The organism is Thermovibrio ammonificans HB-1, from assembly GCF_000185805.1.
Classification (GTDB): domain Bacteria; phylum Aquificota; class Aquificia; order Desulfurobacteriales; family Desulfurobacteriaceae; genus Thermovibrio; species Thermovibrio ammonificans.
The window spans coordinates 996063-1108413 of record NC_014926.1 but is presented as its reverse complement, the minus strand read 5'-3'; the positions used below and the strand labels follow the sequence as shown (position 1 = coordinate 1108413).

108 protein-coding genes and 1 tRNA gene (2 of these 109 only partly in view) are annotated in these 112351 nt (G+C 52.6%); 40 read left to right on the top strand and 69 right to left on the bottom strand.

The window, feature by feature from the left end; genetic code table 11:
• The 15 genes from THEAM_RS05670 to hypF all read right to left on the bottom strand — a co-directional run.
• A protein-coding gene (locus tag THEAM_RS05670; RefSeq protein ID WP_013537882.1) for a TolC family protein crosses the window boundary here: on the bottom strand, positions 1–849 show its 5' portion. It extends 510 nt beyond the left edge of the window; only the first 849 of its 1359 coding nucleotides appear in the window; it begins with the start codon at positions 847–849; its stop codon lies beyond the left edge, outside the window.
• A 70-nt stretch (positions 850–919) separates the two neighbouring features.
• Complete coding sequence (locus tag THEAM_RS05665; RefSeq protein WP_013537881.1) at positions 920–1210, bottom strand: hypothetical protein; 291 nt, start codon at positions 1208–1210, stop codon at positions 920–922.
• A gap of 66 nt (positions 1211–1276) precedes the next feature.
• Positions 1277–2035 (bottom strand): hydrogenase nickel incorporation protein HypB, encoded by a 759-nt coding sequence (gene hypB, locus THEAM_RS05660; protein ID WP_013537880.1) that lies wholly within the window; start codon positions 2033–2035, stop codon positions 1277–1279.
• Positions 2028–2726, bottom strand: coding sequence for a class I SAM-dependent methyltransferase (locus THEAM_RS05655; RefSeq protein WP_013537879.1), 699 nt, complete (start codon positions 2724–2726; stop codon positions 2028–2030). The genes hypB and THEAM_RS05655 overlap by 8 nt, the downstream gene beginning before the upstream one ends.
• Before the next feature lies 1 nt (position 2727).
• Positions 2728–3078 (bottom strand): hydrogenase maturation nickel metallochaperone HypA/HybF, encoded by a 351-nt coding sequence (locus tag THEAM_RS05650; RefSeq protein WP_013537878.1) that lies wholly within the window; start codon positions 3076–3078, stop codon positions 2728–2730.
• Positions 3078–3320, bottom strand: coding sequence for a HypC/HybG/HupF family hydrogenase formation chaperone (locus tag THEAM_RS05645; RefSeq protein ID WP_013537877.1), 243 nt, complete (start codon positions 3318–3320; stop codon positions 3078–3080). The genes THEAM_RS05650 and THEAM_RS05645 overlap by 1 nt, the downstream gene beginning before the upstream one ends.
• Positions 3321–3854: a HyaD/HybD family hydrogenase maturation endopeptidase gene (locus THEAM_RS05640; RefSeq protein WP_013537876.1), complete on the bottom strand. Its 534-nt coding sequence runs from the start codon at positions 3852–3854 to the stop codon at positions 3321–3323.
• Positions 3855–3925: 71 nt separating this feature from the next.
• Entirely contained in the window at positions 3926–4573 is a 648-nt protein-coding gene (gene cybH, locus THEAM_RS05635) for a Ni/Fe-hydrogenase, b-type cytochrome subunit (protein WP_013537875.1), read from the bottom strand.
• Between the two features lie 41 nt (positions 4574–4614).
• Positions 4615–6360 (bottom strand): nickel-dependent hydrogenase large subunit, encoded by a 1746-nt coding sequence (locus THEAM_RS05630; RefSeq protein ID WP_013537874.1) that lies wholly within the window; start codon positions 6358–6360, stop codon positions 4615–4617.
• 24 nt (positions 6361–6384) lie between these two features.
• The gene (locus THEAM_RS05625; protein WP_013537873.1) at positions 6385–7467 is read right to left on the bottom strand and encodes a hydrogenase small subunit; all 1083 of its coding nucleotides are present in this window, start codon (positions 7465–7467) and stop codon (positions 6385–6387) included.
• A gap of 211 nt (positions 7468–7678) precedes the next feature.
• Positions 7679–7972, bottom strand: a complete 294-nt coding sequence (locus THEAM_RS05620; RefSeq protein WP_013537872.1) for an ArsR/SmtB family transcription factor — start codon at positions 7970–7972, stop codon at positions 7679–7681.
• Positions 7972–8856, bottom strand: coding sequence for a Coenzyme F420 hydrogenase/dehydrogenase, beta subunit C-terminal domain (locus THEAM_RS05615; RefSeq protein ID WP_013537871.1), 885 nt, complete (start codon positions 8854–8856; stop codon positions 7972–7974). Before THEAM_RS05615 ends, THEAM_RS05620 begins: the two co-directional genes overlap by 1 nt.
• Before the next feature lie 11 nt (positions 8857–8867).
• Positions 8868–9608, bottom strand: coding sequence for a coenzyme F420 hydrogenase subunit gamma (gene frhG / locus THEAM_RS05610; RefSeq protein WP_013537870.1), 741 nt, complete (start codon positions 9606–9608; stop codon positions 8868–8870).
• Positions 9609–9618: 10 nt separating this feature from the next.
• Complete coding sequence (locus THEAM_RS05605; RefSeq protein ID WP_013537869.1) at positions 9619–10791, bottom strand: nickel-dependent hydrogenase large subunit; 1173 nt, start codon at positions 10789–10791, stop codon at positions 9619–9621.
• The gene (gene hypF, locus THEAM_RS05600; protein WP_013537868.1) at positions 10788–13031 is read right to left on the bottom strand and encodes a carbamoyltransferase HypF; all 2244 of its coding nucleotides are present in this window, start codon (positions 13029–13031) and stop codon (positions 10788–10790) included. Before hypF ends, THEAM_RS05605 begins: the two co-directional genes overlap by 4 nt.
• A gap of 61 nt (positions 13032–13092) precedes the next feature.
• Here hypF and argS point away from each other — a divergent pair, with 61 nt between their 5' ends.
• The 11 genes from argS to THEAM_RS05545 are packed head-to-tail and all read left to right on the top strand — an operon-like array spanning position 13093 to position 23242.
• Positions 13093–14736 carry an arginine--tRNA ligase gene (argS, locus tag THEAM_RS05595; protein WP_013537867.1) on the top strand — a complete coding sequence of 548 codons (1644 nt, stop codon included), beginning with the start codon at positions 13093–13095 and terminating at the stop codon, positions 14734–14736.
• Entirely contained in the window at positions 14736–15467 is a 732-nt protein-coding gene (locus THEAM_RS05590) for an SPOR domain-containing protein (protein ID WP_013537866.1), read from the top strand. The genes argS and THEAM_RS05590 overlap by 1 nt, the downstream gene beginning before the upstream one ends.
• Entirely contained in the window at positions 15464–16855 is a 1392-nt protein-coding gene (locus THEAM_RS05585; RefSeq protein WP_013537865.1) for a YchF/TatD family DNA exonuclease, read from the top strand. The genes THEAM_RS05590 and THEAM_RS05585 overlap by 4 nt, the downstream gene beginning before the upstream one ends.
• Positions 16843–17250: a nickel-responsive transcriptional regulator NikR gene (gene nikR / locus THEAM_RS05580; protein ID WP_013537864.1), complete on the top strand. Its 408-nt coding sequence runs from the start codon at positions 16843–16845 to the stop codon at positions 17248–17250. The genes THEAM_RS05585 and nikR overlap by 13 nt, the downstream gene beginning before the upstream one ends.
• 48 nt (positions 17251–17298) lie before the next feature.
• A complete protein-coding gene (locus tag THEAM_RS05575) occupies positions 17299–18042 on the top strand; it encodes a YebC/PmpR family DNA-binding transcriptional regulator (protein WP_013537863.1) in 744 nt (247 codons plus the stop codon).
• Entirely contained in the window at positions 18035–19093 is a 1059-nt protein-coding gene (locus THEAM_RS05570; protein ID WP_013537862.1) for a lytic transglycosylase domain-containing protein, read from the top strand. The genes THEAM_RS05575 and THEAM_RS05570 overlap by 8 nt, the downstream gene beginning before the upstream one ends.
• Positions 19080–19880: a tRNA (adenine-N1)-methyltransferase gene (locus THEAM_RS05565; RefSeq protein ID WP_013537861.1), complete on the top strand. Its 801-nt coding sequence runs from the start codon at positions 19080–19082 to the stop codon at positions 19878–19880. Before THEAM_RS05570 ends, THEAM_RS05565 begins: the two co-directional genes overlap by 14 nt.
• Complete coding sequence (locus THEAM_RS05560) at positions 19867–20496, top strand: MotA/TolQ/ExbB proton channel family protein (protein ID WP_013537860.1); 630 nt, start codon at positions 19867–19869, stop codon at positions 20494–20496. The genes THEAM_RS05565 and THEAM_RS05560 overlap by 14 nt, the downstream gene beginning before the upstream one ends.
• Positions 20493–21272: an exodeoxyribonuclease III gene (gene xth / locus THEAM_RS05555; RefSeq protein ID WP_013537859.1), complete on the top strand. Its 780-nt coding sequence runs from the start codon at positions 20493–20495 to the stop codon at positions 21270–21272. The genes THEAM_RS05560 and xth overlap by 4 nt, the downstream gene beginning before the upstream one ends.
• A 33-nt stretch (positions 21273–21305) precedes the next feature.
• Entirely contained in the window at positions 21306–22352 is a 1047-nt protein-coding gene (gene hemE / locus THEAM_RS05550) for a uroporphyrinogen decarboxylase (protein WP_013537858.1), read from the top strand.
• Entirely contained in the window at positions 22349–23242 is an 894-nt protein-coding gene (locus tag THEAM_RS05545) for a hypothetical protein (RefSeq protein ID WP_013537857.1), read from the top strand. The genes hemE and THEAM_RS05545 overlap by 4 nt, the downstream gene beginning before the upstream one ends.
• 341 nt (positions 23243–23583) lie before the next feature.
• Here THEAM_RS05545 and THEAM_RS09590 read toward each other — a convergent pair whose 3' ends face one another.
• From THEAM_RS09590 to THEAM_RS09580, 15 genes are all read right to left on the bottom strand, one after another.
• Positions 23584–23841: a 4Fe-4S binding protein gene (locus THEAM_RS09590; protein WP_013537856.1), complete on the bottom strand. Its 258-nt coding sequence runs from the start codon at positions 23839–23841 to the stop codon at positions 23584–23586.
• An 86-nt stretch (positions 23842–23927) separates the two neighbouring features.
• Positions 23928–25286 (bottom strand): sigma-54-dependent transcriptional regulator, encoded by a 1359-nt coding sequence (locus tag THEAM_RS05535; RefSeq protein ID WP_013537855.1) that lies wholly within the window; start codon positions 25284–25286, stop codon positions 23928–23930.
• On the bottom strand, positions 25261–26265 hold the full coding sequence (locus THEAM_RS05530; protein ID WP_013537854.1) for a two-component system sensor histidine kinase NtrB: 1005 nt from the start codon (positions 26263–26265) through the stop codon (positions 25261–25263). Before THEAM_RS05530 ends, THEAM_RS05535 begins: the two co-directional genes overlap by 26 nt.
• Before the next feature lie 29 nt (positions 26266–26294).
• Positions 26295–26690, bottom strand: a complete 396-nt coding sequence (locus tag THEAM_RS05525; RefSeq protein WP_013537853.1) for a hypothetical protein — start codon at positions 26688–26690, stop codon at positions 26295–26297.
• Positions 26691–26711: 21 nt separating this feature from the next.
• Positions 26712–27431: a 23S rRNA (guanosine(2251)-2'-O)-methyltransferase RlmB gene (rlmB, locus tag THEAM_RS05520; protein ID WP_013537852.1), complete on the bottom strand. Its 720-nt coding sequence runs from the start codon at positions 27429–27431 to the stop codon at positions 26712–26714.
• Positions 27431–27835, bottom strand: coding sequence for a type II secretion system major pseudopilin GspG (gene gspG, locus THEAM_RS05515; RefSeq protein WP_041439958.1), 405 nt, complete (start codon positions 27833–27835; stop codon positions 27431–27433). The genes rlmB (THEAM_RS05520) and gspG overlap by 1 nt, the downstream gene beginning before the upstream one ends.
• An 11-nt stretch (positions 27836–27846) precedes the next feature.
• A complete protein-coding gene (locus THEAM_RS05510) occupies positions 27847–28101 on the bottom strand; it encodes a DUF4911 domain-containing protein (RefSeq protein ID WP_013537850.1) in 255 nt (84 codons plus the stop codon).
• Positions 28098–29522, bottom strand: a complete 1425-nt coding sequence (locus tag THEAM_RS05505) for an ASKHA domain-containing protein (RefSeq protein WP_013537849.1) — start codon at positions 29520–29522, stop codon at positions 28098–28100. The genes THEAM_RS05510 and THEAM_RS05505 overlap by 4 nt, the downstream gene beginning before the upstream one ends.
• 8 nt (positions 29523–29530) lie before the next feature.
• The gene (locus THEAM_RS05500; protein ID WP_013537848.1) at positions 29531–30445 is read right to left on the bottom strand and encodes a branched-chain amino acid transaminase; all 915 of its coding nucleotides are present in this window, start codon (positions 30443–30445) and stop codon (positions 29531–29533) included.
• The gene (gene lgt / locus THEAM_RS05495) at positions 30445–31203 is read right to left on the bottom strand and encodes a prolipoprotein diacylglyceryl transferase (protein ID WP_013537847.1); all 759 of its coding nucleotides are present in this window, start codon (positions 31201–31203) and stop codon (positions 30445–30447) included. The genes THEAM_RS05500 and lgt overlap by 1 nt, the downstream gene beginning before the upstream one ends.
• Positions 31204–32712: a murein biosynthesis integral membrane protein MurJ gene (gene murJ, locus THEAM_RS05490; protein WP_013537846.1), complete on the bottom strand. Its 1509-nt coding sequence runs from the start codon at positions 32710–32712 to the stop codon at positions 31204–31206. It abuts the gene before it with no gap.
• Positions 32713–32729: 17 nt separating this feature from the next.
• On the bottom strand, positions 32730–34706 hold the full coding sequence (locus tag THEAM_RS05485; protein ID WP_013537845.1) for a YjbH domain-containing protein: 1977 nt from the start codon (positions 34704–34706) through the stop codon (positions 32730–32732).
• 50 nt (positions 34707–34756) lie between these two features.
• Positions 34757–35092: a hypothetical protein gene (locus THEAM_RS09730; RefSeq protein ID WP_013537844.1), complete on the bottom strand. Its 336-nt coding sequence runs from the start codon at positions 35090–35092 to the stop codon at positions 34757–34759.
• A 48-nt stretch (positions 35093–35140) separates the two neighbouring features.
• The gene (locus THEAM_RS05475) at positions 35141–38074 is read right to left on the bottom strand and encodes an SLBB domain-containing protein (RefSeq protein ID WP_013537843.1); all 2934 of its coding nucleotides are present in this window, start codon (positions 38072–38074) and stop codon (positions 35141–35143) included.
• The gene (locus THEAM_RS09580; protein WP_013537842.1) at positions 38074–39240 is read right to left on the bottom strand and encodes a GumC family protein; all 1167 of its coding nucleotides are present in this window, start codon (positions 39238–39240) and stop codon (positions 38074–38076) included. The genes THEAM_RS05475 and THEAM_RS09580 overlap by 1 nt, the downstream gene beginning before the upstream one ends.
• Positions 39241–39325: 85 nt before the next feature.
• Here THEAM_RS09580 and THEAM_RS05465 point away from each other — a divergent pair, with 85 nt between their 5' ends.
• From THEAM_RS05465 to THEAM_RS05450, 4 genes are all read left to right on the top strand, one after another.
• Positions 39326–40687: an FAD-binding oxidoreductase gene (locus THEAM_RS05465; protein ID WP_013537841.1), complete on the top strand. Its 1362-nt coding sequence runs from the start codon at positions 39326–39328 to the stop codon at positions 40685–40687.
• Positions 40688–40750: 63 nt separating this feature from the next.
• Positions 40751–41512, top strand: a complete 762-nt coding sequence (locus tag THEAM_RS05460) for a motility protein A (RefSeq protein ID WP_013537840.1) — start codon at positions 40751–40753, stop codon at positions 41510–41512.
• A gap of 3 nt (positions 41513–41515) precedes the next feature.
• On the top strand, positions 41516–42217 hold the full coding sequence (locus tag THEAM_RS05455) for an OmpA/MotB family protein (protein WP_013537839.1): 702 nt from the start codon (positions 41516–41518) through the stop codon (positions 42215–42217).
• A gap of 6 nt (positions 42218–42223) precedes the next feature.
• Entirely contained in the window at positions 42224–42988 is a 765-nt protein-coding gene (locus tag THEAM_RS05450; protein ID WP_013537838.1) for an OmpA/MotB family protein, read from the top strand.
• On the opposite strand, the gene THEAM_RS05445 is transcribed toward THEAM_RS05450, so the two are convergent.
• The 6 genes from THEAM_RS05445 to THEAM_RS05420 are packed head-to-tail and all read right to left on the bottom strand — an operon-like array spanning position 42969 to position 50057.
• Positions 42969–43925, bottom strand: coding sequence for a sigma-70 family RNA polymerase sigma factor (locus THEAM_RS05445; protein WP_013537837.1), 957 nt, complete (start codon positions 43923–43925; stop codon positions 42969–42971). The genes THEAM_RS05450 and THEAM_RS05445 overlap by 20 nt on opposite strands.
• 9 nt (positions 43926–43934) lie before the next feature.
• Positions 43935–45380, bottom strand: a complete 1446-nt coding sequence (locus THEAM_RS05440; RefSeq protein ID WP_013537836.1) for a DegQ family serine endoprotease — start codon at positions 45378–45380, stop codon at positions 43935–43937.
• Positions 45381–45398: 18 nt separating this feature from the next.
• Positions 45399–46256 carry a C40 family peptidase gene (locus THEAM_RS05435; protein WP_083797268.1) on the bottom strand — a complete coding sequence of 286 codons (858 nt, stop codon included), beginning with the start codon at positions 46254–46256 and terminating at the stop codon, positions 45399–45401.
• 32 nt (positions 46257–46288) lie between these two features.
• Entirely contained in the window at positions 46289–48898 is a 2610-nt protein-coding gene (secA, locus tag THEAM_RS05430) for a preprotein translocase subunit SecA (RefSeq protein ID WP_013537834.1), read from the bottom strand.
• A gap of 52 nt (positions 48899–48950) precedes the next feature.
• The gene (locus THEAM_RS05425) at positions 48951–49226 is read right to left on the bottom strand and encodes a hypothetical protein (protein WP_013537833.1); all 276 of its coding nucleotides are present in this window, start codon (positions 49224–49226) and stop codon (positions 48951–48953) included.
• Positions 49227–49253: 27 nt separating this feature from the next.
• On the bottom strand, positions 49254–50057 hold the full coding sequence (locus THEAM_RS05420; RefSeq protein ID WP_232203423.1) for an MBL fold metallo-hydrolase: 804 nt from the start codon (positions 50055–50057) through the stop codon (positions 49254–49256).
• Between THEAM_RS05420 and THEAM_RS05415 the strand changes: the two genes are divergently transcribed.
• The 3 genes from THEAM_RS05415 to THEAM_RS05405 are packed head-to-tail and all read left to right on the top strand — an operon-like array spanning position 50035 to position 53749.
• A complete protein-coding gene (locus tag THEAM_RS05415) occupies positions 50035–50787 on the top strand; it encodes a coiled-coil domain-containing protein (protein ID WP_013537831.1) in 753 nt (250 codons plus the stop codon). The genes THEAM_RS05420 and THEAM_RS05415 overlap by 23 nt on opposite strands.
• Positions 50784–51815 (top strand): KamA family radical SAM protein, encoded by a 1032-nt coding sequence (locus THEAM_RS05410; RefSeq protein ID WP_013537830.1) that lies wholly within the window; start codon positions 50784–50786, stop codon positions 51813–51815. Before THEAM_RS05415 ends, THEAM_RS05410 begins: the two co-directional genes overlap by 4 nt.
• Before the next feature lie 41 nt (positions 51816–51856).
• The gene (locus tag THEAM_RS05405) at positions 51857–53749 is read left to right on the top strand and encodes a thioredoxin domain-containing protein (RefSeq protein WP_013537829.1); all 1893 of its coding nucleotides are present in this window, start codon (positions 51857–51859) and stop codon (positions 53747–53749) included.
• Between the two features lie 20 nt (positions 53750–53769).
• Here THEAM_RS05405 and THEAM_RS05400 read toward each other — a convergent pair whose 3' ends face one another.
• The 3 genes from THEAM_RS05400 to THEAM_RS05390 form a co-directional block, all read right to left on the bottom strand.
• On the bottom strand, positions 53770–54966 hold the full coding sequence (locus tag THEAM_RS05400; RefSeq protein ID WP_013537828.1) for a methionine adenosyltransferase: 1197 nt from the start codon (positions 54964–54966) through the stop codon (positions 53770–53772).
• 50 nt (positions 54967–55016) lie between these two features.
• Complete coding sequence (gene waaF, locus THEAM_RS05395) at positions 55017–56009, bottom strand: lipopolysaccharide heptosyltransferase II (RefSeq protein ID WP_013537827.1); 993 nt, start codon at positions 56007–56009, stop codon at positions 55017–55019.
• A gap of 65 nt (positions 56010–56074) precedes the next feature.
• Positions 56075–56152: transfer RNA gene (locus THEAM_RS05390), tRNA-Pro, on the bottom strand.
• 239 nt (positions 56153–56391) lie between these two features.
• On the opposite strand from THEAM_RS05390, the gene THEAM_RS09575 reads away from it, so the two are divergent.
• Both THEAM_RS09575 and THEAM_RS05380 read left to right on the top strand, forming a co-directional pair.
• On the top strand, positions 56392–57579 hold the full coding sequence (locus THEAM_RS09575) for a phage head morphogenesis protein (RefSeq protein WP_232203438.1): 1188 nt from the start codon (positions 56392–56394) through the stop codon (positions 57577–57579).
• Positions 57521–57859: a hypothetical protein gene (locus tag THEAM_RS05380; RefSeq protein ID WP_013537825.1), complete on the top strand. Its 339-nt coding sequence runs from the start codon at positions 57521–57523 to the stop codon at positions 57857–57859. Before THEAM_RS09575 ends, THEAM_RS05380 begins: the two co-directional genes overlap by 59 nt.
• A gap of 846 nt (positions 57860–58705) precedes the next feature.
• On the opposite strand, the gene THEAM_RS05375 is transcribed toward THEAM_RS05380, so the two are convergent.
• The 8 genes from THEAM_RS05375 to THEAM_RS05340 form a co-directional block, all read right to left on the bottom strand.
• The gene (locus THEAM_RS05375; RefSeq protein WP_013537824.1) at positions 58706–61249 is read right to left on the bottom strand and encodes an ATP-dependent Clp protease ATP-binding subunit; all 2544 of its coding nucleotides are present in this window, start codon (positions 61247–61249) and stop codon (positions 58706–58708) included.
• A 15-nt stretch (positions 61250–61264) separates the two neighbouring features.
• Positions 61265–61609, bottom strand: coding sequence for a MerR family transcriptional regulator (locus THEAM_RS05370; protein ID WP_425478107.1), 345 nt, complete (start codon positions 61607–61609; stop codon positions 61265–61267).
• Positions 61610–61733: 124 nt separating this feature from the next.
• Positions 61734–62678: an ADP-glyceromanno-heptose 6-epimerase gene (gene rfaD, locus THEAM_RS05365; RefSeq protein WP_013537822.1), complete on the bottom strand. Its 945-nt coding sequence runs from the start codon at positions 62676–62678 to the stop codon at positions 61734–61736.
• Positions 62678–62989, bottom strand: a complete 312-nt coding sequence (locus THEAM_RS05360) for a hypothetical protein (protein ID WP_013537821.1) — start codon at positions 62987–62989, stop codon at positions 62678–62680. The genes rfaD and THEAM_RS05360 overlap by 1 nt, the downstream gene beginning before the upstream one ends.
• Before the next feature lie 9 nt (positions 62990–62998).
• Entirely contained in the window at positions 62999–64006 is a 1008-nt protein-coding gene (locus THEAM_RS05355; protein ID WP_013537820.1) for a 3-dehydroquinate synthase II, read from the bottom strand.
• Between the two features lie 11 nt (positions 64007–64017).
• Positions 64018–64704, bottom strand: coding sequence for a YggS family pyridoxal phosphate-dependent enzyme (locus THEAM_RS05350; protein ID WP_013537819.1), 687 nt, complete (start codon positions 64702–64704; stop codon positions 64018–64020).
• Positions 64694–65773, bottom strand: a complete 1080-nt coding sequence (locus THEAM_RS05345; protein ID WP_013537818.1) for a hypothetical protein — start codon at positions 65771–65773, stop codon at positions 64694–64696. Before THEAM_RS05345 ends, THEAM_RS05350 begins: the two co-directional genes overlap by 11 nt.
• Complete coding sequence (locus THEAM_RS05340; protein WP_013537817.1) at positions 65770–66177, bottom strand: PaaI family thioesterase; 408 nt, start codon at positions 66175–66177, stop codon at positions 65770–65772. Before THEAM_RS05340 ends, THEAM_RS05345 begins: the two co-directional genes overlap by 4 nt.
• A 46-nt stretch (positions 66178–66223) precedes the next feature.
• On the opposite strand from THEAM_RS05340, the gene polX reads away from it, so the two are divergent.
• From polX to THEAM_RS05315, 5 genes are all read left to right on the top strand, one after another.
• Positions 66224–67951, top strand: coding sequence for a DNA polymerase/3'-5' exonuclease PolX (gene polX / locus THEAM_RS05335; RefSeq protein ID WP_013537816.1), 1728 nt, complete (start codon positions 66224–66226; stop codon positions 67949–67951).
• 76 nt (positions 67952–68027) lie between these two features.
• On the top strand, positions 68028–68534 hold the full coding sequence (locus THEAM_RS05330; RefSeq protein WP_013537815.1) for an Hsp20/alpha crystallin family protein: 507 nt from the start codon (positions 68028–68030) through the stop codon (positions 68532–68534).
• A 243-nt stretch (positions 68535–68777) separates the two neighbouring features.
• The gene (locus THEAM_RS05325) at positions 68778–70295 is read left to right on the top strand and encodes a radical SAM protein (protein WP_013537814.1); all 1518 of its coding nucleotides are present in this window, start codon (positions 68778–68780) and stop codon (positions 70293–70295) included.
• 98 nt (positions 70296–70393) lie between these two features.
• On the top strand, positions 70394–71317 hold the full coding sequence (lpxC, locus tag THEAM_RS05320; RefSeq protein ID WP_013537813.1) for a UDP-3-O-acyl-N-acetylglucosamine deacetylase: 924 nt from the start codon (positions 70394–70396) through the stop codon (positions 71315–71317).
• Positions 71292–71657 carry a hypothetical protein gene (locus tag THEAM_RS05315; RefSeq protein ID WP_013537812.1) on the top strand — a complete coding sequence of 122 codons (366 nt, stop codon included), beginning with the start codon at positions 71292–71294 and terminating at the stop codon, positions 71655–71657. Before lpxC ends, THEAM_RS05315 begins: the two co-directional genes overlap by 26 nt.
• On the opposite strand, the gene THEAM_RS05310 is transcribed toward THEAM_RS05315, so the two are convergent.
• Genes THEAM_RS05310 through amrS form a run of 4 tightly spaced genes read right to left on the bottom strand, consistent with a single transcriptional unit; the run spans position 71654 to position 75858 of the window.
• Complete coding sequence (locus THEAM_RS05310; RefSeq protein WP_013537811.1) at positions 71654–73087, bottom strand: hypothetical protein; 1434 nt, start codon at positions 73085–73087, stop codon at positions 71654–71656. The two genes, THEAM_RS05315 and THEAM_RS05310, sit on opposite strands and share 4 nt — an antisense overlap.
• Positions 73084–74343, bottom strand: a complete 1260-nt coding sequence (locus tag THEAM_RS05305; protein WP_013537810.1) for an MBL fold metallo-hydrolase — start codon at positions 74341–74343, stop codon at positions 73084–73086. The genes THEAM_RS05310 and THEAM_RS05305 overlap by 4 nt, the downstream gene beginning before the upstream one ends.
• Positions 74344–74358: 15 nt before the next feature.
• On the bottom strand, positions 74359–74817 hold the full coding sequence (locus tag THEAM_RS05300; protein WP_013537809.1) for a YbhB/YbcL family Raf kinase inhibitor-like protein: 459 nt from the start codon (positions 74815–74817) through the stop codon (positions 74359–74361).
• Positions 74818–74850: 33 nt separating this feature from the next.
• Positions 74851–75858 carry an AmmeMemoRadiSam system radical SAM enzyme gene (amrS, locus tag THEAM_RS05295; protein ID WP_013537808.1) on the bottom strand — a complete coding sequence of 336 codons (1008 nt, stop codon included), beginning with the start codon at positions 75856–75858 and terminating at the stop codon, positions 74851–74853.
• 120 nt (positions 75859–75978) lie between these two features.
• On the opposite strand from amrS, the gene THEAM_RS05290 reads away from it, so the two are divergent.
• Positions 75979–77103, top strand: a complete 1125-nt coding sequence (locus THEAM_RS05290; protein ID WP_013537807.1) for an SPOR domain-containing protein — start codon at positions 75979–75981, stop codon at positions 77101–77103.
• Here the strand turns inward: THEAM_RS05290 and mnmH are convergent.
• From mnmH to THEAM_RS05275, 3 genes are read right to left on the bottom strand one after another with little or no spacing between them, the layout of a single operon-like run.
• A complete protein-coding gene (mnmH, locus tag THEAM_RS05285) occupies positions 77070–78110 on the bottom strand; it encodes a tRNA 2-selenouridine(34) synthase MnmH (protein WP_013537806.1) in 1041 nt (346 codons plus the stop codon). The two genes, THEAM_RS05290 and mnmH, sit on opposite strands and share 34 nt — an antisense overlap.
• A gap of 2 nt (positions 78111–78112) precedes the next feature.
• Positions 78113–78793, bottom strand: a complete 681-nt coding sequence (locus THEAM_RS05280; protein ID WP_013537805.1) for a class I SAM-dependent methyltransferase — start codon at positions 78791–78793, stop codon at positions 78113–78115.
• Positions 78783–79910 (bottom strand): DNA double-strand break repair nuclease NurA, encoded by a 1128-nt coding sequence (locus THEAM_RS05275; protein ID WP_013537804.1) that lies wholly within the window; start codon positions 79908–79910, stop codon positions 78783–78785. The genes THEAM_RS05280 and THEAM_RS05275 overlap by 11 nt, the downstream gene beginning before the upstream one ends.
• 56 nt (positions 79911–79966) lie before the next feature.
• Between THEAM_RS05275 and THEAM_RS05270 the strand changes: the two genes are divergently transcribed.
• Entirely contained in the window at positions 79967–81217 is a 1251-nt protein-coding gene (locus THEAM_RS05270; protein WP_013537803.1) for a penicillin-binding transpeptidase domain-containing protein, read from the top strand.
• Complete coding sequence (locus tag THEAM_RS05265) at positions 81196–81537, top strand: histidine triad nucleotide-binding protein (RefSeq protein WP_013537802.1); 342 nt, start codon at positions 81196–81198, stop codon at positions 81535–81537. The genes THEAM_RS05270 and THEAM_RS05265 overlap by 22 nt, the downstream gene beginning before the upstream one ends.
• Here the strand turns inward: THEAM_RS05265 and THEAM_RS09460 are convergent.
• From THEAM_RS09460 to THEAM_RS05240, 5 genes are read right to left on the bottom strand one after another with little or no spacing between them, the layout of a single operon-like run.
• Positions 81534–82403 carry a GGDEF domain-containing protein gene (locus tag THEAM_RS09460; protein WP_013537801.1) on the bottom strand — a complete coding sequence of 290 codons (870 nt, stop codon included), beginning with the start codon at positions 82401–82403 and terminating at the stop codon, positions 81534–81536. The two genes, THEAM_RS05265 and THEAM_RS09460, sit on opposite strands and share 4 nt — an antisense overlap.
• A gap of 6 nt (positions 82404–82409) precedes the next feature.
• The gene (locus THEAM_RS05255; protein WP_013537800.1) at positions 82410–82736 is read right to left on the bottom strand and encodes a PocR ligand-binding domain-containing protein; all 327 of its coding nucleotides are present in this window, start codon (positions 82734–82736) and stop codon (positions 82410–82412) included.
• A gap of 3 nt (positions 82737–82739) precedes the next feature.
• Positions 82740–83021 (bottom strand): phosphoribosyl-ATP diphosphatase, encoded by a 282-nt coding sequence (gene hisE / locus THEAM_RS05250; RefSeq protein WP_041439936.1) that lies wholly within the window; start codon positions 83019–83021, stop codon positions 82740–82742.
• Positions 83022–83030: 9 nt separating this feature from the next.
• Complete coding sequence (hisI, locus tag THEAM_RS05245; RefSeq protein ID WP_013537798.1) at positions 83031–83375, bottom strand: phosphoribosyl-AMP cyclohydrolase; 345 nt, start codon at positions 83373–83375, stop codon at positions 83031–83033.
• A gap of 34 nt (positions 83376–83409) precedes the next feature.
• Positions 83410–85455 carry a hypothetical protein gene (locus tag THEAM_RS05240; RefSeq protein ID WP_013537797.1) on the bottom strand — a complete coding sequence of 682 codons (2046 nt, stop codon included), beginning with the start codon at positions 85453–85455 and terminating at the stop codon, positions 83410–83412.
• 68 nt (positions 85456–85523) lie between these two features.
• On the opposite strand from THEAM_RS05240, the gene THEAM_RS05235 reads away from it, so the two are divergent.
• Genes THEAM_RS05235 through THEAM_RS05220 form a run of 4 tightly spaced genes read left to right on the top strand, consistent with a single transcriptional unit; the run spans position 85524 to position 90366 of the window.
• Positions 85524–86279, top strand: a complete 756-nt coding sequence (locus THEAM_RS05235; RefSeq protein WP_013537796.1) for a sugar phosphate isomerase/epimerase family protein — start codon at positions 85524–85526, stop codon at positions 86277–86279.
• Positions 86272–86805 carry a peptide deformylase gene (gene def / locus THEAM_RS05230; protein ID WP_013537795.1) on the top strand — a complete coding sequence of 178 codons (534 nt, stop codon included), beginning with the start codon at positions 86272–86274 and terminating at the stop codon, positions 86803–86805. The genes THEAM_RS05235 and def overlap by 8 nt, the downstream gene beginning before the upstream one ends.
• Positions 86802–88415 carry an NAD(P)H-hydrate dehydratase gene (locus THEAM_RS05225; protein WP_013537794.1) on the top strand — a complete coding sequence of 538 codons (1614 nt, stop codon included), beginning with the start codon at positions 86802–86804 and terminating at the stop codon, positions 88413–88415. Before def ends, THEAM_RS05225 begins: the two co-directional genes overlap by 4 nt.
• The gene (locus THEAM_RS05220; protein WP_013537793.1) at positions 88408–90366 is read left to right on the top strand and encodes a sensor histidine kinase; all 1959 of its coding nucleotides are present in this window, start codon (positions 88408–88410) and stop codon (positions 90364–90366) included. Before THEAM_RS05225 ends, THEAM_RS05220 begins: the two co-directional genes overlap by 8 nt.
• Here the strand turns inward: THEAM_RS05220 and THEAM_RS05215 are convergent.
• Entirely contained in the window at positions 90347–91585 is a 1239-nt protein-coding gene (locus THEAM_RS05215) for an MATE family efflux transporter (protein ID WP_013537792.1), read from the bottom strand. The two genes, THEAM_RS05220 and THEAM_RS05215, sit on opposite strands and share 20 nt — an antisense overlap.
• Between THEAM_RS05215 and THEAM_RS05210 the strand changes: the two genes are divergently transcribed.
• The gene (locus tag THEAM_RS05210) at positions 91563–92048 is read left to right on the top strand and encodes a GNAT family N-acetyltransferase (protein ID WP_198005511.1); all 486 of its coding nucleotides are present in this window, start codon (positions 91563–91565) and stop codon (positions 92046–92048) included. The two genes, THEAM_RS05215 and THEAM_RS05210, sit on opposite strands and share 23 nt — an antisense overlap.
• On the opposite strand, the gene THEAM_RS09810 is transcribed toward THEAM_RS05210, so the two are convergent.
• Positions 92032–92163, bottom strand: a complete 132-nt coding sequence (locus tag THEAM_RS09810) for a hypothetical protein (RefSeq protein WP_013537790.1) — start codon at positions 92161–92163, stop codon at positions 92032–92034. The genes THEAM_RS05210 and THEAM_RS09810 overlap by 17 nt on opposite strands.
• 68 nt (positions 92164–92231) lie before the next feature.
• On the opposite strand from THEAM_RS09810, the gene rlmB (THEAM_RS05205) reads away from it, so the two are divergent.
• Positions 92232–92942, top strand: coding sequence for a 23S rRNA (guanosine(2251)-2'-O)-methyltransferase RlmB (gene rlmB, locus THEAM_RS05205; protein WP_013537789.1), 711 nt, complete (start codon positions 92232–92234; stop codon positions 92940–92942).
• Here rlmB (THEAM_RS05205) and coaBC read toward each other — a convergent pair.
• From coaBC to THEAM_RS05175, 6 genes are read right to left on the bottom strand one after another with little or no spacing between them, the layout of a single operon-like run.
• Positions 92926–94101 carry a bifunctional phosphopantothenoylcysteine decarboxylase/phosphopantothenate--cysteine ligase CoaBC gene (gene coaBC / locus THEAM_RS05200; protein WP_013537788.1) on the bottom strand — a complete coding sequence of 392 codons (1176 nt, stop codon included), beginning with the start codon at positions 94099–94101 and terminating at the stop codon, positions 92926–92928. The two genes, rlmB (THEAM_RS05205) and coaBC, sit on opposite strands and share 17 nt — an antisense overlap.
• Positions 94098–95438: a chloride channel protein gene (locus THEAM_RS05195; RefSeq protein WP_013537787.1), complete on the bottom strand. Its 1341-nt coding sequence runs from the start codon at positions 95436–95438 to the stop codon at positions 94098–94100. Before THEAM_RS05195 ends, coaBC begins: the two co-directional genes overlap by 4 nt.
• Before the next feature lie 3 nt (positions 95439–95441).
• Positions 95442–96353 carry a zinc metalloprotease HtpX gene (locus THEAM_RS05190; protein WP_013537786.1) on the bottom strand — a complete coding sequence of 304 codons (912 nt, stop codon included), beginning with the start codon at positions 96351–96353 and terminating at the stop codon, positions 95442–95444.
• 18 nt (positions 96354–96371) lie between these two features.
• Entirely contained in the window at positions 96372–97619 is a 1248-nt protein-coding gene (locus tag THEAM_RS05185) for an NCS2 family permease (RefSeq protein ID WP_013537785.1), read from the bottom strand.
• Between the two features lie 9 nt (positions 97620–97628).
• A complete protein-coding gene (mutL, locus tag THEAM_RS05180; protein ID WP_013537784.1) occupies positions 97629–99059 on the bottom strand; it encodes a DNA mismatch repair endonuclease MutL in 1431 nt (476 codons plus the stop codon).
• Positions 99056–100798 carry a chloride channel protein gene (locus THEAM_RS05175; protein ID WP_013537783.1) on the bottom strand — a complete coding sequence of 581 codons (1743 nt, stop codon included), beginning with the start codon at positions 100796–100798 and terminating at the stop codon, positions 99056–99058. Before THEAM_RS05175 ends, mutL begins: the two co-directional genes overlap by 4 nt.
• Before the next feature lie 126 nt (positions 100799–100924).
• On the opposite strand from THEAM_RS05175, the gene THEAM_RS05170 reads away from it, so the two are divergent.
• From THEAM_RS05170 to THEAM_RS05160, 3 genes are all read left to right on the top strand, one after another.
• Positions 100925–102868, top strand: coding sequence for a DUF505 domain-containing protein (locus THEAM_RS05170; protein ID WP_013537782.1), 1944 nt, complete (start codon positions 100925–100927; stop codon positions 102866–102868).
• Between the two features lie 75 nt (positions 102869–102943).
• Entirely contained in the window at positions 102944–104017 is a 1074-nt protein-coding gene (locus tag THEAM_RS05165; protein ID WP_013537781.1) for a hypothetical protein, read from the top strand.
• 138 nt (positions 104018–104155) lie between these two features.
• Positions 104156–105178, top strand: coding sequence for a nitrate- and nitrite sensing domain-containing protein (locus THEAM_RS05160; RefSeq protein WP_013537780.1), 1023 nt, complete (start codon positions 104156–104158; stop codon positions 105176–105178).
• A gap of 16 nt (positions 105179–105194) precedes the next feature.
• Here THEAM_RS05160 and THEAM_RS05155 read toward each other — a convergent pair whose 3' ends face one another.
• Entirely contained in the window at positions 105195–106376 is a 1182-nt protein-coding gene (locus THEAM_RS05155) for an RtcB family protein (RefSeq protein WP_013537779.1), read from the bottom strand.
• A 58-nt stretch (positions 106377–106434) separates the two neighbouring features.
• Positions 106435–107289, bottom strand: a complete 855-nt coding sequence (locus THEAM_RS05150) for a hypothetical protein (RefSeq protein WP_013537778.1) — start codon at positions 107287–107289, stop codon at positions 106435–106437.
• A 181-nt stretch (positions 107290–107470) separates the two neighbouring features.
• Between THEAM_RS05150 and THEAM_RS05145 the strand changes: the two genes are divergently transcribed.
• The 3 genes from THEAM_RS05145 to THEAM_RS05135 all read left to right on the top strand — a co-directional run.
• On the top strand, positions 107471–109429 hold the full coding sequence (locus THEAM_RS05145) for an aconitate hydratase (protein WP_013537777.1): 1959 nt from the start codon (positions 107471–107473) through the stop codon (positions 109427–109429).
• A 56-nt stretch (positions 109430–109485) separates the two neighbouring features.
• Positions 109486–111693, top strand: a complete 2208-nt coding sequence (locus THEAM_RS05140; RefSeq protein ID WP_013537776.1) for an NADP-dependent isocitrate dehydrogenase — start codon at positions 109486–109488, stop codon at positions 111691–111693.
• Between the two features lie 82 nt (positions 111694–111775).
• Positions 111776–112351, top strand: partial view of an ATP citrate lyase citrate-binding domain-containing protein gene (locus THEAM_RS05135; RefSeq protein WP_013537775.1) — the 5' end (the start) only. The gene runs 726 nt beyond the window's last position; only the first 576 of its 1302 coding nucleotides appear in the window; its start codon is at positions 111776–111778; its stop codon lies beyond the right edge, outside the window.

Genomic DNA, 112351 nt, shown 5'->3' with positions numbered 1-112351 from the left:
TTTATCGGACGGTAGGAACTGGGTGCCCGTTCTGCTGACCGAAACGCTTAAGTTTAAGTTCGGTTTTAGTGTGTCTTGGATTTGTTGAACCTGGAGCTTGGAAAGTTTTACTCCCTTCTCCTGCTGTTTCAGCTCCGGCCGCAGGCTCAGGGCTCTTTTTAGAAGCTCCTTACGGTTGATTTTCAGCTCTTCGGTGAAGAAGCAGACCTCTGGCTCTCCCTTTAGTCGGGTGTTCAGCAGTTCGTTGAGCCTGTTAAGCGTTTTCCTGTACCTGTTTTCTTCCTCTACCAGTGCCCTCTTTGCTGAGTCTACTTCCGCCTTTGCCTTTAAAAGGTCTGTAACCATTACGAGGCCCTCTCTGTACTTTTTTTGGGCCACTTTGAATATCTGCTGTGCCGAGTTTAGGAGCTCTTTCCGTATTTTCACTTTCTCCCTTTGGGCACCGGCCTCGAGGAATAGGTTGAGGGCCTGGTAGAGCTGCTCCAGTAGCGTGCCCGATAGGTTCGCTTTCTGAATTTCTACTTGGGTTCTGTCTATTTTGAGCTGGTCCAGCTGTTGGAAGTTTACGAGCTGGTCGGTGACTGTTGCCGAGAGGGTGTAGCTCTGCTGCCACCCTTTGGGGAAGGCGCTCTGGTAGTTCTCGAAGAAGGAGCCCGAGAGGGTTAGTTGGGGGAGGAAGCTCTTTTTGGTTGCTTTCTCTTGGAATAGGGCCCCTTTGAGCTGTTCCTTTGCCGCAAGAACCTGTAGGTTGCGCTCCCTTACGAGCTTTGCTACTTCGTCTGCCGTGAAGGCGAAGCTCTGCTGCGTTGCAAACGCCAAGGCGGCAAAAGCGGCGGTTAGAAGCCTCACTTTTTCTCCCTGTTTTTAAGCGTAAGGTGTTAAGAAAACATTACAGTAAGGAGGCCGGAGATTTCAAGGGTCACTGGAGCTTAACCGTTTTTACGAAGGGATATCTTAGAAGGCGGGTTTGAAGCTCCCTTTTCGGCTTGGAGAACCACACTTCAAACTCGTAGGTGCAGTTTTGAGGGTCCTTCAGCCTGAAGGTGCTCCGCGGGAACTCCTGTTTTAAAAGCCTTTTCCCGACCTTACACCTGGACCTTACCAGGGATATCTCCCCTCTGTACTTGTGAATCTTGTAACTTGAGTCACACGACGCAAAGCAGAAGGTAACCGTTGTCAGTATCGCCCCACCAACAAGCCTCGGAAGCACCGCTCCCCCGTTATTTGTTTTTTTATGGCCCCTAACCCTAAATATAGGGTAGGGGCCGCAGAGCAACTACTTTGTCTCTTTAGCGGCACCTTTCTTTTCGTAAACCTTCTCCCTTAGGAACTGGAACCACTCCTGAAGGCCCTCTCCGGTTTTTGCCGATACAACAAAGACCTTCAGGTTGGGGTTGAGCGAGAGGGCCTCTTCTTTAACTTTTTCAACGTCGAAGTCGAAGAAGGGAAGAAGGTCGGCTTTTGTGATGATGAAAACGTCGGAGGTTTTGAAGGCCTTGGGGTACTTTGCCGGCTTGTCCGGTCCTTCCGGAACCGACACGAGAACAACCCTCAGGTGCTCTCCCAGGTAGAAAGAGGAAGGACATACCAGGTTCCCTACGTTTTCGATGAAGAGGATGTCGGGGTAGCCCTCCATCTGTTTCTCAAGGGCGTGGAAGCCTTTGTGGACGAGTGGTGCCTCAAGGTGGCAGGCTCCTCCCGTTGTAAGCTGAACGGCAGCGGCCCCTTTGGCCCTCACTCTCTCTGCGTCCCTCTCGGTTTCGATGTCCCCTTCGAGAACTCCTATTTTGAACTCGTCTTTAAGGGCCTCTATCGTCTTCTCGAGGAGGGTGGTCTTTCCCGAGCCGGGAGAGCTTATGAGGTTAATTGCCAGTATGTTGTGCCTGTCGAAGTGCTCCCTGTTGGATGCGGCTACCTGCTCGTTGCGGCTCAGCAGGCTCTGCTTAATTTCTACGTTCCTCCTTGTTGTGTCGTCTGTTACAACCGTGTGGTCGTGGCTGTGGTCGTGGTTGCCACATCCGCATACGTCACACATTTTTCACCTCCTTAACCGCTACTATTGTGGTTGCTATTCCGCCCATGAAGTCTTTTACGTGTAGGGGGGTAAAGCCGGTTCCCCTGAGGATTTCGAGGAACTCCTCCTTTGTGAAGAACCGCTCTATCGATTCAAAGAGGTACTCTATCGCTTCTTTTGCTTCCTTTGACACCAGTTTGTTCGCCTCCATGAAGGAGCGGAAGAGGGCCGAGTTTATGAGGTAGACCGGGGAGAGGGAGTCGTTCCTGAAGAAGTCGAGAACTGCAAGCAGCCCGCCCCGTTTGAGGACCCGGAAGCTCTCACCTATTGTTAGTAGAGGGTCGGGTGAGTTCCTGACGCAGAAAGAGGAGAAGATTACGTCAACGGAGTTACTCTTTATAGGGTAGAACCTGTTGTCGGAGCAGACGTAAAAGGCCTTTTCCTTTAAACGCTCCTTTGCCATTTTCAGTAGGGGTTTGCTTATGTCGCAGTTTAAGAGCTTCACTCCGGGATTTTTCTTTAAAAAGAGCTTCCCCACGTTCCCTGCACCGCTGCAGCAGTCTATTACGGTTTTGGCGTTGGGGAAAAGCTCCACCACTTTATCTACGAGCGACCTTCTCCACCTGTCGGTGTAGAGAGGGCTCGATATCCTGTTTATCACGTTTTCGTAGTAGTGGGCGAACTTGCCGTTGAAGATTCTCTTTACGACCATTTCACACCTCTATTTCTGCGTCTATTACCTGAAGCTCCTCTCCCGACAGGAGCTTCAGGTCCACCGCCCCACACTTCGGACACTCCGGGAAAAACACCGTCTCCACCGTAAACTCGTGGCCGCAGCTGTTGCACCTGTACCTTATTGGCGACTCCTCCACAACGAGCTCGGTCTCCTCAAGCCCCTTAAACTGCCCCTTAAGGGCGTCAAAGGCAAAAACGAAGGAGTCCACTACTATGCCCGAGAGCTTCCCGATTCTCACCCTTACCTTCACCACCTTTTTTGCCTTCTCCCTCTCGAGCAGCTGGCTTAAAGATTCCAGAAAACCCATTGCTATAGAGGTTTCGTGCATCAGTAGCCCTCACCTTCATCGATTGCCTTTAAAACCTCATCAAGGGCGTCCCATATCTCCTTTGCCGTTTCCGGGTCGAGCTTCTCTATAGCGTTACCCACGTGAACCATAACGTAGTCGCCCTCCTTAACCTCTCCCTCCAGCAGCAGCATCAAACTGATGGTTCTCCTTACGCCTTTCGCCTCTGCAACGGCCATCGGGTAATCAACCTCAACAACCTTCATGGGAACACCTACACACATTTACGCCTCCTTAACCTTTTTCTCCCACCAGATCTGAGGGTCTTCCGGTCTCTCTTTTAACTTAGGCTCAACTCCCCACTCCCTTAACACCTTTAGAACCAGCTCCTCAACTTCGGGGAGCTTCGCCTCAAGCTCCGGAGTAAGGCCGGTGCCGGTTTCAACGGCCTTTGGTACAACCCCTATCAGCTTAACCTCCTTAGGGCAAGTGCCCTTAAGCTCGTTCAGCAACAGAACCTCCTGGAGTCCGAGCTGGTGGGGAGACAGCTTCAGCGGCAGCCTGTCTATGAAAAAATCCTCTTTCTCGTAAATCCTCACGCTACCCGGCTCCCCTTCCGCCTTAACAACGTCTACAATAACCAGTCTGTCGAGGTAATCTATCTCCGGGGAGAGGAAGATTCCTGCCGTTCCGCCGTCTATCAACACAACGTTTTCCGGAAAGTCGTACTTTGCCTTCAAAATATAGAGGAGCTTTACCCCGAACCCCTCGTCCCTCAGAAGAACGTTTCCCACGCCCATAACACCTATCTTCTCCATTTCACCTCCGGCTTAAATAAAGAAGGGGGAGCCTTTAAGCTCCCCCTTCCCCTCGGCAAACTCCGAATCTCTTAATGCTCTTTCTTTGCAAACTTGAACCCGTCGAATATAGAGGAGATAAGACCCTCGGGGTTCTTAACGTCGTTCCACACAACAATGTAGATGTGAACAAGGGCAAACCACGCAAAGTACCAGTTGAGCAGGTAGTGGATAAAGCGGGCCTCCTGCTGAGTTCCGAAAATCGCAGAACCCAGGGAGACGAAGAAGCTGTTCTCGGGGTAGAGCAGGTAAAGCCCCGAGATAAACTGGATAATTGCCAGCAGAATTGTAAAGAAGTATGCCGTTCCCGCAAGTGCATTGTGGCCGAGCCTGTGCTCGTGGTGGTCCGTCAGGTAGGCGTAGTAGAGGAGCGTAGAGAAAAGGTTCTTAATGTTCCTGCCGGTTATGGGCAGGAAGTCCCAAACCCTCTCGTACTTATTACCGAAGAACCACAGGTAGAGCCTTGCTATCACTGCACAGGTAAAGAGCATTCCCGCTATAAAGTGTATCCACCTCATCGTAGCCATTGTGAACTGGTGGCTACCCTCCATCCACGTATTGGTCCAGGGCCAGTGGATGTAGAGCCCTGTAACTATCAGCGTGAAGATAGAGGGGGCGAACGTCCAGTGGAACAGCCTCAGCAGTATGCTCCACACGTACTTCTTCTCGTAAGTTGCCATTTCGTCCCTCCTCATAGAGTTGGAGGGAGGGAAGCCCCTCCCTACAGAACCTTCACGGTTGTAATCTCGTTACCCTCGGGGTCTACCATGTGAACGGCGCAGGCTATACACGGGTCGAAGGAGTGAACCGTTCTCAGAACCTCAAGGGGCTTCTCGGGAATTGCCAGCGGGTTCCCTATCAGAGAAGCCTCGTACGGTCCCCTCTGTCCCTTGTCGTCCCTGGGGGAGGAGTTCCAGGTAGAGGGCACTACCGCCTGGTAGTTCTTAATCTTTCCGTTTTCGATTACCGTCCAGTGGGAGAGGGTTCCCCTCGGAGCCTCGTGGAAGCCGCAGCCCTTAATCTCTCCCTTGGGGTAGCTGGGCGGGTTGTAAATCTCGAGGTCTCCGCGGCCGATGTTGTCAACGAGCTGCTCCCACTGCTTCAGTGCAAGGTCGGAGAGAACCTTAGCCCTGATTGCCCTTGCAATGTGCCTACCGGGAGTGGACTGAAGGGCGTTAATGTCAACGCCGTCTGCGCTCTCTCCGATGGTTGTAAGAACGGTCCTGAGCAGGTCGAGGGCGTCGTCGGTGTACTTCTTAATGAGCTTGTGTCCCTGTGCGTAGCCAACGAGAACCTGAGCGAGCGGTCCCACCTGCATGGGAACGTAAGTGTCTCCCTTCCTGAACCTGGGAGCCTTGGTCCAGGAGTACTTACCGTTGGGGTCAACGTAGCCGCCGGGCATACCCGTGTAGTCCGGAACGGTCTCCTCGTCCCACGGATGGCGTGTCCAGTCGCCCTTGTACCAGGCGTGGGTGATGTTCTCAACAACGTTCTTAACGAAGTACTCGTCGCCAAACCTCTTGATGGGTTTAACCGTAGAGAGGTCGCCGCCGAAGATGGTTCCGCCGGGCATATCGAAAGTTTCCCCTTTCGGGTCCTGGGGAAGGTCGGGCACTGCAAGGTAGTTGTCTACGCCCCTTCCGTACTGGAGCCACTCCTTGTAGAAGGCGGAGATTGCGATAACATCGGGCAGGTAGCAGTTGTGGACGAAGTCCCTAACCTCTTCAAGGAGCTGCTTAATGTAGTAGAGCCTCTCCATGTTCAGTGTGGCTTCGTTGTTGGGGTTGATTGCCGTAGAAACGCCGCCTACTGCAAGGTTCTGAATGTGGGGGTTCTTACCGCCTAAGATTGCAATGGCCTGGTCGGCCTTCCTCTGGAAATCGAGAGCCTGGAGGTAGTGGGTAACGGCTATGAGGTTAACCTCGGGGGGAAGCTTCATTGCCGGGTGGCCCCAGTAGCCGTTTGCAAAGGGACCGAGCTGACCGCTGTCTACAAACTTCTTGAGCTTATCCTGAACCGCCTTGAACACGGAGGCACCGTTTAACCTCCAGTTCTGGTAGCTTTCGGCGATTTTGGCCGCCTTGTGGGGGTCTGCCTTGAGTGCAGACACAACGTCTACCCAGTCGAGGGCGGAAAGGTGGTAGAAGTGGACGATGTGGTCGTGGAGCGCGTGGGCGGCGATTATGATGTTCCTTACCATTTGGGCGTTGTAGGGAACCTCAAGGTTGAGGGCGTTCTCAACCGACCTTACGGAAGCTATGGCGTGGACGGTTGTACAAACGCCGCAAATCCTCTGGGCAAACATCCACGCGTCGTCGGGGTCCCTTCCCTGGAGGATTACCTCGATTCCCCTCCACATCTGGGAAGAGGAGTAAGCGTCCTTAATGTATCCGTTCTCGGGAACAACCTCTATCCTTAAGTGACCCTCAATCCTCGTAATCGGGTCTACTACTACTCTGTTCGCCATTGTTTAACCTCCCCATGTGGGTTTTTATTCTTCAGACTTGGAACCTGTTGCAAGGCGCTTTGCTACGCCAACGCCTGCGTGAATTGCAAGGGCAGCTGCTGTAACGCCGAGAGCCACCTTACCAACCTCTGTAGCGCTTGCCTGAATACCTTTGCCGGCTCCCGGAATCTTAACGTTAGGCAGCCTCTTGTGGAACGGAGTCATAGTGTCCCAGAAGTGGGGCTCTGTACAGCCGTAACAGCCGTTTCCTACCGATACGGGCCACACCTCTACATCGTTGAAGCGGATAACAGGGCAGTTGGAGTAGGTTTCGGGGCCCTTACATCCAACTTTATAAAGACAGTATCCGAGCCTGTGGCCCACGTCTCCAAACTGCTCAACGTAGCGGCCTTCATCGAAGTGGGGCCTACGCTCACAGTGGTCGTGAATCTTCCTGCCGTATGCAAACAGAGGTCTGCCGTGAACGTCTGTAGGCGGTAACTTCTTGAAGGTCAGGAAGTAGAGAACCGTTGCAAGGAAGTTGTGGGGGTTGGGCGGACATCCCGGCACTTTAACTATGGGCTTGTCCTTGATGATTTCGCTTACGCCAACGGCGCCTGTGGGGTTGGGGTTTGCGGCCTGGATTCCTCCGAAGGAGGAACAGGTTCCGATTGTGATGATTGCAAGTGCCTTCTCTGCCGCTTCCTTAACGATTTCTACCGCCGTTTTGCCGGCGATTTTACAGTAGATTCCGCCGTCTTTGAGGGGGATTCCTCCCTCTACAACGAGGATGTAGTTACCTCTCTTGATGGCGTTGTCCAGGTTCTGCTCGGCCTGCTCTCCGGCGGCGGCCATCAGCGTTTCGTGGTAGTCCAGGGATATGAGGTCCAGGATAAGGGTTGCAATGTCGGGGTGTGAAGCCCTGAGCAGGGACTCGGAGCACCCTGTACACTCCTGGAACTGGAGCCAAACAACGCTCGGGCGTTTAGGGTCCGATGCGGCCTCGGCCACTTTCGGAACCATCTCCATCGGCAGTCCCATGGCCGCTGTTGCTATGGCGCAGGCTCTGAGGAAACCCCTACGGGACATGGTTCTGGGAATTCCCCCCAAGAAGAGGCTTCTGTTCATGGTTCCCTCCTAAGAGTAGTTTCACTGCTCAATAAGCATTGAGGCACTGTTCTATGATTCATTTTAAAGAATGGATAATCGGATGTCAACGACATGCTAATTTTCTTTTTTTAGAATTTACCAAATAACTGATGAATACTTCTAATATAAGGAAAACTTTATTGTATGGAAGGGTGAGGATTCGGAGGAGGGAGGGAGTCCCCCGGGAAGGTTACTCCTCTCCGAAGAGAACTTCAACGATTTCCCTTACCTTTCTGTCGTTTACTCTGTAGAGGACCTTCGTTCCTTCCTTCCGGAATGTAAGTATTCCCAGCTCTTTCATCAGCCCCACGTGTTGTGAAACTTTGGGCTGTGATATTCCAAGGGCTTCAACCAGCTCCTTCACACACCTCTCTCCGTCCATCGTCAGCAGAACGATTGCCAGCCTCTCGGGGTGACCGAGAACTTTCAGTAGCTCCGCCTTCGAGAGGAGCTCTTCCCTCTCTACCTGGTACAGCTCTACCATTAGAACACCTCCTCTTCTCTGTTTTCTACGGAGTTCCACGCCCTGTAGAACTTCCGCAGTTTGTTGTCGCTCCACTTGGGAACGGGAAGCCCGAGCTCTACCCGCTCTATGATTTCTGCAACGTTGTGGAGCATTTTCTCTTTTAGGAGAGCGGAAATTCTATCAAGCTCTCCGTTTTCCGGTTTAAACAGTAGCTCCCCGGGGAACTTCTGTTGAACCTGGGCAAGGGTCCTCCACCCCCTCTCGCTCCTCACTATGAACAGGGCCTCCTTCTCCCCTTTAAGGGGAACGTAGGTGAGGTCGCTCCCCTTGGCACACAGGTTGAGGCAGTATCTACAGGCGGTATTGGAGTAGTAGTGGTGGACGGCGGGCTCTAACTCTACCTCCTCTCCCTCTGCCGTTTCGGTTATCAGTTTGCCTCCGTCTATGTAGCTCTTAACCGGTGTGAGCCTTCTGCCTGTGATTTCGAGCATTTCGGCCTCGGCCGCCTCCTTGGTTGTGCTCCCGAGGCACAGGAGGCCCACTTTCAGCGCCACGGCTGTTTTCGCCCAGTTGCACCCTATACCGAAGTACTGGGCCTTGTTCAGGCCGTCGATTAGGCAGGAGGGGCCGAAGATTGCAAGCTTGTTTAGCCGGTGTTTCTGTATTGCCGTTTTCAGCAGTTTGTTAACCCCGAAGAACCTGTTGAGCCTGTTTATCTCTACCTCTTTTTCGTCTTTTGCCAGAATAGGGGTTCCCTCCCGGTTGGCCGTTAGAAGGCCGTCTATCATTCGGGACTTAAACATCAGCTTGAAGAGCCTCTCAAGGGGCGTTCCTTCCCGGGACTCTACCTTAAACGCCCTTTTGAACTCTCCTATGAGGAACTCTCTGTTAAGGTTGAGCATTCTCCCTCTCCTTAGGTGTAGGTGGGTTGGGGGTAGGGTTTGAAGCTCTGAGGACACGCGGCCAGGCAGGAGCCACAGTGAACACAGATTTCCGGCGTAAAGTTGGGTTTTCCGCTTTCGAGGTCGGTCGATATAGCCCTTGCGGGGCAGGCGGTTGAGCAGGTCCCACACCCTACACAGAACCCTTTGTTTACCACCTCCGATATGAGGTCGAAGCCGCAGGCGTTGTGGGAGTGGGCCATGAATTCAAAGGGTGTGAGGAAATCTTCGTTGACTTCAAGGAGCGCCAGGAAGAAGCTGTAGAGCAGCGACGGGTTCGGGGGGCAGCCCGGTATGGCGTACTTGATTTTACCCCTGAGGAGTTCCACTTCCGTAATCGGGACGAACGACTGGTGGGTGGGTTGGGGAAACTGGTTTCCCCTTGAAAAGCGCCTTACCCCTCCGAAGGAGGCACACCCGCCTACCGCTACAATGAGCTTCGCCTTCTCCGAGAGCTCCCTGACGAGCCTGGCGTGGTTTCTGTCCTCTATGCAAACCGCTCCTTCAACGAAGGCAACGTCGAGGTGAGGTACCTCTTTTCTCTTTGTGAGCATGTTGGAGTAGGCCAGCTCTACCGTGTCGAGAATCTCAACGGCCTCTTCGAACATATCCAGGAAGGCCACCTGGCAGCCGCTACAGCTCGAGAAGTGGAAGAAACCGACTTTCAGCTTGAAGTCGTCCTCTTCAAAGAGTCGGCTGTCTCTGTAGAACATGGCTTCTCCGTTAGTGGGCGGCACACACAATACAGGGGTCGTAGGCCCTTACGATGAACTCTGCCGCCTTTGCCGGTGCCCCCTTTAGCGCTTCCGCAATTGCGGAGAAGTTTATCTCCGTAGGCACTACAATTTTATAATATATGATTTTTCCAGATTTATCTACTTTAACGGCGTGGATGTTCGTCCCCCTGGGAGCCTCGTGAACGCCTATTCCCAGCCTCTCACCGTCCGACGAGGGGGCGGTGCGGTTGAGGAGTTCGCGGTTGAAGGAGTGTTCAGATAGTATCTCCTCTATTCTCTTGAAGGCCTCCAGGTTCTCGAGGGCCCTTAAGAGGTGAAGCTCCTTTACTCCCCCTTTAGGTTTGTAGCCTTCAAAGAGCACTTTCCTTGCCCTCGGTCCTGTTTCAACGGCCCTGCCGTTGGGGAATGGGAAGAGGTTGGTCGCCCGCCTTTTAAGCTCTCCGGGGAGTAGTTCTTGGGGCATTTTAAACTGAAAACGGTTGAAGTCTACGGGTTTACCGTAGAACCGGTCGGTTGCGAAAAAGGGGAGAGAGTGTTTGCCGAGCTCTTCGGGTAACCCTTCCCTCTTCCACAGGGAGTTGAGACCCTCCTTGAACGACTCGAGGCTATCTCTCAGCAGCGGCAGGGTGGCCTCTACCGTTTTCAGTAGCTTCTCCTGGAGTCTCGGTTCAATCGCTTCGGCCACTCCCCCCACCTTAACATTTGGGGAGTGAATAATCTCCCCTCCTATAGACTCCAAGAGCTCTCCGGCCACCTTCCTTATGCGCTGAACCTGTCTTATGAAGGCGAGCTGCTCGTCCTTTTGGGGGAAGAGGTCTTCTGAAACGACTATCTGGTGGAGCAGGTTGTTGTAAACCCTGACGGCAAGGCCCAGAAGCTCCCGCAGTAGCTCTGCCTTCGGCGGAACCTCTATGTTGCACGCCGCCTCTACGGCCCTTGCGGCCGCAATGGAGTGGGTTACCTGGCACAGGCCGCAGATTCTGCTGGTTAAAACGGGGGCTACCGTTGCATCCTTTCCCACGAGGAGGGTTTCAAAGCCCCGAACGGGAACGAGGGCGTAGTAAAAGCCCCTTTTAACGGTTCCGTTTTCAACTTCTAAGAAGAGTCCGGAGTGTCCTTCGGTAAGGGGGATACCTTCCAGTTTAACGACCTTTCTCACGCCAAACCTCCGTAAACCGCCTGACCGAGACAGATTCCCCCGTCGTTCGGAGGAACTATCTGGTGTGTGAGAACGGTTATCCCCTCCTCTCTCAGCCTTCTGCTCAGTTTCTCGGTCAGTATTCTGTTCTGAAAAACGCCGCCCGAGAGCCCTACTTTTCGGCAGTTAACTGCCGAGAGGGCTTCCTTTACGGCCTCAACAGTTGACTCAACCACCCAGTTGTGGAACTTGGCTGCAGCCTCGTTAACGCTTACGCCTTTTTCTATGTCTTTTAGTAGTGCTTCTACCATTTCGCTCCAGTCTATAACCCCCTCTCTTAAAACTACCGGGTAGTGCTCTTGGGTGTGGAATCCCGAGGCCGCCTCTTCGAGGAGGATGGCTCCCTGGGCCTGGTAGGAGACTTTCAGTTTTATCCCGAGCAGTGCGGCAACTCCGTCGAAGAGCCTCCCCATACTGCTCGTTGTGGGTGAGTTTATTCCCTTCTCTACCATCTGTTTAACAAGGCTTACTTCCCTTTCGAGCCCCTTGAGCCATGCGCCGGGCTCTACCCCCAGCTCTAAGAGCAGGGAAACAGCGCACCGGAAGGGCTCCTTTACAGCTTTGTCCCCTCCGGGGAGCTTGAACTGTTTGAGGTGAAACAGCCTTTCGAACTCGGTGTATCCGGCTTTCAGAACCTCTCCGCCCCATACGGTTCCGTCGGGCCCCAGGCCGGTGCCGTCGAAGGTAACTGCAACAATCTCTTCGTTAAGGGGCACTTCGTTTTCGGCCATAACAGAGACGGCGTGGGCGTGGTGGTGGTAAATCTGTTTCACCCTGTCTTTAAAGAGCTCTTTTGCCAGTTTTGTCGAGAAGTACCCGGGGTGGTGGTCACACACCACCACTTCGGGCTCACACTCAAAGAGCTTCAACATATCGGCCACCGTCTCCTTCAGAAACTCTTCGGCCTTCAGGTTGTCTGTGTCCCCCACGTGTTGCGAGATGAAAACTCTGTTCCCCTTTCCCACCGCCACCGTTACCTTCATGTGGGGCCCTATGGCAAGCACCTCCCTCTTGAGCTTAAACGGCAGCAGAACCGGCAAAGGGGCGTAGCCCCTTGAGCGCCTTATGGGAACTACTCTATCTCCTATCACCCTCACAACCGAGTCGTCGCACCTTCTGGCAATCGGTCTGTTGTGGCACAGGGCTCCGTCGAGCAGGCTGCCCAGCGCTTCGATTGCCTCGCTGTTCTCCTTCATTATGGGCTCATCTGTGATGTTGCAGCTCGTTGCAACCAAGGGTCTGTTTACCTCTCTGCATATAAGGTGGTGGAGGGGAGTGTACGGGAGGAAGGCCCCCACCGTTTCGGTGTCGGGAGAGACCGAAGGGGCCAAGGTAGAACCCTTCTTCTTCCTGAGAATCACTATCGGCGACTCAACGCCCGTTACGGCTATCTCCTCCAGCGGGCTCAGGTAAGCGTGCTCTTTCAGCTGGTTTAAATCTTTGAACATAACGGCAAAGGGTTTTTCTTCACGGTTTTTCCGCCGGCGAAGCTCTCTAACGGCCTTTTCGTTCGTTGCGTCGCAAATCAGGTGAAATCCCCCGAGCCCTTTAACGGCCACTATCTTCCCCTGAGTTATCCACCTGCAGACCTCTTTTACCGCTTCGTCTTCCTCTGCAACGGTTTGCCCGGTTTCGTCTACCAGCCACACCTTGGGGCCGCACGCGGGGCAGGCGTTGGGCTGGGCGTGGAACCTCCTGTTCTTCGGGTCTCTGTACTCTTTTAGGCACTCGGGACACATTTTGAACTCTCTCATGGTTGTGTTTTCCCTGTCGTAGGGGAGGGATAGGATGATTGTGAACCTGGGGCCGCAGTTGGTGCAGTTTATAAAGGGATAGCGGTAGCGTCTGTCTTGCGGGTTAAAGAGCTCCCTGAGGCAGTCGGGGCAGGTGGCAAGGTCGGGGAGTACCGCCACCTGGACTTCGCCGCTTTTTTGGCTCTTCTTTATCTGAAACTCTCTATAACCAACCTCCGGCAGGAACTTAAACTCCATACTGTAGATTCTGGCCGCCGGTGGCTTTTCCTGCTTTATCCGTTCTATGAAGCTGCGGAGCTTCCCCTCCTCCCCTTCAACCTCTATTACAACGCCCGTTTCGCTGTTTAAGACGAACCCTTTTAGGCCCATCTGGGTTGCCAGCCTATAGATGAAGGGCCTGAAGCCGACGCCCTGAACGGCACCTGTTATGAAGAGTTTTAACCTCATGGAGCCTCCTGCTGAAACCTTAATATAATTAGCCCAAAAGTTTACTCTACCTGGAGTCGGCATGAAGGAGCTGGTTAGAGAGAGGATTTTAGAGGCCGTAACTTCGGTATACGGAGACGACGCCGCTGCTGTGGCCGAGAGGGCTACCGTAGAGAAGCCGAAGAAGAGTGAGTTCGGGGACTTTGCGACAAACGTCGCCTTTCTGCTTGCAAAGGTTGTGCGCCAGAACCCGAGGGTTGTAGCCCAGGAGCTTGCAGCCAAGCTCTCCGGGGTTGAAGAGTTTGAGAAGGTTGAAGTTGCCGGAGGAGGGTTTATCAACTTCTTCTTAAGTCAGAAGGCCTACGAGAACTTGCTGGTTCAGGTTGTTGAGACCGACTTTTACGTTTCCGACGTAGGCGGAGGAGAGAAGGTCCTCCTGGAGTACGTTTCTGCAAACCCTACCGGCCCCTTGCACGTTGGTCACGGCAGGGGAGCCGTTGTGGGCGATGTTCTCTACCGTATTATGAGGCTTACCGGCTACGTTCCCGAGAGGGAGTTCTACATTAACGATGCCGGCAGGCAGATAAGGCTTCTGGGTCTTTCTATCTACTTAAGGGCCAAGCAGCTTAAAGGGGAGAACGTTGAGCTCCCCGAAGACGCCTACAGGGGCGACTACATAGTTGAACTTGCCAAGAAGCTCCTTGAGGAGGTGCGTCCCGACCTTCTCGACCTTCCGGAAGAGGAGGCCGTAGAGGTTGCCGCCCAGTTCGGGAAGGAGGAGCTTCTTAAGGAGATAGAGGCCGACTTAAAGAAACTGAGGGTTGAGTTTGACAACTGGTTCAGCGAGAAGAGTTTGCACGACTCGGGGAAGATTGAAGAGGTGCTGAAGCTCCTCGAGGAGAAGGGCCTTCTCTACGAGAAGGACGGTGCCCTCTGGCTAAAAACCACCCTCTTCGGAGACGATAAAGACCGTGTGGTGAAGCGTTCAACAGGCGAATACACCTACTTTGCCGCCGACATAGCTTACCACTACGACAAGCTTAAGAGGGGCTACGACAGGGCCGTAGACGTTTGGGGTGCCGACCACCACGGCTACATTCCGCGGGTAGAGGCGGCCCTCAAGGCCCTCGGTGCCCCCGAAGGGTGGCTGGAGGTTGTGCTCATTCAGATGGTGAAGCTCTTTAAAGGCGGCAAAGAGGTTAAGATGTCTAAGCGTAAAGGGGACTTTGTTCCCCTGAGGTGGCTTATGGAGCAGGTGGGCGTTGACCCGGTTCGCTTCTTCTTCCTCCTTAAGCGCCACGACACCCCCCTCGACTTCGACCTGGACCTTGCCGTCTCTACAAGCAGCGACAACCCCGTTTACTACGTTCAGTACGCCCACGCAAGGCTGTGCAGCGTTCTCGATAAGGCGAAGGAGAGGGGATTCCTCCCCTCCAAGGAGAACCTCGACCTGCTCAGCTCCGACGAGGAGAGGAAGCTCATAACCGGGTGTTACCAGCTTAAGTACGAGCTTCAGCAGGCCGCCCAGAAGAGGGAACCCCACAGGCTCACCTACTACCTCATAGAGCTTGCATCTACGCTTCACAGGTTCTACAACAAGCACAAAGTTATAAACGAGGACAATCCGCAGCTTACAAGGGCCAGGCTCTACCTTGTTGAGGCCGTGAGGAAAACGGTGGCAACTGGCCTTGCCATACTCAACGTTTCTGCACCGAGGAGGATGTGATGGAAGGAGGGAGGAAGATTCAGGCTCTCTTAGGCGTAGCTACGGTTATTCTCCTGACCCTCTCCTACTCAGTGGGCTACTACGTGGGTAAGGAGGCCGGGGTTCAGCAGGAGAGGAAGAAGTGTGAGGCCGAGAAAAAGCAGCTCATTAAAACCCTGGCCCAGATAAACCCGGTTTCAAGGCCTCAAACGCCCATAGAGAGCAAAGTTGTAGAGGGGATAGTGGGGATGAACTCCACCTCCCAAACGGGCTCCCAGGTGAAGCCCGAAAAACCTAAGAAACCCGAGAAACCTTCTGCTGTAGCCGAAAATACAACCAAAAAGGCCTCCGAGAAAACGGCCTCCGGTGTGCCTGCCTCTGGCGCTAACGGGAAAGAGGGTGCAGAGAAAAGGGCTGAAAAGGTCGCCTCTGCCGAGCCCAAGGCCCGGCATAGCGTTAAAGCTGCCTCCGAGGCTCCTCAGGTTCACCGGCCTTCCGGGAAAGCCGGAGCCGAGGCCAAAAAACCTCAGAAGGTTTACTACCTGCAGGTTGGCGTCTTTAGAAACGAGAAGAACGCCGAGAAACTCGTAAAAGAGCTTCAAACCAAGGGCTTTTCCGCCCGTCTTGAGCGTGCAGGCAGAGTTTACAAAGTTGTGGTGGGAGAGTTTTCCTCCTGGCACAGGGCGGTTGCTGTTCAGAAGGAGCTTAAAAGGGAAGGCTACACATCCATTCTCAGGTGGAGGAAACAGTGATAGATACCCACGCACACCTCCACTTCCCCCAGTTTGACCCCGACAGGGAAGAGGTTGTAAAAGAGTGTGAGGAGAAGCTCGACGCCGTTATCACAGTCGGTTGCGACCTTGAAGACAGCAAAAAGGCCATAAAACTTGCAGAGAGCTCCAAGAACATCTACGCTACCGTGGGCATTCACCCCCACGAGGCCGAGCGCTACAGCGAAGCCGACTACAACAGGTTTGTAGAGCTTGCCCGTTCGAGTCCGAGGGTGGTTGCCCTTGGGGAAATGGGGCTGGACTTTTACAGGAACCTCTCTTCCAAGGCCAAACAGTACGAGATTTTTAAGATGCAGGTTGAAGCGGCAAAGGAGCTGAACCTCCCGGTTGTAATCCACACGAGGAACGCCGCCTCCGAGATGGCCTCCTTCATAAGAGAGAACTTTAACGGCGTTAGAGGCGTTGTCCACTGCTTCAGCGGGGAGAAAGAGCTCCTCGAGGCGGCCCTCGATGCCGGCCTCTACATCTCATACTCCGGGATAGTTACCTACCCGAAGAACTCGGCTCTTAGGGAGACTTTAAAGTACGTTCCCTCCTCGAGGCTCCTTGTTGAGACCGACTGCCCCTACCTTGCGCCTCAACCCGTAAGGGGCAGGAGGAACAAACCCACCTACGTTGCCTACACCGCCAAGGTTATCGCCGACGTTCTCGGACTGAACTTTACCGATGTAGACAGAATCACAACGGTTAACGCCAAACGCCTTTTCGGCCTGCCCTTAACTGCCGAGGAGTCTAAGGAGAGGCTCGTTTACCAGGTAGGAGACAGGCTCTACGTGAACCTCACCGGGAAGTGTCCGTGCAGCTGTCGGTTCTGCTTCCGCGGCGTTGAAGACTACATACTGGGCTACAACCTCAACCTCTCCCGGGAGCCTATACCGGAAGAGTACATGTACCGGATTAAGAACCCGGGAGTTTATTCCGAAATCGTCTTCTGCGGCTACGGTGAACCTTTTGAGAGGTTTGAGGCCCTCAAGAAGGTGGCCCAGTGGATAAAGAAGTTCTCCAAGGATACCCCCGTAAGGGTCGATACCTGCGGCCTCGGCTACCTGATAACGGGCGATGAAACGGTTCTGGACCAGCTTAAAGGTTTAGTTGACTCTTTCAGCGTAAGCCTGAACGCCTCCTCTCCCGAGGAGTACTACAGGGTTGTTCGCCCCCGGTTCGGCCCGGGTAGCTGGGAGTCTGCCCTGAAGTTCATAAAAGACGCCAAGGAGAAGGGCTTTAAAGTTACGGTTACCGCCGTAGCCTATCCCGGCTTTGACGCCGAGTCCTTCAAAAGGCTCGCCTCCGAGCTCGGGGTGGAGTGGAGAATTCGTCCGTTTAAGAGGTTTAAACCATGGGAAGAGTAGTGAGATTCGCCGTCTCTATAGACGAGAAGCTCCTTGAGAAGTTCGACCAGTTCATAAAGGAGAGAGGGTACGTCAGCCGCTCCGAAGCCGTAAGGGACCTGATTAGGGCCGCCCTGATAGAGGAGGACCTGAGGGAGGAGGACTTCGCCTTCGGCACCCTCACCCTCGTTTACGACCACCACCAGAGGGAGCTGGCAGAGAGGATAACAGAGATTCAGCACGGCTACCTCGAGAACATCATAGCCACCATGCACGTTCACATAGACCACCACCACTGCCTTGAGACCCTTGCGGTGAAGGGAAAGGTTAAAGACCTTAAAGAGCTTGCTGGTAAAATTCTCTCTCTGAAGGGGGTTAAGCACGGCAAGCTCGTTTTCACAGGCGTTGAGCCGTAGTAAACGGACCCTATATTAACTGCAAACCAAAGTTATCGGAGGTGAAAGGTGGCAGGCCACTCCAAATGGGCCAATATTCGCCATAGAAAAGCCGCTCAGGACGCAAAGAGGGGCAAAATCTACACCAAACTCGCCCGTGAGATTACCGTTGCCGCCCGTGAAGGGGGCGGAGACCCCGAGACCAACCCGAGGCTTAGGGCAGCAATTGAGAGGGCCCGTAAGTTCAACATGCCCAAGGAGAATATTGAAAGGGCCATTAAGAGGGGAACCGGCGAGATTGCAGGTGAAGCGTACGAAGAGGTAACCTACGAGGGTTATGGTCCCGGCGGAGTCGCAATCATCGTTAAGTGCCTTACCGATAACAGGAACAGAACGGCCTCCGAGGTGCGCCACGCCTTCTCTAAGCACGGGGGCAACCTGGGAACCTCCGGATGCGTTTCCTGGATGTTTGAGAGGAAGGGAGTTATTACCGTTCCCGCCGATAAGTTCGACGAGGAGACCGTTATGCTCGCCGCAATCGATGCCGGCGCCGACGACGTTGTCAGGGAGGACGATAAGTTCGTTATCTACACCCAGCCTACCGAGCTTGAGGCTGTTAGGAAGGGGCTTCTCGATGCGGGTATAGAGGTTGAGGAGGCAAAGCTCGACCTCATTCCGACCACAACCACAAGGGTTGAGGGTGAAACTGCCCAAAAGGTTCTGAAGCTGCTCATGGCCCTTGAAGACCTCGACGACGTTCAGGAGGTTTACTCCAACTTCGACATGCCGGAAGAGGTTATGAATAATGCTTAAAAGGCTTCTACCCCTGCTCCTGTTGCCGGGGGTAGCTTTGGGGGGAGAGCTTCAAACGGCCGTTCACACAGAGGCCTCCCTCCTCCTCCCCTACGTTTCACGCTCGAAGCCGGTAGGGGATATCTTCTTCAACATTCCCTGGGACCAGCCCTCCTTTCAGTTCTGGAGGGCCTACTACAGAAAGCGTTCAAACAGGCTCAGGCTCTACGCCAAGGTCGATGCCTTCAAGGTTTTCTACCCTATGGTCTCAAAGATTTTTAGGGAAGAGGGACTCCCTCCCGACCTTGCCCTCCTTGCGATTATTGAGAGTAACGGCAACCCTGCCGCCGTTTCAAAGGCCGGAGCTGCGGGCCTTTGGCAGTTAATGCCCTACACTGCAAGGCGGCTCGGTTTAAGGGTTAACAGGTTCATCGACGAACGGTTCGACGTTGAGAAGTCTACGAGGGCCGCGGCCAGGTACCTGAAGCTGCTCCACTCCATGTTCGGCCGTTGGGACCTTGCAATTGCCGCCTATAACGCTGGGCCGGGCACCATAAAGGAGCGTTTGCGTAAGCTGGGGGCCGACCAGTTCTGGGACCTTACGAAGCTCCCCAACGAAACCCTCAACTACGTGCCCAAGTTCTACGCCCTGCTCTCTGTTGTTAAGGAGCACCGCCTCCTTGAAAGGCCCGTTAAAGACAGGCTCGTGAAGGTGAAGGTAACGACGAGGACGGCCCTTTACAGCCTTTCCCGAACCTTAAAGGTGCCCTACCAGCTGTTGAGACTCTACAACCGGCAGTACAGGAGGGGAATAGTTCCCGCCGGTTACAGCGTTTACCTGCCCCTTTCGTTTGTTAGGAGCTCTCACCTTGTTAAGTACCTTAAGGGGCAGGAGGTTTACGCCTATACGCCCAGGCGTCCGGTTAAGCTCTCGGTTCTTGCAAGGCGGTTCGGAGTGAGCCTGAAGCTCCTTAAAGAGGTAAACAGAATAAGAGGCAAGTACGTTTACAGGGGAAGGACGGTTCTCATAGTTAAACTCCCCTCTGAAGAGAGGTTCAATGAGCGCGGTTAAGCCGGAAGATACGGTTATCCTATACGACCCCGAAAAGGACAAAAAGTACATAGTTAACCTTGCCGTTACTTCGGGCAAGTTCAATACGGAAAAGGGAGAGATAGAGCTGGAGTCGTTGGTGGGCCTTCCCTACGGCTCCGAGGTTAAAACCCACTTGGGCCACGTTTACTACCTTCTGCCGTGTACCCTGTACGAGTTCATAATGTACAAACTCCGGAGGCTTACCCAGATAATCTACCCTAAAGACGCCGCTTACATAGTCCTCAGGCTCGACGTAAAGCCGGGAGACCTGGTTGTTGAGAGCGGTATCGGCAGTGGAGCTCTTACGGCGGTTTTTGCCCAGCTTGTAGGCCCGGAGGGAAAAGTTGTCAGTTACGAGAGGAGGGAGGAGTTCGTTAAGAATGCCCTCTCGAACCTCCGCAGGTTCGGTCTTGCCGACAGGGTTGAGGTGAAGCTCAGGGATATAGAGGAGGGGTTCGACGAGAGAGAGGAGGCCGACGCTCTCTTTTTAGACGTTAGGGAGCCTTGGCTTTACCTCGATAGAGCCTACGCCGCCTTGAAGCCCGGCAGGATGTTGGGGGTTCTGCTTCCCACCGCCAACCAGGTGATAGAAACCTTGAAAGGTTTAAAAGAACTACCCTTTATAGATGTTGAGGTCTGTGAGATACTTCTCCGGAGGTACAAAACCGTTCCGGAGCGTTTCCGGCCGGAGGACCGTATGCCGGCCCATACGGCTTACCTGCTCTTTGCCAGGAAGTTAAAGGGGGAAAAGAGTGGAAGCGTTTAGGTTCATCTCAGAGGCGGGTATTGTAGGCTACATCCTGCTTTTCCTTTCGGTTGTCTCCCTTGCAGTGATAATTCAGAAGCTCATAACCTTAAGGCTTTCTAAGCTGATTCCGAAGGAGGACTTTAAGCTCCTTGCGGACTTTATAAGGAGGGGCTCTTTAGGAGATGCCGTAGAGCTGTGTAAGCGCAGGAAGAACCTGCTGACCGAGGTTGTCCACGAGACCTTTAAGCACGTGGCCCTGAACCCTACAAGAGAGACCTTCCTCTCGGCCTTTGAGGTAAGCGCCCGCAAGAAGATGATGGAGCTTGAGAGGGGGATGGCCCTGCTTGCCACCGTTGCGGCGATTTCTCCCCTTTTGGGGCTTTTGGGAACCGTTATAGGTATGGTGAAGATATTCGGCGTTTTAACCGCCGGGGGCGGTGCCATCGGGAACCCTCAACAGCTGTCTGCAGGTATTGCCGAGGCCCTTCTTACTACGATATTCGGCCTTGTGGTTGCCATTCCGGCGGTTGTTATGTACAACCTGTTCAACAAGAAGCTCGACAAAATAGCGGCCGAGCTTGAGGCGGCCGGTGTTTTCTTTGCCAACGCCCTCGGAAGAAGGCAGAAGCAGTGAGGAGTCTCGTAACGTGGAACGTTAACTCCGTTAGGGCAAGGCTTAGCTACATTTCTTACTGGCTTGAAAGGGAGCGTTGGGACTTCCTTGCCCTTCAGGAGACGAAGGTCCCCGACGAGCTGTTCCCGGAAGGTGTCTTTAAGGAGCTCGGTTACGGCGTTGTCTATCACGGCCAGAAGGCCTACAACGGGGTTGCCCTCTGTTTCAAGGGTGAGCCCTTGAGGGTTTTAAAGGGCTGGCCCGACGGCGAAGACGACGAGAAGAGGTTGATTACGGTTTGGCTTGAGCCTTTCCCGATTGTTAACGTTTACGTTCCCAGGGGCGGGGAAAAGGGCTCTGAAAGGCACGCCTTTAAGCTCTACTTCCTTACTAAGCTGAAGCTGTTTCTGCAGGAGAGCTTCTCTCCCGATGAACCCCTTGCCGTGGTGGGCGACTTTAACGTTGCCCGCTCGGAGCTCGACGTTTACGACCCTGCCGTTTGGCGGGGGAGGCCCGGCTTTATGGAGGATGAGCGACAGGCTTTCGAGGAGCTTCTCTCCTTCGGGCTCTTCGACCTCTTCAGGGAGCTTCACCCAGACGAGCCGGGCTACACCTGGTGGGACATTGAGACCGGCGGCTTTGCCCGCAACAGAGGTTTGAGAATCGACTACATCTTGGTTACCGAGCCCCTCCTTAAAAGGGCACAGGAGTGTAGGGTTTTGAGGGAGGCCCGAAGGAAACTCGGCGGGCTTTTACCTTCAGACCACGCTCCTTTAGTTGCCGCCTTTCGGATATAATTGACGGAAGCTCTTGACCTTAAGGAGGTTCCAATGTCTTTAAAGGACCACCCCATTCTCCGGGCCGCAAGGGGAGAAAAGACCGACTACACCCCCATCTGGATAATGAGGCAGGCCGGCCGCTACTCCGAGCGTTACAGGAGGATAAGGGCAAAGGCTGGCTCTTTCATGGAGCTGTGCAGGAACCCCGAGCTTGCCGCCGAGGTTACCCTTATACCGATAGAGGAGATAGGCGTAGACGCCGCAATTCTCTTCTCCGACATCCTCGTTCCCGTAGAGAAGATGGGAATAGAGGTTAAGTTCGTTGAGGGTAAGGGACCCGTTCTCTCCCCTAAGGTTGAAACCGCCGACGATGCAAGGCGTTTAAAGGTGCCCGAGCCGGAGAAAGACCTTCCCTACGTTCTCGAAACGATTCAGCTGATAAAGAGGAGGTTAACCGACAGGCCCCTCATAGGCTTCTCCGGAGCACCTTTTACCCTTGCCTCCTACATGCTCGAAGGGGGAAGCTCCAAGAACTACATAAACGCCAAATCCGCCATGTGGAACAGCCCCGAGCTCTGGGATACGCTGATGGGTAAGCTGGTGGACACGGTTGTTGAGTACCTCTCCGCCCAGATAGAGGCGGGAGTGGACCTCGTTCAGATTTTCGACTCCTGGATGGGCGTTCTCTCCAGGGAGGACTACGAGCGGTTTGTCTTTCCCTACACTGAAAAGGTGGTTAAAGCCCTTAAGGAGAGGCACCCTTCCGTTCCGATTATCCACTTCGGCGTAAACGCCTCCCACCTGCTCGAGGTAAACAACAGGCTTCCCGTTGACGTGATAGGGCTCGACTGGAAAACCGAGATTCCCTTTGCCCTTGAGCGTATAGATAAGTCCATTCAGGGGAACCTCGACCCCGTTGCCCTCTTCGCAGATGAGAAGACCATAACCGAAAAAGTCGAGAAAATCCTCACTGAGGGCCTGAAGGCCCGGGGCCACATTTTTAACCTCGGCCACGGAATACTGCCGCCTACAGACCCTGCCAAGGCCCGTTTCTTGGTTGAAACGGTTCATAAACTCAGTAGGGAGCTCAGGACGTGAAGAGGTGGGGCTCTGTTTTACTCGTGATTTCCCTCTTTGTTGCGGCCTGCGTTAGCGGTTACTACGCACTGCAGTCTTACGTAACCTACAAGATTGCCCAGAAGCTCAACAGGCGTCTTGAAAGGCTTCCCTACCCGGTTTCCTACGGGAGCTTCAGCTACAAGCTCTTGGGCAACGACCTTGTTCTGAAAGACCTTAAGGTGGGTTTTGCCGGCAACTACATTACGGTCGATAAGGTCGTTATAGACCTGCCCTTCGATTTCAGGAAGAAGGGGGTTCCCTCCTTTACGAGGGTCTCCGTTTACGGCCTTCACGTTCCCACCTCCCTTCCCCTCGTTAAAGAGCTCGCCCTCGTTTCCGGCCTTTCTTCTCCCTTTTTGAACCTGAACACCTCCGCCGGCTTCTCCTTTAATGGGAGAGAGCTGACGGTAAACGGCGGCGTTGTTGTAAAGGGACTTGCCGCCTTCACCGGCGAGGTTAAGCTCGACAACATCTCGAGGGACTACACCGAGAAGCTCCTTGAGAGGCGGGTTCCCTACTCCTCTGCCCTCGTTCGTGTAAAGTTGAAGCTCCTCGACCTTCGCTACAGGGACTACGGTTTCTTCAACCGCTTTATAGGCTACACCGCCCGTCAGGAGGGTCTCTCTCCTCAGGAGGTTAAGGCAGAACTTGTAAAGACCTTACGGGGCAGCTTCTCTGCAAACCCGGAGTTTGCCAGGAGGCTCGGCTACGCACTGATTGACTTTATAGCCAACCCCTCCTGCTTTGAGCTGGTTGTTCGGCCTCAGCCTCCGGTCTCCCTTCTGAAGCTGGAACAGTTTGCAAAGAAGAGACCTCAGATAGACCGGCTTATGAAGGTGTTAAACGTAAAGGGCAAGGTTTGCGGGTAGTTTTACCTTTTCCTTGCCCTTACCCTCCTTTTCATCTCCTCCAGGGGAATCGGCTTTGCCACTATGCTCTTTCCGGGGCAGATGTTGCCACAGTGACCGCAACCGGAGCAGACCTCGGGGAACTCCGGGATAACCTGGCCGAGCTCGTTGAGTCCCCTGGTTTCACACAGCTCTAAACACTTCTCGCAGTTTTGGCACCTTGAGTGGTCTATTGAGTCCAGGTACTTGGGGGTATACAGGATGCCCCCCAGTGTAAGGTAGGCGTAGTTTCCGTGCTCGTCGCACAGGAGCTCTTCCTCGTTTACCTCTACCTCCTCCGAACCGGAGGAGCAGTTGAGGCCTCAGAGGAAGGCGTCTTCGGGACATACGATTTTACAGAAGCCGTCCCCTATGCACAGCTCTATATTCGTGAGGACCGCTACCTTTTTCCCCTCTACTTCCTGAAGCTCTATGCACCCTTGGGGGCAGACCTTTATACACTCTCCGCAGCCGGTACACCTGTAGTAGTTGACACCGCCGGGATACTGTGGCACAAATGGGGTGCCGTCTTGGCTCAGGATTACCTGGTTCCTCACCTGTTCAAGGGACTTAACCTTCATGATTAAACCTACGTTATACTTGATGTATTAAATTATACCCAAACTTCAATCTATTTCTACCTTGCCTTCTATAGGTTTGATGTATGTCAAACTTTTATTCCGAGCTCCCTTATCTTCTTCCGTAGCGTGTTTCTGTGGATTCCGAGGATTTTGGCCGCCTTAACCTGGTTGAAGTTGCAGAACTTCAAAACCTCCGATATGACCACCTTCTCGGCCGACTTCACTATCAGGCTGTAGAGGTTGTTGGGCTCTTTCTGCTCTACCGAGAGCAGTTTAACGAGCATGGAGCGAACGGCCTCCTCTATGCTCTTTTCCGGCCCTCTCCCTTCCTGTGGGGTAAGGTCTGAGCGGCTTATGACTTTGCCGGATGAGAGGACCATGGCCCTTAGAATCATGTTCTCGAGCTCCCTTACGTTTCCCGGGAAGTCGTAGGAGAGGAGGAACTCAACTGCGTCTTCGCTCAGCTCTTTCGGCTCTAACTTGAACTCGCCGGAGAACTTCTTTATGAAGTGGTGGGCAAGGGGGAGGATGTCTTCCCTGCGCTCCCTTAAGGGGGGAAGCTCTATCTTTACAACGTTTAGTCGGAAGTAGAGGTCTTCCCGGAAGTTGCCCTTTTTGACTTCCTCTTCAAGGTCTCGGTTTGTTGCTGCTATGACCCTAACGTCTACTTTCCTGCTTTTTGTTCCGCCGATGGGCCGAACCTCTTTCTCCTGGAGGACCCTGAGGAGCTTGGCCTGAAGCTCTACCGGAAGCTCCCCTATTTCGTCTAAGAACAGCGTTCCGCCGTTTGCCTGTTCAAAGAGCCCCTTTTTGGAGGTTGTGGCCCCGGTAAAGGCCCCTTTTTCGTAGCCGAAGAGTTCGGCTTCCAGCAGGTTCGGAGGGAGTGCCGCACAGTTTACGGCTATGAAGGGTTTCTCCTTCCTGTCGGAGAAGTTGTGGATTGCCCTTGCGATAACTTCTTTTCCCGTTCCGCTCTCTCCGGTTATGAGAACGGTTATGGAGCTCTTTGCCACCCTGCCTACGAGCTTAAACACTTCTTGCATCTTCTTGGAGCTTCCCACTATGTCGCCGCCGGACTCGCTCTCCTGGCCGGTTGGCGGTGCCGCAAGTATTTTTGAGAGGACCTCTTCTATCTCCTCAAAGGAGAATGGCTTTGTGAGGTAGTCTACTGCCCCCAGCTCCATCGCTTTTACGGTGTACTCCATGGTTCCGTAGGCCGTGAGTATTACAACGGGAATCTCTTTTACCCGCTTCAGGAGCGATAGGCCGTCGAGCTTGGGCATTTTTATGTCTATGAAGGCAACGTCGGGTTTCTGCTCCCTTATAGCCTTCAGGGCCTCTTCGCCGTTTGAGGCCTCTATCACGCTGTGTCCTTTGGAGGTTAAGTACTTTTTCAGAACAAGCCTTATGCTTTTTTCGTCATCTGCTACGAGGATTTTCGCCATCTCTCCTCTTCATAGGGATTAAAAGGGTTACTTCCGTTCCTACTCCGGGCTCGCTTTTTACTTTGAGCTGGCCGCCGTGGCCCTTTACTATTTCGTTCACTATGAAGGTTCCAAGGCCCGTACCTTCCTCCTTTGAGGAGAAGAAGGGCTGCCCGTAGTTTTTGAGCTCATTCGGGCTCATGCCTTTCCCGGTGTCCTTTACCTTTATGAAGATGAAATCTGCCGGCCGTATGGCGTAGCCTGTTTCAACTGTTATCACTCGCCTTTCCGACCTTTCCACGGCCTCTATGGCGTTTTTTATAAGGTTGACCAGTGCCTGCTGTATTTTATCCGGGTCGAGGGGAATTTCGGGCAGTGAGGGGTCGAACAGGCAGTTTACTTCTATGTTTTTCGAGAGAAGCTCTCCCTTGAAGAGGTCTAAGGTTTTCTGGATGAGTTTGTGTATGTTCTCCCTTTTGAAAGTGGGCCTTGAGAAGTCGAAGCCCTTTGAGATGTCGTTCAGCAGCCGCTCTATTCTCTCTACCTCTTCAACTATCACTTGGGCGAGTTCTTCGTCGTAGCTTTTAAGCTCCATGAACAGCTTTGCGGCCCCTTTTATTCCTCCCAAGGGATTCCTGAGCTCGTGGGATAGCCCCCTCAGGAGCAGTTTGGGGTCTACGGAGAACGGGTTTTCCGGTCTGGGTTCAAACTGGACAACAACGCCTTTTTTCCTCGAGGAGACAAACAGGGGTGAGAAGTGGACGAAGAACTCTTTAAAGGGAAAGCCTACAACTTCTATCTCTTCTGTGTAGGACCTTTCGGCCTGTTTCTGGAGTTTGTACCCTTCATCGAAGAGTTCGGTTAGGCTTTTGCCCCGGAGGAACTTCTCGGATTTGTTTAATAGGAACTCAAGTTTTTGGTTGACTTTCTCTACTTTCCCCTCTCCGTTCACCAGGAGGGTCGGGAAGGGAAGGGAGAAGAGAAGGTCTTCTGCCTCCATGGTTTTTAAGGCTGTAGGGCCCTAAGGCCCTACAGCTGAAGTCCTCCTTTGTTGTTACCGCCCTTTTGGAACTCTTTGAGTTTGTTGAGCTCGAGGGCTCCTGCGCTCGGAAGCTCTATTCCGGCCGCAGCCGCCTTGAACTGCTGGTGGAACTCTTTAAGCCTTGAGCGGTCGCCGACGGGAACGATGGCGGCCACCTGTTGCCTTACGAGGTAGGCTTCAACCGGTTCGTTTGCAGTAGGGTCCATCGGCATTATCGTAGCCTGAGCCCCCTTTGTTGTGGGAACGAGGGCGAAAACGCCGGCCTCTTTCAGCTTGATAAAGTCGGGGGTAATCTCTTCTACAACGCCGATAATCCCCGATGTAGGAACTGCTTCTCCTCCGGCTGTTTGAATGAACACGAGTTTACCTTTAAGCTCTTCCATCTCTCCTCCCTGGTGTGGTGATTAACTATTAATATAGCGTTGGCAGAACACCTTATAAAGGCCGATTGCAACGGCATTGGAAACGTTTAGGGAGTTAACGTGGCCCCCCATCTCTATTTCTACCAGTTCGTCCAGCTGTTTAACCGTAGAGCGGGAGAGTCCCCTTCCTTCCGAGCCTGCAACGAGCCCCAAGGGAAACGGGAACTCAAACTTCGATAGCGGTTTTCCGCCGGCCTCAAGGCCTACAAGCCAGCCCCCCATCTCTTTGAACTCGCGGAGGGCCGTAACGAAGCTGTTTACGACTGCGAAGGGCACGTAGAAGAGGGCTCCCGTTGAGGTTTTGGCAACTGTTTCCGTTACCGTAACGCTGCGGTCCCTGGGAATTACTATGCCCGTTACCTTGAACGCGTCTGCCGACCTGAAAATCGCCCCGAGGTTGTGGGGGTCTTCTATTCTGTCTAAGAAGAGCAGGTATCCGTTCTCCTCTACCGCCTTTTGGGCCAGCTCTTCGAAGGGTTTCGGCTCTACCGGGGATACAAGGGCCACTATTCCCTGGTGTTTGGTTGTTTTTGCGAGCTCTGTGAGTTTCTGCTTTGTTGTTTTTACTACTTTTATCCCCGCCTGCCTGGCGGTTTCAAGGACCTTTTCCCTGTCTTTGAAGTTCTTCTCAACGAAGATTTTCATTATCGGGTAGCCGGCCCTGAGGGCCTCCGCCACCGGGTTAACGCCGTAGATAACCATCAGTCGCTCACCTTCAGGTCGTCTGATGTTCCCTCTTCTCCGTCGGGGCCGGGGGAGATGAGGGTAAAGTGTTTACCGTTTGAAACGTAGATAAAGTTGTTACCCCATGCGTCTTTTGGAATTTTATCCATATAGGGGCCCTTCCAGTTTCTCGGAACCGGAGGGGTTGTGGGTTTTTCAACGAGCGCTTTGAGTCCCTGCTCGGTTGTGGGGTAGAGGGAGTTGTTGAGTTTGTAGAGCTTTAGCGCCTGTTCTATGTTTTTCATCTGGACCTTTGTGGTTGTTACTTTGGCCTCTTCTCCCCTTTTGAGGAATTTCGGAGCTACAAGGGCCGCAAGCAGCCCGAGGATAACGATTACAACCATAAGCTCTATAAGGGTGAATCCTCTCCTTCTGCGCTCCATTTTTACCTCCGTTACTCTCTCCACCAGTCGTCTCCCACTTCCTTTATGACTTCGAGTTTTTTTACAAATCCTCTAAGGTAATCTATGGCTTTTAGGGCTTCCTGGTAGAAGTCCGGGACTATCCATATCTCTATGAGTCCCTCTTTGGGGTCTCTGGTCCTTACCGTTCCTATTTCGTGGTACCACTCAAATATGGCGTTTATGAAGGCGATGTCTTTTGGGTCTACCCTGCACAGGAGGTTTCTCCCCTTTATCAGCTCTTTCACAGCTCGAGTCCCTCTACGTAGGCTTTTTCGAAGGTTTTGTTACCTGCAAGCTCAACGTGGCTGAGCTTCTCTTTCAGCTTCTTAAACGGCTCCACTCCGGTTGAGAGGGTAAGTGCCGCACCTTTAAGGGCAAGGTTGCCTGCCGGTTCGGGGGGCGGAAGCTGAGAGGGGATGAGCTTCACTCCTTTAACGCTCCTTTCGCTCAGGTGGCTGCCGAAGGCCCCCGAGAATATGAGCTCTTTCGGAGGTGTTCCCTCCGTTAGTGTTTTCAGGGCTCCGTAAACGCCCGCCTTTGCCAGCATGAACTTCCTGATGTCGCTCTGGGTTAGGGCCACTTCCCTTTCGGGGTCGCTGTAGAGGAGGAAGGCCTTTTCTCCGTTGATTTCTCGTATGCGCTCCCTTATTAGGGGCGGGGCCTCTTCCGTAAAGGTGCCTTCGGAGTTCAGGGCTCGGAAGCTCTTGAGCAGGTAGATGAGGTCGAAGTAGCCGCTTGCGCAGATGCCTTCGGGCTTTCTGTTGCCTATTGTGAGGAAACGGAAGCTCCTTCCGTCGAAGAAGACTTTGTAAACGGCCCCTTCAACGGCCCTCATGCCCGAAAATAGCCCTACGCCCTCGAAAGCCGGGCCCGCCGGAACCGAGGTGGCAACGCCCTCCCCCTTTTCCCAGCGGGCTATTTCGGCGTTCGTTCCGAGGTCTGCAACCGTAAAGTTCGTGCGGCCCTCTGCTGTAAGGTAGTGTAGGTTTGCAAGTAAATCCGAGCCTACGAAGCTCTCAAGGGGAGGGGGAAGTATGAACTTGGTTGAGGGGAAGCCGTCGAGCCCGAGCTCCCTGCCGGTTGTCTCTACCGGCTCTCGCTCGTAGAGCTTGAATGGGTAGCGCTCAAAGCCGGAAACCGGTAAGCCCAGCAGGAAGTGGTGGATAACCGAGTTGCACACCGCCACCACCTCTGTTGGCTTTGCCGGAAGCTCTTTAAGGAGGAGCTCTACGGTTTTTAAAAGGAGCTCCCTCTGTTTGCCGTAATGCTCCCTTGCCAGCTCTACCCTGGTTACGATGTCGGCCCCGAAGGAGGCTTGGAGGTTAACCCCTTTTACGCTCTTTACAAACTTGCCAGAGCAGAGCTCAAAAAGGGCCGCTTCTACCCCCGTTGTTCCCACGTCGAGGGCAACTCCAAAGCCGCTTTTCCCGGTAGGCGGAATGGGGGGGAGGTTCTCCCCCGGAGCTGTTAGGAGCTCCTCCTCTATCTCTACCTCGCCTTCAAAGGGACCGAAAACAAGGCAGGCGAGCTCCTCTTTCCCTCCGAGCCTTACCCTGCACTTGCCGCAAATGCCCCTACCTCCGCAGTAGGCCGACTTTATTAGCCCCTCTTCCCGCAGAACTTGGTAGAGGCTTTTCCCCTCGGGAACCGATACTTCAACTTTCAACGCCGACCTTAGTAAACCGGAGTTAACCAGTGTTCATATTTGGGGTTGTTGCCCTTTACTATCGAGAAGTAGATTTCCTGTAGCCTCTTTGTTACCGGCCCTACCTCGCCGTTTCCTATTACAACGTGGTCAACCTGCACCACGGGGGCAACCTGTGCTGCCGTTCCGGTGTAGAAGACCTCGTCTGCAACGTAGAGTTCACTTCTTAAAATCGGCCGCTCTTCAACCTCTATTCCGAGCTCTTCCCTTGCAAGGTGGATAACGGCATTCCTCGTTATCCCTTCCAGTATGTTCGAGGCCGAAGGGGTGGTTATGAGTTTGCCGTTTCTCACTATAAAGACGTTTTCTCCGCTACCTTCGGCAACCGTTCCGTCGGGGTTGAGCATTATCGCCTCGTCGTAGCCGTTTAGGAGGGCCTCCGTTTTTGCAAAGGCACTGTTTACGTATGCTCCGGCAACTTTACAGCGGGCCGGAATCATGGTGTCGTTTATCCTGTGCCACGATGCAGTTTTGGCCTTTAAGCCCCTTGAAAGGTCCAGGTAGTCTCCTAAGGGAACGGTGTATATTGCCAGCTCTGTTTTGTAACCGATGAGCTTCGGAGAGATTTTCAGGTCTGCAAAGTAGGCTATCGGCCTGATGTAGGTGTCTTCCCTGTGGCCGCAGCGGCGTAGTAGCTCTACGGTAATCTCGGTAAGCTCCTGGGCGCTTTTCTCAACTTTTAAGTTCAGTATCTTGCAGTTTGCAAGCATCCTTTCGTAGTGTTCCTTAACAAAGAGTCCGAAGAGCTGCTTTTTCTCTTCGTTCCAGTAGGCCCTTATACCTTCAAAAACTGCGGTTCCGTAGTGGAAGGAGTTGGTCTGGATGTTTATGTTTGCCTCCTCTACCGGGACGAACTTGCCCTCAAAGTAAGCAAACCTTCCCATCAATCAGCCTCCTGTGATTTTCTCCGGTACCAGACGATAAAGATTCCTGCAGCCACCATTATAATACTTATAACCTGGTTATTGCTAAGGGCTCCAAAGATTTCCTTCGGTGTGGCCCTCCAGAACTCTATGAGGAACCTGAAGATTCCGTAGAGAATCAGGTAGAACCCGAAGACCTCTCCGGGGGCCTTCCTCCTCCTGTAGAGCAGGTACAAGATTGCCGCTATAAGGAAGTTTGCGGCCGAGGAGATGGGCTGGGTCGGGTAGAGGGGAACGTTTAGAGGGGCCGCACTGTGGGGATTTGTAAACACTATGGCAAAAGGTGCGTGGCACACTTTACCGTAGCAGCATCCCGCCATTGTGCACCCTATTCTTCCGAACCCCAGGCCTACAGACAGGGCTATCGATACAATGTCTGCAAACTTCCAAACGGGAATCCTCCTCTTCCAGATTAGGTAGGCCGCAACCGCACCGCCGAACAGGACTCCGCCGTACCAAACGAGTCCTCCCTGCCAGAAGAAGAGCACCGTGTACCACGGGTGGGCGTACTGGGGGTTGTATAGGAAGAAGAAGAGCCTTGCCCCTACAAATCCTGCAACTACACTCCAGAAGGCCACGTCTACAACGTCTTCCCTCTTTATCCCTTCCCTCTCCGCAAGGCGGACCAGAATCATTGAGCCGAAGAAGATGCCGAGGGCAACCATAACTCCGTAGGTGTAAATGGTTATGGGGCCGAGCTTAAAGAGTATCGGGTGCATTTAACCCTCCTTCAGCGACTGTATTATTGGGTCTTTTGTGATGTAAAGGGTAACGGCGTAAACTGTTGCTGCGGCGGTAACGGTGATTCCTACAATAAGGAGTTTTTCCGCCGTCGGCATGTTCACTCTGTAAAGCTTGCTGCCCGCCGCCGCAATTACCCCTACGGGTAGCGAGAGTAAGGTGTACTTGGCTCCGGCTTTTACCGTTTCGTTGAGGATTTCTATCGAGAAGCGCCTTTTCAGGAATCTGATGAGGAGGGTGAGGTTTATCAGGGATGTTAGGCTCGTTCCGAGGGCCAGCCCCATAGTCCCTAAGTTGAGGAGAAAGCAGAAAACGAGGTTGAACAGCCCGTTGAACCCCAGGGTAAGGGCCGATATTTTCACGGGAAGCGAGAACTCCTCAAGGGAGTAGTAGGCGTTGGTTACTATTTTTTCGAGTGAGAAGAAGAAAAGACCCACACTGTAGCCTATTAGCGTGTAGTAGGTGTACTTCAGGGCTTTATCGCTGAAGGCTCCGTGGTTAAAGATGAGGTCTATTATCGGCATTCCAAAAAGTGTGAGGCCTACGGCCGCCGGAATTATGAGGGCGCTGCAGAGCCTGATGCCGATTTCTATCTCCTCTTTCAGTCCGGCTCCGCTCCTCCTTGAGAAGCGGGGAAGGAGTACCTGGGATAGCCCTATTGCGAACATTCCCAGCGGCAGTTGAACGAACCTGTTGGCGTAGTAAAGGTAGGAGATTGCTCCCGCCGCAAGGAAGGAGGCCATTACCGTGTCTATCAGCATAGATATCTGTCTAACGGCAAAGCTGAAAAGGCCCGGAATCATGTTCTTGATGGTTTCCTTGACCTTCGGCGTTAGCCGAAATGTCGGCCTTACCAGTGCTCCCTCTCTCTTGGCAAAGGCCGTAACGAGAAGCAGTTGGAGAATTCCGCCCGCTATAACCCCTACGGCTAAAGCCTCTACCGAAAGCCACTTGCCGAGTGTTAGGGCGCTGACTATCAGTGCCAGGTTGAAGAGGGTTGTTGAGAAGGATGGGGCGAAAAAGTGGTTAAGGCTGTTGAGAACTCCGCCGTAGAAAGCAGTGAGGCTGATGAGAGCTATGTAGGGGAACATCTCTCTTAGTAGTTTCACGGCGTGGCGGAAGCTCTCCCCCGAAAACCCCGGTGCTACTGCCTTTACGATGAGGGGGGCAAGGAGCTCTCCTGCCACTACCGTAGCCGTAAGGAGGATGAGCAGCGTGCCTAAGACCCTTGAGGCAAACTGGAGGGCCCTTTCCCTTGAGAGCTGAAGCTCCTTAGTGAAGGCCGGGACGAAAACGGAACTGAAGGCCCCTTCTGCGAATATCCGCCTGAGTAAGTTGGGGATTCTGAAAGCTACAAAGAAGGTGTCGCTGAGGGTTGAAGCTCCGAATGTGGAGGCTATAACAACGTCTCTTAGCAGACCGAGAACTCTACTTGAGAGTATGGAGGCGGAAACAACAGCTGCACTTCGTATTACGGACCTTGTCATGGGGCCAATTATACAACCTACTCGCTGGCCCCGGCTTTGTCCTTCAGATAAAAGGGCATCTTATCCATTAAGAGCCTGTAAACATCGAGCGGCCTTCCGGCCAGCTGGCCCACGTCCCTTGTCCACGGAGAAATCGAGTAGTAACCAACCTGTTTTGTGTCTCTCCACTTGAACATCCTCAGGGGAACCGCTACGAAAACGCCCTTATCGTGGTAGTTTTTGTTTGCTCCGGTAAAGTCGGAAGTGTCGGAGTAGGTGTACCAGAATCCTACCTCGAACCCTTTAACGACCCTTGATACTTCGAACCTTACCCCTTTGTCGCCTGCAAGGAACCTGCCTGCCTTAACGGTGAAGTGAAGTTCTGGGTAAGTGGTAACGTAATGGGCACTGACGTAGAGGTCATGGAACCCGTAGTTCTTCAGCCTTAAGGGGTGCTCCGAATCCCTCTTCCTTACCCAGTCGCCGCCGAAGCCTGCCGCAAACCTGCCGTCACCGAAAAAGTGGATAACGTCTCCTCCTACTCCTGCAAACATGAGTTCGTTATACCCGGCAGACACTCCTACAAACGTTCCTTTGGCAATCGGCGATACGTAACTTACGGCAAGGGTCGGAATATCCGGGTGTTTGTTGTTCAAGTACTTATCTATGTCACTCCTTACGGGGTGCTTCATCAGGGGAGGAACTACGCTGTAGATGTTGTTCTTTATGGGAAGTATCACTTTTGCGTCGAATATGAAGTTGTTCAAGAAGTACTCCCTGACTCCTACGTCGTAGCTCAATTTGTACTTAAGTGCTCCCGAAGGGTCGTTGAGGAAGGTCCTTAGCTTTATCGCTCCGGTTATCTGGGGATTGGAGAGCTTGAGGTCTATTTTGGGCTTGTAGTTCGGAGCAATTGTATATCCGGCTCTGTTTAGCAGCTCCTTATAAGTTATCTGCCCTTTTAGGTAGGCGTTTATGAGGTAGCCCGGGAGTTCAATCTCCGTAACAGGTATGTTCTTCTCCTTTAAGACTATAACAACCTTCTTTACGTTCGGGAAGTAAACAACTCTGAATATTGAAAGGGCCTTTCTAAGGGCAACAGATTCGTAAAAGTACCCTTTATTCGAGTACTCTATGTAGAGGGTATTACCTTTTACGTAAACAGCAGGGTACTCGAAGTCGAGCCTTTTGAGGGCGGACTCAAAAAACGCCGTCTGTTTGTTGTGTTTTATCAGGTAAACGTCTCTTTTTGTTAGAACGAAATACCTCGGTTTGTGGGGCAGCCAAGGTTTGCCCATCGGCATGTTAACGTTAACGTTTAAGCCTATCTCCTTTCCCCTCTGATAGGAGAGGACAAACTGGGCCCAGGAGAGGGGTTGCCACTTTAACCCGAAGTTCCACTTGCTCCTGATTTTTTTGTCTTCTAAGCCGAAGTATTTACTTTTCTTTATCGGGGCGTATTCGGTTATGAACGAGAATTTCGGATGTAGCAGTATTTCAGAACCGAAGAGGGGGCCTTTTAAAACTCCCGTAGAATAGCCGATTGTTACGTTTTGGGGAATTCCGGTGTCTATGTACTTTGAGATGACGAAGTACTTTGATTCAAATAGTTTGGTTCCGTGAAAGTCGTCCCACCCTACGGCTATTGCAGGAAATTTTTCTGTTTCCGGTAGTATCTGGTATTTTGCAAAGAAGGCTTTGTCTTTATAAAAGCCGTATCCTGTCCAAATGCCTCCCTTTACAACTACATCTCTGATTTCGGTTATGTCTCCTCCCAGCTCAAGGCCGGGGAAGAAGCCTACGTTTCCGTAGAACCTGAGGTAGGGGTAAACGTAAGAGGTTCCGAAGGCCAGGTGTCCGTCCTGTATTACGTAGGCTGTCGGTATCTCAAGTAGGCCCGTTCTACCGAAGTTTGAGAGTATGTCGTATCCAAGGGCTTCTCTTTTTGTTGTTGAGAGGGTTACAAAAAGCGTAGTTAATAAAACAAAACCCCGAATCTTTGTGAGTTTTTTCATCACCCCTTTTTACCCTGTATGCCGGGCACAGAGCCCGGCGGGAGTTGTTGTTAGTGGTGAGCTACAACTGCGATGTGTGCAGGTGTTGTGTCGCTTCCGGCCGCTGCTGTAGCAGAAACAACGGATGCTGCAACTACGGCTCCTGCAGCGATTGCTGCAGATGTTGCAGCTGCGGCTCCTGCAGCTGCCGCTCCTACTGCGGCTCCGGTTGCAGCAGCACCTGCTCCTACACCTGCTCCGGCACCGGCTGCTGCGCCTGCTGCACCTGCTGCTCCGGCGCTTGCACCACCGGCACCGCCTGCACCTGCTGCTCCGGCTTCGGCTGCTGCAAAGGCAGGTGTTGTCATGAGCATGAGTGCTGTTACGATACCGAGAAATTTCTTCATAGTCCCCTCCTTAAGGGTGTTCATCCTTAAATATATACAAAAATCCTATCACAGCTTTGAAATTGTGTAAACGGTAAGTGCGGACTGGTAGATTATCTGCACAACATCCCTTATGAGGGGCCTCCACATAATCGGAACGTGGATTTTTGTGGGTACTATAACCGCATCTCCCGGTTGCAGTTTATAGTCGAGTATGGAGCTGCTACCGCCCCAGATGAACCGCTTTCTAACTCCGTCCCAGGAGATGAGGCTGCTGCCCTCATTTGAGGAAACCGTGGTTCCGTCTGCCTTTATTACGAATATGTTCTCTTTATCTGCATCCCTTGTTAAGCCTCCGGCAAGTGCTATGCAGTCTCTTACCGTTATGCCTTTCTTGTATACGAACGCCGACGGGTTGTAGACCTCTCCAAATATCAGCACGCTTTGGGGTCTTTTGGGAACTATTATCCTGTCTCCGTCTTCAAGGAGGATGTTGTAGGGTGAGTTTTTCAGCTTTTCAAGGTCGAAGGGGACCTTTATGCCCGAAATCCTTCCCGTTACCTGAACTTTCTCGAGTTCTGCCAGGAGTTTCCTCTTAGCCTCAAATGCGGCCTGGCGGGCGCGAAGCTCTTCAGCTGTTAAGTCTGACTGCATTACCCCTGCTTCTTCTTTCTCAAGCTGCTGTTTCATGAGGGCTATGGCCTTCTGGAGTCTCTCTTCCTGCATTTTTCTTACAGACTCTCTCAGGATGATAATTCCTTGGGGGAAGGCATCGGGCCTGAAGCCGCCTGCCGCTTTGAGAACGTCGTAAAGGGTTGTTTTATCGTTAATCTTGAAGACGCCGGGCCTGTTTACGTATCCCATTACGCTGACTTTTTCTACTATCTCATCCGGAGCAACTTTCTGGATGACGAGCCTATCGCCCGGTTTCAGGGTGATGTCTACGTCTTTGTTGTGTTTTATGAGTAGGTCGTAAAGGTATACCGTTCCTTTATTCTCTTTGATAAGCTCTTCTCCCTGTGTTGCTTTAACTTGAATGTTTTCGGCCTTCTCTAAAGATGTTTGTGACTTTTCGCTGCTCTGCTCGCTTCTGAATATCTCAACTTTCAGGTTCTTTACATCGCCTTCAAACTGGGCCTTTGAAAGCGCTTCAGAGAGCTTTATACCTTTGTGGTAGGGAATGTAGTAGGAGTGTTTAACAAGGCCGGAAACCTTTATCGGCGGGTAGATGAACTTAGGGAAGAATCTGATAACGTCCAGAGGTTTAATCTCTATGTCCTCTTTCCCGGCGAGGACTTTGGCCGGTGAGAACCCGATTATTTTAACTATATCTAAAGTTTTTGGGTCTCTTCTGTCTATTTCGGCGTAGTCGAGGTTTGTGTTGAGGGTAAGTAAGGAGGGTTTAAGGATATCGGAGATGTGTTCCCCTTTCTTGTAAGCGTAGACTCCCGGGTAGTTGATTTCCCCTTTTACTACAAATGCGTCTCTTATTTTGTTGAAGTCTATTTCTTGGTCTTGGCCGAATCTGAACAGCACTATTGTGTCTTGGGGTTCAAGGGTGAGGTCAAAGGTTCCTGCAAGGACATCTTCCGGAGCAAAGGCTATGTATCTGGGCTCAGAGCCGGGCGGATAAATTCTCTTTATGTATGCAAACTTCATGTTTGAGTCGCTGAAAAAGAAGTCGGGCTTGAGGAGCTGGGAGAGTTTGAGTCCGGGTTTAAACTGGTACATTCCCGGGTAGGGGGTGTACCCGGTAACGAGTACGGCGTTTTGCGGAACCGATAAAACTTGCTTTATTAGGACGAGGTCTCCGTCTTTTACTTTTTGGTTCATAAACGCCGGGTTAGACAGGTTCCCCTGGATGAGTTTTAAGAACTGGTGGTTTTCGTAGCGCTGAATGGTTACTTTGTACCTGTAACTTGACGGGAGAACTCCTCCTGCCATCTGAATTAGGTCTTTAAGGGTTTCACCCCCTTTAAGCTCGTAAATGGCAGGTCTTTTAACTCTACCTCCGACACCTGCGACTTTTCCTATGGGACCTACGAATATGACGTCGCCGTCTTTCAGTCTGATGTCTACAGGTTCACCTTTGAGGAGCAGCTTGTAAAAGTCTATGTGGATTCTCTTTATTCCTTTCGGCGTTTTCCTTGTGACTATTACGTTCCTCAGTGTTCCGTCCTTTTTAATTCCTCCAGCAAGCATTAACGCGTCAACTACAGTGTTGATACCTGTCACTACAACGGCTCCGGGTCTGTTTACTTCCCCCGACACGTAAACGGGGAAGGTCCTCAGTTTTCCGACCGTGAGTTTTATGTTGAGTCCCAGAGAGCGCGCTATTAGCCTTTGAGCCTCTCCGAGTGTCATTCCCCATACGTAAAAAACGCCTACTCCCGGGACGTAGACTTTTCCCTCTTTGTCTACGTTTAGCGTTAAAACCGGAGGAATCCCTGAGTTCGGCGGGGCGCCTATAACGTAGAGTATCAGCTGGTCTCCGGGGCCTAAAACGTAACTTGAGTCTACGGGAACGGCAGTTGCTATTTTCGGCCTTCCTCTGAAGAAATCGTAGCCGAACTGTTTAAGTTTAATTCCCAGGTTTGCCGTTCTGGAGAAAAAGCCTTGTTCTACCGGGGATAGGGTTAGGCTGCTTGCAGTAGAGGACACCGATTGTGTTTCTTCTGTCTCACCTTTTTGGCTTTCTTGGGACTCTGATTGAGAAGCTCCTTCTTGGGACTCAAGGCTTTTTATCATCGATTTAAGGTTTTCTACTTGCGTATTTTGATTTAAACCTCCGCCTGTGCCCATTTCACCCGGCAGTCCGGGTAACCCGCCTGTTGTGGTACCACCGGTTGTAGATTGGGTTGCAGAACTACCCGATAGGCTCTGTAAGAGCTGGGCAGCTTCTGAGCCCGTTACTGTTCCCATTGAGCCCACACCTGCAGTTGATTGGGCAAAGGCTTGTTGCCCTATTATTGATAGGGTTAAAAGCGTGATGAGAAGCCGCATTATTTAACCTCCGTTTCGGGAAGCTCCTTCTTCTTTCTTTTTGCGTTTTCGAGCCACTCTTTGAAAAACGCTGCAAATACTCCTATGAAGAGGCCAGCAATTAAACTGATAGCTATTATCAGAGCTTTTTTGGGTTTGTAGGGTTTGTCTTCTTCGGGGATATAAGGGGGGTCTATAACTTGGAAGGATATCTGCTCTTTCATCTCTTGGGCTTTTGCCATTTCGTATTCGTTTATGAGCATGCCAACGAGTTTGAATGCGATGTCCATCTGAGCTTCGAGCTTTTGAACGTTCATCTGGTACTGGGACACGGGGATGAAGCTCGGTGGAGCGCTTCTTTGTATCCGCCTGATTCTCTCTCTAAGTTTTTCAATCTCCTGTTTTAAACTCTTAACGTCAGGTTCTGAGGCTGTGTCTGTCACGTTTGATACGTCTGCAAGGTCGGTCGAGGAGCCAAATATCAGGGGAACTTCCTTTATCTTTCCTTCGAGAAACTCTTGATAGATTCTCTCGAGCTCTTTCAGCTTTGCCTTTGCAAGTGCCAGTTGCTTACCGACGTATATACGGTATCTCTTGGCTACGGTAAAACTCTTTTCGTTGAGAATTTTTTGAGTGTCCTTAAGTGCTGCTTCTGCGATTTTGTATGCGATTTCGGGGTTTTTGGGGAAATCTACGGTAAGGGTAATCACGCCTGTTTGTTTATCTGTTGAGGTGCTCATGAGTTTTTGAAGCTTCTTCACCCCATCTAAAACGGTCGGTGGATGTTGGTTACCTTCAACTTTCCAACTCTTTGTCTCTGGGTCCCATTTATTTGGAAATAGAAGAGGAAGGAGATTCAATTGTTTAATGATATCCTCTTTTAAGGTTCTACTTTTTAGAACCGCCTCTACGGTTAGCCCCGATGACGAGCCTCCAATTGGTAAGCTGATAGGGAGGGAGGAAAGGATGGATGAAAGGCCACTACTTTTCCCCCCGAGGGGTATTAGGGTTGTTTGAGTTCTGTAAACGGGAGTTGCCAGGAAGGCATACGCAACTCCTATTGCTGTGATTATTAAGGTAACTGCCGCTACTATCTTTTTTCTTTTTTTTAGTGTTAACCAAAGTTCATATAGGTCTATTTCGTCGTCTTCCCCGTAGTAAGGGTAACGGTTCTGAGGTTCAGACACCGGAGGTCCTCCGTTGTTACCTTGTTCGTTTTGTAGTAGCAGTATATCATAAAGCATATGTTCGTAGAACACTGCAGGAGGCTCTATGTTAGGCAAAAAGCTCAGAGAGGTACTCGGATCCGAAAAGGTAAAGGACTCTCAGAGTTGGAGGCTCTCTTACGCTTACGACGGAACTCCTACCGGGTACAGGGGAGTCCCCGACGTTGTTGTGTTTCCCGAAACTACCGAAGACGTTGCGAAAATTTTGGCTTTTGCAAGTGAGGAGGGGATTCCGGTTTACCCCAGAGGCGCAGGTTCGGGGCTTACCGGAGGGGCTGCTCCCTTGGAGGGGGGGATTGTTGTTTCAACCGAGAAGATGAACTCGATTGTTGAGATTGACGAGGATAACTTAGGAGTTCTCGTTGAGCCGGGAGTGGTTACCTACGACCTTCAGGTGGAAGTAGAGAAGAGAGGGCTCTTTTACCCTCCCGACCCATCGAGTTATAAGTACTCCACTATAGGAGGAAATATAGCGGAGAACGCCGGCGGCCCAAGGTGTGTTAAGTACGGTGTTACCAAGGATTACGTTATGCAGCTTGAAGTAGTTTTTGCAGACGGAACCGTTGCCAAGGTGGGCTCTAAAGCTGTTAAGTCGGTTGCCGGTTACAACCTGAAGGACTTGATAGTGGGTTCGGAGGGGACCCTTGCCTTTATCACTAAGGCTTATCTGAAGCTGATTCCCAAACCTGAAGCCGTTAGAACCGCTCTTGCTGTTTTCCCGAAAGTTGAGCAGGCTGCCCAGGCGGTTGCCGATATGTTTAAGGCTAAGGTTATACCCACGGCCTGCGAGTTCCTCGATAAGAACTCCATAGTTGCCGTTGAGAGGTATGCAAAGATAGGCCTCCCTACTTATGCCGAAGGGTTGTTAATAATAGAGGTTGACGGTTACGAGGCCGTTGTAGATGAGCTTATATCTCGGGCTGTTGAGGTGTGCAAGGCTGCAGGGGCGGAGGAGATTAAGACTGCGGCTACCAAGCAGGAGAGGGAGGCGCTCTGGATGGCAAGAAGGGCTGTCTCTCCGGCTATAGTGCAGCTTAAGCCCAAAAAGATTAACGAGGACGTTGTTGTCCCCAGAAGCCGGATTCCTGAGCTTATTAAAAATGTCTACAGAATTGCCGATAAGTATAACCTGATGGTTGTTAACTTCGGCCATGCCGGGGACGGCAATATTCACGTTAACTTTATGTATGAACCCCACGAGGCGGATAGAGTGGAGCAGGCTGTCAGGGAAGTTTTCGAGTTGACCGTAGCCCTGGAGGGCTCCATATCGGGGGAACACGGTATAGGCTGGATGAAGAAGGAGTTTCTCCCTCTTGAGGTTGGTCCTGCCCTTGAGAAGATGAAGGCTGTAAAGCGTGCACTTGACCCGAAGAACATCTTGAACCCCGGTAAGGTGTTCGATTTGTAAGGGGGAGGTTTTCTCCCCTTTTGTGTTGAATAAAGATTCACTATTTAGATAGGTGGGTGGGATATGGATATAGCAACCCTAATCGGTATAGGTGGTGCCTTCCTGCTTATCATCGTTTCGATTGTCATCGGCGGGAGTCCCGGAGCGTTTATTAACGTTCCCTCTCTTTTGATTACCGTAGGAGGCGGTATAGCTGCCGGTATGGCCGGTTTCCCCATGGGGGAGTTTATAGGGGGACTTAAGGCCATTTTAAAGACTTTAAACCCCGGGATGCCAAATCCTATTGAGCTTATAGATTTCCTGACCGAAGTTGCCAAGAAGGCCCGTAAAGAGGGAATTCTCGCCCTCGAGTCCGATATAGATAGTTTTTACGCTAAAGACCCCTTCCTCGGCGATATTATGAGGATGTTGATAGACGGCCTTGAGATAGAGGAGATTAAGAGTACGGCCGAAAGCGCAATGGCCCAGATAGACCAGAAGCTCTCGACGGAAGTTGCCGTTTGGGAGTCTTTAGGTGACCTCTTCCCGGCCTTTGGAATGATTGGAACGCTTATCGGCTTGATTCAGATGCTTCAAAACCTTTCCGACCCTTCCGCCCTTGGTCCCGGTATGGCGGTAGCTATGATTACGACTCTGTACGGTGCTATTTTGGCAAACACTCTCTGTATTCCGGTATCTAAGAAACTTAAGTATTACAAGGATTTAAAGCTTCTCTTCCTTGAAGCTTACCTGCTTACTGCAGAGGCTATTGAGAAGGGGCTTAACCCCAATGTTTTAAGGCAGAAGCTTGCGGGACTTCTCGGAGTGGAACTGAAAGAGGGTTAATGGATGGCTCGAAAGAAGAAGGAGGAGTGTAAGGCTCCTCCTGCTTGGCTTACAAGTTTCGGTGACCTGATGTCTCTGCTGTTGACGTTCTTTATTCTCCTGTACTCTATGTCTACCATCTCTCTGGAGAAGTTCTATCAAGCCATTAAGGGGATTATAGAGGCCTTTGGGGGCCACTATGTTATTTACGAGCAGAGGGTGATAAACGGCAAGAACATTCCGGTTCAGATGCCGGATATGTACCCCAAGATGCGCTCGCGGCAGAAGATAGAGGAGAAGCTCCATGAGATAAGGCAGATGTTAAAGAGGTTGGGGATAAACTCGGAAGTCGCGAAGTTCGGGACCAGCATCAGGCTCAGGATTAACACCGACAAGCTTTTCCCACCCGGAGAGGATAGACCTTATCCTCAGGCTATTCCCATTATCATGGAGATATGCAGGAAACTTAAAGAGCTTGACCTTCCTTTAACCATAGAGGGGTATACTGATAATACGCCGATTCATACCAAGCGTTTTCCTTCTAACTGGGAGCTTTCTGCGGCCAGGGCTACTGCTATTTTGAGACTTTTTATTCAGTGTGGCTACGACCCGAAAAAGCTCTCAGCTGCCGGCTGTGGCCCCTACCACCCGATAGCTCCGAATAATACTCCGGAGGGTAGGGCCAAAAACCGGCGTATAGAGATAGTTATCCACCTTCCCATGTAGGTTGGTATGGCGAGGAGAAAGAAGGAGGAGTGTAAGTCTGTTCCAGCGTGGCTGACCAGTTTTAGCGACCTTATGTCGCTTCTGCTTACGTTTTTCATTCTTCTTTATTCTATGTCGACGCTTGATATTACAAAGGCAATGAAGTTTCTCTCTTACTTTCAGGGAGAGAAGGCTCAAACTTTCCAGCAGATATCGATTGTAAAACCGATTCAGATTTACACTACCGACCTTGCGAAGAAGATAAAGAAGATAATTAAACAGATTCTTCCGATTTACGGTTATCAGATTGTTGTCACGGAGAACTACGTTCTTATCAGGCTTTTTAATAAGGTTCTGTTTAAGCAAAACTCCCTTGAACTTACCCCAGAGGCCAAGAGGGCTCTCGACCAGATTGCGAAGATAATAAAGAACCTGAAGGGTAACTACATGGTTAGGGTTGAGGGGCATACCAGTAAAGATGAGCCTACCGTTCCTATGCCGAATATTCAAGACAGTTGGGACCTTTCTATAAGAAGGGCTACTACTGTCGTTCGTTATCTGATATCTCGGGGGGTTGACCCGAGCCGTTTAATGGCCGTCGGTTACGATGCGACCAGGCCTCTTTATACTTGGAACAATCCGATTCTTCAAGCGAGGAATAGGAGGGTTGAGATTTATATTCAGGTTGCCGTTCCCAGGGAGGAGGAAGGGAAGAAGGTGGAGTTTAAGAGGAAGGAGAAACTCCCCGGAGGGAATGAGACCTCCGGGAAGGTTAGTTCAGGAAAACGTTAAGTTTCTTCCTTAGTGCGTACTCTTTCATTTTTTTCTTAGCCCTCGTTTCGAGCTGGCGAACCCTTTCGCGGCTTATGCCGAGCTTCTCTCCTATTTCTCTGAGGGTTTTCGGCTCGTTACCGTCGAGTCCAAAGCGCATTATTATTATCTTCTTCTCCTGGGGTGTGAGCTGCTCGAGCATCTCCTGGATGCTCTGTTTAAGCTCCTCCTGGACAACTTTCTCTTCTACTTCAGCTGTGCCCTCTCCCTTCAGGAAGTCTTTAAAAGTAGTGTCCTCTTCGTCACCTATTGGAGTATCGAGGGATAGGGGCACTTGGCATATTGAGAGGAGCCTTTCAACTTCTTTGGGTTCCATACCTACGTAGTCGGCAAGCTCTTCGATTGTGGGCTCTCTGCCCAGTTTCTTTAAGAGTTCGCCGTAAGAGCGGGTGATTTTATTTACCAAAACGGCCTGTTTCACCGGGATTTTTACCGCTCCGGTCTGCTGGGCCAGTGCCTGCATTATGGACTGCCTTATCCACCATACGGCGTAGGAGATGAACTTCACCCCTTTGTCAGGGTCGAAGCGCCTTGCCGCCTCTATGAGCCCCAGGATTCCCTCCGCTATTAGGTCGTGGAGGGGCAGTCCGCACCCCAGGTACTTTTTGGCAACGCTTACAACGAATCTGAGGTTGGACTCTACGAGCTTCTTCAGCGCCTCTTTATCTCCTGCCTTTGCCCTCTTCGCAAGCTCTATCTCCTCTTCCCGCGACAGGAGGGGAATCTTGGAGATAGACTTTAAAAAAGCGTCGAGGGAGTCCTTATCGGGGACGAAGCTCTCGATAAGCGAAGGGTCTATCTCCTGGTTAAAGAGGGAAAGCTCGGCGCTTTCCCCCTCTTCTATACCTTCAAGTCCGAGGTTCTCTTCATCTTCTAAGAAAAACTCCTTCTCCTCCATCTCTCACTCCTACTCCTGTGGATTTAAAACGACGTAAATTACCCCTTCTCCTCTAATAACCTTGAGGAGGGCTCCAGAGTCGCCTCCCTTCCTTAGAACGGCCAAGAGGTCGTCTACCGACTTAACCGGCCTCATGTTTCTCGGGGTGGTTCCGGCCTTGACTATTACGTCTCCCTCCTGGAGGCCGGCGTCGTCTGCCGGAGAGCCGGGCTTGACCTCGGTTACTACAAGTCCCGTCTTAATCCACTTGGGAAGGCCGAGCTTCTCCCTGAGCTCCGGCGTGAGCTTCTGAACGGAGAAGCCGTACTTACTGAGAAGGTCTGCAGACGCAAGCTGCTGGCTGCCCGGCATCTGCCCTATCTTAACCGTTAGAGTTTTACGCTCTCCGTCCCTGATTACGGTAATCTTGACCTTGGTGCCGGGCTTGGTGTTTATAACTTTGAGCTGTAAGTCTGCAACGTTTTTAACCGGCTTTCCGTTGAACTCAACAATAATATCCCCGCTCTTCAGGCCTCCCTTCTCCGCCGGAGAGCCAGGCATAACCTTTGTAACAAGTACTCCTTCCTTAACGCCGAACTTCTGGGCGAGCTCTCCGCTGATGTCTTCAATATAGACGCCGAGCCAGCCCCTTATGACCTTACCGTACTTCAGGAGGTCTTCCATTACCTTCTTTGCGATGTTTATGGGAACGGCAAAGCCGAGCCCTTGGGCGTTTCTGACGATTGCGGTGTTTATACCTATTACCCTGCCGTGAATATCGCACAGCGGACCGCCGCTGTTACCGGGGTTAATTGCGGCATCGGTCTGGATAAAGTCCTCGATGGGGTTGAGGCCGAGTCCGTGTCTGCCCTTTGCAGATATTATCCCGTGGGTTACAGTCCAGTTCAGGCCGTAGGGGTTCCCCACCGCTATAACAAACTCGCCGACTTTAATCTTGTCGGAGTCTCCCAACTGGAGAACGGGAACCTTTTTGTTCCCAACGTGGATTTTTATCAGGGCAACGTCGGTTTTTGGGTCTGTTCCAACAACTTTTGCCCTGTAGACCGTGCCGTCGCTGAGCTTCACCCTTATCTTCTTGGCGTGGGCTACAACGTGGTTGTTGGTGAGTATGTAGGCCCAGCCGTCTTTTACCTTAACGATGAAACCCGAGCCTAAAGCCCTTGTCTGGAACGAGTCGGGGAAGTTGGGAAAGGGGAAAGGTATTCCGAACTGGTGGAAGAAGTCCCTGAACTGGGGCGGAATAGGAGGGTGCTTAAACTTTATCTCGGAAACCGTGCTGATGTTTACAACCGCCGGTTTAACCTTCTCGGCTACGCTCTCGAATACCCTCTGTAGAGACTGAACAACCTGGTAGTCCTGCTGTGTGGCCTCAACCTGGGCCATAACCGGAGCAGAGGCTGCCACGAGCGTAAAAGCCGCGGCGACACACCCTTTTAGAAGCTGTCTTGTGTTCATCGCACTTACCTCCTGTTCTTATTTTGTCTGGGCGTAGATTAACTGTTTTATCTTCTTCTCAGATAGAACTCTCCTTGCCCCGATAAACCTCCTCCTGAAGTACCTGTCGTTAAGGGACGAAATTGCCAAGCCGTGGTACATAGAGGAGAAGTGGATGAACTTGCCGTTTCCTATGTAGATTCCCACGTGAGAGGGGTAGCGGGCGTAAGTTCTGAAGAAGACCAAATCTCCGACCTTTAAGTGGTGCCTGTCTATGGGAATTCCGAAGTTGTACTGGGCTCTTGCCGTTCTCGGAAGCTTTACCCCCAGCTTCCTGTAAACATACATCGTGAACGACGAGCAGTCGAGGCCGAACTTGGGGTTGTTCCCCCCGAAAACGTAAGGGGTGTTTTTAAGCTCTTTAAACACCTGAGCGAGCGTTTTAAAGAATATCCCCTTATACTCGGGGTTGTTGAGGATAGAGAGGCTCCAGTTGTCGTACTTCACGTTTAGGGGAGTTGAAAGCACGTCGGAAAGCTCTTCGGCCTCCTGGTAAACAGCGTTGGTAAGGGGAACCATCTCGCTGCTTATCGATGATATGTTCCTCTCAACTTCCGACTTTTTCTCTATGAAAGAGATGGTTTCGGTGCTCTTTTCCGGGCGAAACTGGCGGTACCAAGCCCTGCTGTGGAAGCGCGGCGGTATGTAGAGCCGCTGGCCGGGCCTCAGTATGTTTGAGCGCAGGTGATTGGCCCGCTTAAGCTCCCTTATGGAGATGTGGAACCGGTGGGCGATTTTGTACAGTGAATCGCCCCTTTTTACCGTATAAATCCGGGCCTGGGCGGAGCTAACGCCTATCAGAACGAGAGTTAAGGCTGCAAGGATTCTCTTCACCATCCCCTCTCTTAAACTTTCAGCCAACTATTCTATCAAACCGTTTGTAGATTTGAGTCTTGGGAGTGCTGAGCTTCTTGCACCTGCTCTTTTGCATACCTGTAGTAGTTGAAGAGTGAATCTACAACGCCGTTCTCTATGTTGGAGATAAGGTCTTCAAACAGCTGGAAGGCCTCCTTCTTGAACTCTACAACCGGGTCCCGCTGGCCGTATCCCCTCCAGCCTATACTCTCCTTTATGTGGTCCAGGGCTCTCAGGTGCTCCCTCCAGTATTGGTCGAGCCTGTCGAGCATTACAACCCTCTCTATCTCCCTGAGCTGACCCTCTCCGACCAGTTTCTCCAGCTCGTTGTACTTCTCAGCAAGCGTGTCGTATATGAGCTTCGCCAGCTTCTCCCTGTCGGTAGGAGCCCCTTCAACTTCAAGGTTCATAAGCTCTTCGTATTTTGTTGGTATCGGGAACTCAAATCCGAACCGCGTCTCAAGGGTTTTCTTGAGCCCTTCAAGGTCCCACTCGTCGGGCAGGACGTTTTCGGGGGCGAAGGAGTCAACAAGCTCCCAGGCTACGTCCTCCATGAAACCTAAAATCTCCTCCTTGAAGTTTTCCCCTTCCAGTATTTTGTTCCTCTGCTCGTATATAACCTTCCTCTGAACGTTGTAGACCTCGTCGTACTCAAGGAGTCTCTTTCTAATCTGGAAGTTCTGCTCCTCCACTCTCCTCTGGGCGTTTTCAAGGGCCTTGCTCACCATCTTATGGGTTATGGGCTCGTCTTCGGGAACGTTCATCATCTCCATCAGCTTCTTTATGCGGTCGGAACCAAAGAGCCTCAGCAGGTTATCCTCCAGTGAGAGGAAGAACCTGGACTCTCCCGGGTCTCCCTGCCTGCCGGCCCTTCCCCTGAGCTGGTTATCTATACGCCTTGACTCGTTCCGCTCGGTTCCAATGATGTAGAGGCCTCCTAGTTCCTTAACTTTCTCCTTCTCCTTCTCGGTGATTTCCTTGTACTTTTTCAGAGTTTCCTGGTATATCTCTTGGTACTTCTCCTCACCCACCTTTTCCGGGGTAATCCCCCTTTCCTTAAGCTCCTTTTTGGCGAGGAACTCGGGATTGCCGCCAAGGAGGATGTCGGTTCCCCTACCGGCCATGTTGGTGGCTATTGTTACCGCTCCCAACCTTCCCGCCTGGGCAACAATCTCTGCCTCTTTCTCGTGGTATTTGGCGTTTAGTACCTGGTGGGGAATGCCCCTCTGTTTTAAGAGTCTGGAGAGGTACTCAGAGTCCTCTATGGAGTTTGTTCCCACGAGAACCGGTCGGCCGATTTTGTAGTTCTTCTCTATCTCCTTTATCACTGCGTTGAACTTTGCCCTCTTTGTTTTGAATATGAGGTCGGGGTGGTCTTTCCTGATTACCGGTTTGTTTGTGGGGATAACGACTACGTCGAGGCCGTAAATCTCTTTAAGCTCTGCCGCTTCCGTTTCTGCCGTTCCCGTCATGCCGGCGAGCTTTTTGTAGAGCCTGAAGTAGTTCTGGAGGGTAATGGTTGCAAGTGTCTGGTTTTCCGCCTCTATCTTTACCCCTTCCTTGGCCTCTACAGCTTGGTGGAGACCGTCGCTCCAGCGTCGGCCTGGCATAATCCGGCCGGTGAACTCGTCTACGATTATCACTTTGCCGTCTTTTACAACGTAGTCTACGTCCCTTTTGAAGAGGTGGTGGGCCCTGAGGGACTGTATTATCGCGTGGAGGAGGTCTGAGAATTTGGGGTCGTAAAGGTTGAACTCCTTCATTCCCGTCATTTTCTTGACTATCTCTTCTACGTGGCGGATGCCTTCGTCGGTGAGGGTTGCCGTTTTTGTCTTCTCTTCGAGCTTGAAGTCTTTCTCTTTTTTGAGCTGGCGGACTATGGCATCGGCTATGTAGTAAACGTCTACACTCTCTTCGGAGGGGCCGGAGATTATAAGGGGAGTTCGGGCTTCGTCTATGAGGATTGAGTCGGCCTCGTCTACTATTGCGTAGAAGAGCTCCCTCTGGACTTTCTCCTCTTTTGAGAAGACCATGTTGTCTCTGAGGTAGTCGAATCCGAACTCGGAGTTTGTTCCGTAGGTGATGTCGCGGGCGTACATCTCTTTCCGCTGGGGAGGCTCCATCTGGTTCTGGAGGTAGCCTACGGTTAACCCCAGGTAGTTGTAAACGGGGCCCATCCACTCTGCGTCCCTTTTGGCCAGGTAGTCGTTTACGGTTACAACGTGGACGCCCCTGCCTGCAAGTGCGTTGAGGTAGGAAGGCAGGGTTGCAACCAGAGTTTTACCTTCGCCTGTTTTCATTTCGGCGATTTTTCCCTGGTGGAGAACGATGCCGCCTATCAGCTGGACGTCGTAGTGGCGCATTCCGAGGGTTCGCTTTGCGGCTTCTCTAACGGCTGCAAAGGCCTCGGGGAGTATTTTGTCCATGTACTTGAACTGTTCCTGGGCCGTTTGGAGCTTTTGGAGCTCGGAGCGCCACTTGGCGGTGAGGGATTGAAGCTCTTCCTTGCTCTTTTTCTCAAACTCCTTTTCGAGACTGTTGATTTTCTCTACTATGGGCTTGAGCTTTTTTATAACCCTTTCGTTTCTGCTGCCGAGAATCTTTGTCAATATGGCATTTATCATAGTGGTCCTCCCGATAGGCTTTAAAGTGGTTGGAAGTCGATTCGGCCGGAGGTTAGCGGGCAGGGGTGGGGGATGCTCTTGAAGGGGCATTAAGGTTTAGTGGGCTCCCTTTAAAAACGGCCTCTGTCTTTAAAGGAACCGGGAGTTCCCGGCTCTCGGAGGCGGTTACTCTTTCCTCTTTGAAGGTTTTAACTTCGCAGAGCGTATGAGTTAAAAGGGAAGAGCAGACCGGACGGTCTGTAAACTGAACCGCCGCTTCGGCGGCCGGTGCGGCACACACCGTTATTGTTAGAAGGATAATTCCGAATATCAGCCTGCTCAGTCTCATTGCACACTAAAACTACTATAGTTGCTCCTAAATGTCAAAGGTGACCCTCTCCCCCGGTTGGATTACTGTTACCCGGTCTGTTATTCCCGATGTTAGGCTGCAGGCCATCAGTCTTTCGAGTGCCCTTTCTAACCTAAGGAAGAGGGGAATCAGGTGCCAGCTCCCGAAGTGTATGGGAACGAGGCGGCGAGCTTTAAGGATTTTGAAACCTTTAACTGCCTCCTCCGGCGTTTGGTGGAACTTCCTGAAAACGGGGAAGAACCCTCCTATGGGGAGCATTGCCACATCTATCTTGAACTTCTCCCCTATGGAGCTGTAGAGGTGCTCCGAGAAGGCTGTATCCCCGGCAAAGTAAACGGTAACCCCTCCGTGTTCTATTACGAACCCGCCTACCCCGGTGTCGGGGTGGAGTAGGTTTCGGCCCCGGTTGTGGTGGGCCGGAACTTTCCAGAACCTTACCCCTTCAATCTCTACCGACTCAAAGTTTTTCAGCTCTATTACCTCTTCCCTTTTTATCACCTTTTTACAGTTTTCCGGAGTCAGGTATACGGGCTTTCCTTTTAGCCTTTTTACGGTTTTAAGGTCCAGGTGGTCGTAGTGGGCGTGGGATACGATGACAACTTTCGGGGTTACCTCCTCCGGCCTTTTGGCAGCCGGCACTGCCCTCTTTATTCCCCCTGCACACTCGGTTAAGAAGGGGTCTGTTAGGACCTCCAAACTTCCAATCTTTACCGTAAAGGTGGAGTGACCTAAATTTTCTATCTGTAGTGTCATGGAGTTCAATTTATCAACTTTTCGGGAGAGAACAATGGAAAAGGGGTTCAGGGACATTGAGGAGTACTTCCTAAGGGTAGAGGCCGAGCAGCGGCAACGGCAGTCTCAGCAGGTTCAACGGAAGGAGAGGCGGTTCCAGAGTAGGGATAGCCTTGTAAGGCAGATTAAGAACCTGAACGAGAAGCTTAAAGGTAAGGACAGGAAAATAAAGGAGCTCTATCAGGAGATAGGGGAGCTTCGCTCCCAACTTCAACAGCTGAAAAAGCGGGAGGAGGAGTTCAGAAAGAGAGAGCAGGAGCTTAAAGACATAGACCGTTACAGGGCCAAAATAGAGGACCTCCAGATAGAGATATCCCGCCTGAAGGGCGAAGTTGCCCAGAAGGAGCGTCAGATAGAGAACCTGAAGGCTCAGGAAGTCCCAAAGCCCAAGGTTGAGCTCTTCATAGAGGTTGCCCTTAACGCCCTTACCGAGCTTGTTGAGGGTAAGGGAGGGAAGCTCAAGGTTCTCTTCTCTAAGCGGTTCAGGAAAGATATGGTTAAAGAGGTTTCCGTTAAACCCTTCCTGTTCGATAGCTTCGTATCTGCCCTTTCACGGATAGAGAGCACCTCCCGGCTACTGAGGAGGGACTCTAAACACGACATCTACAGGCTCAGGGTAACCTCTCCCTACGGTGAGTACAGGGCCATCTACCTGAAGATGGAGGGAGAAACGGTTAAGTTTGTCCGGTTCGGCCAGAGAGACTCCATCTACCAAGAGCTCGATGCCTGCGGGTGGAAGTTTGAATGAGGGTAATTACAAGCCTTGAAGCCCTTGAAGGGCTTTTACCCCTCTCTCCCCGAGAGAGGGAGGCCTTCAGGGCCGTTGTTCCCGTATACCCTTTTTCTACAACCGAGTACTACGCCCGGCTGGCGGCCGAGAGCTTCGCCGTAAGGCGTATGCTCCTTCCTTCCCTTGAAGAGCTTAACCCTGAGCTTCAGAACCTCGGGGAGCCCGACCCCTTAAGGGAGGAGCGCGACAGGAAAGCTCCTTGCCTAACCCACCGTTACCCCGATAGGGTTCTCGTTGTAACAACCAACTACTGTCCGGTTCTGTGCCGGTTCTGTATGCGTAAGCGTAACTGGAGGAGGCCTCTCTTTACAATCTCAGAAGATGAGGTAGATGCAGTTCTCTCCTACGTGCGGAGAAACCCTCAGGTTCGGGACGTCCTCATCTCCGGCGGAGAGCCCCTCCTTCTGCCATTAGAGCTTCTGGAGAGGCTGCTCTTGGGTCTGAAGAAAATAGAGAGCGTTGAGGTTGTTCGGATAGGCACCCGGCTGCCTGTTGTTGAGCCCTCTGCGGTTCTGAGGAGTGAGCTCCTTTCGCTCCTTGAGAGGGCCCAAAAAGTTTGGGTAAACACCCACTTTAACCACCCCGACGAACTTACTGCAGAGGCGGCCGAAGCGGTAAAGGCCCTTTTAAAGTGCGGCGTTCCCGTTAACAACCAAACAGTTCTCTTGAAGGGGGTTAACGACTCCGTTTCTGTTCTTGAGAGGCTCTTCAGGGGGCTTCAGAGGATAAAGGTGCGCCCCTACTACCTCTTTCACTGCGACCCCGTTGAGGGGGTTATGCACTTTTCAACCCCTATAAGTTTGGGCCTTAAACTCCTTGAGGAGCTTCAAACCCGCCTCTCTCCCCTTGCCCTCCCCTACTACGCGGTAGACGGGCCGGGAGGTTACGGGAAGGTTCCCATGCTCCCCGTTCGGTTTGAAAAGCTGGGGAGCGTGTACCGTTTCAGGAGCTTCTCCGGTCGCTACTTTACCATGCCCGATAGGTAGCCATAAATTAAGAACCATTCTCGATTAGGAGGCTACCTGTTATGGCCAACAGGCTCGCTTTTGAAAAATCCCTCTACCTGCGGCAGCACGCAGACAACCCGGTAAACTGGTTCCCTTTCGGTAAAGAAGCCTTTGAGAAAGCCGGGAAAGAAAACAAACCCCTCTTTATATCCATCGGCTACTCCTCCTGCCACTGGTGCCACGTTATGGAGGAAGAGTCTTTTCAAGACGAAGAAGTGGCCCGAATTCTAAACAGCCGCTTCGTTCCCGTAAAGGTAGACAGGGAGGAGCTTCCCCACGTAGACCGTTTCTACATGGAGGCCTGCCGGGCAATGGGCGGCAGCTGCGGGTGGCCCCTTTCCGTTTTTGCCACCCCGGAAGGAGAGCCCTTCTTCATAGCCACCTACGTTCCCAAAGAACGTTTTAAAAGGTTGCTCCTTGAAGTGGCAGAGCTGTGGGAGAAGAAGCCCGATTCGGTTGTTAAAGGCGCCAAAGAGGTGGTTAAAAGGCTTGCCTCCCTACTTGAGGGGTTGGAAGGCGAGCTTCCCGGCCCCTCGGCCGCCGCAAACTGCTTTAAAGAGATTGAAAGCCGCCTCGACCCGGTTAACGGCGGCTACTCTCCTCCTCCCAAGTTCCCCCTTCCCCACTTCAACTGGTTCCTCCTGCGCTACTTCTCCCTGGGAGGTTCCGGTAGGGCCTTTGAATCTGCAGCCTTCACCCTAAAAGCCATGAGGCTGGGCTCCGTTTACGACCAGATAGGGGGCGGCTTTCACCGCTACAGCACCGATGCCGCCTGGTTTGTGCCCCACTTTGAGAAGATGCTCTACGACCAGGCCGGCCTGCTTGTGATCTATTCAGAGGCTTACGCCTTGAGCGGATACTGGCTCTTTAAAGAGACCGTTAAAGAGCTCATCTCCTACCTTGAGAGAGAGCTTCTCCTTTCAAACGGCCTCTTTGCCTCCTCCCAGGATGCCGACTCCCCCGAAGGGGAGGGGCGCTACTACGCCTTTACCTGGGGTGAGCTTAAGGAGGCCCTTACCCCCGAGGAGCTTGAGTTTGCCCGCCAGCTCTACAACCTCTCTCCCGAGGGCAACTGGGAGGAGGGGCTTAACCTCCTCTACCCGGCGGAGGAGTTTGAGGTAAAGGCCGAGAAGCTCGGCTTGAGCCTTGAAGACCTCCTAAAGAAGAAGGCCCTTGTCGACTCTAAACTCCTCTCCCTCAGAGGCAAGAAGGTCCCTCCCGCAACCGATGAAAAGGCCCTTACCGACTGGAACGGCTACCTGCTGTGGGGGCTTGCCGTAGCTTCACGGTTTGTTGAGCCTGCGGCAAAGGAAAGGGCCGTTGCCCTTGCAACCTCCCTCCTTGAGCGCTCTTACAGGGATGGGAAGCTCTACCACGTTCTCTACGGGAGTGAGCCGGCGGTAGAGGCCTTACTCGACGACTACGCATTTCTGATAAGGGGGCTACTCGAACTCGGCTCTGCCACTTTAAACGACGACTTCTACTCTGCCGCAGCCGAGCTTGCCGATATTGCCGTTAAAGCCTTCTACAGAGGCGGCCGCCTGTACGGCTCATCCGATAACACCTTTAACCTGGCCGACCCCTTCGACGGCGCCTACCCTTCCGGAGTTGCCGTTATGGTTCAGAACCTGCTTATAATGTCGGAGCTTTTGGGCTTAAATGAGTTTAAAAAAGTTGCCGAAAACGTTCTGAGGAGTTACTCAGAGGCCGTTAACAGGTATCCTTCCGGAGTTGTCTCCCTGGTGGAGGCCGTTTTAATGGAAGGCGGTGAGCTCTCCGTTGTTGAGTCGGCCTCCCAAGAGGCTCTCGGGAAGCTCTTGAAGGAGTTCAGGCCTTACAGGTTCTTCAGGTTAAACCCGGAAGTTGAAGGGGTAAAGGTGTGTGAGCGGGGAGTCTGCAGAGAGATAAAGTAGGGGGCCCCTGCCCCCTACTATTAGTAAACGGTGATTTCGCCGTTTACAAGTCTCTTCCAAATCTCCTTCATCTGGGCAAGGTGCTCTTTAACTATCTCTTCTACCTTCCCCTGGAAGGCTTGGGCGGGCTCTTGGCTTCTAACCTTAACGTCTACGGCAAGGGGTTGGTTAACGGGCTTACCTATCTGGCTTACCATGTAAACGTAGGCCTCTTCGATTCCCTCTATTTCAGATACTACGCCCTTTGCTATTTCGTTTGCGGTTATGTTGTAGAGCTTCCCCACGTGGGTTATCGGGTTCTTTCCGGCTGCCGCCTCCAGGCTCATAGGCCTGTAGGGAGTGATAAGGCCGTTGACCCTGTTGCCCCTTCCCACTTCTCCGTCGTCTCCGGCCTCGGCGCTCGTGCCGGTAACCGTTATGTACACGTTTCCACTCTCAAGGTCGTCGCCTGTGTTAACCTCTACTTCCACTTCCCTGTTTGTGAACTGCTTGGCAACCTCGAGGGCTATTTTCCTTACGTTCTCCCTCTTCTGGGCGTAGTCCTCAACGTCTTTCACGAATCTATCCACAAAGGCGCAGGCGATTGTTATCTTCATCTTCTCGCCTACCCTAACGCCCATTACCTTAACGTCTTCGCCGATTTCGGGGTGTTTCTCCTTTATCTCCTTAGAGTTGAGCTTCTTCTCCACGTTGAACACCACGCTCTCAAGGTCGTCAAAGGGAGCGTAGCCTACGCCGAAGGAGGTGTCGTTTGAGAGGGGAACGCCCTCTTTAAGCTGCCTCATGTAGATGTCTACAAGGTCTACAGAGCCGGGCCTTATGTAGGTGTGTATTCTCACGTGCCTGTCCGGGTCTATTGCGTGGATGTTCTCCCTCAGCCACTCCTTGGCACTCTCAACGGCTATTTCATCAACGGGTATCTTTACCCCTTTGTACTCTTTAATTGCCCTGCCGGAGAGGAATATCTCAATGGGCTCTGTTACCTCTCCTCCTCCGAATCTCGGGAGTGCGCTTCCCCCAACCAAGAGGTTCTTATCTACGTTGTGGTGGAGAACAAAGCCGAACTTCTCGTAGTAGAACTTACACAGCTCGGCAGAGAGCTTCTCGGCCAGCGCATCGCATATGGTATCTGGGTGCCCCAGCCCTTTCCTCTCAACGATTTCAATCTCCTGCTCCCAAACGGGCTGGGTATCCAGAGGAGTTACTCTAACGTTCATTTACCGGTCCTCCCTATAACAAGTTTAGGTAGGCAAAATATATCAGAAATTCACACTGAGAGAAGCTCTCTCACCTTCTCTATTACGGCTTCCGGTTTTAGCTCCTTCATACACCTAAAGTGCCCCTCGGGGCAGCGCTTTCCCCCGTGGATACCGCAGGGCCTGCAGGGGAGCTCCAGCTCCACCCAGTTTCCCCTGCCGTATGGGAAAAAGCCGAAGGCCGGAACTGTTGGGCCGTAAACTTCAACAACCGGCGTTTTCACAGAAACGGCAACGTGGACCGGCGACGAGTCGTTGGAGACCACCACTTTCGCTCCCTTAACTACCGCGAAAAACTCCTTGAGGTCTGTTCTGCCGCACAGGTTAACACCCCCCTCCATAAAAGAGAAGCACCTGTTGCAGTAGGTACTGTCCCCCTTGCCTCCCACAAGAACCGGGGTTATTCCCCTTTTTAACAGGAAGTTGGCAACCTCTGCGTAGTATTCCGGCAGCCACGCCTTTGTCGGCCAAACCGAGCCCGGGGCCAAAACCGCATAAGGAGTTTTAAGGGAGAACTTGCCCTTTACCCTCTCTACCTCCTCTTGGCTCACGGGGAGCTCCGGCTCTTTGTCGTAGGTAACCTCTACCTCCTGCTCTAACGGCTCCAGTAACCTTAACTGCCTGTCGATTTCGTGGAGTCCCTCTTTGAACTCATGTTTTACCCGGTCTGTGTAGAGAAACGAAAAGCCGGCCTTGTCGTACCCTATACGCCTTTTGGCTCCCGAGAGGAACAGTATCAGGCTTGTCCTGTGGGACCTGTGGGGAGATACTGCCAGTGTGTACTTTTCTCTTCGTAGCTCCTGGGCAAACTTCCAAATGCCTCTTTTATCAAACGGAATCACCCTATCTACCGGCCAGAAACCCTCAAAAACGGTTTCTAACCCCTTTCTTACAACCAGGTGGAGCTCTCCAGACGGGAACGTCCTTTTCAGAGACTTTAGAAGGGGTGCTGTGAGTATCAGGTCTCCTAAGAAGGCGGTTTGAAATACGACGATTTTCTCCATTTGGAAGCTCTCCGGAGGGGTTTAATCCGGAATTTTAACTCGGAGGGGATGTGAGCTGAGGTGGGTGGTCGGGGCGGGGGGATTTGAACCCCCGACCTCTTGGTCCCGAACCAAGCGCGCTGACCAGGCTGCGCCACGCCCCGTTCCTGCGCCAATAAAGTTAGCCGTTCTTATGGAAAATTTCAAGCCCTTAGCCTCTTTCCCCATTAATACCCGCAGGAAAAATGTCCCGAGGGAGCTTTTTAAGGAGCTTGAGACTACGACTTACAAAATCCTCATTCTCTCCCTTCTCTTTGGGATGACCCACGTAAAGGAAAAAGAGGAGCAGAAGCTCTTTTTTGACCACGACTTTGATGCCACCTTTGAGGAAGCCGTGGAGTTTATGAAGGAAAAGCTCTCCCTGAAGCCGGAGGAGTTTTACGAGCTTGACGCAAAGGCCCGCTTCCGCGCTTTTACCGTTGCAAAGCTCACGGGGCTTGGCGCAATAGAAAGGGTGAAAGAGAAACTCCTTAAAGCCATAGAAGAAGGGAAAACCCTCAAGGAATGGATAGAGGAGCTTGGAGAGGACGGAATATTGAAGGCCGTGGGCTTTCACCAGTCCAACCCCTGGTATCTTGAAACCGTGTTCCGCACTAACATTTCAACTGCCTACAATGCAGGCAGGTTTATGCAGTTTGCCCGCTCCAAAGACAAAATCAAGTACCTTGAATACGTTGCAATAGACGACGGAAGGACCACGCCAATATGCAAAAGGCTTGACGGAACGAAACTTCCTCCCGACGACCCCTTCTGGGCAACCTACACCCCTCCTAACCACTTTAACTGCCGCTCAACTGTGAGGGCCATCTTTAAAGGCTCAAACGAGGCCGGGAAAGTTAGAAAGAGAGCTCCCCGGGATTTGCCGGAGCTCCCGGAAGGTTTCAGGAGCTCCCCTCTTAGTAGCTGGTGGAAACTAATAGACTCTATGGCAAGGAGGGTCGTAAAATACGGGCTTAAAGATGAAATCTTAGAGAAAGCCAAAAAACTCTGTCAGAAAAACCTTTCAGATGACTGGTGTGAGGAGTATAAGGAAGTGGAAAGATACTTACGGGATGCCGAGGAAATTGTAGAGAAACAGCAAAAGGCAGAAAAAGAATTCCTTAAAGTTCTTAAAGAGTTTGACGTTGAAAAGCCAGAAGAGTCATTTAAGAAGTTGTGGGTGAGCGAGAGGACCTATCAAAATCACCTTAGAGACCGCCTTGATGAAGGAGTTATTTCGGGCTGGAAAGATTACTTGGAAAAAACTCTTGAAACCCTTGCGCTCTATAGTGGAGTATATTACGAAGTATACAGTGAGTCTTGGGATAGAATACTTTACGATAGGAAGCGTCAGTGGATGGTTGTCTTGACAGAGAAGGGACGTATAATTTCAAGTATGAAGGTAAACGAAAAGTTGAAAGAGCTTTTTGACAGGCACATTCAGAAGGCGAAGAGGGATAAGCAAACCCTTGAAATTCATAGAGGAAAGACTAATGAGGAACTTAAGAGAGAAGCTGAGGGAGTCCTTAAGGCTTTACGAGGTAAGAAGTAGAAGGTTAACACCTGAAAGAATACTTAACGATTGGGGAATAGACTATCCGATAAATGAGGCAGCACTTTTTAGAGAACGTCTTGAGAAATATAAGGGTATGCTTACCGCGGAAGAGCTTGCTGTTTTAGAAGAAGCTGACAGGAGATTTCTTGAAACTTGGGAGAAAGTTAAAAATGTAGACCCTGAAGTTCCTTACAACAAAATAGCCAAAGCCTTTCTTGAAGATATTATAAAGTTAGCAAAAAACTCTTCTTCTAAACAACCTGTCAAAACCGCCTAATCTGGCCGGCCGAGGCCGGCTTTCCCATTTTTCTTCATCCTTTGAAATAAAACCCTTCTTTCGTTTCAAAATTTCTGCTATCCGAAACGAAAACCTGTCAATTCCTGCCACTTTTTTCTTTTGTCTGCTCTATCCTCAACTAAAAGAGAGCTGGAGGCGCAATTGAGGATAGAGCTTGCAAGGGCCGGCAACTGGAATGGCCAGGTTCTAATAAAAGAGGAATTAAGGTAGGTAGTTAGGAGTTTCAGAGGTAAAATCCCAGTTACTCAGGGTTATTTTAACGCTGATATGGGGGTCAGCTTTGAGGTAGATAAATAGGGAAAGAAATTAATCTCACTTGAAGAGCTGGGGTATGTTGGGAAACTGTGAGTGATTAGAGCCCACTTGTTCAGATAAAGCTTTAACAGGGCCTACGGAACGACGTTTTAGCGCAAGTTTAAATCCCACTTGTTCAGATAAAACCGGGGGAGGAGATGAACTTGCGTTCCCTATATGACGACGTTTAAATCCCACTTGTTCAGATAAAACGGCGACCTTGAGACCGTAAGGGAGTTCTTAAAGAAGAGGTTTAAATCCCACTTGTTCAGATAAAACCAACCTTTGGCCATATTCTCAAGTTAAAGAACTACAACACTTTCTCCATTATAACAAACCTCTGAGAAAGGGGTTAAGTGCAGCGGACCTCCATTAAGTTTATGATGATAATCTAATATAAACTCTAAGTGGATTGCGGCCCAAGCTACAAGCCCGGTTTTGAAGATTTTATGATGGAATGCAGTAGATTTTCTAAAAAGAAAATAAAAAGAGGGGCTAAAAGCCCCCCTTTAGGGTATGCGCAGTGAAGAGTTATTTATCGCTATCGCCCTTTTCTTCTTTCTTCTCCTCTTCTTCAGGCGTTTTGAGCTTCGCCTCTTTGGGTGGAAGTTCTTCCTTCTCTACTTTGAAGGTGAACTCACCCTTTTCTTTGTCGTAGTCTACCACTACTGTGTCGCCTTCTTTCACGCTGCCTTCGAGAATCTTAACCGAAAGCGGCGTTTCAACTTCCCTCTGGATGGTTCTCCTGAGGGGTCTTGCTCCGAACTCGGGAACGTAGCCCCTCTTGGCGAGCTCGCTCTTTGCGGCTTCTGTGAGTTTAACCTTAATGCCTCTCTCTTCGAGGCGTTTGTTGAGCTTGGCAATGAGGAGGTCAACGATTTTCTTAATCTCCTCTTCGGCAAGCGGATGGAAGATGATTATCTCGTCTATCCTGTTGAGGAACTCGGGCCTGAAGCGGCGCTTTAGTTCCTCCATTATCTGCTCTTTTATCTTGTCATAGTTCTTCTCGAACTCCTCTTTGGAGAGGTTCATAAGGTACTCGGAGCCTACGTTGCTGGTCATGATTATCACGGTGTTGCTGAAGTCTACCGTGCGTCCTTTTGCGTCTGTCAGGCGGCCGTCGTCGAGTATCTGGAGCAGGATGTTGAATACGTCCGGGTGAGCTTTCTCTATTTCGTCGAGGAGTATTACGGAGTAGGGCTTACGCCTTACAGCCTCGGTAAGCTGACCGCCCTCTTCGTAGCCTACGTAGCCCGGAGGTGCACCGATGAGCTTGGATACTGCGTGTTTCTCCATGTACTCGGACATGTCGAGCCTGATTATCGCGCTCTCGTCGCCGAAGAGGTACTCGGCCAGAGCTTTTGCAAGCTCGGTTTTACCTACACCTGTAGGTCCGAGGAAGAGGAAGCTACCCAGCGGCCTGTTGGGCGGCTGAAGGCCTGCCCTTGCACGCCTTATGGCTTCAGAGATGGCTTTTATGGCCCTTTCTTGGCCGATTACCCGTTTGTGGAGCTCCTCTTCCATTCTGAGGAGCTTCTTAATCTCTTCCTCTTGAAGTTTGGAAGCGGGAATACCGGTCATTTCGGAGATTACTTCTGCAACGTCTTCTGCTGTAACTACGGGAAGCTCCTCTCCTTTCTCTTTGGCCTTCTCGACTTTCTCCTCGAGCTCTTTTATGCGGGCCTCAATCTCTTTAATCTCCTTTTTGAGCTTCGCAGCCTTGTCGAATTCTTCAGCCTTAACGGCTTCGTCGAGCTCGGCCCTGAGGTTGTGGAGCTTCTCCTTCAGCTCTGCAAGCTCCGGAGAGCTGTATGTAGCCTCCAGTTTCTTCCTTGCACACGCTTCGTCGAGGACGTCTATTGCCTTGTCGGGTAGGTATCTGCCCTGTATGTACTTCTTGGAGAGTTTTACAGCGGCCTCTATGGCCTCGTCTGTAATCTTAACTTTGTGGTGCTCTTCGAGCTTGGGCCTGAGGCCTTTGAGCATGAGAATGGCCGTTTCTATATCGGGCTCGTCTACCCAAACGGGGGCAAAGCGCCTTTCGAGTGCAGGGTCTTTCTCTATGTACTTGCGGAACTCGTCGGTGGTTGTTGCACCGATTACCCTTATTTCACCCCTTGCAAGTGCCGGTTTCATGATGTTTGCTGCGTCCATAGAGCCTTCGGCTGCACCGGCACCCACTACGGTGTGGAGCTCGTCTATGAAGAGGATTATGTTGCCCTCTTCCTTAACTGCGTCGAGAACCTGCTTAAGGCGCTCTTCGAACTCGCCCCTGTACTTGGTTCCGGCAACGAGTGCCGCCATATCGAGGGCTACTATGCGCTTGTCTTTGAGGTTTTCGGGCACTTCGCCGTTTGCGATTTTCTGGGCAACACCCTCTACAATAGCGGTTTTACCTACACCTGCAGGACCAACGAGAACCGGGTTGTTCTTGGTCCTACGGGAGAGGATTTGGATTACCCTCTTTATCTCGGTTTCACGGTCGATAACGGGATCGAGCTTGCCCTCTTCAGCAAGGCCCGTAAGGTCTATACCGTACTTGCGAAGAACTTCCGGAAGCTGCTTGCCTGCAGCTTTTGCCTTTGCGCTGATGTCGCGGGATACTTTTGCCCTGCCTTCCCTGTACTTTTTAACGGCCTTAAGGGCGTCTTCCTTCTCCAGGCCGAGTTTAAGGAGAATCCTGTAGGCCATGCTCTCGGGAACTTCGTAGAAGCCGAGGAAAAGGTGTTCGAGGTCTACGCTGCGGGCCTTCATCTGACGGGCAATGTCGAAGGCGGCGTCGAGGACTTTTTTAAGTGTAGGGGTGATGTATATCTCTTCGTACCCTGCGTAGTGGGTAGAGGGAAGTCCTAAACGTCCTACCCTATCTACCTGCTCCCTTATGAACTTTTTGGCCCTTATGGGGTCGAAGCCTGCAAGCGTGAATATGTCGAGTATGGGAGAACCGGGCAGTTCTACCATTGCAAGTAAAAGGTGCTCTGTATCTACGTACCTTTCACCCAGCTGTTTGGCGATTTCTTGGGAAAGGAGTATTGCGTCCTTTGCTCTTCCACTTAAAACGTCCCAGATGTTCATCTCTCTCCTCCTCACTTACTTTTGTAGTATTTTGATTAGTTTATCACGATTTAGTTCATCAAAGTGGAGCTCTTGAAGCATTTCAACTATCGCTTTTAGTGCCTCTTCGTTGAGGCGTCTTGCCATCTCCTCGAAGAGGCGCTCTATGTCGTCTTCGAGCTTCAGAATGAGGCTCGTTCCGGCAACGTTTACGCCCCTCTCCCTTGTGAGGGCTACTATCCGCTTTATGCGGATTAGGTCGTTTTCGGAGTAGAGCCTGGTTTTCCCCTCGGTTCTTGAGGGACGAATGAGGCCTTCGTTTTCGTAGAACCTGAGGGTTTGGGGGTGAACCCCCGCTATTTTGGCCACTATGCTTATCATGTATACGGGTGTGTCCTTGTCAATCACCGCCCACTCCTCCTTTGGCTTGTGTATCAATTTAGGTTTGTTTAAGAGGAGTGTCAACTATCTTAAAATGTTTTTTTAAGTGGGCGGTGATTCTCCGTTAGTAGGGGAGCTCCTCCCAGTCAACGTTTTCCTTAATCCAGTTAACGTACTCGGGAATGCCCTCCTCTATCTGGGTTTGGGGGGTCCAGTTTAGGAGCTCTTTCGTGTGGGTGAGGTCGGCCTGGGTGAAGTTCTGGTAGAACTTGTAGGGGTTGTCGAAGTACTCAACTTCAACGTCGGTCCTGAGGGCTTTTTTTATGGTTTCAACCACTTCGTTGAAGCTTCTTGCGTTGCCGGTCCCCACGTTTACTATGCCGCTTTTCCCGCTTTCAAAGGCCTTGATGTTTGCCTCTACGCAGTCTTTTACGTAAACGAAGTCTCTCTTCTGCTCGCCCCACTTGAAGAGCCTGGGCCTTTTCCCCTTTAGTATCTGAACTGTGAGCTGGAGGACCATGCTGGCCATTTTGCCCTTGTGCTCTTCTCTGGGGCCGTAAACGTTGAAGTATCGCAGGCCTACTACCGGAACTGTTGGGTTCTCCTTCATGAACTTTCGGGCGTAGCGGTCCATGGCCAGTTTTGAGTAACCGTAGACGTTTTCGGGAAGCTCGCCTTTCCCCACAACCATCGGAGGTTCGGTGTTGCCGTAAACGGCACCGGAGGAGGCGTATACTACGGCCGAGCGGCTCTTTCTTGCGACCTCGAGCAGCTCTTTGAAGGCCTCGCAGTTGACCTCCATCATTCTTCGCTGGTCGGTTAGGGTTGTGTCTACTATGGCTCCCTGGTGGAAGATGACGTCGGGCTTCAGCTTCTCTATTTTCTGGATGGTTTTCTCTTCGGTGATTGAGCCGGTTATCACTTCGCCGTTGAAGGTGCGCAGGTTTTTGAAGTTGCCGCTTGAGAAGTCGTCTACGACGAATAGCTCCCAGTCCGGAAACCGTTTTTGGAGTTCTAAGATGAGGTTTGAGCCTATGAATCCGGCTCCTCCTGTTATGACCGCTCTCATTATCCCAGCTCCCCCTTAAGGTGTGCTTCGTAGCCCTTGCTCTTGAAGAACTCTTTCAGGGCGTTTCCGTACTCTTTGGCGAGCTTCCAGCTCCTAAAGGTTGCGTAGGTGGCCGCTTCCTCAAGCTCGTTGCCGTTAAAGCGGATAACGGATACTCCCCAGTCGAAGTCCCTGAGGTTTTCGTCTAAGTAGACCCTTTGGACGAAGATGTCGCAGATTTTCTGGCTCTCCCCGAGGTACTCTTGGAGCTCCTCGGGGGATTTTCCGAGAGCATCGGCCATCAGCTCCCTGAAAAACTCGTCTCCTACCACTTTGCCCTCCTACTTTTCAACGATGCTCTCTTTCACCTTCATTCCGAAGTGCCTTCCCGGCTCTTCTGTGTAAACGAGGACTTCATCGCCCTCTTTCAGCTCTACCACCGATATGGGTGTTCCGTCGGGCCTTGTCAGCCTGATGGTTTCTGCGTTTTGAAGGATTGCCGAAACTTTTTTGCCGTCTTTCGTTTCGGCCTCTATCAGGAGCATCGGCCTCTTTTCCACTTTTGCCCTTCCAACGTAGGCTATTCGGCCTTCTCCCTTGTGGTTGTATATCATCACCTCGTCACCGCTCTCTATTTCGGCAAGGTACTTAGTTTTCCCGCCGGGAACTTTAACGTACATGTGGACCGCTCCTGCGTTAACCCTGAAAGGCCTTGCGGCAACGTAGGGGTTCGACTCTGTTTCGGCGTGAACGAGGAACATCCCGGCAGAGGAGTTCCCTACGAGTGCCCCTTCTCCCCTTGTCATGTTTGAGCAGGTGTCTATGCAGACTCTGTCGCACATGCCTATGGGCTTTACCCTCTTTATCTTGGCGGTTTCGAGCTCTACTTTTTCTCCTGCGAGGGCTATGGCCTCTCCGGCCTCTTTTATCTGGTTTACCTCTTCGGTATCGAGAACAACGCCTTTAACGCCCTTTTCGAGGATTGTTATTGCCGTTTTTGCCTCTTCAGCGTTTCTTACCCATGCGTAAACTTCGTCCCCTTGGGCAAGGAGGTTTTCGAGGGGGATTATCGTCCAGTCGGTTGTTTTGACTATCACTTTTTTGCCCTGTTTGAGGAGCTTCGCCGCCCTCTCTTCGTCCTCTTTACCTTTTATCTCTACTATTACGAACTCCTCTCCCAGTTTGTAGTCGCCGTCGGGGGCTATTGTTTTTACCTTTGCAAGCCTTTTTACCTTTTTACTCTCGGGTTTTTCAAGGAGCAGTGCAGAAACGCCCGACTCAAGCGCCGCGGTTACCACTTTTTTGTTCTCGGGGTTTCTGATGAACACTATCAGCTCTTTCTTCTCCATTGTCTCCTCCTTTAGTAGTTTCTCGGTCCGAAAATGGCGGTTCCCACCCTGACGATTGTTGCCCCCTCTTCCACTGCAACGGGGAAGTCGTGGCTCATTCCCATTGAGAGCTCGGGGAGTTCAACCTTGAACTTTTCTTGAAGCTCGTCTCTCAGCCTGCGGAGCTCGGCAAAGTAGGGCCTGACCTTTTCGGGGTCTTCAAAGTAGGGGGGAACGGTCATGAGCCCTTTTAGTTTAAGGTTGGGAGAGTTTAAAACTTTTTCTGTTAAGCGGGGAAGCTCTTGTGGAAGGCAGCCGTGTTTGCTCTCCTCGGGCGAGAGCTTCACCTCTATGAGAACGGGCATCACCTTCCCCTCGCGGGAGAGGCGTTTTTGAAGCTCCTCAACGAGCCCTTCCCTGTCTACGCTCTCTATGCAGTCAAAGAGCTTCACAGCGTACTTTACCTTGTTGGTCTGGAGGTGGCCTATCATGTGCCACTGCGCTTTCAGGTCTGCCAGTTGGGGAATCTTCTCCCGGGCTTCCTGTACCCTGTTTTCGCCGAACAGCTTAACGCCGGCTTCGTAGGCCTCTTTTATCTCCTGAGGGGTTCTCGTTTTAGAGGCGGCAAGGAGCTTCACTTCCTCCGGCCTTCGGCCGGCCCGTAAGGCGGCCTCCTCTATCTGTTTTAAGACTTTCTCAACGTTTTCCCTAATCCCCATTGCCCTCTACCCTCTCGTAAACCTGGTCTGCGAAGAACCACAGGTCTTCGCTCAGGTTGGACTCCGAGTGGTCTATGAAGTCCCTCCAGTTTTTAAAGCCGTAGAGCCTGTAGAAGTGGTAGCTCGATGCAACAAACCCGCAGTTTTCGTAGCCTCCCGAGCCGTTGAACCTGTAGATGTCTAACTCAACAAACTTGTTCACGCCAAGACCGAAGAGCTCCTGGGTCAGGTTCTTCCAGAATATAAAGTTGGACCTCTTCAGAAAGAGGCGGGTTTTTCTGTCGTCTATGGGTTTTCCTTCTTTGGTGAAGAAGCGGTACTTGAGCTTTACGAAAACGCCCACTCCGTTTGGAGTTTTCACAATTCTGAGGTCTTCGTTCCTTACGGGCAGGGTTTTTACGTAGTAGCCGAGCCTGTCGGCAAGGGGCGAAGAGAACTTGGCGCTGTTGAATATATCTATGATTCGGTTGATTTCCTTCAGGAGAATCTCCCTATCTACCTCCCCTTTCAGCTGGGGAAACTCTATCGAGTTGTAAAACCGACCCTTGAAGAAGAATCTGCCGCTTGAGTCTTGAAGGAGCGCCGTTCCGGAGGGTACATCTCTGTTGCCTTCGGGCCCTTTTAAAGTGGCCTTAAAGTTAACAACCTCTATCGAAAAGGTGTCGGAAAATGGGGTGCAGCTGTTTTTGGGAACCCTGTAGAGCTTCCCCCCGAAGGCCACTTCGTAGTAATCTTCGGTTTCTCCGGCCACAACGCCGGTGGTTCCCTCCTTTACCGTTCCCAGGCTCTCGTTTAGCGTGCAGAGCTTCAATTCTATTGAGCCCGTTTTCAGCAGCTTCGGGAAGGAGAACTCTGTGTAGTCAACGCCGAACCACCCCTTCTCGCTCAGGCCCCAGAAGTTGAAGAGTGAGCTCAGCTCAAGGCTCTGGCCCGACTCCACCGTTTCGGTTAGCTCCCCGTTGGGGTAGCTCCGTAGCGAGAGCTGGTTGGTTAAAACGGTTGCGCTCCCGGCACTTGCAGCGTAGCTCGTTGCTGCGGTTAGGGCCAGTGCCAAAATAGCCTTTCTCATTCCTTCTCCCTTACTACGAACATGAGGGCTTCCGCTTCGGCGACCTTCTCGCCGGAGGTTTTCTCCATAACCGCCTTCGTTACCTTTGTCCTTCCCCGCTCCTTCTCTATCCAGGCTCTAACCTCTACCTCTTCTCCCACCAGAAGCGGCTTGTGGAACCTTACCGTGAGCCTTCCGGTGAGGAACCGCTCGTGGTAGGTCTGCAGGTAGGCCATGGCCTCGTCCAGCAGCAGGGTGATGATTCCGCCGTGGATAACGCCGTCGTAACCTTGGTAGTACTTGGGGAGTGAGAACCTTGCGTAAACGCCGTCGGGCCGCTTCTCAAACTTCAGGTGCATTCCCTTCGGGTTTTCGGGCCCGCAGACGAAACAGTAGTTGTCCCTTCGAAGCTCCCTGCCATCCATAGCAGCACAATTATAAACACTATAATCTGTAGAAAGGAGGGAGAAGATGAAGAACAAGGAGCTCGCTCAGATATTCGAAAAGTGGGCGGATATACTGGAGTTCATGGGAGACAACCCCTACCACGTTAGGGCTTACCGGAACGCGGCCCGGCTCATAAACGACCTCTCAGAGGATATAGAGGTCCTTGCAAGGGAGGGGAAGCTCTCCCAGCTTCCCGGCATAGGCCAGAGGCTCCAAGCGAAAATCCTTGAGTTCCTGAGAACCGGCAAGATTGAAGAGTTCGAGAAGCTCAAGCAGCAGGTTCCCGATACCATCTTCACCCTGCTGGACATTCCCGGGGTTGGTCCGAAAACGGTGAAGCTCCTTTACGAAGAGCTCGGCATAAGGAGCATAGAGGACCTCAAAAGGGCCATAGAAAGGGGAGAGCTCCTGAAGCTCCCCGGCTTCGGCCCGAAACGGGTGGAGAAAATAAAAAAGGGGATAGAGCTCCTTGAAAAGAGCGGCGGTCGGATACTCCTGGGCGTTGCCGTCTTTATAGCCGACAGGATAGTTAACCACCTGAAGGAGCACTCTGCCGTTGAGAGGATATCGGTCTGCGGCTCCACCCGCAGGATGAAGGAGACCGTTGGGGACATAGATATCCTCGCAAGCGGAAAGAACAACCTGGAGATAGTTGAGGCCTTTGTAAACCTGCCCAACGTAAAAGAGGTCCTCTGGAAGGGGCCGAAAAAGGCCACCGTAATAGTCGAAGAAGGGGAGCAGGTAGATTTAAGGGTGATAGAGCCCGACTCCTACGGAGCTGCCCTCCAGTACTTTACCGGCTCTAAGGCCCACAACATTCACCTGAGAACCATATGTCTGAAAATGGGCTACAAGCTCAACGAGTACGGCCTATTCAAGGGGGACAAGAGGATTGCGGGTCGAACCGAGGAGGAGATATACAGCGCCCTCGGAATGGATACCCCCCCTCCCGAGATAAGAGAGGATACCGGCGAGATAGAGGCGGCTCAGGAGCACCGCTTGCCCAAACTCGTCGGCTACAACGAAATCAGGGGAGACCTTCACCTCCACTCTACCTGGAGCGACGGAGCCTCTACCATAGAGGACTACGTTAAGAGGGCCCTTGAGATGGGCTACAGCTACATAGCCATATCCGACCATTCAAAGAGCCTCAGAGTTGCCGGCGGCCTTACCGAAGAGGAGCTTCTGAAGCGCAACTACGAAATAGACAAGCTGAACGAGCGCCTCGGAGGCAAAATTACAGTTCTCAAAGGTGCCGAGGTGGACATCCTCCCCGACGGCTCCTTAGACTACCCCGACGAGATACTTGTACAGCTCGACTTTGTAATTGCCGCCGTTCACTCCCGGTTTAACCAGGATAACACCGAGCGCATTCTGAAGGCAATAAACAACCCCTACGTTAACGCCATAGCCCACCCTACCGGCCGGATAATAGGCCAGAGGGAAGGCTACCCGCTGGATATCGAAAAGGTTATAAAGGCGGCGGCGGAAACGGGAACTGCCCTCGAGGTTAACTCCTACTACAACAGGCTCGACCTTCGGGACGCCCACTGCCGAATGGCGGTTAAGGCGGGAGTAACACTGGTTATCAACACCGACTCCCACCACACGGACCACATGTGGATGATGAAGCTTGGCGTGGGAACTGCCCGAAGGGGTTGGGTTGAGGGCCGCTCCGTTTTAAACACTCGCCCCTTGTCCGAGCTGAAGGCCTTCGTTGCCGCAAAGCGTAAAAAGTTCGGGGTTTTATAGTTGACAGAGGGGGCGTGCGACCCTATTCTTAAAATAGAATTGTAGATTCCTTAAAACTTAATTGAAGGAGGGAGAGATGTTCGGAGGATTTTTCGGAAGGAGAAGGGGATTCGGGTTTGACCCCTTTGAGGATATCTTCAGGCAGATGGAGATGATGATGGCCGAGATGATGCGGGGTTTCGGCAGGGAGTTCCCCGGCTTTGAGATGGGATTTGAGCCCCGCATCGAGATGTACGAGACCCCCGATGAAATTGTTGTAAGGGCCGAGATGCCCGGTCTCGATAAGGACAGCATAGACGTTAAAGTAAGGGGCAACTACCTGATTATAAGGGGCGTTAAGAAGCAGGAGGAGAAAGAGGAGAAGGACAACGTTTTCTTCAGCGAGACCTTCTACGGCGAGTTCCAGAGGGTAATTCCCCTGCCGGTTGAGGTTAAAGAAGACGGCATAGAGGCTTACTACGATAAAGGAATCCTTGAGATTAGGCTTCCCAAGGCCGATGCCGCCCGTAAAGAGGTGAAGATTATCGTTAAAGAGCCCGAGGAGGATAAGGGCAAGAAGGGTAAGGGTAAGGAAGAGAAGTAACCTGATTGAACCTTAAGAGGAGTTTTCTCGGCAGTGTGGCCCGCCGAAGGCGGGCCATATATTTTTTAGGAACAGTTTTCATTAAGTAGGAGGTAGTAGCTGGTTATCATAAATGAGTGTGACCACCTGACCTACCAGAAGGGGGATTTAAAGGTAGCCCTTGTTTACCCGGGTCAGGAGAGGGTTGGGCTTTCGAGCCTTGCCGTTCACAGGGTTTACTCTATTATCAATTCGGTTGAAGGGGTGGCCTGCGACCTCCTCTTTTCGGACTCCGATGTCTCCCTTTTCCTCGGCCTCAACCCTTCCGACTTCGACCTTCTGGCCTTCAGCGTTACTTACGAGAACCACCTGTTTGAGGTTGCAAGGCTTCTTAAGAAGTGGGGAATAGAGCCCTTAAGGGAGCGCCGCTCTAACGCTCCCTTGCTCCTTGGAGGGGGGATAGGGCTCTATTACAACCCCGCTCCTTTCCTTCCGGTTTTCGACGCTATTTACCTGGGGGAGGCCGAAGGGCGGCTTCAAAAGGTTATGGAGGCTTTCAGAGACTCCCCCACATTAGACTCTTTGGGAGCCTTCGACAACGTTGTTGTGAGCGGGGAGTACTCGTTTAAGTACGACGGGCAGGTTGTTGTTGAGATTCAGGGCCCCAAGCGCTCTATTTACAGGTCTGCCGAGTTCGCCTCTACCGAGTGCCACTCCTGCTTCCTCTCGGGTGATGCGGCCTTTAAGGATATGTTCCTGATAGAGCTCAACAGGGGCTGTATAGAGAAGTGCCGCTTCTGCGTTGCAACTTATATGGGCCTTCCCTACCGGGAGAAGAGCGTTGAGGTTCTTGAAAGGGAGATAGCTACGGCCGCAAAGTACGGCGACCGGGTTGGCCTTATAGGGGCCGGCGTAAGCGACTACAGCAAGATGGAGGAGCTCTATAAGCTCCTTAAGAAGTACGGAGTGAAGGCCTCTTTCTCTTCGATTAAGGCCTCTTCGAGCTCCCCCTATCTTTACGAGATTATCAGGGAGTCGGGGCAGAAGACCGTTACCCTTGCGCCGGAGGCCGCCAGCGAGGAGCTCCGTTTCGCCATAAATAAGAAGGTTCCCAACGAGCGCTTCTTTGAGCAGGCCAGCAGGCTCCTTGAGATGGGGGCCGAGAACGTGAAGCTCTACTTCCTTGTAGGCCTCCCTACGGAAACGGAGGAGGACGTTAAGGCCATAGTTGAGATGGCAAAGGAGTTCAGGGAGCTTGCCCTTCCCTACTGGAGGGAGCGGGGAGTGAAGGGGGAGATACACCTTTCGGTAAATCCGGTTATAGCAAAGCCGTTTACGCCGTTTCAGTGGTACGGTTTAAACCCGAAGTCGGTTGTGGAGAGGAAGTTGAAGCTCCTTGCGAAGCTTTCCCGCAAAGTTCCCGGCGTGAGACTCACCCACGAGAAGGTGAAGGATGCCGTTTTACAGGCAATCGTTTCCCGGGCAGATGCAAGGGTTGGTGAGGCCGCCGTTAGGAGCGTTGTTGAGGGAGTAAACTTCAGGAGGGCCCTAAAGGAGGCGGGACTACCCTTTGAGGAGCTCTACACCAGGGAGAGGGAAAGGGATGAACTCTTCCCCTGGGAGCTGGTTGAGAGCGGAATCAGGAGGGACTACCTCTGGAGGGAGTACCGGCTCACCTACGAGAGGCGCTCTTCTCCGGCCTGCTTTCCCGGCTGTAGGGCCTGCGGCCTGTGCAGCGACGAGCTTCAGATGGTTGCCCCGGCCGAAGCCGTCGGCAGGTAGTCCGGTGGCAATTTTGCAACGGGGTTGTGCCTGCTCTGCTCCTATTGAAAGTTTTTTGCGAATATAATGGGAGTTGCAAAACCGTGCTGGAGAGTTAGATGCAGGTATACCAGAGGACTCTGGAGAGGGAAGTCGCTTTCAGCGGTATCGGGCTTCACACTGGGAAAAAGGTGAACGTTAGGCTTGTTCCTGCACCTCCCGATACCGGCATTGTTTTTGTTAGGGTCGACCTTCCCGGCTCTCCGTCGGTGAAGGCAGCTCCCGAGGCCTTGAGCCGCCTTTTTTACGCCACCAACCTCTCCAGCAACGGCGTTAGCGTTCAAACCGTTGAGCACCTTATGGCTGCACTTTCCGCCTTCGGTATAGATAACCTCTTTGTCTACCTCGACTCTGAGGAGCTTCCCATCCTCGACGGCAGCTCTGCCCCCTACATCCTCCTCTTTGAGGAGAGCGGAGTTAAGGAGCAGAACCGTAAGCGCCGTTACGCCAGGCTTAAAAGGCCCGTTTCCGTTTCCCACGAAGACAAGAGAATAGAGGCCGAGCCGGCCGATACCCTGGTAATAGACAACACCATTTCCTTTAACCACACCTACAAGAAGGTTCGCTTCCAACGTATGGTTTACACCCACTCCCTTGAGAGCTTCAAGGAGATTGCCAAGGCCCGGACTTTCTGCTTCTACCAGGAGGTAGAGGCCCTGAGGGCCGCCGGCCTTGCAAAGGGGGGAAGCCTTGAGAACGCCGTGGTTATAGACGATTACGGCATTCTCAACGAGGGCGGCCTCAGGATGGAGAACGAGTTCGTAGCCCACAAGACCCTCGACCTTATAGGAGACCTTTACGTTCTCGGTTACCCGCTCCTTGCGAAAATTACCGCCTACAAAACCGGTCACGCTCTGAACGCCGCTCTCGTTAAGAGGATTCACGCCGAAGGCCTCTACGAGCTTGTTGAGTTTGAAGAGAAGGGCGGCCAGCTGAGACAGATTCCGGTCCTCGGTAATGAACAGGCTCTCCCGGATTATTAAGGAGAACCACTTTGTAGTTGCCCTGGTTCTTCTCTTCTCTCTTATGGTTGCTCTAACGCCTTTTTTCTACTTTAACATTCTGCCCAACAGGTATCTGGGGATGCTTGCCCTTCGGTGTCTGGTTCTGGACTCCCTCTCTGCTGCCCTCTTCCTGCTCCTTGAGGGGGGAAGGTTTAGGAGGCTGGCCCTTGTCGGTTTTTTCGGGGCCTTAACGGCCCTGCTCTACTTGGGGGTGAAGCTCTTCTTCCTTCTGTTTCCCTGCCTTGCCGCAACCATAACAACTGTTGTTATGGTTGCCCTTGTGGCCTTTTCCCTTATAGAGGTTAACTACAGGGATTAGAAGAAGCTCTCTGCCACGGTCCTTACAAAGTTCCGCTCCCCTTCGGATATCTTTTTATCCCTGATGTAGGTGAGCATCAGCGGAGGGAAGAACTCTAACTTCGTCCCCTTCAGGCGCTTTTTGTGGGAGTAGCAGAAAAAGAGCAGGTTCATCTTCGTATCGAAGGGTAGAAGCCAGTTGAATGCTACCCTTTCGAGCTCTTTTACCACCTTCGGGAAGAGCCTTTCCGGTGGTTTCATTTTCGACAGGGCCGCTATGGAGTAGTTGAGGTAGGCCACCTCCAGCTTCGTTTGGAAGGAGGTCCTCTTCATTATGTTAATCAGCTCGTAAGTGAAACTCTCGAGCTCTTTTCCCGAAGCGGTTTTGGAGAGGTTCTCGATGATTTTGAGCCCCTGCCACTCCCTTTTTCTGAAGGCCAGCCTCAGAGCTTCTACCGAGCTCTCTGTAGGTTCGGGGGCTTCAAAGTAGCTCCTCGGAACCCTGTTGGGAAGGACAACGTTTGAGATTGTTGCCCTGAAGGAGCCGTTTTTTACCTCCATCTCGGTAAGCTCCGGCCCGGCCAGGGTCGATACGGGCAGCGGGAATATCCTCTGAAGCGCCTGAACGAAGGGCCACGTGAGCCTGCCTATTACCGTTATCTGGGAAGGGCGAAACTCCTCTTTGAACTGCTCATGAAACCTGTAGAGGGAGTAAACGAGGGCCGAGGAGAAGTCGAAGGGCCGCTCTATCCAGTCTCCGAACTGGCTCTCGCCTGTTAGCGGAGTTAGGGCCAGCTCCGCCTCTTCCGGTGCAACTTTGCGGCTGTAGTTGAACTCGGGAATCTCAACTCTGTTGCTCCTGCCGAAAAGCACCCTTGCCCCCTCTCCCCTGCACCTGTCCAGCACTTCGCCCCTTAAACCCTCTTTCCGCAGTTTTGCGTTTGAGGCCCCCGATTCCGATATGAACCTGTTGAAGAGGTAGTTGCCGAAGAGGTCTACAAGGTGGAACTCCCCTATCGGCACCATCAGGAGGAGCTGTCCGCCCAAAGAGACCGAGCTTTTGGTGTAGCCTACGTTTACAACTAAGGAGTCCGGAGGGAAGAGGTTGAAGTCGTAGAAGATTTTGACCTTTCTGCCGAATGTGTTTTTCAGAAGCTCCCTTATCAGGAACGTGGGTTTCCCGTACAGGTAGCCCGGTAGGACGAGCTCCGTTAAGTCTGTAGGCTCCAGTGAGAAGAGGGCGAACTCCAAGAGGTCTATACCGTCGTAAACAACGTCTCCTATGAAGAGGTATCGGGGCTTTTCAAGGCCGTCCAGCAGCGCTAAGAGCTTCTTTTTAACCTCCACCGGCACCGAGCTGTAGTCTACCCCCACTTCGTTCAGGAAGAGGTTCTTCAGCCTGAACTCTTCCCCTCTAAACGACGAATCCGGGTATCCCAGGTAGGCCCTCAAAACTTCACCACCTCCCTGTTGAAGGCGAATTCCGACTGACCGGTGTGGAGCGGGAAGCCGTGGACAAAGGCGAGCTTCTTAGGAGAGAGCTCCTCCGTTAGCCTTTTGAGCTCCTCCTGCCCGGAGTGGGCCGAGAAGTGGTGGCGCTCCAGCCGGCAGCGAAAGGCCCTGAGGAGCTCCCTATCTTTCAGCAGTCGGTAGCCGAAGCTCTCTTCCACCATGTAGCCGCTGAAGAGTATGGCGCTCTTTGGGTCCTGAGCCAGTAAAGAGGCGTAAACGTAAGAGGGGGTGCCCTCCATAAGCATGCCCGACGTTGAAACTATGCAGTCTGCACTTTTAAGGTTCTGCTTGCAGGCCTCCTTAAACGGGACCCCCGCGTAGCCCGGAGAGGGCTGCACGTAGTAGTTGAAGAACGACCTCCCGAGGAAGGAGCCGTATATTGTGGAGACCTCTTTTGCCAGGCCGTCCACTAAAACTCTCACCGGCGGAATTCTGCCGCTTCTCATCCCCTCGGTGAGCAGGAGCAGTATCTCTTGGGCCCTACCCAGGGCAAACACCGGTATGAGAACCTTCCCTCCGCCCTCTACGGTTCGCCTTACTGCGGTGTAGAACTCCTCTTCCTGCTCTTCGCGGCTCTTCCTCTTGGGGGTGTGGAGGTAGGTGGACTCGCTGACCAGGAGCGAAGGGTTGGGCTCGGGGAGCTCTGCGGCTCCCACCGTTCTCTGTTCGAAGAGGGAGATGTCTCCGGTGTGGTAAACCGACTCCCCTTCCCCGTAGCGGATAACCACAGATGCCGCTCCGAGGATGTGGCCTGCGGGGAAGAGCTCTATCTCTACGTCTTTAACCGTTATTTTGTCGTGAAACTCCCGCCTCTCGAGCCTGGAGAGGGCCTTGTCGAGGAGAGAGTACTCCCTCCACTCTTCCTGGGATTCCCCGCCTATGTACCTTACTTTTATTGCGTCTTCGACCATAAGCGAAAGGAGCTGGGCCGTTTCAAAGGTTGCGTATATGGGGGTGTCCGGGTAGAGCTCCGAGAGCAGGTGAACCGCTCCGCAGTGGTCTACGTGGGCGTGGGTTACCACTATTGCGTCGAGCTTCGGGGCAAGGGCCTTCAAAAGGTCGAAGTCGGGGTAGGGGTTCTCCTTTGAGAACCTGATGCCCGCATCTACAACTATGTTAACGCCGTTTACGCTGTAAAAGTAGCAGCTTGCCCCTATCTCGTTTCCGCCGCCTATGGGTATAAAGAAGTTCTTCATGGCAGGGAGAATTTATCATCTGCCGTATAGGCCTACAAGTTCGTCCTGGTCTATCACTTTGCCCTCAAGGGCCCTTAAGAACTCCTGCCTGTCTGCTCCGGCAGGCAGCCCCAGGGTCGGAACCGACAGGGCGAAAACTACGAAGAAGTACCTGTGGGGTCTACCCGGCGGCGGGCAGGGACCTCCGTAGCCTATCCGGCCGAAGTCGTTTACCCCCTGTTTTATTCCGTACTCCAGCTCGGGGGCCGGAGGGAGGTCTTCCGGTAGGCCTTCAAATTCTGCCGGTATGTCGTAGACTATCCAGTGGGTAAAGAGCCCTCCGGGGGCGTCGGGGTCGTCTACCAGCAGGGCGAAGCTCTCCGCCTCCGAAGGGGGGTCGAGGAACAGCAGCGGCGGAGAGATGTTTTCGCCGTCGCAGGTGTATTTAATCGGTATGTACTCACCGTTTCCGAAAGCCGGGCTGAAAAGCCTCATCTTCTCACTCTCCCGATAGGGTTTTAAACCATTTTAAAACACAAAATCTACCGGCCTGCCGCACTCGGGACACCTGCCGTCGGGGGTAAATAGGACCTCTACCGAGTAGCCCGCCCTCTTTACAAGGAGCGCTCCACACTGCGGACAGTAGGTAGACTCCCTTTCGGGCTCTATAACGTTCCCGACGTAAACGTACCAGAGGAACTCTCTTGTGACGTCGTAGGCAAGGTCTATCACCTCTACCGGTGTGGGGGGCGTGTTTAGGAGCTTGTAGGCCGGGAAGAAGCGGGAGTAGTGAATCGGAGTGTCTTTACCGAGGTTTTCGGCTATCCACCTGCCGAAGCGTTCGAAGTACTCCGGCGTGAAGTTGTCGAACCCCGGCACTATCAGTTTTGTCAGCTCCAAGTGTTTACCGGCCTTTTTTACCTCCTCGCACACCTGCCACACGTTGGGGTTCGGGAAGGAGGAGAACTTAAGGTAGTATTCCCTGTCCATGCCTTTGAGGTCTACGTTGAAGGCGTCTATCAGGGGCAGGAGCTCCCTGAGGGCCTCGATTGAGATGTTTCCGTTTGTTACGAGCACGTTCTTCAGGCCGGCCTCTTTCACTTTTTCGGCCGCGTCTTTTACGAACTCAAACCAGATTATCGGGTCGTTGTAGGTGTAGGCAACCCCTATTGAGCCGTACCTGGAGGCAAGCTCGGGCAGGGCGTTTGGCGGCAAAACTTGCCTTAGGTGGGGTGTGTCCTGTCGGGAAATCTCCCAGTTCTGGCACGACTTACAATCCAGGTTGCAGCCGTTTGTTCCTATCGAGAAGATAACGGCGCCCGGGTAGAAGTGGTAGAGGGGCTTTTTCTCTACGGGGTCGTAGTTGGCAGAGGTTATCTCGCCGTAAACGGTTGTTACCAGCTTACCGCCGGCGTTGCGCCTTACTAAACAGAACCCTCTGCCCCCTTCGGGTATTACACAGTTTCTGGGACATAAGGTGCACTTTACTTTTCCGCCTTCTAACTTCTCCCAGTATCGGGCCTCTACGGTGGGCATCTCTCCCTCCTTATCTGTTTGGACTTTACCCCTCTGGAACTCAATTTAAGTTAGAAAACTTTAAAGTTCAAAGAGTAGTAAAATTGCTTACCAAACTCAGTTAAGCTGAAGGGGAGTACGATGGGGGAAAATAACCCGCTTTTTGAGATTCCGGCTTACCTGATTGTTAAGGGAGAGAAGTTAAAAGTTAAGAAGTGGGGAGTTAAGGGGCTTTTGCTTGAGGCTCCGCTGGAGGGGGAGGTAGAGGCCGACCTTCTCGTGCCGTTTGATAACTACTACGAGGTGGTTATTCCCGATTTGAAGCTCCGGTGTACGAAGACGGAGGAGGGAACGTACTGTGAGTTTACAGACCTTGACAAGGAGCAGGACTGGATAGTGAAGTTCATCGTTAGGGAGTACCTGTGGCGTCGGATAGTTGCCATTCCCAGCGAGTTTATGAACTACACTCAGGACGAGGCCGTTAGGGAGGAGCTTCTGGCCTACACAAAGGGCGCCCAGTTTAAGAAGAAGCTCAAGTTCCTCTTGATAGGCTTAGGGGTTGTGGCGGCTGCCGTGATACTCTTTTTCTCCCCAAAAGTTATAAACGGTCTTATGAAAAGCGGCAACACCCTTTCTGTTACTTACACCGATACGGGTAAAAAATCCCGAGAGCAGAGCCCGTCGCAGACTGAAGAGGCCCCGGCTGAAAGGGAATCTGCCGGTAAAACTGCCAAAACCGTCCCGGAGCCGCCTCGGAGCTCCGTTAAGGAAGAGCCGGTTTCAAAGGAGGAGACCGTTCGAAAAGGGGGCTCGGAGGGAACTGAGAGGAAAGTCGAGGCCAAAGAGGCGGTGCAGGAAGAGCCCACACCCATTATTCTGCCTCCCAAGTATAAGCTCTCTCAAGGAGAGAAAGTTGCGGCCGGCCGCCGGCCCGAAAACGCTTCTGTTCAGAGGAAAGAAGCCTCTCAGGCGGGGCTCCAGGGAGCTTCTCTCTCTACCGAAAGGGACTACTACTGCGTTCAGGTTGCCTCTGGAACCAACCTCAGGGCCCTTGAGAGGAAGGCCGAGAAGCTTCAAAAAGCCGGTCTTCCCTACGTAAGGGTAGAGAAGATAGGGCACCTCTACACCTTGAGGGTGGGCTTTGAGGAGCACTTTAAGGATGCCGAAAGGCTTAAAAGGCGTGTAAACAGAGTTGTAAGGGGAGGTTTCGTTAGGGACTGCGCCTACAGGCCTCAGCGCTGGGTCTTTCCCAAGGAGAGCAGGTAGTTTTTGAGCCTCTCCTTGGCTTCTTCGTAGTTTGAGGCCTCTATTACCGAGTCCGTTTCGGGAATGGAGCGGCTGTAGAGCTTATCGTAGTAGTTAACCATGAGCTCTTTCACGGCCTCGGGGTAGTTCCTCTCCTGTATGAGCTTTGCAATCTCCCTGTACTTTTCGTTTCCCAGTATTTTCTCTATTCTCTTCAGGGCTTTGAGGTAGACCTCCGGCTGGAACCGGTTTACCATGTAGTCTTCCATGGAGATTTTGACCCGCTCCTGGAGGGGAAGGGTGATTAAAAGTTTGTGCCCGCGCTCCATGGCCTTCCAGAAGGGGTCGGGCAGGTGGAGGTTCCCTATCTTCTTGCTCTCTCCCTCAACTACTACGAACGGGGCGTTCTTGAGCCTTTCGAGTTCCTGCCAAAGTAGGGCGTCGAACATTTTCTGTGTGGGCTGTTTGAGTCCGATTCCCCCGAATACCGAGCCCCTGTGGCCGGCAAGGCCTTCGAGGTCTATAATCGGGAGGCCTTCGGCTTGAAGCTCCCTGAGCATACGGGTTTTACCCACTCCCGTAGGCCCGTAAACAACAACCAGGTTGAGCTCTTTCGATATCTCCTCTATTCTCCTGAGGATGTACTGCCTGAAGGCCCTGTAGCCCCCCTGCAGCCTGAAGACGAACACCCCCGTTAGGTTGCATATGGTTGCAACGGCAAGGCTCCTCAGGCCTCCCCTCCAGCAGTAAACGGCCGTTGCCCCTTCTTTCTCCTTTATCTCCTTAATGGAGCGGACTATTCTGTGGAGCTTCGGCCCCACAAGCTCTAAGGCGTAGAGCCTTGCGGCCTTTTCCCCTTTTTCGTAGTAGACCTTTGATACCTTCTCCTTCTCCTCTTTTGTGAAGAGGGGAACGTTGTAGGCTCCCGGTATCCTGAACTGTTCAAACTCCTCCCTTGTTCTAACGTCTACAAGGGCAACTTTCCGTTTAAGGGCCTCTTCAACGGTTATCTCTTTTACGAGCTCCATCTCTACCTCAGCCTGAACAGTGCCGCCTTAAAGGCTCCGGTGGGTAGCCTTTCAGAGAGCCTCTCTAACGGTTCAACTGCAAAGTTTCCGAATGTGAAATTAAGCGTTGAGAGCGATTTTTCAAAGGTCACCCTTGTGCCGCAGAGGGCCGCGGCTTTCGCCACAAGCTCTTTAACCTCTTTCAGGGTAAAGAACCGGGCGTGTCTGTAAACCGTTTTGAGGCCGAGTAAGGCCTTTAACCTCCTTTTCAGGTTTAGGAGAGAGTGTCTGTTTAGGAACCCTATGAGCAGGGCCTTTTCGGTTACCCTTATCGCCTCCGATAGGGCCTTCAGCGGGTTTTCAATGAACTCTAAGCTCGTTACAAAGTAGGAGGCCTTAAAGGAGCGGTTTTTGAAGGGAAGGTCTGTGGCGTTGCCGACTACAACTTCTAACCCCTTTGAGCGGGCTACTTTCACCATCTGGAGGGAAATATCGACCCCTACCACCGGGGTAAAACCCTTCCCCTTCAGGAACTCCATCCAGGCTCCGGTTCCGCAGCCCACTTCGAGCAGGGGGCCGGCCCTGTAAGGTTTCAGTAGTTCCTCCAGGAGCCGACCCTCCAGCCTCAGGAGCTTTCTCCCGAAGGGAGTTGAGTAGAAGGCGTCGTACTCGAAAGCTCCCCCGTTGAAGGGGTTACTCCCCAAGGCCTTCCCTCCCGGTTATCCCTTGGAATTTTAGGATGTTTAGAAGCTCTTGGACGTCGCCGTTTTTAATTTTCACGAGCTCGTGAACCTCCCTCAGAGGCCAGGGGTATCCGTCTATCTCGAAGTAACCAAGGAGTTCCAGTACCTTTTTGCACACCTCTTTTTTCTCTTCCGCAAGCAGAACCGACCTTTTTCCTGTAAGGAGCTCAACCTTCAGGACCGGTGCTCCGGGCTTGAGTTTCACGAAAAAGGTGATGAACGAAAGCCCCCTGAAGGCCTCCTCGAAGGGGTCGGGGAACTGGAATTTCTTCTCCTGGTCGAGGGTTATGTCTACGGGGTCTGAAAAGCCCGGGGGGAGTTGGGCGGCGTTGAGCAGGGCCACGTCTGAAAGCGACGGACTGAGCCTGTAAAGGCTCGAGCTTGAGCGTTTGGAAACGGCAACAACGTCGCCGGGGAAGCTCTCAAGGAGCCTCCTGAGGGTATCCAGGTATTCAAGGTACTCCAGGTAGCCGGCCGTTGCCGCGTACTCCCTGCTGTTGGTTATGAAGGGGGAACTTGCAAGCTCCCCGTATAGGGACTTTGAGCAGATGGGCTCTTGGAGTTCTGGCTCCTCCCGACTGAAAAGCTCTAAGGCAAGGCTCTTTAGCTCCTGCGGAAGCTCGTGGTTGAACACCGTAGGCCGAAGAATTGCCCCTAAGATTGAGCCGTCTACCAGCAGGATGTTGCTCTCCTTGGAGGCCTTTAAGAGCTCTTTAAACTCGAGGATTCCCATAAGGATTCTTAGTCTCGCCTCCGAGAACTCGTCGGGCTTTAGGACGTCTACATCTACCGAGAAGCTTTCCCAGCTCTCCTCTTTCCTGCCGTTGACGATTAAAACCGATGTGGCCCCTACGGCGTATACAACGTAGCCGGCAAACAGCACGCTGTTTCTGCTTCCGTCTACGGCGGCTACCGTGTAAGGCGGCGGAGTTTCTCTGTTTTCTATTTGAAATTCGTTCCAGATATTCTCAATCTCCCTCTTTGAGGAGTCGTCGAGGAAGGAGAGGGCCTTCAGCAGCTTCTCTTTTCTCTTGATAACCGTTTCAACGAGGAGGGGCTTTATGCCTCTTCTTACCATTTTCGTAGAACCTCCGGAGGTGGCGCATATATTATAGCTGTGCAAGGAGGAGCGTAATGAGCCGAAAGTTTATCCTGATTCTCCTTACGCTTACCGTTTTTGCCTTCGGAATCTCCCTTATTACAACCGGAACGGAGACGAAGCCGGAAGCTCCTACCAAACCTGTAAAGTCCCGTCAGAAAGAGCCCTCCTTTGTTAAGGAGCTTCTATCCGACTTCTCTATGCAGTATCGCCTCTTCAAAAAGGCAACCTTAGAAAACGGCAGGTACACCTATAACAACGGCCGTTATACCGTTGTTTTCACCGTAGACCCCCAGTTCCAGCAGAAGGTAGAGGCCGAATTTAAAAGGTTTAAAGTAAAGTATGGAGCCTTTGTCGCGGAGGAACCCTACACCGGTAAGATAGTTGCCGTTGTCTCCAGCCTTGAATACCCCGATATGGCCATGAAGCGCTCCTACCCCACCGCTTCCACCTTTAAAATAGTGACTGCCGCCGCCGCCTTAGATTCCGGCCTTGCAACCCCAAAAACGGAGCTCGTCTGCGGAGGCGTTGGAGATTCGTGTTCTCCCTCCGTTTGGCTCAACAGTCCCTTTAAGGTAAAAAGAGAGTTTGCCCAATCTTTTGCCACCTCTGCCAACCCCTTTTTCGGCAACCTCGGCAGGCTCATAGGGAAGGAGAAGCTCCTTAAATACGCAAGGCTCTTTGGCTTTAACAGCAAGCTCTACAACTTCCCCTGGGGAATTTACAGAGAGCCCCTTGACGGCTACGAACTTGCCCTTATGGCCGCGGGGCTCGGGGATACAACCACGAGCCCTTTTCATCAGGCGGTTATCGCCCAAACGATACTCAACAACGGCGTTATGTTAAAGCCCACCTTTATCGAGAAAATCATCGATAACAAAACAGGGAAAGTGGTTTACACTTTTAAGCCGGAAGTTATAAGGCGGGTTGTAAAGCCGGAAACGGCCAAAGAGATTGAGCGTATGATGGAGCTCACTGTTAAACTGGGAACCGTTTCCCGCAGGCGCTACTTCCTCCAGCTGAGGCGCCGCTACCCCGATGCCGTTATAGGTGGAAAGACCGGAACTCTCACCGAGAAGAGCTACCCGGAGGGTAGGTGTGAGTGGTTTACCGGGTTTCTCAAAGTTGGAGACCGAACGATTGCTCTATCTTCGGTTGCGGTTAACAATTGGCTCTACTACATAAGCGGTTATGAGATTGCAGCTGTTGCCGCTATGGACTTTGCTAAACTATACCAGAACTACGCCAAACTGGAGGGAGAGCCGTGTGCGTCTTCTGCAAAATAGTGAAGGGGGAGCTTCCCGCCAAAGTCGTTTACGAAGACGATAGAGTGATGGCCTTTCACGACATTAATCCCCAGGCTCCGGTACACGTTTTGGTTATTCCCAAGGAGCACATCCCCACCGTAAACGACCTTAAAGAGGAGCACGCCGAGCTGATAGGGCACATCTTCCTCGTTATTAAGAAAATTGCCAAGGAGCTCGGCATAGCCGAAAGCGGTTACAGGGTACTCGTTAACTGTAACAGCGACGGCGGGCAGGAAATTTACCACCTTCACTTCCACCTACTCGGAGGGAAGCCCTTAGGTCCTATGGTTTGCCGCTAATCCTTCGCCCTTTTCTCCCTGTACATCGCCTCGTCGGCCCTGGCCAGGACCTCCCAGAAGTCCTGGCTGGGAGACTCCCACACCTGATACCCTATAGAGACCGAAAGGGGAGGTCTCAGGTGCTCCATCTCGTTTATCATCTTTATGTTCTGTCTTATCCGCTCCACTATTCTCCTTGTTATCCGCTCGTTTGCCCCGGGCACTAAGAGTACGAACTCGTCTCCGCCTACGCGGAATATGAGGTCCCCTCCCCTTAGCGAAACCCTCAGAACCTCAACGAGCTTCCTCAGGTAGCAGTCTCCCAAGTTGTGGCCGTAGGTGTCGTTGATTTTCTTTAGGTCGTCCATATCTATGAAGATAACGCCGACCGGGAAGTTCTCGGGCCTTGCCCTGAAAAAGTCCACCTGCTCCTTTAGGTAGTGTCTGTTGTAAACCTCTGTAAGCTGGTCTCTGTAGGCGTAGTACCTGAGCTTTGCCGGCGCAACAACTTTCAGCAGGAAGGAGACGGCGTCTACAAGGTCGTTTAGAGCTTCGTAGACCAGCACATCTTGCCCCTTTTCCACGGGGAACCGTTTGATTAGGTTCCCGGCAACTATCTCCTCTACCCTCAGCAGGAGCTTCAGCTTCTCCTTCGGAACGTTCTCCTTTTTCGCCCTCCAGAGCCTATTGAGGCTCCTTAAAAAGAGCCTGCTCTGGTGGAGGAGAATCTCCTTCCTCCTCGAGAGCTTCAGAACGCCGCCGTCGTCGCGCCTACAGCCGTAGTCGTAATCCTCCTGGGCCAGCAGGAGGAGCTTGTCGGGGTCTTCTCCTATCTCCAGGGCCAGCTCCCTGATTTTCAAAATCTCCCGCCGGGAGAGTCTGTACAACCCCTGTCAGCCGCCCCCTACACCTATAAAGAACTTCTCCTCTATAACGAGGGGAATTACGTAGTTCAACTTCTGGGCGAAGCACCTGTGCAGGAAGGGTCTACCGATTTTCAGGGCCTTCTCAAACCGCTCCTTCCTGTCGGCCTCACACCGGTGGGGGACTTTACTGTAGATTACCTCGCAGTAGGGCGAAACGAAATCTACGAACTTCAGCTCTCCCTTCTCGTCCCACACCATCGACGAGCCGCCGATGTGGGCGAAGAACTTCTGGAGGTGTCTGCCCACCTCCTCGGGTTTGAAAAAGTCGGCCAGAGGCCTTACCGTTAACTCCATAAACTACCTCATACGCCTTTTCAGCTCCTGGGCAACCTCGTCGAGGGTAATGCCCCTGTTTACGAGGGCAACTATCAGGTGGTAGAGAAGGTCTGCGGTTTCGTAGATTCCCTTCTGCTTGTCCTCAGATTTAAGGGCCAGTATCGTCTCAACGGCTTCCTCGCCGACTTTCTGCAGGATTCTGTCCTCCCCGCGGCGGAAGAGCTCCGCCGTGTAGGAGTTCTCGGGCATCTCCTCTTTACGCTGCTTGACAACTTGGTAGAGCTTACTGAGAACCTCTTCCATCTTCAACAGTTACTCCTCCTCTGCTACCGTCCGAAAGAAACAGCTGTAGGCTCCCGTGTGGCAGGCAACCCCTTTCTGCTCAACAATGTAGAGCAGAGTATCCCCGTCGCAGTCGAGCCTGACCTCTTTAACTCGTTGGGTGTTGCCCGAGGTCTCCCCCTTTTTCCAGAGCTTCCCCCTCGAGCGGGAGTAATAGTGGGCAAACCCGGTTTTAATTGTCTCCTCGAGGGCTTCCCTGTTGGCGTAGGCAACCATCAGAACCTCTTTCGTTGAGGCATCCTGAACCACAACGGGTACAAGTCCTCCACCCTTTTCAAAGTCGACCTTGCTCAGCAGGTCAGGGTTAACCTTCACGGTAACCTCCGTTAGGTGAGTGAATATTATACATCTACCAGTTAACCGAAAAGTTTAAAGCTTCGTAGTAAGAACTATTACTACCAACGGCTCCCACGAGGGATAGCCTACAGAAGCGGCCGGGCTTCACAGAGAGTCTGAATCCTGCCTCTTGGGCCACGAACTTCCCGGAGAACCTGTTGAGCCTGTGGTAGAAGAGGGCAAACCGGGGCTTGAGCCTTGAGAGCTTTTTAGAGCCAAAGTGGAGGGGCTTTGCAGCCTCGAGGGAGAAAAACCTCATATCGCTTAAGGTTGGCCTAAAGGTGTATGCCAGGTCACGGTAGAACTCCTTCACCCCAAAGGTGGTAAACCTGTCGGAGTAGATGAGGAGCTTTGCTCTCCCCTTTACCTCGCCGTAACGGGCCTTCGCGGTTGCCGCTAAGCCCCAGCCCCTGCCGCTCTGCTTCAGCAGCGTAACCCTTCCTTTGCCGAGCTTCAAAGTGGCAGCCGCCGTAACCGCCCTTTTAAAGCCGTTCCCCTGGAAAACCGCGTAGAAGCCGAGGTTGGAGAACTTCCTTTTTACCCCCGCCACGGCTTCGCTCTCTATTTGGGGTCGGCTGCCGTAGGGAGATGTGTAGAGCAGGAATCCGTAAACCCCCCTGTATTCGCCCGACATGCCGGTCAGGTAGTCGTCTACGTAAGACGGGAGGCTGAGCCTCTGCATTCCGAGTTTGAGCCTTTCTTTTGAGAGGAAGAGCTCCTCAAGGTGCCACTCCTTCCCCTCTTTAACCCTGTGGATGTAGTTGTCGTGGGTGTTGCCCCACACCAGGTAGTCTACCTTAGAGGAGGGGCCGGTTGCCACCTGGGCCTTCCAGTTCTCCCCTTTAACCGTTAGCCTGTAGGTGGTGTGCCAGTAGCCTACGTGGAGGGCCCTCTCCCAGCCTTCGTACCCCAGCTGAGGTCTGTAGTAATGGTGGGGAAGGTCTGTATACTCCCCGGTGAGGGAGAAGCTGTTCTTTACCTTTACCTCTTGGGGTAAACTGTTTACGGGAACTTTTAACCCCCTTTTGTAACCGAAGAAGTAGCCGTAGGAGCCGGAACTCCCCGCCCCCGCCTTCAGGTAGAGCCAGCCTCCCGCTAACGGGTAGTCTATTTCGGCTCCCGCCTCGTCTCCCACTTTTTTGCCCGATACCTCTTTAAGGCTCAGTACGTAGGGTTTTACGGTGAAAGGGTAAAGGTTGAGCGATGTTGAGAGCTTCGCAAACTTCAGGTTTGAGAAGTCGGGTTTGAACACGGTCCCCAGGTTGAACACGGCCTCTCTGTAGCCGTAGGAGGTAAAGCCTTTCTGGGCGTATCCCAGCTTTACCTTAATGCCCTTCAGGCGGCCGTCGGCTATGAAGGCCTTTTTCCCGTTTTGGGTTGCGGCCTGAAGCTCTGCTTGGCCGTAGTCTGCCTTCAGGAAGAGGCCGTTGTAGGCAATGCCGGGCTGTGGCCCGAGGGCGTCGGATATTCTGTAAACGCCGAAGGAGATTAAGGCTTTCCTCCACCTGTAGTTGATGCCGGCGGCAAATAGGTCTACGTCGTCTTCCTTTTTGTTCTCGGTCAGCAGGTAGCGCCCTTCATAGCCTGCAACCTGGTTCCAAAAGAGCGAAAGCCTTTTACTGTAGCGGTAGATGAACCTGCCTCCCCACAGGTAGTCGTTGTAAACGGCGGGGACTTCAAAGTGCTGTTTACCGAAGCTCCCGATGAGGCCGTTGAAGATGAAATTGTCCTTGTGGAAGTAGAGCTCTTTAACCGTGAACTGTTTGCCGGTTCCGAAGAGGGAGTCTTCCGGGGAGGTAAAGAGCGTTACGTAGGGAACTTTTGCCGTTCCGCTTGTGATTGTGAGCTTCAGCCAGGCTCCCCTTTTAATCTTAAACTTCTGGCTCAGCTGCCACAGCAGCAGAACTCCGGAGTGTTCTCCCCGCCACCGCTCGTACCCCACCTGGCGGCGGTAGTTTCTGGTATCCTTTAGCTTAAACACCGAGACGTCTAAGTTCAGTTCTGCTCCGGCCACGGGGGTCGGCAGCAGTAGCAGGGCTGCCAGGAGAGCTCGTCTCAACTTTCCTCCGGAAGGGGTAGGCTTATAAATAATACTTAATTTCGTTTAATTTCGAAAAGGAGTTGAAGTTGAAGCTCGTAGGTCACGTTTCCGGCGGTGAGCTCTTAAGAGGCCTCGATGCCGTTAAAGAGGTAATTTCGCTGGGGATAGGGGTTGAGCTTCAGCTCACAGCCGAGGTTCTGGAGACGTTAACCCTTAAGGAGTTCGGGGCCATTAAAAGAGAGGTGGGAAACCTTCCCGTTACGGTTCACGCCCCCTTTATGGACCTTAACCCGGGAGCTTCCGACCCTTACGTTCTTGAGGCCACCCGGCGGCGCTTCGCAGAGGCCCTTGCCGCCGCAACGGTTCTTGAGGCTCAGGTTGTCGTGTTCCACACCGGCTACCACCCCAAAAAGGTAGACCCGATATTCGACTCCTGGTTTAAGCGGGCGGTTGAGACTTTTTCGGAAATTGCCGCCGCCTACCCCGGGCGTATTGCCCTCGAGAACGTCTTCGACCCCACCCCTTCGGTTCTCGCCAAGCTTCTTTTAGAGCTTCCCGAAAACGTCGGCGTCTGCCTCGATACGGGCCACGTTAACCTCTTCTCAACGGTTCCCCTAAAGGAGTGGCTCTCCTTCGGCGGGCGGCTCTTTGAGTTTCACGTTCACGATAACGACGGCCTCTCCGACCTTCACGCCCCTTTAGGAGAGGGCACTTTTCCTTTTAAGGAGTTTATCGGGGAGGTTAAATCCTTCAGACACGACTATATATTTAACCTGGAAAACAAGAGCCCCCGGGCTGTTGCCAGGGCGCTTGAGAACTTGCGGAGGTTGGAAGGTGTTTGATATCAGGATATACCCGGACGAAGCCTTAAAGAGCAAGGCCCAGAAGGTAGAGGAGTTCAACCAGGAGCTTGTTGACCTTGTAAACGGCATGTTTGAAACTATGTACAAGCGCGGAGGCGTAGGGCTTGCCGCCAACCAGGTGGGCGTTCTTAAAAGGGTGTTGATTCTGGACCTTAAGGCAGGAACCGAGGAGCAGGGTAAGAACCCGATAGTCCTCGTGAACCCCGAGATAGTGGCCTCTGAGGGGGAGGTTGTTAAAGAGGAAGGGTGTCTCTCCCTGCCGGGGCTTTACAGGAAGGTAAAGAGGGCCCAGTGGGTAAAGGTGAAGGCCCAGAACCTCGACGGCGAGGAGATTGAGATTGAAGGGGAGGGACTCCTTGCCCGGGCCCTTCAGCACGAGATAGACCACCTTAACGGTGTAGTTTTCATAGACAGGCTCTCTCCCCTTCAGAAGCGCCTTGCCCTTGAGAAGTTTAAGAAACTGAAGAGGAACTACCTCAGGAAGCTGGCAGCGGAGGGGAAATGAGGCTCTTAACGGCCAAGGAGATGGCACAGATAGACGCCGAAACGATAAACACCTTGGGAGTGCCGGGCGTTGTCCTTATGGAGAACGCCGCCCGGGGCGTTACAGAGGTTATATACCGTGAGGTTAAGGGAACCTCTGCCGTTGTTGTGTGCGGCAAGGGAAACAACGGGGGCGACAGCCTTGCCGTTGCGAGGAACCTCTACAACTTGGGTTACGACGTTGAAGTTATCCTCACCGCTCCCGTAGAGGAGCTGAAGGGAGATGCCCGGGTAAACGGCGAAATCCTCTCGAGGTTGCCGGTTCCTATCCACGTTGTGAGGGAGGAGTCTCAGCTCCTCGAGGTCTACTCCCTGCTGAAGGAGGCCGACTTCGTTGTTGACGCCCTTTTCGGCACCGGCCTTTCAAAGCCCCTTTCGGGCTTTTACGCCGAGCTCGTTGACGTTGTGAACAGAGCGGCAAAGCAGGTTGTCTCTGTGGATATCCCCTCGGGTATCAGTGCCGATACCGGCCAGATTATAGGTCCCCACGTTAAGGCCGACTACACCGTTACCTTTGCCTTCCCGAAAATCGCCCACGTTATGCCTCCGGCCTGCGACTACGTGGGGAAGCTCTTTATAGTGGACATCTCCATTCCGGAGGATATCCCCTTCTTTTTGGGCCCCGAGCGCTACCTGCTCACCCTTGACGAGGTGGCCTTTACCTACCCGTTGCGGGAGGTGATGGACCACAAGTACACCTTCGGCCACCTTCTCGTTGTGGGTGGCTCAAAGGGTAAAACCGGCGCTCCTTCCATGGCGGCCGATGCGGCCCTGAGGGCCGGAGTGGGGCTTTCAACCGTTATGGTTCCCGAGAGCTTAAACGGCGTGTTTGAGGTGAAGCTGACCGAGGTGATGTCCCTGCCCGTTGACGACGGCGGCAGGGGGATTTTCGCCGTTGAGAGTCTTGATGAGGCGTTGAAGCTCGTTAGGAACGGCAAGTTCTCGGCGGTGGTTGTGGGGCCCGGCTTGGGCAGCGACCCTTCAACCTTTGAGTTTGCAAGGGAGTTCATAAAGGAGTGTAACCTGCCGATGGTTATAGATGCAGACGGCCTGAACGCCCTTGCGGAAGATACATCCCCGCTGAAGCTCAAGGAGACGCCCGTTGTTATTACGCCCCACGTAGGTGAGTTTGTGAGGCTTTCGGGGGTTCCTAAAGAAGAGGTCTTAAAGGAGCCTTGGCGTCACGCCCTTGAGTTTGCCCGCTCTCACAGGGTGGTTGTGGTTCTTAAAAGCGGCAGAACGGTTGTTGCAACTCCCGAGGGTCAGGTTTTTGTAAACGTTATAGGCAACCCGGGTATGGCCACCGCCGGAACCGGCGACGTTCTTGCAGGCGTTATTGGTGCCCTCTTGGCCATGGGGATAGATGCCGAAGATGCCGCCAAGTTCGGCGTTTTCCTCCACTCGCTGGCCGGCGACATAGCGGCCGAGCGCCTGACCCAGGAGGGTATGAAGGCTACCGACCTTATAACTTTCCTCCCCGAGGCCATAAAGAGGATAAAAGAGCTCGAAGTTGAGCCTTTAAGGGGAGAGCTTCCCTTTGTAACTTCCTTGAGAGAAGCGGTAGGTGTTTAGGCAGCTGGCTCTACTTTTAGGCTTCCTCCTTCTCATTTTTGCAGTTGCCTACTTCGGGGTCTCCTTTATCTCCTCCTCTATGGGGGAGTTTTACCTTAACAACCCCCTCTTCCACGTGCTCTTTGCTTTAACGCTAATAGTCATAACGGTTCTCATAGTCCTCTTCGTGAGGAACCTTGCCCTCTTTTTCTTTCCCTACTTTAAAACGAAGCTCCGGATGAAGATATTCACCGCTTTCCTCCTTCTCATCCTCGGCCCGGCCCTCTTTTCCATATTCCTCGCCTCCGGGGTCATAAACCAGGGGCTCGACAGGCTCTTGAGGATTCAGGTAAAGCGGATAGTTGAGACATCGGGCGAAACAACCGAGCAGTTCCTCAGCTTCATAGAGAGAGACCTTGAGAGGAAGGCGCGGGAGCTTTCGGTTAAAAAGCGGGTTTATCCCTATACGCTGAAAGTTTACGGCGTTAACGGCTTCCTTCGGCTTACCGGTAAAAAGGTGGAGAGGGTAGGCGATTTCCCCCTTAAGAAGAGCGAGATTAAACAGCTTGAGAAGCTGAAAAACTACGCCTTCCTCGATTACCGCTCCGGTCAGCTCGTTGCCTGCGTTAAGAGGAAGTGGAACATCACCTGCGTTTCTAAAGAGCTTCCCCCCGACCTCGTTAAACGGGTGAGGCAGATAAGGGAGCTTCAGACCGACTACAAGAGCCTTGTGGCCTACAAAACTCCCATAAAGGCCATATACACGGTAACTTTCGCCGTTATGGGACTTGCCGTTCTCTTTGGGGCCCTGTGGTTTGCCCGCTACTTTGAAAAGAGGATATCCATACCGGTTGAGGCCCTTTATAACGCCACCCAGCGCATCTCCCGGGGAGACCTCTCGGTCAGAATTCCCGAAGACGAGGCCACCGATGAACTTCGCCACGTTATCCAGGCCTTCAACTCAATGGTAGAGCAGCTTCAACTCCTTAGGAAGAGCCTCGAGGACAACAAGCGCTACCTTGAGGAGGTGCTTAACTCCATATCTCCGGCGATAGTTACCTTCGACTACGGCGGCAAGGTAATCTCGTGTAACAAGCAGGCCAAGGAGCTTCTCGGCCTTTCCGACTCCCTAAAGGGCAGTACCATCTGGGAGCTCCTCTCCCCATACCCCAACCTTAGGGCCGCTGTGGAGAGGCTGGTGGCCGAAGACAGAAGCCGCTGCGACGTAAGGGAGGAGATAGGGGGCAGGGAGAAGTTCCTCACCGTTGAGCTTCTCTCGAGCCCCGGCATTGAAGACAGAATCCTCATAATTGAGGATATGACGGACCTTGTGAGGGCCCAGAAAGCCGAGGCCTGGAGGGAGGTGGCCCAGAGGATTGCCCACGAGATTAAAAATCCCTTAACCCCCATAGTTTTGAACGCCGAGCGGATAAAGCGGCTCCTTGAGCGGCAGAGCCCCGGTTACAAGGAGAAGGTACTTAAAGCCGTAGACTCCATAGTTGCGGAGGTTGAAGTTATAAAGCGGCTCATAAACGAATTCAGGAAGTTCACCCGGCTGCCCCTTCCCGAAAAGAGGCTCACCGACCTTAACGAGCTCATAAGGAGCACTTTGGAGCCCTACGAGGGGAAGGTGAAGCTCTCCTTTGAGTTTGAGGAGATACCGAAAATCCCCCTCGACAGGAACCTTACGAGGGAGGTTCTGGTCAACCTCGTATCTAACAGCGTAGAGGCCGGGGCGAAGGAGGTCAGGGTATCGACCACCCGGAAAGACGATAAGGTCTTTATCGTTTTTAAAGACGACGGCCCCGGAATTCCCGACGAGATAATGGAGAAGCTCTTTGCCCCTTACGTTTCCGGCAAAGACGACGGCTGGGGGCTGGGCCTTTCAATAGTTAAGAAGATTGTTGAAGACCATGGCGGCAAAATTTACACCGTTGACAAGAACACCTTCGTTATAGAGCTTCCCATCTGAGCCGCACCTTTAGAACCAGCCTCAGCAGGGCGAACCTCAGCCAGCTCTCTGCCGCAGCGAAACCCCAGGGAATAAGGGGCGTTTTAACCGCCTTTACCGCCAGCCACGCAGGCAAAAGCCTGAAGAGCCAGTAGCTCCCCACGTTAACAGCAGCCTCCTCGGGTCCCAAACCCGTAGCCCTTAAGGTTCCGGTTGCCGCAAATGAGCCGCAAACGGCCGGCTGGGCCGCTGCCGCCGTAAGCAGGTAGAGGGAGAACCACCTGCCCGCTTCCCCGCCTACCGGCCGGATGAGTGCCGTTAAAAGGAGTACTGCCCCTGCCGCCGCTCCGCTGATGAGGCCCACCTTTACCGCCTCCCTTGCCCTTTCCGCCATCTTGCCGCCGGCTGCTCCTACAAACGGCACCGCCGCCTCGAGGAGGGCGTAGCCCAGCGCCGTGGCAAAGCCTTCAACTCTGAGGGCGAGCTGGTAGCCTGCAAGGGGTGCCGTTCCGCAGGCTGCAACCACTCCCGAGAACAGGTTAAAGGAGACAGACGACAAAAGGGACTCTGCCGCCGCCGGCAACCCCACCTTTAGCCCGAGCCTTACCTCCCCTTTTGAGAGGCCCCTGCCGGGCTTCAGTGGAAGCTCTCTCAGCTTCAGCAGGTATACGGCTCCACCTGTAAGCTCCGAGGCCACAACCGCAAGTCCCGCCCCTTCTGCTCCCAGCCGGGGCACGAGGAGCAGTAAAAGTAGAGTTCCCGATATAAAAACCGCCCCTGTAGACCAGAAGACCGCTCTGCTCTTGCCTACTCCGGTGAAAGCGGCGTTAAGGGTGTTGACCCACAGTAACAGGGGTGCCGCAAGTAGAACCGGCCTTAAGTAGCTTAGGGCCGCTTCGAGGGCTTTCCCCTTAACCGAGAAGCTCTCGAGGAAGAGCTTGGCCGCCTCTTCCCCAAACAGCGAAAAGGGGGCGGCAACTGCCGCAGATATGAGCAGGCTTGCCGCGAGAACCTCCCCTACTCCCCTACCTTCCCCTACCCTTCTTGCCGCCACCGTGGCGGTTGCCGCGTAAACCCCTTCGTGGAGGCTGTAGAGGAGCCAAACCAGCGTTGACGCAAAGCCCACGCCGGCAATAATATCCTCACCGTAGGCAGAAACCACAGCAAGGGTCACAAGGCTCTGAACCGAGTAGAGCCAGTTGGAGAGGAGAATGGGAATGGCAAGCCGAAGAAGCTCCAAAACTCTGCTCCCCGTTAGGATTGAGCGATGGAATTTTATGAAAAACTTCGACTCCTTTTACCCGATGCTCAGGCGCTTTCTGGCCGACATCTACGGCTCGGCAGAGAGGGGACTCTCTATATACCAGAGTCGCTACAGGGCCGTTGACTACTACAGGAACTACCGTGTACGCCCCAACTCCTACCTGCTTGTGGCAACCGTCGGAGGAGAGCCTGTAGGCTGGCTCTACGCAAGGCGGAAGAAGGACCACACCTACATCTACGACATCTTCGTTAAACCCGAGTTCAGGAAAAGGGGGGTGGGCAGGGCTTTAGTGGATGAGGTGGAAAAGCTGGCCGGAGGCCCCCTCGTTGCCGAAACTCACGAGGGAGCGGTTGAGGCTTTTAAGTCCTGGGGTTTTACGGTTGAGGGAGGTTACGAGGAAGACGGTATAAAATGGTTTGTTGTTAAAAGAGCTTCTTAACCAAGTACCCCACCGCCGCCACCTCTAAAACCTTCACCGCTGCCGAAAACAGGGCCAGCTTCCACTTGGGAACCGCCTTTAACCTCTGCAGAGCTTGACTTAGCTTCTCCTTCAACACTTCTCCCTTTCGACCGAAAGTAGTATTCTAAACTTATAGCCAGATACCGCCTTTTGGAGCGCCCTATGGTGATTTACGGTAGAAATGCAGTTGAAGAGGCCGTAAGGTCGGGCCGCAACATAGAGAAGGTCTACCTCCTCCACGGGAAGTTCTTCGAGCCGGAGTTCTTGAGCCTCCTTCAGGAAAGGGGGGTGCGGTTCCAGTGGGCCAAGCGTCCCCAGCTCGACAGGCTGGCGGGAACCGGCAAACACCAGGGAGTTGTGGCCATTATCTCCCCTATAGAGTACGCCACCTTACAGGAGCTTGTTGAGGAAACGGTTAACAGGAACTCCTTCTTTTTTGCCTTAAACGGCATAACCGAGCCCCAGAACCTCGGGGCCATTGCAAGGAGCGTTGAGCTGTTCGGAGGTGTAGGGCTGCTACTTCCCCAGAGGGGGAGCGCCCCGATTAACGAAGTCGCCGTAAAGGCCTCTGCCGGAGCTCTGCTCCACCTAAAGGTTGTAAGGGTTGACTTTCTGGAGGAGGGGCTTTTGGCCTTTAAAGAGAGCGGCGGTAACGTTTACGCCCTTGAAACCGGAGGCAGGGATATCCGGGACTCTCAGCTGAAGAGGCCGCTGGCCTTCATCTTGGGCTCTGAGGGGAAGGGGATAGACGCTGAGCTTGTAGAGCTTGCAGACCTTACGGTGACCATTCCCACAGTTGGGAAGCTCCCTTCCCTTAACGTTTCCGTTGCTGCCGGAATAGCCGCCTGGGAGATTTTCAGGAGAGGAGCTTAGCCGTTAACTCCACTATCTTGAGGGCCACCTCCTCTTTGCTCCCCTGAAGCTCCCTGCACTCCTTTGCGGTTATGAAAAAGGCCCTGGTTGAATCCGAGCCGAACACTCCGCTCCTTACGCTGTTTGCAACCACTGCGTCCAGCCTTTTCCTGAAGAGCTTCTCCCTTGCGTTCTCTATAACGTTATCCGTTTCGGCGGCAAAGCCCACAACAACCTGTCCCTCCCTCTTAAGGGAGGCAACCTCCCTGAGGATATCCGGAGTCCTCACCAGCTCGAGTATAAGCCCGCCCTTTCCCTTTTTTATCTTTGAGCTGTGGCGCTCTTTCGGCCTATAGTCCCCTATCGCCGCCGCCGATATGTAAACGTCGGCCTCCTTAAAGGCCTTGAGTGCCGCCTCTCTCATCTCCTCTACCGATTCAACCTCCACTCTTTTCACCCTGTAGGGTGTCTTCAGGCAGGTGGGGCCGCTTATGAGCGTTACCTCTGCTCCCGCCGCTGCTGCCGCCTTCGCAACTGCGTAGCCCATCTTCCCGCTTGAAGGGTTCGATATGAACCTAACCGGGTCTATGTACTCCCGGGTGGGGCCGGCGGTAACCACCACTTTCTTGCCCTTTAAGAGCTTCGGTGTGAACCAGTACTCTACCGCCTCTACTATCTCCTCGGTAGCCGCGAGCCTGCCCTTCCCCACCTCGCCGCACGCAAGGTATCCCTCTTCCGGCTCAACAACCTCCCAGCCCAGCTCTTTTAGCTTTTGAAGGTTTTCCTGAGTCACCCGGTTCTCGAACATCTTCACGTTCATTGCCGGGCACACAATTCCTTTTCCCATACAGAGTGCAAGCTCCGAAACGGAGGTGTCGGCTATGCCGTGGGCTATCTTCGCTATCGTGTTTGCCGTTGCGGGGGCCACAACGAGGAGCTCTCCCCAGCTGGAGAGGGTGGTGTGGCGGATTTCCGGGGAGCTCTCGGGAACCACCTCGGTGTAAACCGGGTAGCCGGAAATCGCCTCGAAGGTGAGGGAGGATACGAACCTGCACGCTGCAGGTGTTTGAGCAACTCTTACCTCTGCGCCCTTTTTCTGAAGGGCCCTTAAAAGCTCTACGGCCTTGTATGCGGCTATGCTCCCGGTTACGCCTAAAACTATCTTCCTCTTGGCTATCAACTCTCCTCTTCCCCCTCCTGCACGCGCCCTACCATGGGTTTAAGCCTTATCTCCTGGCCCAAGTAGAGGCTGAAGCCGAAGCTCGTTGCGTAGCTTGTGATGATTGCCGCAGTCATCGGTATGACAACGTCTGCGTGGGTCATCTCGGTAATCATCACTATGGCCGCAAGAGGCGTCTTTGCTCCGGCGGCGAGTGCCGCTCCCATACCTGCAAGGGTAAAAGTCACTATCTCCTGGGGGAACAGGTGGCCGAACATGTTCCCTACGGCCGCCCCTATCAGCAGGTTGGGAAGGACGAGTCCTCCCGGTATCCCGAAACCCAGCGTCAGGCTCGTTATCACGAGAACGGCAACCACAACGAAGAGGTCGGTCCAAATCGGCAGGGGCACCTGTGCCAGCTTGGAAACAACTCCCATGTGTGCCGGTGCCGACAGGAAGTCGGTATCCCTTGTGAACAGGTAGAGCAGAACCAGAAACGGCAGTGCTGCGGCCGTTCCGATTAAAGGCCTTATCTTGGGTTCGAAGAACTTAGAGACGCACACGCATGTGTGGAACAGGAAAGTGTATGCGTATATCACAACGCTTATTGCAAGCCCCATAACTACAATGTAAGGTATCGTTTTCAGGTTCCACTGGGGGAGCATCTGCAGGTGGATAAAGGCGCTCTCCCCTCTGAAGAACGAGAAGGTGAGGTAGCTGACTATAGAGGCGATAATCATGGGAACGAAAGGCCTGTAGTCGAGGTTGTACATCTCCTCCAGTTCCATTGCGAATATGGCACTTCCCAGAGGGGCCTTCAGGAGCGCTCCGGTAAAAGCTCCTCCGCCGATGAGTCCGAGAAGCTGCTTGTACTTCTTCCCGAGTCCGTAGGCCTTACCGAACCACTCCCCTACGGCAACCCCTATGAAGAAAGAGGGCCCTTCCCTTCCGGCTATAAAGCCCCCCGACAGCACGAAAGTGGAGGTCAGCAGCTTCAGCAGAACGGTTTTTACCTTTATGTAGCTCTTTGTCTTCAGGTGCAAAATCGCGTAGCCGATTCCCGGGCCGCCTATTATCGGGTCTACTGCCAGGGCGTAGCCTACAAACGCTGAAACCACAAGGGGGTAGAGCAGAAGAACCGGCAGGTTTTTAACCAAGAGGTCGTTGAGCCCTACAATGAGAATATCCATGAAGGAGGCTATCGCCCCCGTTGTTATGCCCACTGCGAAGGCGAAGGGAATCCACCTGCCGAAGAAAACGGAAATGGAGGAAAGGTCAAAGCGGTGGGTGAGGTTCGTTGTTGCGCACCCTTTAAGGTAGCGCCAGAAGAAATCCCACCGCCCCTTCTCGTTTTCCATAGTTTACGGCGTTCCCCACTTCCAGAAGGTCTCCCTTATTCTACCAAAGAGCTTCCTTGCAAGCTCCAGTAGCCTTGCCACCCTCTTTTCGGTGGGAGGGTGTGTAGAGAACAGGCTCGCTATAAAGTCCCCTTTGAGGGGGTTCACTATGAACAGGTGGCTCGTTGCAGGGTTAACCTCTTGCCTTACAAGCTCTTCGGGAATCCTGCGGCTGTACTCCTCCAGCTTTTTGAGGGCGCTGGCAAGGGCTTCCGGCTTTCCAGAGATTATCCCTCCGGTTTCGTCTGCCTTGTACTCCCTTGCCCTCGAGATTGCCATCTGGATGAGGGCAGCGGCAATCGGGGCCACTATGACCATTGCAAGGAGGCCGATTGTCTCTGCCCAGCCCCCCTCTTCGTCGTCTCTCCTCCCGAAGATGAAGAACCACTGGGCCATGTTTGCAAGGGTTGTTATCGCTCCTGCGAGCGTTGCTGCAACCGCCTGAATGAGAGTATCCCTGTTCTTTATGTGGGAGATTTCATGGGCAAGAACGCCCTCGAGCTCGTCCCTGTCGAGTATCTCCACGATTGTCGGCGTAACAACAACTACGCCGTGTTCGGGGTTCCTTCCGGTTGCAAAGGCGTTGGGAACGTCCATGGGAGCTATTCCCACTTTTGGCTTGGGAATGCCGGCGTTCTTTGCCAGCCTCTCAACCATCTCGTGGAGCCAGGGGGCCTCCTCTTCGCTCAGGAGCTTCACCCCGTACATGGAGAGAACTATCTTGTCGGAGAAGTACCAGCTGCCGAAGTTCATTATTGCGGCCATAAACAGGGCGATAACCATTCCGGCGTTTCCGCCCAGCAGCTTTCCGAAGAGCAGTAGCAGTCCCGTTAAGAATCCCAGTAAAAGGGCAGTCTTTACCGAGTTCCAGTTCATCAACACCTCCAAAGGGGTTTAGGCGAAGAACTTCGCCGCGAAGATTAGTGAGATTAAGATGATAATATAGTTTAAATCTTTGAATTTTCCAGAGAGGAGCTTCACCGCCGTATAGGTTATGAACCCCAACCCCATTCCGTCCGAGATACTAAAAGTCAGCGGAATGCCTATCAGCGTAACGAAGGCCGGAAGGGCCTCTGTTACGTCCGACCACTCTACGTTCTTCAGCGACTCAACCATAAAGTAGCCCACGAATATCAGAACCGCCGAGGTTGCAAACTCGGGAACAACGCTTATCAGAGGGTATAGGAAGAGCGACAGGGCAAAGAGAACCGCCACGGTTACTGCCGTGAGTCCCGTTTTGCCTCCGGCCGCAACGCCACTTGCGCTCTCTACGTATGTTGTAACCGTTGAAGTTCCCAGGAGCCCGCCTACGGTTGTTCCTACCGCGTCGCAGGTTAGGGCCCTGCCCACCCTCTTGTCGTGAAGCTCTATGCCGAGCCGGGTACACAGTGCCGACAGCGTTCCCACGGTATCGAAAACGTCAACCAGCAAAAATGCCGTTATCACCGGAACTATCTGAAGGCTGAATATCTGGTGGAAGCTGAGCTTAAAGGCCGTTTCCGGGTGGGGAAACCCAAAAACCGCGTGGGGAGCCTTTACCATACCGAGGGCTGCCGCAAGCGCCGTTGCAAACCCTATACCTATTAGCAGACTCCCCTTCACCCCCTTCTTTACAAGGAGCGTTATGAGTATGAGAGATAGGAGTGTTATCACCGCCTGCGGCTCTTTCAGGTTCCCCAGCTGAAGGAGCGTAGCCTTTGAGTAGGTTACTATTCCGGCGTTCTTCAGTCCTATAAGGGCTATGAAGAGCCCTATACCCGCCGATATCGCATAGGCAAGGGAGCGGGGAATGGAGCGGAATATGGCCCTTCGGGCCCCGAACAGGGCCAGAACGAGGAAGATAACGCCCTCTAAGAAAACGGCGGCAAGGGCGGTCTGCCACGGAATTCCCATCTGGCCGCAAACTGTATAGGCGAAGTAGGCGTTTAGCCCCATTCCGGGAGCAAGGGCAAACGGGAGCTTGGCGTAAACCCCCATGAGGAACGTTGCTATCGCCGCCGAAACGGCGGTTGCGAAAATCACCCCCTCTTTCGGCATTCCGGCTGCAGAGAGGATGGCCGGGTTAACAACCAGTATGTAAGACATCGTGAAGAAGGTTGTGAGGCCGGCAAGGACCTCTCTCTTTAGCTCCTCTCTCTCCACGGCGGCCGCCTAAATCCGTTTCCTCCCCAGGTGGGAGTAGATTACCTGCTTCCTCACTTTATAGTATATCGGCCTGCCGTGGGGGCACCTTTCCTTCTCGGCACACCGGAGGTAGCGGTTGAAAAGGGATTCAAGCTCTTTAAACTCTTTAAAAACGTAGCCGGCCTTTACGGCCCGTCTGCAGGCAACGGAGGCAACGGTTTCAAGCGGTTGACTCTCAAGCTTTTTAATCTCTTCGGGGGTTATCAGCTCCGGAGCTTCGTAAACGGTAAGCCCTTTTTCGCTTTCGGCGTAAACGGCGTGGATTGCGTCGAGCTTCTCCTTCACCGTTACCGGCACCGTAACCGGCGGAACCAGCTTAACCTTCTTAACCTTTCCCGCAAAAAGGGCCTTTAGAAGCTCTTCGTAGTTTACCCTTTCGTGGATTAGGTGCTGGTCGAAGAAGTAGTAGAACTTCCTGTCGTGGGCAATGAGCACTGTGCCGTCGCTCCCTATCAGCTCTATTGGGCCGGTATCTTCCTCTGCTTTTGCTCTTTGAACCGAGGGTTTTGGCAGGTTAAACTCGCCCTCTAAGAGCTCCCTTAGGGCTTTTACCCCCCGCTCGCTTTTAAAGAGGACTTTCTCCTTCAGGGGAGATACGTTAAAGTCCACCTCTTCGGGCGGAAGCTCCATAAAAAGAACGAACGCCTTTACTCCGAACTCCTCAAGGAGCCTTTCAACTTCCGGAACGGAAACGGGCCTTCTGTTTACAAAAAGCTCCCTGGGGCCCCTTTCCTCCCGGGAGAAAAAGAGGGTAACTCCGTCTCCCTCTATAAGCTGAAACTTGGGTTTGCCCCTTGTTACCTGGATGAGCCTCTCTTTAAGGGATGTTGCCGGTAGCGTTAGCTCGCCGAACTTAAAAGTTACGTGGGGGTTTGCAAGGGCGTACCTGAGGGTGAGCCGCTCCATAAGGCTCCTCTCCTTCTGAGAGGTGGCCTTTCTCCTTACCGGCACGTTAAAAAAGAGGTTGGAAACCGTTACGGTTGTCCCCCTTCTGAAGGGGATAGGGGAGTACTCCTTTACCTCCCCTGCGGTTACTACCAGCTTCCCTCCCACCTCTTCCGCTTCGTGCCGACTCTTAATCTCCAGGGTTGAAAACTGTGAAATTGCAAAGAGGGCCTCTCCTCTGAAGCCGTAGCTTGTTACCCTTTCAAGCTCTTCAACCGAAAATATCTTGCTCGTTGTGAACCGCTCAACGGCGAGGGGAAGCTCCCTGTAGGGGATACCTATGCCGTTATCGCTTACCCTAAAGTTAAAAGGGGTTTCAACCTGTACCTTTACTTCGCTTGCCTTTGCGTCCAGGGCGTTCTCTATTAGCTCCTTTAAAACCGCGGCGGGAGACGAGGCAATCTGCCCCGACGCTATACGCGCCACAACTTCTCTCGGAAGCCTCTTTATCAAACCACTCCCCTTTTAACCAGGTAGCGTGCTATGTCCGAGCGGGAGATTATCCCAACAAGCTCCATAGACTCAAAATCTTTTACCACCGGTGCTCTGCCGTAACCTTCGCTTGTAAATATCCTCATAACCTCTAAAAGGTCCCAGTCTGGCAGAACGCACCGGGGTTTGGGCGTCATTATCTCCTTTACCTTCGTCTCCTTCATCTTCTCCGGTTCAACCTTTAAAACATCGGAAGTAGTAACAATCCCTACAACTTTTTTACCTATAACTATCGGTATCCCCGCTATGAACCTCTTTGCCATTATCTCCTTGGCCTTTATTACCGGGTCCTCGGGGGTAAGGGTGATGACGTTGGTTGTCATAACATCTTTTACCTTAGCCGTTTTTAGTATGTAGGCCTTCAGCTCATCCTTGTGGACGGGAGACTCCAGCCTGTTTCGCTTCTGGTAGTAGAAAATTGTCCTTTCGTTCCCGGCAAGGTTCTGGGCAAGGGTCATAGAGATAAGGGCGTAGGGGAGAACGTTGTAACCTTGGGTCATCTCCGCTACCAGGACTATAGTTGAAAGGGGAGCACTTGCGGCCGCGGTAAACACCGAAACCATGCCCACAACGGTCATGGTTCCCATGTCGAACACTTGGGCTCCCAGAAGGTCGTTGAAAAAGCGCGATAGAACTGCCCCGGTTATTCCCCCTATTACCAGCGACGGGCCGAAGACCCCTCCGGAGCCCCCCGAGCCGAGCGTTAGAGAGAGGGCAAGGACCACAAGCGGGACGCTGAGTATAAGAACGGGAAACGATATGTAGAGAAGCTCCCCTTTCATCAACATCTGAACCCAGCCGTAGGAGTTCCCTATGGCCAACGGTGTAACAAGGCCGCACAGCCCCACGAGGAAGCCGCCGATTGCCGGCTTTAGAATCGGGTGAACTTTAAGGGAGTCGAAAACCTCCTTCACCTTGTAGAAGGTCCAGATGAGGAACTTAGCCACAAACGCCGAAACTATCCCGAGGACTACGTAGCCCCCTAGGATTTCGGAGCTGAAGTGAGGAAAGGGAATGTGGGTGTAAAAGAGGGGCTTGTACCCTACAAACGCACCGGCAACCAAGTAGGCTATTATGGAGGCGAGGAAACCGGGAACGAGGGCTTCAACCTCAAAGTCTTCCTTGTAAAACACCTCGGCACTCAGTATCCCTCCCGCAAGGGGAGCCCTGAACACCGCCCCTATACCTGCTCCGAGCCCTGCGGCAAGGAGTATGTTCTTCTCCTTGCTCGAGAGCTTCAGCAGGTCTCCCAGCCCCCTGCCTATACCTGCCCCTATCAGGGCCATAGGGCCTTCCCTTCCCGAAGAACCTCCGGAGCCTATGGTTATTGCCGAAGTTATCAACTTTAAAATCGAGCTCTTTATCCCTATCGGGAGTCCGTAGTGGAAGGCCTTAATGGCAACGTCTGTTCCTATACCGGCCGCCTCGGGGGCAAGGTAGTAAACCAAAAAGCCCACTATAAGCCCGCCGATTGCAGTAACAACCGGCAGCAGTGCCTTGTGGGCTATGTAGAAAACGTAGCCCTCTCCACCTCCTTCTCCTGCAGGCTTCGGCGGCGTGTAGCCTACTATGTGGCCGAGGAAAAACTGAGTAGAGAAGTCTAAAGACTTTAAAAACGCCGCCGTGAACAGGCCCGCTACAACCCCTACTATAACCGAGAGGAATAAGAGTTTCCTTATCTCGTAAATTTCTTTAATCATGCCTGATATGATACAAAAGGAGCCGACAGTTTTCAGGGGGTGTTGGTCGCTGAATCCATTGCCCTAAAAAGGTGTTTGACATAATTTAACAGTGCGCAAAATACTTTCTAAAAGGAGGGAGAATAAATGGTAATCAGAAAGGAGCACGCCCTTGCCCTGCTCAGAGTGAGGGAGGAGGAGAAGAACGAAGCTCCCACCTGTCAGCTCTTTGTAAAGAGCGAGGAGCCTCCCTACTTGGAGCTCGAGAGGATGAACCTTCTGAGGATGGTGAGGCCCCTTGAGTACTCCTTAACTTACTGGGGAAGGGTACTTGCAAACATCATCGATGAAATGGTCGAGAAAGGCCTCATTCCCCACCCTTCCAAGTGGGACGAGGACTTCAGGTGGCTCGGCTCTGAGGTTCTCATGATGATTGAAACCGCCATCGAGAACGACGACATCCCCGGTCCGCTCACAGAGGGAGAGCTTGAGAAAAGGGGCTTCATCGAGGAGAGGAAGGTAGAGAAGAAAGGGGTCTTTAAGGCCGTAAACCAGTATGCCAAAGACGTTTACGAGGTCTTCAAAAACGCTCACCCCAGGCTCATCATCGACAGGGAGCTGTGTGAGTACATCAAGAAGATGCCTCCGGGCCCTGCAGAGTCTTCCATGCTCCCTGCAGGAGGCAGGTTCCCCATCCTCATGGGAGCCATGAGACTCCTTGCCTTCTCAGTTCCGACCTCCGACATCTACGCCCTTACGGCACTCGGTAAAGAGATAAAGGCGGCCTGCGAAACGATTGCTCCCACACTCGAGACCGTTATCTCCGAAGACATTATGGACTCCCTCGAGAGGGCGGTTTACGAAGGCTTCGACGCCGTTACAGACGAAGAGAAAGAGGTCCTCTTCGAGCTCGCCCTCATCGACGACAGCGGTAACCCTCTGCCTGCAGGTGAGCACCTGCTTGAGGCCTACAGGATTTGGAAGGAGAGGAGCTTCAAACCCGTTAAGTCCATGAACGTTGAAATCGTAGATGCCGAGCTTCTCAGGGGAATCGAAGAGGTCTGGAAGCACCACGAGCAGGACCCCTCTACCCTCCCCACCGTAGACGAGCTGGTTCACTACCTCTTCTACAAGCCCCTTAAAGAGTACAAGCACCTCCTTGAACACTACGGAAGGAGGCTCTACCAAGACCTCGGCTACCAGAAGAAAGAGGAGATTAAGAAAAAGTTCAGCGAAGTTAAAACCGTAGAGGAGCTCTTCAAGTCCTTCTACGAGAAAGGGAACGAGTGGTACAAGAAGATGTACGACATCGTTCAAGAGTCCCTCTACACCCTTGAAGCCTTCAACCTTGTAAGGGCCGAGGAGCACGAAGGCAAAAAAGTTCACTACCTTACCGACTACGGTAAGAAAGTCCTTGAAGACATGAAAAAGCGAGGTTTCAGGGAGATACCCGCCGTTGCCGTTAAGGCCATCACAATCACCAACAAGGAGTTTGCGTCTCCGAACGTTGACTGGTACAACAAGGGTGTAAACGCCCTGCTCATCGGTGGCGGAGCGCCCACAGAAGCCGGTAAGATGTACGCCGACATGGCTTACGAAATCAGAAGGCTTCCCCACATTACCCGTTTTGAGCTTCAAGTCCTCCACAAACTCCCCGAGAAAGGCTTCTTCGTGAAGGACCTCTACCAGCACTTTGACGAAACCTGGCACGAAGAGATTGAGTACGCCCTCAACAAGCTGGAGGCCCGCGGTTACATCGACATACTCCAGAACGAGGCAATAATTCTGACCGAAGCCGGAAAGCTCATAAAGAGGGCCCTTTCGGGAACTCCGGAAGGCCTTGCAAACCCAATTACACCCCTTGCGGTAAGGGTTCTTGAAGCCCTCAGGAAAGTAGGAACCCTGTACGTTAAAGAGCAGAAAATCAGGATTCTGCCCAAGAACATCAAAGAGGCCATAAAGCTCTCCGGGCTCGACCCCGAGTCCTTCGAGAGGGAGATGGTTATCCTCAGGGCCTCCAACCTTGTCGGTAAGAACTCCATAAACGAAGCCGGCCTCTTAATCCTTGAAGCCCTTGAGAAGTTGAACTAATATTTCCTATAGGGGGAGTTTATAGCTCCCCCTCCTCTCAATAGGAAACATAAAACCGAATCCAAGGAGGGAGAGATGGCCGTAATCTACGGTAAGGTTGAGGGGCCGGACGACATCCGTCGTATCAACTGCATCATCCGCGACGAAATGCTCGAAGTTGAAACCCCCGAACAGCTTACAGACCTCAAAAAACGCTCCGACTACCTGTGTACGCTTACCTACTCGCCGTTCTGGAAGAAGAAGTTCGGCTCTATGGTCGAGGAGCTGAGGGAAGTTGCCTGCGAGGAGAACAGGGTAACCGTAAGGCTTGCCAACTACATCGCCAAGTACAAAGGTTGGGACAAGGAGTACAACCCCTGGGGAAGCGAGAACAAGACCATAGAGGAGAGGCTTGAAGAGATTCCCCAGCAAGTTATGAAGGAAATCCTTGAAAGCGTGGTTGACTTGAAACTATCTCCCGAAATACTTGAAGAGCTCCGTAGGAACTTCTGCGAAATAAGAAAAGCGATGGTCCTTGCAGATTCTGAAGAGACCCTTGAAAGGCTGAAAAAACAGGGAGACCTAATTGTTGCAATAACAAAACTCCCCGATTTCAGGGAGCGTTTTGCAGATATCATCGACAAAATAGACGAGCTTGTTGAAAAAGAGGAAGGCAGAAACGTAAAACTTGCAAACATAATTGCTCAAGTTAAAGGGTGGCAGGTTGAGTTTGAGCGCTGGAGCGAAAACGAAGTGAGGGAAGACGAAACCCTTCAGCAGTATGTTCAGCGCCTGCTTGAAGAGGAGCAGAAAGCCGAGCAGTACATTCCCACCGAGGCCAAGTACAAGGAAGGAAAGGTTCTCTGGCTTGTTTACTACCACAAGGGAAGGAACAGGGAGTACGCAAAGAGGCTTTACTTCCCCGGTAGTGCCAAAGACATAGAAATTGAAGGCCCCGGCGAGTTTGAAAACCGCTTCGGCAGGAAGGTTTGGGGTGTTAGAATCCGCTACAAGGCAAGGGTTGCCCCCGCAACCATCAGGATAGGCGGAAGGGTAATCCACCTGCCCGAACGTTGGGTCGAGAGGGTAAAGGTTGTTCCCCTGCCCAAGGAGGCTGAGAACATCAGGCTCGTTGAGGAGCGGCCGCCTGTTGCCTACCCGATAGCTTAGAACTCTCTCCTTGAGTTTAAAGGGGGCGGCTTCGGCCGCCCTTTCTTTATTCCCGTCTAAACCTCCTTCGGTTTAACCTTAAACGGTTACCCAATAGGGTAAACTACAGGGTGCAAAACCTGTTTACCGGAGGAGAAGGTGGCACAAAACGGTAAAGGCACCGGAAAAGTACTCCTTGTGGGCCTTGTGTCGATTTTTGTTATTGCCGTTCTCTCTTTCTTCCTAATTTCCCAAAACCTGAAGAAGGAGGAGAACCTCGAGAAGTTAAAGACGAGCATCCTCATCTCAACCCGCGTTTCTGCCGTTGTGCATGAGCTTCAAAAGGAGAGGGGGAGAACCGCCGGCTTCCTCGGCAGCGGCGGCGAAACCTTCAAAGAGGAGCTGAAGGCCCAGCGGGCAGAGACCGACAAGGAGATTGCCAAACTCGAGGAGCTTCTCAACAAAGAGACCCTTATGGCCTTCCCGCCGAAAATTCGCCAGGAGCTTGTTGATGTTCTCGATAACCTCAAGGCCATTAGCTCCGAGCGCCTTAAAGTGGACTCTAAAGAGGTTACCCTTCGTCAGGCCATTGCCTTTTACACGAACCTCGACAATAAACTCATAGACCTCGTTGCCCGTTTGGCCCACTACGCCAAAGAGGCCGACATCTCAAGGGAGCTTCTCGGTTACTCCGACCTGATGTACGCAAAGGAGAAGGCCGGTCTGGAGAGGGCCATACTCTCTGTTGCCTTTGCAAACAACAAGTTCAGCACCCCCCAGCTTTTCCAGCGCTTTGTTGACCTTATGGCTCAGCAGAAGGCCTTTTTAAAGTCCTTTGAGCTTGCAGCTCCCGAGAACGTTGTCCGCTACTACAGGGAAGTTGTCTCCAGCAGCCAGTCTGCCCAGCAGGTTAAAAACTACGAAGAGCTTGCACTCCAAACTCCCTTCCAGGGTGGTTGGAACGTTGACCCCAACCTGTGGTTCTCCACCATCACCCAGAAGATTAACCTAATGAAGAAGGTTGAAGACTACACGGCCCAAGACCTCATATCGAGGATTACAGAGAAGCTCTCCGCTGCAAAGAGCGAACTCTACATCACTTTTGGCCTTGCGGCTATTGCCATTCTCATTATCGTTGTGGTTATGGGAACCTCGATTAAAACCGCCAAGGAAGAGGGGTAGCCGAAGCTACCCCTCTTTAACCCTTTAAGTTGTATATGGGTTTTACGAATCTCTCAATCTCAACGGTTTTTGGCAGGAACTCTAAAATCTCGTTCGGGTCCTTGTAGGCAAAGGGAGCCTCGTCGAGGGTCTCCTTCGAAACGGTTGAAGAGTAAACTCCCGCCTCTTCAACGGCCTTTCTGAACTCCGATACCGTAAACTGTTCCTTTGCCTTCCTTCTGCTCACTTTCCTGCCGGCCCCGTGAGGTGCAGAGCAGTTCAGGCTCCTTACTCCTTTTCCCCTTCCTATTACGAGCCCTGTTGTCAGGTTAAAGGGAATAACAACCCTCTCGCCTCTGTGGGCCGAAATTGCCCCCTTCCTTACGCAGAGGTCCCTTTCAAGGTCTATGTAGTTGTGGACGCTCTTAATCAGCTTCTCCTCTTTAAACTCCTGTTTGAAGAACTCCTCTACAATAATTTTCAGAATCGTCCTCCTGTTTAGGTCTGCATACCGCTGGGCCAGCCGCATCGCCTTTAGGTACTCCCTCCCTCCTTTGTTCAGGGGCAGAAAGGCAAGGTCTGCCGGGAGTTCGGGCATCACCTTTTTCGTGTACTCTTTGGCCTTCCTCTGGAAGTGGTTGCACACCCTCAGTCCCAAATTCCTCGAGCCGGTGTGGACCGTTAAATAAAGCTCCCCCTCCTGGTCTACTCCCAGCTCTAAGAAGTGGTTTCCGCTTCCGAGGGTCCCCACCTGCAAGAGGGGCTCGTTCAGCTCAATTCTGTAGGTGTTTATGAGGAGGGAGCGTATTTCGGATAGAAGCTCTTTATCCTCTTTTGTTAGCGGTAGCTTTTTGGCGTTCTTTTTACTCCGTGAAGTAAGCCCTGTTGGGATGTTTCCCTTAACGAAAGCGTCAAACTTTGGCAGGTTGATGTCTTCCTTGGGGTTTCCCCTGTCTACTTTTATTCCCAGCGGGTAGGTGTAAACCCCGCACCCTATATCAACGCCCACAATGTTAGGAATGACAACATCGTCGAAGTAGCCGGTAAACCCGATAACACACCCCTTCCCGGCGTGGCAGTCGGGCATTATCACAATCTTATCCCGGAAGAAAGGAAGGTCTTTAATCCTCTCTATCTGAGCCCTCACTTCGGGCTCAACCTCTTTGGCGTAAATGTAAATGGGAACCCTTCCCTCTATAACTTCGGGTTCAAGGGCCATATCCTCCTCCTGAGTATTTGTTCCCGCCAATAAAATAGGCCCCTGAACCCGGGCGGAGTTATATGCTATCTACGCATCCCTTTACGCCTCTTACCCGTGCGTCGCTCTCGCCCTTGAACCGCACCTTAAAAATCGCCGTGTACATCGGGTCGGGTAGGGGCCCCTTAAACGTGTAGCTGAACCTGTACTCTCCCGCTCTTTGGGCCTCCAGGGGAAGCTTTACAACCTTATAAACGCCCCAACTACTGTCCCGGAGGACAATCTCTGCCTCTACTCTTCCCGGTTTACCGACCCAAACAACGCCCTTAAATAGGGGGCCCTCGTCGGATTTGTAAACTGTAAACTCCTCGATTCTCACGAATCGGTTCGGCTCGGGGCCGTTTCCCTTCTGGTAAAAGAGGAAGGCCCCGTCGTTGTAGCCCATATCCCAACCTACTGCATCTTCGTACTGGAAGTAGTATCTTCCCTTTCCTTCTTTTAGTGCCTTAAAGAACTTTTTGTTGGTTGAGTAGACCGGCCCTATCCACCTCTCCCCCTGGCACGTTTTCACTAAAAACCTAACCCGGTCTCCCTTTTTGAGCCCTCTTATGGGGATGGGAGCTCCCACCTTCGGTTTTGGACCTACGCCTTCGACCAAAAATACCGGTTTCCCGGAGTTTACCTGGTAGTAAACCCTGCTTGCCGCCCCTGCATCGAACCACAGGGGTTTGAAGAACCACTCCTTAGAGTCGTCGGTGATAACCACCTCTCCGGAGAAAGGTATGCCCCGGGGTTTCTGCGGTTGCTCCTGTTTCTGCTTGAGCCCCTTAACTGCCGAAATTACCGTTCCTATGCTTCCCGATATTTGGGAGCTGCACCCTTGTAGGGTAACCAGGAAGCAGAGGGACAGGGCGGCAATTACTGAACGTCTCATTTCCCCCTCCCGATACCGTTCACTTTTGAGCTTATCACCGCGGAAGCGGGGGAGAAGTTAAAGGGTTTTAACTTTTTATGGAGTGTTGAAATTTTTACAAATTTTTTACATAATCTTTGCAGTCACGGGAGCGTATTGGATATACTCAGGTCAGCAAAGCCTTATTACATAAGGAGGAGAAATGGGACTGAACATCGTCCAGAAGATTATCAAAACCCACCTTGTAGAAGGGGATATGACCCCCGGAAAGCCCATTGCCATCAGAATCGACCAGACCCTTACCCAGGACGCTACCGGAACTATGGCCTACCTTCACTTTGAGGCCATGGGCCTGCCCAAGGTTCAGACGGAGCTTTCGGTCTCCTACGTAGACCACAACACCCTTCAGGCTGGCGGCCCCGAGAACGCAAACGACCACCTCTTCCTCCAAACTGCCGCCGCAAAGTTCGGAGTTTACTTCAGCAAGGCCGGAAACGGTATCTGCCATCAGGTTCACCTTGAAAGGTTTGCCGTTCCCGGAAAGACCCTTCTCGGTTCCGACTCCCACACCCCCACTGCCGGCGGTATCGGAATGCTCGCAATCGGCGCCGGCGGAATGGACGTAGCCCTTGCAATGGCCGGAGAGCCCTTCTACCTCACAATGCCCAAAGTTGTAAGGGTTAACCTCTACGGTAAGCTCAGGCCCTTTGTTTCAGCCAAGGACATTATCCTTGAGCTTCTTCGCAGGCTTACCGTTAAGGGAGGACTCGGAAGGGTATTTGAGTACGGCGGTGAAGGGGTTAAGTACCTTACCGTTCCCGAAAGGGCAACGATTACCAACATGGGTGCGGAGCTCGGAGCTACAACTTCAATCTTCCCCAGCGACGAGCAGACCTACCTCTTCATGAAGGCTCAAGGAAGGGAGGCCCAGTGGAGGCCCCTGCAGGCCGACCCGGACGCAACCTACGACGAAGTTATAGACATTGACCTTTCCGAGCTTGAGCCCCTGATTGCCTGCCCCCACATGCCCGACAACGTTAAGAAGGTTAAGGAAGTTGAGGGCTTAAGGGTTCACCAGGTTGCAATCGGCTCCTGTACGAACTCCTCCTACCGTGACCTCAAGACCGTAGGAGAGATGTTCAAGAGAACCGGTAAGATGGTTCACCCGATGGTTTCCGCCGCAATTTCTCCCGGCTCTAAGCAGGTTCTCAGGATGATGGATAAGGAAGGCTACTACGACGTCTTTCTAAGGGCCGGCTTCAGGATTCTTGAAAACGCCTGCGGCCCCTGTATCGGAATGGGATTTGCTCCGCCCTCCGGAGGAGTTTCCGTCAGGACCTTTAACAGGAACTTCTACGGCCGCTCCGGAACAAAGGACGCCGAAGTTTACCTCGCTTCCCCCGAAACTGCGGCCGCAACTGCAATGAAGGGAGTAATTACCGACCCGAGAGACCTCGGACTTGAGGAAATCAAGGTCTTCCTCCCCGAGAAGTTCGAGATTGACGACTCCATGATTTACGCTCCCGCCGCCGACCCGGATGAAGTTGAAATCTGGAAGGGTCCGACAATCAACTACGTAGGCTACAAGGAGCCCCTCGGAGATAAGCTCGAGGGCGAAGTTCTCCTTAAAGTTGGCGACAACATCACAACCGACCACATTATCCCCGGCGGTGCGAAAATCCTTCCCCTCCGCTCCAACATTCCTGCAATCTCCGAGTACGTCTACTCTGTTGTAGATGAGACCTTTGCCCAGAGGGCTAAAGAAAAGGGCGGCGGATTCATCGTAGGCGGCGAGAACTACGGACAGGGCTCCTCCCGTGAGCACGCCGCAATTGGCCCCATGTACCTCGGAATTAAAGCCGTAATTGCAAAGTCCTTTGCCCGTATCCACCACGCAAACCTCATCAACTTCGGAATTCTTCCCCTCGTTTTCGTTAACAAGGAGGACTACGACAAGATTGACCAGGGAGACTGGCTTGAGATTGACCTTTCAAACTTCGCTCCCGGCGAGGACAACATCATTACTGTAATTAACAGAACTAAAGGCATTTCCATTCCCACAAAGCACGGCCTCAACAAGAGGCAGGTTGAAATCATCAAGGCAGGCGGCGTTCTTGCCTACGTTAAGCAGAAGTTCGAGAAGAAGAACAGGGCTCAGTAGTTCTTCGGGGGCTTTGGGCCCCCTTTAAATTGAAAAAAATCGGTGAGGAGGAGGATATGGCGAAAAAGCCCACTATTATCTGGACAAAGGTTGACGAGGCTCCGGCCCTTGCAACCTACTCCCTCTACCCCATTATGAAGAACTTTGTTAAGCACGCAGGGGTGGAGCTTGAGCAGAGGGACATCTCTCTGGCCGGAAGGATTCTCGCCCAGTTCGGCTACCAGCCTGACGACCTTGCCTACCTGGGTGAGCTCGTTTGGAAGCCCGAGGCAAACATCGTTAAGCTCCCCAACATTTCCGCTTCCGTTCCTCAGCTTATTGAGGCTATTAAGGAGCTCCAGAGCCAGGGTTACGACCTTCCCGACTACCCTGAAAACCCCCAAACCGAGGAAGAGAAGGAAATCAAGGCCAAGTACGACAAGTGTGTAGGCTCTGTTGTTAACCCGGTTCTCAGGCAGGGTAACTCCGACAGGCGCATCGCTCCGCCGGTTAAGAACTACGCCAAGAAGCACCCCCACAAGATGAGGGACGTTTCCCCCAAGTCTGAGTCCTACGTTGCCTACATGAAGAGCGGTGACTTCTACGAGCACGAGAAGTCTGTAACTATCAAGAAAGACGGAAAAATCCGCTACGAGTTCGTTGACAAGGACGGTAACGTTCAGGTTCTCAAAGAGATTGAAGTGGGAATGGGTGACGTTATAGACGGCACCTTTATGAGCCGCAGGAAGCTCAAGGAGTTTTTCGAAGAGGTTATCAACGACGCCAAGGATAAGGACATCCTATTCTCCCTCCACGTTAAGGCTACAATGATGAAGGTCTCCGACCCTGCCATCTTCGGAGACGCCATAAGGGTTTACTACAAGAAGCTCTTTGAGAAGCACGGCAAGGAGCTTGAGGAAATCGGTTTCGACCCCAACAAAGGACTCATAGACCTTGAGAACAAGCTCTCTAAGCTCTCTCCTGAGAAGCAGGAGGAGATTAAGAAGACCCTTGAGGAGATTTACAAGGAGCAGCCCCGCCTCTACATGGTTGACTCCGACCGCGGAATTACCAACCTCCACAGGCCCAACGACGTAATCATCGACGCTTCAATCCCCGCCGTTATCAAGAACGGCCTTCAGGGTTGGGGCCCCAGCGGTGAGACCGACGACTGCGTAATCACCGTTCCCGACCGCTCCTACGCTACCATGTACTCTGAAATCGTTGAAGATATTAAGGTTCGCGGCCAGTTCGACCCCACAAAGGTGGGAACGGTTCAGAACATCGGCCTTATGGCAATGAAGGCCGAGGAGTACGGCTCCCACGACAAGACCTTCTTCCCCCCTGCCGACGGTAAAATCAGGATTGTTGACGAGGAAGGAAACGTTCTTATGGAGCACGAGGTAGAGAAGGACGACATCTACCGTAGCTGCCACACCAAAGACATTGCAATCCGCGACTGGGTTAAGCTTGCTGTAAACAGGGCCAAGGAGACAGGCCTTCCAATCGTTTTCTGGCTCGACTCTTTAAGGGCCCACGACAGGCAGCTTATCGAGAAGGTTAAGGAAGAGCTCAACAAGTACGACCTTGAGGGCGTTGAGTACTACATTAAGCCTCCCAGGGAGGCGATGAAGTTTACCTTAGAGCGCTTCAGGAAGGGTCTTGACACCATCTCCGTTACCGGAAACGTTCTCAGGGATTACCTGACAGACCTCTTTCCGATTATTGAGGTTGGAACATCTGCAAGGGCCCTCTCAATCGTTCCCCTTATCGCAGGCGGCGGACTCTTTGAGACCGGTGCAGGCGGCTCTGCTCCCAAGCACGTTCAGCAGTTCGTTAAAGAGGGCCACCTCAGGTGGGATTCCCTCGGTGAGTTCCTCGCCTTCGTTGAGGCACTGAAGCTCGCCTACAAGCAGGCCGGAAGCGAGAACGAGAGAATCCTCGTTATGGCCGAGACCCTCTCTAAGGCTGTTGAGCGTTACCTCGACAACGACAAGACTCCCAAGCGTAAAGTCGGCCAGCTCGACACCCGCGGAAGCCACTACTGGCTTGCCCGCTACTGGGCCGAGGAGCTTGCGGCTCAGACAAAAGACGCCGAGCTTGCCAAGATTTTTGAGCCCGTTGCGGCGAAGCTCATTGAGAACGAGGAGAAGATTCTCTCCGAAATCGCCGCAACCGAGGGCTCTCCCAAGGACATCGGCGGCTACTACCACCCCGACGACGAGAAAGCTACTGCCGCAATGAGGCCTTCCAAGACCTTCAACGAGATAATAGACAACCTGTAGAAACTTGTAAAAAAGTTGTAAAATTAGGGGGGCATCAAGCCCCCCTTTTTAATATTTGAAAGCATTTGCAAGGAGGAGATAGATGGCTCAGAGAGGAATCAGGGAGTACGACGGCAAGAGGATTCTTGCCGAGCACTGGAACGAGTACTTCGCTCCGGAGTTTGAGTATGACTTTAAGTCGGTTCTCGTTACTCCGGAAACAGACCTTGACAGGCTTCCCGAGCAGTACCCGTGGCTCTTAGAGATGCCCCTTGTTGCAAAGCCCGACATGCTCTTTGGTAAGAGGGGTAAGCTGGGGCTTATTCTCTTCAAGAAGGAAAAGCCCTGCGACGTTGACTACGAGACCGTTAAGCAGTGGATTAGGGAGAAGATGCAGGAAGAGGTTGAGATTAAGGGCAAGAAGGGTAAGCTGACCCACTTCCTCATTGAGCCCTGCGTTCCCCACGCTCCGGAAGATGAGTACTACGTTGCAATGACCCTCGGCTACGACGGTGACCACATCTACATGTCTGCCTTCGGCGGAATCGACGTTGAGGAGAACTGGGATAAGGTTAGGGAAATCGTTATACCTCCGCTTGCAACCGAGGAGGAGATTGACAGGCTGATTGAGGAGAACGTTCCCGAGGAGATTAAAGACAAGGAGAAGTACGCAGACTTC

What these genes read in the sequence shown, in the direction of transcription:
- hypB (WP_013537880.1), bottom strand. Translation starts at nt 2,035, where the DNA reads ATGTGTGACGTATGCGGATGTGGCAACCACGACCACAGCCACGACCAC.
- THEAM_RS05655 (WP_013537879.1), bottom strand. Translation starts at nt 2,726, where the DNA reads ATGGTCGTAAAGAGAATCTTCAACGGCAAGTTCGCCCACTACTACGAA.
- THEAM_RS05650 (WP_013537878.1), bottom strand. Translation starts at nt 3,078, where the DNA reads ATGCACGAAACCTCTATAGCAATGGGTTTTCTGGAATCTTTAAGCCAG.
- THEAM_RS05645 (WP_013537877.1), bottom strand. Translation starts at nt 3,320, where the DNA reads ATGTGTGTAGGTGTTCCCATGAAGGTTGTTGAGGTTGATTACCCGATG.
- THEAM_RS05640 (WP_013537876.1), bottom strand. Translation starts at nt 3,854, where the DNA reads ATGGAGAAGATAGGTGTTATGGGCGTGGGAAACGTTCTTCTGAGGGAC.
- cybH (WP_013537875.1), bottom strand. Translation starts at nt 4,573, where the DNA reads ATGGCAACTTACGAGAAGAAGTACGTGTGGAGCATACTGCTGAGGCTG.
- THEAM_RS05630 (WP_013537874.1), bottom strand. Translation starts at nt 6,360, where the DNA reads ATGGCGAACAGAGTAGTAGTAGACCCGATTACGAGGATTGAGGGTCAC.
- THEAM_RS05625 (WP_013537873.1), bottom strand. Translation starts at nt 7,467, where the DNA reads ATGAACAGAAGCCTCTTCTTGGGGGGAATTCCCAGAACCATGTCCCGT.
- THEAM_RS05620 (WP_013537872.1), bottom strand. Translation starts at nt 7,972, where the DNA reads ATGGTAGAGCTGTACCAGGTAGAGAGGGAAGAGCTCCTCTCGAAGGCG.
- THEAM_RS05615 (WP_013537871.1), bottom strand. Translation starts at nt 8,856, where the DNA reads ATGCTCAACCTTAACAGAGAGTTCCTCATAGGAGAGTTCAAAAGGGCG.
- frhG (WP_013537870.1), bottom strand. Translation starts at nt 9,608, where the DNA reads ATGTTCTACAGAGACAGCCGACTCTTTGAAGAGGACGACTTCAAGCTG.
- hypF (WP_013537868.1), bottom strand. Translation starts at nt 13,031, where the DNA reads ATGAGGTTAAAACTCTTCATAACAGGTGCCGTTCAGGGCGTCGGCTTC.
- argS (WP_013537867.1), top strand. Translation starts at nt 13,093, where the DNA reads ATGAAGGAGCTGGTTAGAGAGAGGATTTTAGAGGCCGTAACTTCGGTA.
- THEAM_RS05590 (WP_013537866.1), top strand. Translation starts at nt 14,736, where the DNA reads ATGGAAGGAGGGAGGAAGATTCAGGCTCTCTTAGGCGTAGCTACGGTT.
- nikR (WP_013537864.1), top strand. Translation starts at nt 16,843, where the DNA reads ATGGGAAGAGTAGTGAGATTCGCCGTCTCTATAGACGAGAAGCTCCTT.
- THEAM_RS05570 (WP_013537862.1), top strand. Translation starts at nt 18,035, where the DNA reads ATGCTTAAAAGGCTTCTACCCCTGCTCCTGTTGCCGGGGGTAGCTTTG.
- THEAM_RS05565 (WP_013537861.1), top strand. Translation starts at nt 19,080, where the DNA reads ATGAGCGCGGTTAAGCCGGAAGATACGGTTATCCTATACGACCCCGAA.
- hemE (WP_013537858.1), top strand. Translation starts at nt 21,306, where the DNA reads ATGTCTTTAAAGGACCACCCCATTCTCCGGGCCGCAAGGGGAGAAAAG.
- THEAM_RS09590 (WP_013537856.1), bottom strand. Translation starts at nt 23,841, where the DNA reads ATGAAGGTTAAGTCCCTTGAACAGGTGAGGAACCAGGTAATCCTGAGC.
- THEAM_RS05535 (WP_013537855.1), bottom strand. Translation starts at nt 25,286, where the DNA reads ATGGCGAAAATCCTCGTAGCAGATGACGAAAAAAGCATAAGGCTTGTT.
- THEAM_RS05530 (WP_013537854.1), bottom strand. Translation starts at nt 26,265, where the DNA reads ATGGAGGCAGAAGACCTTCTCTTCTCCCTTCCCTTCCCGACCCTCCTG.
- THEAM_RS05525 (WP_013537853.1), bottom strand. Translation starts at nt 26,690, where the DNA reads ATGGAAGAGCTTAAAGGTAAACTCGTGTTCATTCAAACAGCCGGAGGA.
- rlmB (WP_013537852.1), bottom strand. Translation starts at nt 27,431, where the DNA reads ATGGTTATCTACGGCGTTAACCCGGTGGCGGAGGCCCTCAGGGCCGGC.
- gspG (WP_041439958.1), bottom strand. Translation starts at nt 27,835, where the DNA reads ATGGAGCGCAGAAGGAGAGGATTCACCCTTATAGAGCTTATGGTTGTA.
- THEAM_RS05500 (WP_013537848.1), bottom strand. Translation starts at nt 30,445, where the DNA reads ATGGGAAGGTTTGCTTACTTTGAGGGCAAGTTCGTCCCGGTAGAGGAG.
- lgt (WP_013537847.1), bottom strand. Translation starts at nt 31,203, where the DNA reads ATGCACCCGATACTCTTTAAGCTCGGCCCCATAACCATTTACACCTAC.
- murJ (WP_013537846.1), bottom strand. Translation starts at nt 32,712, where the DNA reads ATGACAAGGTCCGTAATACGAAGTGCAGCTGTTGTTTCCGCCTCCATA.
- THEAM_RS05485 (WP_013537845.1), bottom strand. Translation starts at nt 34,706, where the DNA reads ATGAAAAAACTCACAAAGATTCGGGGTTTTGTTTTATTAACTACGCTT.
- THEAM_RS09730 (WP_013537844.1), bottom strand. Translation starts at nt 35,092, where the DNA reads ATGAAGAAATTTCTCGGTATCGTAACAGCACTCATGCTCATGACAACA.
- THEAM_RS05475 (WP_013537843.1), bottom strand. Translation starts at nt 38,074, where the DNA reads ATGCGGCTTCTCATCACGCTTTTAACCCTATCAATAATAGGGCAACAA.
- THEAM_RS05465 (WP_013537841.1), top strand. Translation starts at nt 39,326, where the DNA reads ATGTTAGGCAAAAAGCTCAGAGAGGTACTCGGATCCGAAAAGGTAAAG.
- THEAM_RS05460 (WP_013537840.1), top strand. Translation starts at nt 40,751, where the DNA reads ATGGATATAGCAACCCTAATCGGTATAGGTGGTGCCTTCCTGCTTATC.
- THEAM_RS05455 (WP_013537839.1), top strand. Translation starts at nt 41,516, where the DNA reads ATGGCTCGAAAGAAGAAGGAGGAGTGTAAGGCTCCTCCTGCTTGGCTT.
- THEAM_RS05450 (WP_013537838.1), top strand. Translation starts at nt 42,224, where the DNA reads ATGGCGAGGAGAAAGAAGGAGGAGTGTAAGTCTGTTCCAGCGTGGCTG.
- THEAM_RS05445 (WP_013537837.1), bottom strand. Translation starts at nt 43,925, where the DNA reads ATGGAGGAGAAGGAGTTTTTCTTAGAAGATGAAGAGAACCTCGGACTT.
- THEAM_RS05440 (WP_013537836.1), bottom strand. Translation starts at nt 45,380, where the DNA reads ATGAACACAAGACAGCTTCTAAAAGGGTGTGTCGCCGCGGCTTTTACG.
- THEAM_RS05435 (WP_083797268.1), bottom strand. Translation starts at nt 46,256, where the DNA reads ATGGTGAAGAGAATCCTTGCAGCCTTAACTCTCGTTCTGATAGGCGTT.
- secA (WP_013537834.1), bottom strand. Translation starts at nt 48,898, where the DNA reads ATGATAAATGCCATATTGACAAAGATTCTCGGCAGCAGAAACGAAAGG.
- THEAM_RS05425 (WP_013537833.1), bottom strand. Translation starts at nt 49,226, where the DNA reads ATGAGACTGAGCAGGCTGATATTCGGAATTATCCTTCTAACAATAACG.
- THEAM_RS05415 (WP_013537831.1), top strand. Translation starts at nt 50,035, where the DNA reads ATGGAAAAGGGGTTCAGGGACATTGAGGAGTACTTCCTAAGGGTAGAG.
- THEAM_RS05420 (WP_232203423.1), bottom strand. Translation starts at nt 50,057, where the DNA reads ATGTCCCTGAACCCCTTTTCCATTGTTCTCTCCCGAAAAGTTGATAAA.
- THEAM_RS05410 (WP_013537830.1), top strand. Translation starts at nt 50,784, where the DNA reads ATGAGGGTAATTACAAGCCTTGAAGCCCTTGAAGGGCTTTTACCCCTC.
- THEAM_RS05405 (WP_013537829.1), top strand. Translation starts at nt 51,857, where the DNA reads ATGGCCAACAGGCTCGCTTTTGAAAAATCCCTCTACCTGCGGCAGCAC.
- THEAM_RS05400 (WP_013537828.1), bottom strand. Translation starts at nt 54,966, where the DNA reads ATGAACGTTAGAGTAACTCCTCTGGATACCCAGCCCGTTTGGGAGCAG.
- waaF (WP_013537827.1), bottom strand. Translation starts at nt 56,009, where the DNA reads ATGGAGAAAATCGTCGTATTTCAAACCGCCTTCTTAGGAGACCTGATA.
- THEAM_RS09575 (WP_232203438.1), top strand. Translation starts at nt 56,392, where the DNA reads ATGAAGGAAAAGCTCTCCCTGAAGCCGGAGGAGTTTTACGAGCTTGAC.
- THEAM_RS05380 (WP_013537825.1), top strand. Translation starts at nt 57,521, where the DNA reads ATGAGGAACTTAAGAGAGAAGCTGAGGGAGTCCTTAAGGCTTTACGAG.
- THEAM_RS05375 (WP_013537824.1), bottom strand. Translation starts at nt 61,249, where the DNA reads ATGAACATCTGGGACGTTTTAAGTGGAAGAGCAAAGGACGCAATACTC.
- THEAM_RS05370 (WP_425478107.1), bottom strand. Translation starts at nt 61,609, where the DNA reads ATGATAAGCATAGTGGCCAAAATAGCGGGGGTTCACCCCCAAACCCTC.
- rfaD (WP_013537822.1), bottom strand. Translation starts at nt 62,678, where the DNA reads ATGAGAGCGGTCATAACAGGAGGAGCCGGATTCATAGGCTCAAACCTC.
- THEAM_RS05355 (WP_013537820.1), bottom strand. Translation starts at nt 64,006, where the DNA reads ATGGAGAAGAAAGAGCTGATAGTGTTCATCAGAAACCCCGAGAACAAA.
- THEAM_RS05350 (WP_013537819.1), bottom strand. Translation starts at nt 64,704, where the DNA reads ATGGGGATTAGGGAAAACGTTGAGAAAGTCTTAAAACAGATAGAGGAG.
- THEAM_RS05345 (WP_013537818.1), bottom strand. Translation starts at nt 65,773, where the DNA reads ATGAGAAAGGCTATTTTGGCACTGGCCCTAACCGCAGCAACGAGCTAC.
- THEAM_RS05340 (WP_013537817.1), bottom strand. Translation starts at nt 66,177, where the DNA reads ATGGATGGCAGGGAGCTTCGAAGGGACAACTACTGTTTCGTCTGCGGG.
- polX (WP_013537816.1), top strand. Translation starts at nt 66,224, where the DNA reads ATGAAGAACAAGGAGCTCGCTCAGATATTCGAAAAGTGGGCGGATATA.
- THEAM_RS05330 (WP_013537815.1), top strand. Translation starts at nt 68,028, where the DNA reads ATGTTCGGAGGATTTTTCGGAAGGAGAAGGGGATTCGGGTTTGACCCC.
- lpxC (WP_013537813.1), top strand. Translation starts at nt 70,394, where the DNA reads ATGCAGGTATACCAGAGGACTCTGGAGAGGGAAGTCGCTTTCAGCGGT.
- THEAM_RS05315 (WP_013537812.1), top strand. Translation starts at nt 71,292, where the DNA reads ATGAACAGGCTCTCCCGGATTATTAAGGAGAACCACTTTGTAGTTGCC.
- THEAM_RS05305 (WP_013537810.1), bottom strand. Translation starts at nt 74,343, where the DNA reads ATGAAGAACTTCTTTATACCCATAGGCGGCGGAAACGAGATAGGGGCA.
- THEAM_RS05300 (WP_013537809.1), bottom strand. Translation starts at nt 74,817, where the DNA reads ATGAGGCTTTTCAGCCCGGCTTTCGGAAACGGTGAGTACATACCGATT.
- amrS (WP_013537808.1), bottom strand. Translation starts at nt 75,858, where the DNA reads ATGCCCACCGTAGAGGCCCGATACTGGGAGAAGTTAGAAGGCGGAAAA.
- THEAM_RS05290 (WP_013537807.1), top strand. Translation starts at nt 75,979, where the DNA reads ATGGGGGAAAATAACCCGCTTTTTGAGATTCCGGCTTACCTGATTGTT.
- mnmH (WP_013537806.1), bottom strand. Translation starts at nt 78,110, where the DNA reads ATGGAGCTCGTAAAAGAGATAACCGTTGAAGAGGCCCTTAAACGGAAA.
- THEAM_RS05275 (WP_013537804.1), bottom strand. Translation starts at nt 79,910, where the DNA reads ATGGTAAGAAGAGGCATAAAGCCCCTCCTCGTTGAAACGGTTATCAAG.
- THEAM_RS05270 (WP_013537803.1), top strand. Translation starts at nt 79,967, where the DNA reads ATGAGCCGAAAGTTTATCCTGATTCTCCTTACGCTTACCGTTTTTGCC.
- THEAM_RS05255 (WP_013537800.1), bottom strand. Translation starts at nt 82,736, where the DNA reads ATGGAGTTAACGGTAAGGCCTCTGGCCGACTTTTTCAAACCCGAGGAG.
- hisE (WP_041439936.1), bottom strand. Translation starts at nt 83,021, where the DNA reads ATGGAAGAGGTTCTCAGTAAGCTCTACCAAGTTGTCAAGCAGCGTAAA.
- THEAM_RS05225 (WP_013537794.1), top strand. Translation starts at nt 86,802, where the DNA reads ATGAGGCTCTTAACGGCCAAGGAGATGGCACAGATAGACGCCGAAACG.
- THEAM_RS05210 (WP_198005511.1), top strand. Translation starts at nt 91,563, where the DNA reads ATGGCAAGCCGAAGAAGCTCCAAAACTCTGCTCCCCGTTAGGATTGAG.
- rlmB (WP_013537789.1), top strand. Translation starts at nt 92,232, where the DNA reads ATGGTGATTTACGGTAGAAATGCAGTTGAAGAGGCCGTAAGGTCGGGC.
- THEAM_RS05195 (WP_013537787.1), bottom strand. Translation starts at nt 95,438, where the DNA reads ATGGAAAACGAGAAGGGGCGGTGGGATTTCTTCTGGCGCTACCTTAAA.
- THEAM_RS05190 (WP_013537786.1), bottom strand. Translation starts at nt 96,353, where the DNA reads ATGAACTGGAACTCGGTAAAGACTGCCCTTTTACTGGGATTCTTAACG.
- THEAM_RS05175 (WP_013537783.1), bottom strand. Translation starts at nt 100,798, where the DNA reads ATGATTAAAGAAATTTACGAGATAAGGAAACTCTTATTCCTCTCGGTT.
- THEAM_RS05170 (WP_013537782.1), top strand. Translation starts at nt 100,925, where the DNA reads ATGGTAATCAGAAAGGAGCACGCCCTTGCCCTGCTCAGAGTGAGGGAG.
- THEAM_RS05165 (WP_013537781.1), top strand. Translation starts at nt 102,944, where the DNA reads ATGGCCGTAATCTACGGTAAGGTTGAGGGGCCGGACGACATCCGTCGT.
- THEAM_RS05155 (WP_013537779.1), bottom strand. Translation starts at nt 106,376, where the DNA reads ATGGCCCTTGAACCCGAAGTTATAGAGGGAAGGGTTCCCATTTACATT.
- THEAM_RS05150 (WP_013537778.1), bottom strand. Translation starts at nt 107,289, where the DNA reads ATGAGACGTTCAGTAATTGCCGCCCTGTCCCTCTGCTTCCTGGTTACC.
- THEAM_RS05145 (WP_013537777.1), top strand. Translation starts at nt 107,471, where the DNA reads ATGGGACTGAACATCGTCCAGAAGATTATCAAAACCCACCTTGTAGAA.
- THEAM_RS05140 (WP_013537776.1), top strand. Translation starts at nt 109,486, where the DNA reads ATGGCGAAAAAGCCCACTATTATCTGGACAAAGGTTGACGAGGCTCCG.